The sequence below is a fragment of the Colwellia sp. KU-HH00111 genome (genome assembly GCF_040362745.1).
In the GTDB taxonomy this organism is placed as follows: domain Bacteria; phylum Pseudomonadota; class Gammaproteobacteria; order Enterobacterales; family Alteromonadaceae; genus Colwellia.
In genome coordinates this window covers 461,372-576,714 of the sequence record NZ_BAABWO010000001.1, presented here as the reverse complement: position 1 = coordinate 576,714, position 115,343 = coordinate 461,372, and the positions used below count along the sequence as shown (strand labels likewise).

Annotated in this window: 110 protein-coding genes, 5 tRNA genes and 2 pseudogenes (2 of these 117 running past the window's edge); 34 read left to right on the top strand and 83 right to left on the bottom strand. The window is 37.3% G+C overall.

The genetic code is table 11. The annotated features are described in order from the left end of the window. The 7 genes from ABXG98_RS02530 to ABXG98_RS02500 form a co-directional block, all read right to left on the bottom strand. On the bottom strand, nucleotides 1-419 hold the 5' portion of the coding sequence (locus ABXG98_RS02530) for a flagellar basal body rod protein FlgF (RefSeq protein WP_353537103.1). 370 nt of this gene lie to the left of the window's left edge; only the first 419 of its 789 coding nucleotides appear in the window; the start codon lies at nucleotides 417-419; the stop codon falls past the left edge of the window. A gap of 225 nt (nucleotides 420-644) precedes the next feature. Next, nucleotides 645-1,994, bottom strand: coding sequence for a flagellar hook protein FlgE (gene flgE, locus ABXG98_RS02525; protein ID WP_353537102.1), 1,350 nt, complete (start codon nucleotides 1,992-1,994; stop codon nucleotides 645-647). A gap of 80 nt (nucleotides 1,995-2,074) precedes the next feature. Beyond that, nucleotides 2,075-2,761, bottom strand: coding sequence for a flagellar hook assembly protein FlgD (locus ABXG98_RS02520; protein ID WP_353537101.1), 687 nt, complete (start codon nucleotides 2,759-2,761; stop codon nucleotides 2,075-2,077). Nucleotides 2,762-2,777: 16 nt separating this feature from the next. Continuing rightward, nucleotides 2,778-3,197 carry a flagellar basal body rod protein FlgC gene (gene flgC, locus ABXG98_RS02515; RefSeq protein ID WP_353537100.1) on the bottom strand — a complete coding sequence of 140 codons (420 nt, stop codon included), beginning with the start codon at nucleotides 3,195-3,197 and terminating at the stop codon, nucleotides 2,778-2,780. Further along, the gene (gene flgB, locus ABXG98_RS02510; protein WP_353537099.1) at nucleotides 3,197-3,598 is read right to left on the bottom strand and encodes a flagellar basal body rod protein FlgB; all 402 of its coding nucleotides are present in this window, start codon (nucleotides 3,596-3,598) and stop codon (nucleotides 3,197-3,199) included. The genes flgC and flgB overlap by 1 nt, the downstream gene beginning before the upstream one ends. 150 nt (nucleotides 3,599-3,748) lie before the next feature. Further along, nucleotides 3,749-4,579, bottom strand: coding sequence for a CheR family methyltransferase (locus ABXG98_RS02505; protein WP_353537098.1), 831 nt, complete (start codon nucleotides 4,577-4,579; stop codon nucleotides 3,749-3,751). Between the two features lie 50 nt (nucleotides 4,580-4,629). After that, on the bottom strand, nucleotides 4,630-5,559 hold the full coding sequence (locus tag ABXG98_RS02500; RefSeq protein ID WP_353537097.1) for a chemotaxis protein: 930 nt from the start codon (nucleotides 5,557-5,559) through the stop codon (nucleotides 4,630-4,632). A 255-nt stretch (nucleotides 5,560-5,814) separates the two neighbouring features. Here ABXG98_RS02500 and flgA point away from each other — a divergent pair, with 255 nt between their 5' ends. From flgA to ABXG98_RS02485, 3 genes are all read left to right on the top strand, one after another. Next, the gene (gene flgA, locus ABXG98_RS02495) at nucleotides 5,815-6,507 is read left to right on the top strand and encodes a flagellar basal body P-ring formation chaperone FlgA (RefSeq protein ID WP_353537096.1); all 693 of its coding nucleotides are present in this window, start codon (nucleotides 5,815-5,817) and stop codon (nucleotides 6,505-6,507) included. A 94-nt stretch (nucleotides 6,508-6,601) separates the two neighbouring features. Next, nucleotides 6,602-6,916, top strand: a complete 315-nt coding sequence (gene flgM, locus ABXG98_RS02490; RefSeq protein WP_353537095.1) for a flagellar biosynthesis anti-sigma factor FlgM — start codon at nucleotides 6,602-6,604, stop codon at nucleotides 6,914-6,916. 21 nt (nucleotides 6,917-6,937) lie between these two features. Then, nucleotides 6,938-7,369, top strand: coding sequence for a flagella synthesis protein FlgN (locus tag ABXG98_RS02485; RefSeq protein ID WP_353537094.1), 432 nt, complete (start codon nucleotides 6,938-6,940; stop codon nucleotides 7,367-7,369). Nucleotides 7,370-7,397: 28 nt separating this feature from the next. On the opposite strand, the gene ABXG98_RS02480 is transcribed toward ABXG98_RS02485, so the two are convergent. Together ABXG98_RS02480 and ABXG98_RS02475 are read right to left on the bottom strand one after the other, a co-directional pair. After that, nucleotides 7,398-7,862 (bottom strand): LPP20 family lipoprotein, encoded by a 465-nt coding sequence (locus tag ABXG98_RS02480; protein WP_353537093.1) that lies wholly within the window; start codon nucleotides 7,860-7,862, stop codon nucleotides 7,398-7,400. 19 nt (nucleotides 7,863-7,881) lie between these two features. After that, the gene (locus ABXG98_RS02475; protein WP_353537092.1) at nucleotides 7,882-8,538 is read right to left on the bottom strand and encodes a FlgO family outer membrane protein; all 657 of its coding nucleotides are present in this window, start codon (nucleotides 8,536-8,538) and stop codon (nucleotides 7,882-7,884) included. A 235-nt stretch (nucleotides 8,539-8,773) separates the two neighbouring features. Here ABXG98_RS02475 and ABXG98_RS02470 point away from each other — a divergent pair, with 235 nt between their 5' ends. Next, nucleotides 8,774-9,949, top strand: a complete 1,176-nt coding sequence (locus ABXG98_RS02470) for a flagella assembly protein FlgT (protein ID WP_353537091.1) — start codon at nucleotides 8,774-8,776, stop codon at nucleotides 9,947-9,949. A gap of 77 nt (nucleotides 9,950-10,026) precedes the next feature. Beyond that, nucleotides 10,027-10,103: transfer RNA gene (locus ABXG98_RS02465), tRNA-Arg, on the top strand. Between the two features lie 304 nt (nucleotides 10,104-10,407). On the opposite strand, the gene ABXG98_RS02460 is transcribed toward ABXG98_RS02465, so the two are convergent. From ABXG98_RS02460 to ABXG98_RS02380, 17 genes are all read right to left on the bottom strand, one after another. Continuing rightward, the gene (locus ABXG98_RS02460) at nucleotides 10,408-10,767 is read right to left on the bottom strand and encodes a hypothetical protein (RefSeq protein WP_353537089.1); all 360 of its coding nucleotides are present in this window, start codon (nucleotides 10,765-10,767) and stop codon (nucleotides 10,408-10,410) included. Between the two features lie 72 nt (nucleotides 10,768-10,839). Continuing rightward, nucleotides 10,840-12,969, bottom strand: a complete 2,130-nt coding sequence (locus tag ABXG98_RS02455; RefSeq protein WP_353537088.1) for a UvrD-helicase domain-containing protein — start codon at nucleotides 12,967-12,969, stop codon at nucleotides 10,840-10,842. Continuing rightward, nucleotides 12,956-15,184, bottom strand: a complete 2,229-nt coding sequence (locus ABXG98_RS02450) for an AAA family ATPase (protein WP_353537087.1) — start codon at nucleotides 15,182-15,184, stop codon at nucleotides 12,956-12,958. Before ABXG98_RS02450 ends, ABXG98_RS02455 begins: the two co-directional genes overlap by 14 nt. A gap of 132 nt (nucleotides 15,185-15,316) precedes the next feature. Beyond that, nucleotides 15,317-17,077 (bottom strand): replication endonuclease, encoded by a 1,761-nt coding sequence (locus ABXG98_RS02445; protein WP_353537086.1) that lies wholly within the window; start codon nucleotides 17,075-17,077, stop codon nucleotides 15,317-15,319. Further along, entirely contained in the window at nucleotides 17,061-17,339 is a 279-nt protein-coding gene (locus ABXG98_RS02440; protein ID WP_353537085.1) for a hypothetical protein, read from the bottom strand. Before ABXG98_RS02440 ends, ABXG98_RS02445 begins: the two co-directional genes overlap by 17 nt. Nucleotide 17,340: 1 nt before the next feature. Then, nucleotides 17,341-17,568, bottom strand: coding sequence for a helix-turn-helix transcriptional regulator (locus tag ABXG98_RS02435; protein WP_353537084.1), 228 nt, complete (start codon nucleotides 17,566-17,568; stop codon nucleotides 17,341-17,343). Between the two features lie 84 nt (nucleotides 17,569-17,652). Beyond that, the gene (locus ABXG98_RS02430; RefSeq protein WP_353537083.1) at nucleotides 17,653-18,450 is read right to left on the bottom strand and encodes a hypothetical protein; all 798 of its coding nucleotides are present in this window, start codon (nucleotides 18,448-18,450) and stop codon (nucleotides 17,653-17,655) included. A 62-nt stretch (nucleotides 18,451-18,512) separates the two neighbouring features. Further along, nucleotides 18,513-19,748, bottom strand: coding sequence for a site-specific integrase (locus tag ABXG98_RS02425; RefSeq protein WP_353537082.1), 1,236 nt, complete (start codon nucleotides 19,746-19,748; stop codon nucleotides 18,513-18,515). A gap of 285 nt (nucleotides 19,749-20,033) precedes the next feature. Next, the gene (locus tag ABXG98_RS02420) at nucleotides 20,034-20,648 is read right to left on the bottom strand and encodes a hypothetical protein (RefSeq protein ID WP_353537081.1); all 615 of its coding nucleotides are present in this window, start codon (nucleotides 20,646-20,648) and stop codon (nucleotides 20,034-20,036) included. Between the two features lie 152 nt (nucleotides 20,649-20,800). Then, nucleotides 20,801-22,216: a hypothetical protein gene (locus tag ABXG98_RS02415; protein WP_353537080.1), complete on the bottom strand. Its 1,416-nt coding sequence runs from the start codon at nucleotides 22,214-22,216 to the stop codon at nucleotides 20,801-20,803. Next, a complete protein-coding gene (locus ABXG98_RS02410; protein ID WP_353537079.1) occupies nucleotides 22,213-22,983 on the bottom strand; it encodes a hypothetical protein in 771 nt (256 codons plus the stop codon). The genes ABXG98_RS02415 and ABXG98_RS02410 overlap by 4 nt, the downstream gene beginning before the upstream one ends. 329 nt (nucleotides 22,984-23,312) lie before the next feature. Next, nucleotides 23,313-24,335, bottom strand: coding sequence for a DUF2931 family protein (locus ABXG98_RS02405; protein ID WP_353537078.1), 1,023 nt, complete (start codon nucleotides 24,333-24,335; stop codon nucleotides 23,313-23,315). A gap of 6 nt (nucleotides 24,336-24,341) precedes the next feature. Then, on the bottom strand, nucleotides 24,342-25,658 hold the full coding sequence (locus ABXG98_RS02400; protein WP_353537077.1) for a phospholipase effector Tle1 domain-containing protein: 1,317 nt from the start codon (nucleotides 25,656-25,658) through the stop codon (nucleotides 24,342-24,344). A 3-nt stretch (nucleotides 25,659-25,661) separates the two neighbouring features. After that, nucleotides 25,662-26,045 carry a hypothetical protein gene (locus ABXG98_RS02395; protein WP_353537076.1) on the bottom strand — a complete coding sequence of 128 codons (384 nt, stop codon included), beginning with the start codon at nucleotides 26,043-26,045 and terminating at the stop codon, nucleotides 25,662-25,664. Nucleotides 26,046-26,304: 259 nt separating this feature from the next. Then, nucleotides 26,305-26,481 (bottom strand): hypothetical protein, encoded by a 177-nt coding sequence (locus tag ABXG98_RS02390; RefSeq protein ID WP_353537075.1) that lies wholly within the window; start codon nucleotides 26,479-26,481, stop codon nucleotides 26,305-26,307. Between the two features lie 129 nt (nucleotides 26,482-26,610). After that, on the bottom strand, nucleotides 26,611-27,639 hold the full coding sequence (locus ABXG98_RS02385) for an ABC transporter permease (RefSeq protein WP_353537074.1): 1,029 nt from the start codon (nucleotides 27,637-27,639) through the stop codon (nucleotides 26,611-26,613). Further along, entirely contained in the window at nucleotides 27,639-28,547 is a 909-nt protein-coding gene (locus tag ABXG98_RS02380; RefSeq protein WP_353537073.1) for an ABC transporter ATP-binding protein, read from the bottom strand. The genes ABXG98_RS02385 and ABXG98_RS02380 overlap by 1 nt, the downstream gene beginning before the upstream one ends. Before the next feature lie 183 nt (nucleotides 28,548-28,730). On the opposite strand from ABXG98_RS02380, the gene ABXG98_RS02375 reads away from it, so the two are divergent. Beyond that, nucleotides 28,731-28,916: a hypothetical protein gene (locus ABXG98_RS02375; RefSeq protein ID WP_353537071.1), complete on the top strand. Its 186-nt coding sequence runs from the start codon at nucleotides 28,731-28,733 to the stop codon at nucleotides 28,914-28,916. Beyond that, entirely contained in the window at nucleotides 28,907-29,122 is a 216-nt protein-coding gene (locus ABXG98_RS02370; protein WP_353537070.1) for a hypothetical protein, read from the top strand. The genes ABXG98_RS02375 and ABXG98_RS02370 overlap by 10 nt, the downstream gene beginning before the upstream one ends. Here ABXG98_RS02370 and ABXG98_RS02365 read toward each other — a convergent pair. Further along, nucleotides 29,119-31,296: a tRNA(Met) cytidine acetyltransferase TmcA gene (locus ABXG98_RS02365; RefSeq protein ID WP_353537069.1), complete on the bottom strand. Its 2,178-nt coding sequence runs from the start codon at nucleotides 31,294-31,296 to the stop codon at nucleotides 29,119-29,121. The genes ABXG98_RS02370 and ABXG98_RS02365 overlap by 4 nt on opposite strands. 165 nt (nucleotides 31,297-31,461) lie before the next feature. On the opposite strand from ABXG98_RS02365, the gene ABXG98_RS02360 reads away from it, so the two are divergent. The 3 genes from ABXG98_RS02360 (at nucleotide 31,462) to pdxH (ending at nucleotide 33,839) form a co-directional block, all read left to right on the top strand. Further along, nucleotides 31,462-31,665 carry a PA3496 family putative envelope integrity protein gene (locus tag ABXG98_RS02360; RefSeq protein WP_353537068.1) on the top strand — a complete coding sequence of 68 codons (204 nt, stop codon included), beginning with the start codon at nucleotides 31,462-31,464 and terminating at the stop codon, nucleotides 31,663-31,665. 121 nt (nucleotides 31,666-31,786) lie between these two features. Further along, entirely contained in the window at nucleotides 31,787-33,124 is a 1,338-nt protein-coding gene (locus ABXG98_RS02355; RefSeq protein WP_353537067.1) for an amidohydrolase, read from the top strand. Between the two features lie 61 nt (nucleotides 33,125-33,185). Next, entirely contained in the window at nucleotides 33,186-33,839 is a 654-nt protein-coding gene (gene pdxH, locus ABXG98_RS02350) for a pyridoxamine 5'-phosphate oxidase (protein ID WP_353537066.1), read from the top strand. Between the two features lie 39 nt (nucleotides 33,840-33,878). On the opposite strand, the gene ABXG98_RS02345 is transcribed toward pdxH, so the two are convergent. From ABXG98_RS02345 to ABXG98_RS02330, 4 genes are all read right to left on the bottom strand, one after another. Next, nucleotides 33,879-34,718, bottom strand: coding sequence for a M48 family metallopeptidase (locus tag ABXG98_RS02345; protein WP_353537065.1), 840 nt, complete (start codon nucleotides 34,716-34,718; stop codon nucleotides 33,879-33,881). Between the two features lie 108 nt (nucleotides 34,719-34,826). Continuing rightward, nucleotides 34,827-35,960, bottom strand: a complete 1,134-nt coding sequence (locus ABXG98_RS02340; RefSeq protein ID WP_353537064.1) for a sodium ion-translocating decarboxylase subunit beta — start codon at nucleotides 35,958-35,960, stop codon at nucleotides 34,827-34,829. Between the two features lie 8 nt (nucleotides 35,961-35,968). After that, complete coding sequence (gene oadA / locus ABXG98_RS02335) at nucleotides 35,969-37,747, bottom strand: sodium-extruding oxaloacetate decarboxylase subunit alpha (protein WP_353537063.1); 1,779 nt, start codon at nucleotides 37,745-37,747, stop codon at nucleotides 35,969-35,971. Nucleotides 37,748-37,757: 10 nt separating this feature from the next. Then, complete coding sequence (locus ABXG98_RS02330) at nucleotides 37,758-38,054, bottom strand: OadG family protein (protein WP_353537062.1); 297 nt, start codon at nucleotides 38,052-38,054, stop codon at nucleotides 37,758-37,760. Between the two features lie 361 nt (nucleotides 38,055-38,415). Here ABXG98_RS02330 and ABXG98_RS02325 point away from each other — a divergent pair, with 361 nt between their 5' ends. After that, nucleotides 38,416-39,591 (top strand): L-lactate dehydrogenase, encoded by a 1,176-nt coding sequence (locus tag ABXG98_RS02325; RefSeq protein WP_353537061.1) that lies wholly within the window; start codon nucleotides 38,416-38,418, stop codon nucleotides 39,589-39,591. A 354-nt stretch (nucleotides 39,592-39,945) separates the two neighbouring features. Here the strand turns inward: ABXG98_RS02325 and ABXG98_RS02320 are convergent. The 13 genes from ABXG98_RS02320 to ABXG98_RS02260 form a co-directional block, all read right to left on the bottom strand. Next, nucleotides 39,946-40,022: transfer RNA gene (locus ABXG98_RS02320), tRNA-Arg, on the bottom strand. Nucleotides 40,023-40,089: 67 nt separating this feature from the next. Continuing rightward, nucleotides 40,090-40,166, bottom strand: a tRNA-Arg gene (locus ABXG98_RS02315). A 274-nt stretch (nucleotides 40,167-40,440) separates the two neighbouring features. Then, nucleotides 40,441-40,532, bottom strand: a tRNA-Ser gene (locus tag ABXG98_RS02310). Between the two features lie 191 nt (nucleotides 40,533-40,723). Beyond that, nucleotides 40,724-40,918 carry a carbon storage regulator CsrA gene (gene csrA / locus ABXG98_RS02305; RefSeq protein ID WP_353537060.1) on the bottom strand — a complete coding sequence of 65 codons (195 nt, stop codon included), beginning with the start codon at nucleotides 40,916-40,918 and terminating at the stop codon, nucleotides 40,724-40,726. Between the two features lie 380 nt (nucleotides 40,919-41,298). After that, nucleotides 41,299-43,929, bottom strand: coding sequence for an alanine--tRNA ligase (alaS, locus tag ABXG98_RS02300; protein WP_353537059.1), 2,631 nt, complete (start codon nucleotides 43,927-43,929; stop codon nucleotides 41,299-41,301). A gap of 41 nt (nucleotides 43,930-43,970) precedes the next feature. Then, entirely contained in the window at nucleotides 43,971-44,480 is a 510-nt protein-coding gene (gene recX / locus ABXG98_RS02295) for a recombination regulator RecX (protein WP_353537058.1), read from the bottom strand. Between the two features lie 37 nt (nucleotides 44,481-44,517). Then, the gene (dinB, locus tag ABXG98_RS02290) at nucleotides 44,518-45,579 is read right to left on the bottom strand and encodes a DNA polymerase IV (RefSeq protein ID WP_353537057.1); all 1,062 of its coding nucleotides are present in this window, start codon (nucleotides 45,577-45,579) and stop codon (nucleotides 44,518-44,520) included. Between the two features lie 45 nt (nucleotides 45,580-45,624). After that, entirely contained in the window at nucleotides 45,625-46,884 is a 1,260-nt protein-coding gene (locus ABXG98_RS02285; protein WP_353537056.1) for a dipeptidase, read from the bottom strand. 88 nt (nucleotides 46,885-46,972) lie between these two features. Then, entirely contained in the window at nucleotides 46,973-48,016 is a 1,044-nt protein-coding gene (gene hemH / locus ABXG98_RS02280; protein ID WP_353537055.1) for a ferrochelatase, read from the bottom strand. Between the two features lie 243 nt (nucleotides 48,017-48,259). Beyond that, nucleotides 48,260-49,567, bottom strand: a complete 1,308-nt coding sequence (gene ccmI / locus ABXG98_RS02275; protein WP_353537054.1) for a c-type cytochrome biogenesis protein CcmI — start codon at nucleotides 49,565-49,567, stop codon at nucleotides 48,260-48,262. A 9-nt stretch (nucleotides 49,568-49,576) separates the two neighbouring features. Next, nucleotides 49,577-50,128 (bottom strand): cytochrome c-type biogenesis protein, encoded by a 552-nt coding sequence (locus tag ABXG98_RS02270; RefSeq protein WP_353537053.1) that lies wholly within the window; start codon nucleotides 50,126-50,128, stop codon nucleotides 49,577-49,579. Then, nucleotides 50,128-50,676, bottom strand: a complete 549-nt coding sequence (locus tag ABXG98_RS02265; protein ID WP_353537052.1) for a DsbE family thiol:disulfide interchange protein — start codon at nucleotides 50,674-50,676, stop codon at nucleotides 50,128-50,130. The genes ABXG98_RS02270 and ABXG98_RS02265 overlap by 1 nt, the downstream gene beginning before the upstream one ends. Then, nucleotides 50,677-52,710: a heme lyase CcmF/NrfE family subunit gene (locus ABXG98_RS02260; protein WP_353537051.1), complete on the bottom strand. Its 2,034-nt coding sequence runs from the start codon at nucleotides 52,708-52,710 to the stop codon at nucleotides 50,677-50,679. A 285-nt stretch (nucleotides 52,711-52,995) separates the two neighbouring features. Between ABXG98_RS02260 and ccmA the strand changes: the two genes are divergently transcribed. The 5 genes from ccmA to ccmE are packed head-to-tail and all read left to right on the top strand — an operon-like array spanning nucleotide 52,996 to nucleotide 55,978. Beyond that, entirely contained in the window at nucleotides 52,996-53,661 is a 666-nt protein-coding gene (gene ccmA / locus ABXG98_RS02255) for a cytochrome c biogenesis heme-transporting ATPase CcmA (RefSeq protein ID WP_353537050.1), read from the top strand. Between the two features lie 56 nt (nucleotides 53,662-53,717). Then, nucleotides 53,718-54,407, top strand: a complete 690-nt coding sequence (gene ccmB / locus ABXG98_RS02250; RefSeq protein ID WP_353537049.1) for a heme exporter protein CcmB — start codon at nucleotides 53,718-53,720, stop codon at nucleotides 54,405-54,407. A 31-nt stretch (nucleotides 54,408-54,438) separates the two neighbouring features. Then, entirely contained in the window at nucleotides 54,439-55,212 is a 774-nt protein-coding gene (locus ABXG98_RS02245) for a heme ABC transporter permease (protein WP_353537048.1), read from the top strand. Then, on the top strand, nucleotides 55,212-55,457 hold the full coding sequence (gene ccmD / locus ABXG98_RS02240; RefSeq protein ID WP_353537047.1) for a heme exporter protein CcmD: 246 nt from the start codon (nucleotides 55,212-55,214) through the stop codon (nucleotides 55,455-55,457). The genes ABXG98_RS02245 and ccmD overlap by 1 nt, the downstream gene beginning before the upstream one ends. After that, nucleotides 55,454-55,978: a cytochrome c maturation protein CcmE gene (gene ccmE / locus ABXG98_RS02235; protein WP_353537046.1), complete on the top strand. Its 525-nt coding sequence runs from the start codon at nucleotides 55,454-55,456 to the stop codon at nucleotides 55,976-55,978. The genes ccmD and ccmE overlap by 4 nt, the downstream gene beginning before the upstream one ends. Nucleotides 55,979-56,056: 78 nt before the next feature. Here ccmE and folD read toward each other — a convergent pair whose 3' ends face one another. The 4 genes from folD to ABXG98_RS02215 form a co-directional block, all read right to left on the bottom strand. Continuing rightward, complete coding sequence (folD, locus tag ABXG98_RS02230) at nucleotides 56,057-56,920, bottom strand: bifunctional methylenetetrahydrofolate dehydrogenase/methenyltetrahydrofolate cyclohydrolase FolD (protein WP_353537045.1); 864 nt, start codon at nucleotides 56,918-56,920, stop codon at nucleotides 56,057-56,059. Nucleotides 56,921-56,973: 53 nt separating this feature from the next. Further along, the gene (locus ABXG98_RS02225) at nucleotides 56,974-57,192 is read right to left on the bottom strand and encodes a TIGR02922 family protein (protein WP_353537044.1); all 219 of its coding nucleotides are present in this window, start codon (nucleotides 57,190-57,192) and stop codon (nucleotides 56,974-56,976) included. A 506-nt stretch (nucleotides 57,193-57,698) separates the two neighbouring features. After that, nucleotides 57,699-57,986, bottom strand: a complete 288-nt coding sequence (locus ABXG98_RS02220) for a type II toxin-antitoxin system RelE family toxin (RefSeq protein WP_353537043.1) — start codon at nucleotides 57,984-57,986, stop codon at nucleotides 57,699-57,701. After that, nucleotides 57,976-58,227, bottom strand: a complete 252-nt coding sequence (locus ABXG98_RS02215) for a type II toxin-antitoxin system Phd/YefM family antitoxin (RefSeq protein ID WP_353537042.1) — start codon at nucleotides 58,225-58,227, stop codon at nucleotides 57,976-57,978. The genes ABXG98_RS02220 and ABXG98_RS02215 overlap by 11 nt, the downstream gene beginning before the upstream one ends. A gap of 159 nt (nucleotides 58,228-58,386) precedes the next feature. On the opposite strand from ABXG98_RS02215, the pseudogene ABXG98_RS18985 reads away from it, so the two are divergent. Then, nucleotides 58,387-58,623: pseudogene (locus tag ABXG98_RS18985) on the top strand (transposase); the annotation flags it as partial. Between the two features lie 294 nt (nucleotides 58,624-58,917). On the opposite strand, the gene ABXG98_RS02205 reads toward ABXG98_RS18985, so the two are convergent. The 18 genes from ABXG98_RS02205 to ABXG98_RS02120 all read right to left on the bottom strand — a co-directional run bounded on the left by ABXG98_RS02205 (nucleotide 58,918) and on the right by ABXG98_RS02120 (nucleotide 82,981). Next, the gene (locus ABXG98_RS02205) at nucleotides 58,918-59,403 is read right to left on the bottom strand and encodes a hypothetical protein (RefSeq protein WP_353537041.1); all 486 of its coding nucleotides are present in this window, start codon (nucleotides 59,401-59,403) and stop codon (nucleotides 58,918-58,920) included. Nucleotides 59,404-59,843: 440 nt separating this feature from the next. Beyond that, on the bottom strand, nucleotides 59,844-61,142 hold the full coding sequence (nagP, locus tag ABXG98_RS02200; RefSeq protein WP_353537453.1) for an N-acetylglucosamine MFS transporter NagP: 1,299 nt from the start codon (nucleotides 61,140-61,142) through the stop codon (nucleotides 59,844-59,846). A gap of 55 nt (nucleotides 61,143-61,197) precedes the next feature. Next, entirely contained in the window at nucleotides 61,198-62,331 is a 1,134-nt protein-coding gene (gene nagA / locus ABXG98_RS02195; RefSeq protein WP_353537040.1) for an N-acetylglucosamine-6-phosphate deacetylase, read from the bottom strand. 32 nt (nucleotides 62,332-62,363) lie between these two features. After that, nucleotides 62,364-63,290 (bottom strand): N-acetylglucosamine kinase, encoded by a 927-nt coding sequence (nagK, locus tag ABXG98_RS02190; protein ID WP_353537039.1) that lies wholly within the window; start codon nucleotides 63,288-63,290, stop codon nucleotides 62,364-62,366. 311 nt (nucleotides 63,291-63,601) lie between these two features. Further along, complete coding sequence (locus ABXG98_RS02185) at nucleotides 63,602-66,277, bottom strand: beta-N-acetylhexosaminidase (RefSeq protein ID WP_353537038.1); 2,676 nt, start codon at nucleotides 66,275-66,277, stop codon at nucleotides 63,602-63,604. Nucleotides 66,278-66,348: 71 nt separating this feature from the next. Next, nucleotides 66,349-69,033 carry a TonB-dependent receptor gene (locus ABXG98_RS02180; protein WP_353537037.1) on the bottom strand — a complete coding sequence of 895 codons (2,685 nt, stop codon included), beginning with the start codon at nucleotides 69,031-69,033 and terminating at the stop codon, nucleotides 66,349-66,351. Between the two features lie 509 nt (nucleotides 69,034-69,542). Beyond that, nucleotides 69,543-70,847, bottom strand: coding sequence for an amidohydrolase family protein (locus ABXG98_RS02175; RefSeq protein WP_502901524.1), 1,305 nt, complete (start codon nucleotides 70,845-70,847; stop codon nucleotides 69,543-69,545). Nucleotides 70,848-70,858: 11 nt separating this feature from the next. After that, nucleotides 70,859-72,214, bottom strand: coding sequence for an amidohydrolase (locus ABXG98_RS02170; protein ID WP_502901531.1), 1,356 nt, complete (start codon nucleotides 72,212-72,214; stop codon nucleotides 70,859-70,861). 237 nt (nucleotides 72,215-72,451) lie between these two features. Continuing rightward, nucleotides 72,452-74,665 carry a bacteriohemerythrin gene (locus tag ABXG98_RS02165; protein WP_353537035.1) on the bottom strand — a complete coding sequence of 738 codons (2,214 nt, stop codon included), beginning with the start codon at nucleotides 74,663-74,665 and terminating at the stop codon, nucleotides 72,452-72,454. 97 nt (nucleotides 74,666-74,762) lie between these two features. Then, nucleotides 74,763-75,368 carry a protein-methionine-sulfoxide reductase heme-binding subunit MsrQ gene (msrQ, locus tag ABXG98_RS02160; RefSeq protein WP_353537034.1) on the bottom strand — a complete coding sequence of 202 codons (606 nt, stop codon included), beginning with the start codon at nucleotides 75,366-75,368 and terminating at the stop codon, nucleotides 74,763-74,765. A gap of 18 nt (nucleotides 75,369-75,386) precedes the next feature. After that, complete coding sequence (msrP, locus tag ABXG98_RS02155) at nucleotides 75,387-76,394, bottom strand: protein-methionine-sulfoxide reductase catalytic subunit MsrP (protein WP_353537033.1); 1,008 nt, start codon at nucleotides 76,392-76,394, stop codon at nucleotides 75,387-75,389. Nucleotides 76,395-76,505: 111 nt separating this feature from the next. Then, nucleotides 76,506-76,874 carry a glutaredoxin family protein gene (locus ABXG98_RS02150; protein ID WP_353537451.1) on the bottom strand — a complete coding sequence of 123 codons (369 nt, stop codon included), beginning with the start codon at nucleotides 76,872-76,874 and terminating at the stop codon, nucleotides 76,506-76,508. 107 nt (nucleotides 76,875-76,981) lie between these two features. After that, the gene (locus tag ABXG98_RS02145; RefSeq protein ID WP_353537032.1) at nucleotides 76,982-77,716 is read right to left on the bottom strand and encodes a glucosaminidase domain-containing protein; all 735 of its coding nucleotides are present in this window, start codon (nucleotides 77,714-77,716) and stop codon (nucleotides 76,982-76,984) included. 31 nt (nucleotides 77,717-77,747) lie between these two features. Then, nucleotides 77,748-78,932, bottom strand: coding sequence for a DEAD/DEAH box helicase (locus tag ABXG98_RS02140; RefSeq protein ID WP_353537031.1), 1,185 nt, complete (start codon nucleotides 78,930-78,932; stop codon nucleotides 77,748-77,750). A 55-nt stretch (nucleotides 78,933-78,987) separates the two neighbouring features. Beyond that, a complete protein-coding gene (locus tag ABXG98_RS02135; RefSeq protein WP_353537030.1) occupies nucleotides 78,988-79,446 on the bottom strand; it encodes a YehS family protein in 459 nt (152 codons plus the stop codon). A gap of 163 nt (nucleotides 79,447-79,609) precedes the next feature. Continuing rightward, complete coding sequence (locus tag ABXG98_RS02130; RefSeq protein WP_353537029.1) at nucleotides 79,610-80,881, bottom strand: O-acetylhomoserine aminocarboxypropyltransferase/cysteine synthase family protein; 1,272 nt, start codon at nucleotides 80,879-80,881, stop codon at nucleotides 79,610-79,612. Nucleotides 80,882-81,094: 213 nt separating this feature from the next. Beyond that, complete coding sequence (locus ABXG98_RS02125; protein ID WP_353537028.1) at nucleotides 81,095-81,760, bottom strand: hypothetical protein; 666 nt, start codon at nucleotides 81,758-81,760, stop codon at nucleotides 81,095-81,097. Nucleotides 81,761-82,033: 273 nt separating this feature from the next. Next, nucleotides 82,034-82,981, bottom strand: coding sequence for a hypothetical protein (locus ABXG98_RS02120; RefSeq protein WP_353537027.1), 948 nt, complete (start codon nucleotides 82,979-82,981; stop codon nucleotides 82,034-82,036). Between the two features lie 425 nt (nucleotides 82,982-83,406). On the opposite strand from ABXG98_RS02120, the gene ABXG98_RS02115 reads away from it, so the two are divergent. Beyond that, on the top strand, nucleotides 83,407-83,634 hold the full coding sequence (locus ABXG98_RS02115) for a PPC domain-containing protein (protein ID WP_502901523.1): 228 nt from the start codon (nucleotides 83,407-83,409) through the stop codon (nucleotides 83,632-83,634). A 559-nt stretch (nucleotides 83,635-84,193) separates the two neighbouring features. Here the strand turns inward: ABXG98_RS02115 and ABXG98_RS02110 are convergent. Both ABXG98_RS02110 and ABXG98_RS02105 read right to left on the bottom strand, forming a co-directional pair. Beyond that, complete coding sequence (locus ABXG98_RS02110; protein WP_353537026.1) at nucleotides 84,194-84,496, bottom strand: hypothetical protein; 303 nt, start codon at nucleotides 84,494-84,496, stop codon at nucleotides 84,194-84,196. Nucleotides 84,497-84,561: 65 nt separating this feature from the next. Beyond that, nucleotides 84,562-84,993: a hypothetical protein gene (locus ABXG98_RS02105; protein WP_353537025.1), complete on the bottom strand. Its 432-nt coding sequence runs from the start codon at nucleotides 84,991-84,993 to the stop codon at nucleotides 84,562-84,564. 406 nt (nucleotides 84,994-85,399) lie between these two features. Here ABXG98_RS02105 and ABXG98_RS02100 point away from each other — a divergent pair, with 406 nt between their 5' ends. Then, nucleotides 85,400-86,461: a phospholipase D-like domain-containing protein gene (locus tag ABXG98_RS02100; RefSeq protein ID WP_353537024.1), complete on the top strand. Its 1,062-nt coding sequence runs from the start codon at nucleotides 85,400-85,402 to the stop codon at nucleotides 86,459-86,461. A 38-nt stretch (nucleotides 86,462-86,499) separates the two neighbouring features. On the opposite strand, the gene ABXG98_RS02095 is transcribed toward ABXG98_RS02100, so the two are convergent. Both ABXG98_RS02095 and ABXG98_RS02090 read right to left on the bottom strand, forming a co-directional pair. Then, nucleotides 86,500-88,026 (bottom strand): DNA methyltransferase, encoded by a 1,527-nt coding sequence (locus ABXG98_RS02095; protein ID WP_353537023.1) that lies wholly within the window; start codon nucleotides 88,024-88,026, stop codon nucleotides 86,500-86,502. Then, nucleotides 88,026-89,132, bottom strand: coding sequence for a DNA methyltransferase (locus tag ABXG98_RS02090; protein ID WP_353537022.1), 1,107 nt, complete (start codon nucleotides 89,130-89,132; stop codon nucleotides 88,026-88,028). Before ABXG98_RS02090 ends, ABXG98_RS02095 begins: the two co-directional genes overlap by 1 nt. 665 nt (nucleotides 89,133-89,797) lie before the next feature. On the opposite strand from ABXG98_RS02090, the gene ABXG98_RS02085 reads away from it, so the two are divergent. The 5 genes from ABXG98_RS02085 to ABXG98_RS02065 all read left to right on the top strand — a co-directional run bounded on the left by ABXG98_RS02085 (nucleotide 89,798) and on the right by ABXG98_RS02065 (nucleotide 94,912). Beyond that, a complete protein-coding gene (locus tag ABXG98_RS02085) occupies nucleotides 89,798-90,964 on the top strand; it encodes a tyrosine-type recombinase/integrase (protein WP_353537021.1) in 1,167 nt (388 codons plus the stop codon). After that, entirely contained in the window at nucleotides 90,965-91,186 is a 222-nt protein-coding gene (locus ABXG98_RS02080; RefSeq protein WP_353537020.1) for a helix-turn-helix transcriptional regulator, read from the top strand. 9 nt (nucleotides 91,187-91,195) lie between these two features. Next, on the top strand, nucleotides 91,196-91,465 hold the full coding sequence (locus ABXG98_RS02075; RefSeq protein ID WP_353537019.1) for a hypothetical protein: 270 nt from the start codon (nucleotides 91,196-91,198) through the stop codon (nucleotides 91,463-91,465). Between the two features lie 73 nt (nucleotides 91,466-91,538). Next, nucleotides 91,539-91,973 (top strand): hypothetical protein, encoded by a 435-nt coding sequence (locus ABXG98_RS02070; protein WP_353537018.1) that lies wholly within the window; start codon nucleotides 91,539-91,541, stop codon nucleotides 91,971-91,973. A gap of 71 nt (nucleotides 91,974-92,044) precedes the next feature. Then, complete coding sequence (locus tag ABXG98_RS02065) at nucleotides 92,045-94,912, top strand: DNA polymerase (protein ID WP_353537017.1); 2,868 nt, start codon at nucleotides 92,045-92,047, stop codon at nucleotides 94,910-94,912. 328 nt (nucleotides 94,913-95,240) lie between these two features. Here the strand turns inward: ABXG98_RS02065 and ABXG98_RS02060 are convergent, their stop codons facing one another. From ABXG98_RS02060 to ABXG98_RS02030, 7 genes are all read right to left on the bottom strand, one after another. Then, complete coding sequence (locus ABXG98_RS02060) at nucleotides 95,241-95,507, bottom strand: DUF2787 family protein (protein ID WP_353537016.1); 267 nt, start codon at nucleotides 95,505-95,507, stop codon at nucleotides 95,241-95,243. Next, a complete protein-coding gene (locus tag ABXG98_RS02055; RefSeq protein ID WP_353537015.1) occupies nucleotides 95,507-95,692 on the bottom strand; it encodes a hypothetical protein in 186 nt (61 codons plus the stop codon). Before ABXG98_RS02055 ends, ABXG98_RS02060 begins: the two co-directional genes overlap by 1 nt. 122 nt (nucleotides 95,693-95,814) lie before the next feature. Continuing rightward, entirely contained in the window at nucleotides 95,815-96,315 is a 501-nt protein-coding gene (locus ABXG98_RS02050) for a hypothetical protein (protein ID WP_353537014.1), read from the bottom strand. A gap of 12 nt (nucleotides 96,316-96,327) precedes the next feature. Then, nucleotides 96,328-96,636 carry a YkvA family protein gene (locus tag ABXG98_RS02045; protein WP_353537013.1) on the bottom strand — a complete coding sequence of 103 codons (309 nt, stop codon included), beginning with the start codon at nucleotides 96,634-96,636 and terminating at the stop codon, nucleotides 96,328-96,330. Beyond that, nucleotides 96,629-96,991 (bottom strand): hypothetical protein, encoded by a 363-nt coding sequence (locus ABXG98_RS02040; RefSeq protein ID WP_353537012.1) that lies wholly within the window; start codon nucleotides 96,989-96,991, stop codon nucleotides 96,629-96,631. The genes ABXG98_RS02045 and ABXG98_RS02040 overlap by 8 nt, the downstream gene beginning before the upstream one ends. Before the next feature lie 163 nt (nucleotides 96,992-97,154). Continuing rightward, the gene (locus tag ABXG98_RS02035; RefSeq protein WP_353537011.1) at nucleotides 97,155-98,348 is read right to left on the bottom strand and encodes a site-specific integrase; all 1,194 of its coding nucleotides are present in this window, start codon (nucleotides 98,346-98,348) and stop codon (nucleotides 97,155-97,157) included. A gap of 443 nt (nucleotides 98,349-98,791) precedes the next feature. Next, a tRNA-Leu gene (locus ABXG98_RS02030) sits at nucleotides 98,792-98,876 on the bottom strand. 537 nt (nucleotides 98,877-99,413) lie between these two features. Here ABXG98_RS02030 and ABXG98_RS02025 point away from each other — a divergent pair. Continuing rightward, a complete protein-coding gene (locus ABXG98_RS02025) occupies nucleotides 99,414-102,119 on the top strand; it encodes an FG-GAP-like repeat-containing protein (RefSeq protein ID WP_353537010.1) in 2,706 nt (901 codons plus the stop codon). Here ABXG98_RS02025 and ABXG98_RS02020 read toward each other — a convergent pair. Then, nucleotides 102,087-102,416, bottom strand: coding sequence for a hypothetical protein (locus ABXG98_RS02020; protein ID WP_353537009.1), 330 nt, complete (start codon nucleotides 102,414-102,416; stop codon nucleotides 102,087-102,089). The genes ABXG98_RS02025 and ABXG98_RS02020 overlap by 33 nt on opposite strands. Continuing rightward, nucleotides 102,409-103,452, bottom strand: coding sequence for a site-specific integrase (locus tag ABXG98_RS02015; protein ID WP_353537008.1), 1,044 nt, complete (start codon nucleotides 103,450-103,452; stop codon nucleotides 102,409-102,411). The genes ABXG98_RS02020 and ABXG98_RS02015 overlap by 8 nt, the downstream gene beginning before the upstream one ends. A gap of 292 nt (nucleotides 103,453-103,744) precedes the next feature. Between ABXG98_RS02015 and ABXG98_RS02010 the strand changes: the two genes are divergently transcribed. Beyond that, a complete protein-coding gene (locus tag ABXG98_RS02010; protein WP_353537007.1) occupies nucleotides 103,745-105,151 on the top strand; it encodes a site-specific integrase in 1,407 nt (468 codons plus the stop codon). Between the two features lie 375 nt (nucleotides 105,152-105,526). Here ABXG98_RS02010 and ABXG98_RS02005 read toward each other — a convergent pair whose 3' ends face one another. The 4 genes from ABXG98_RS02005 to ABXG98_RS01990 form a co-directional block, all read right to left on the bottom strand. Next, nucleotides 105,527-105,793, bottom strand: coding sequence for a hypothetical protein (locus tag ABXG98_RS02005; RefSeq protein ID WP_353537006.1), 267 nt, complete (start codon nucleotides 105,791-105,793; stop codon nucleotides 105,527-105,529). A gap of 62 nt (nucleotides 105,794-105,855) precedes the next feature. Continuing rightward, nucleotides 105,856-106,104, bottom strand: a complete 249-nt coding sequence (locus ABXG98_RS02000; RefSeq protein ID WP_353537005.1) for a hypothetical protein — start codon at nucleotides 106,102-106,104, stop codon at nucleotides 105,856-105,858. Nucleotides 106,105-106,210: 106 nt separating this feature from the next. Continuing rightward, on the bottom strand, nucleotides 106,211-107,110 hold the full coding sequence (locus ABXG98_RS01995) for a hypothetical protein (RefSeq protein WP_353537004.1): 900 nt from the start codon (nucleotides 107,108-107,110) through the stop codon (nucleotides 106,211-106,213). 196 nt (nucleotides 107,111-107,306) lie between these two features. Further along, nucleotides 107,307-108,281 (bottom strand): hypothetical protein, encoded by a 975-nt coding sequence (locus ABXG98_RS01990; RefSeq protein ID WP_353537003.1) that lies wholly within the window; start codon nucleotides 108,279-108,281, stop codon nucleotides 107,307-107,309. 359 nt (nucleotides 108,282-108,640) lie between these two features. Here ABXG98_RS01990 and ABXG98_RS01985 point away from each other — a divergent pair, with 359 nt between their 5' ends. The 8 genes and pseudogenes from ABXG98_RS01985 to ABXG98_RS01950 form a co-directional block, all read left to right on the top strand. Further along, nucleotides 108,641-109,129, top strand: a complete 489-nt coding sequence (locus tag ABXG98_RS01985; protein WP_353537002.1) for a hypothetical protein — start codon at nucleotides 108,641-108,643, stop codon at nucleotides 109,127-109,129. Further along, the gene (locus ABXG98_RS01980) at nucleotides 109,129-110,721 is read left to right on the top strand and encodes a relaxase/mobilization nuclease domain-containing protein (protein ID WP_353537001.1); all 1,593 of its coding nucleotides are present in this window, start codon (nucleotides 109,129-109,131) and stop codon (nucleotides 110,719-110,721) included. Before ABXG98_RS01985 ends, ABXG98_RS01980 begins: the two co-directional genes overlap by 1 nt. 175 nt (nucleotides 110,722-110,896) lie before the next feature. Further along, nucleotides 110,897-111,802 (top strand): hypothetical protein, encoded by a 906-nt coding sequence (locus ABXG98_RS01975; RefSeq protein WP_353537000.1) that lies wholly within the window; start codon nucleotides 110,897-110,899, stop codon nucleotides 111,800-111,802. Between the two features lie 29 nt (nucleotides 111,803-111,831). Further along, nucleotides 111,832-112,494 carry a hypothetical protein gene (locus ABXG98_RS01970; protein WP_353536999.1) on the top strand — a complete coding sequence of 221 codons (663 nt, stop codon included), beginning with the start codon at nucleotides 111,832-111,834 and terminating at the stop codon, nucleotides 112,492-112,494. Between the two features lie 138 nt (nucleotides 112,495-112,632). Next, nucleotides 112,633-112,912 (top strand): annotated as a pseudogene (locus tag ABXG98_RS01965) (transposase); the annotation flags it as partial. A gap of 83 nt (nucleotides 112,913-112,995) precedes the next feature. Continuing rightward, nucleotides 112,996-114,633, top strand: a complete 1,638-nt coding sequence (locus ABXG98_RS01960) for a DUF2135 domain-containing protein (protein ID WP_353536998.1) — start codon at nucleotides 112,996-112,998, stop codon at nucleotides 114,631-114,633. A 106-nt stretch (nucleotides 114,634-114,739) separates the two neighbouring features. Next, the gene (locus ABXG98_RS01955; RefSeq protein ID WP_353536997.1) at nucleotides 114,740-114,991 is read left to right on the top strand and encodes a hypothetical protein; all 252 of its coding nucleotides are present in this window, start codon (nucleotides 114,740-114,742) and stop codon (nucleotides 114,989-114,991) included. Nucleotides 114,992-115,063: 72 nt separating this feature from the next. After that, on the top strand, nucleotides 115,064-115,343 hold the 5' portion of the coding sequence (locus tag ABXG98_RS01950; RefSeq protein ID WP_353536996.1) for a hypothetical protein. 23 nt of this gene lie beyond the right edge of the window; the window shows 280 of its 303 coding nt (coding positions 1-280); the start codon lies at nucleotides 115,064-115,066; its stop codon lies off the right edge, out of view.

Sequence of the window (115,343 nt, the reverse complement as noted above, 5' to 3'; positions counted from 1 at the left end):
TTATCCCCTAACACTAATTCTCCATTAGAGGTTTCTAGATTGCCATTTTCAGTAAGACGTAAATGTCCCTGCCGGGTATAGGCTTCACTCGAAGCACCCAGTGTTAATGTGCCAACCTGTCCATTAGACTTAGTCACTGGTGGGGCTTGCACAGCAAACCAACCATCACCGGCAATAGCCAAGTCAAGAGAGCGCCCTGTGGTTAACAATGCGCCAGAGTCAAAATTTTGGCTTGCGCGTTCGGTCATCGAAAAAACACGTGTTGCCTGCCCCTCACCAAAAGCTTGCATACTTCGCGCCTGTGCTAAATCAGCTTTAAAGCCCGTAGTTTTAGCATTCGCAAGGTTATTGGCATTAACAGCCAAGGCATGCATGTTTTGCTTGGCACCGCTCATGGCAATATAAAGCATCTTATCCATAATGGTTTACCAGTAGTTAAAATTGTTAACTTGATAAATGCAAAAAAAATGCCAGAACGCTACTAAGATTTAAAAGGCGAGTAATGGGTGGGGAGAAAAACAAAAAACTGCTAGCTAAGTAGTGATTGTTACTTAACGAGCAGCTTTCTTTATTAATAAACTGGATGTATATTCAAGCCTACTAGAAGGGCAAAAAATTACCCCTCTACAAAATACTTAAGCTTATTATCTAATTTGTAAAATGGTTTGGTTCAACTGGTTATCAACTTCTAGCGCTCTTGAATTGGCTTGGAAGTTTCGTTGTGCTGAAATTAAATCAATTAACTCAGTAGTAAGATTAACATTGGCTTGCTCTAATGCTTTTGAATTTATGGTACCAAAGGTGCCTGAGCCTGCTTCACCGGCAAGGGCCTCACCAGAAACAAGGCTTTCACGCCATGAGGTTCCACCGATTTGGGTTAAGCCCTGCTCATTAGCAAAATTAACCATGGTAATGCGTTTTAACGGTTGTGAGGTACCATTACTGTAGGTTGCTCGAATTAAACCATCTGTACTAATATCAATTCCAGTTAACCGCCCAACGGCTAAACCATCTTGTGATAAAGAGGTTACCTCAAAGTTAGAAGCAAATTGGGTCGGTTCATTCGGGTTTGGGCCAGCAGTATCAAGGTTAAAATCAATGGTAATAGCTTGTGCAGGGTCAGCGCCATTGGCTAAAATAGTGCTACCAAAAGCTATGGTAGTAAAACCTGTTGTTGGGTTGATAGCACTAAAATCACCTCCGCTAGTAAACTCTAAACGACCACCAATTAATCCGCCTGCATTTTGACGACCATCTGCTGCGGAATCGGCCAATGGATCTTCTAAGTTGATAGGAATACCATCAACAGCAGCAAATAAAATCCATTCATTTGGACTGGTTAAAGGATCATCTTTTATAAAATAATAGGTCATCACATGGCTATCACCTAAAGAGTCAAAAATAGTCACTGAAGTTGAGTTATTAAAGGTTAGCGGGTCGGTTGGGTCAAAATTTAACGGCGCGCCGGTAATGTAGGCATCGCCTGCGGGTACATTCATTCTAATATCTACTTCAGTAGAGAATTTAGGTGCTCCTGACGAAGTAGGTATTTGAATAGGTGAGGCGGTACTTAAACTCACGGAGGACGATGAGCCATCATCATTAACCGGAAAACCTAATAGATGACCACCGTTAGAGTTAACAATAAAGTTGTCATCATTTAATTTAAATTGGCCAGCACGAGTATAGCTTTTTTCTAAGCTATCGATACCCGGTACTGTGGCAAAAAAGCCAGTTCCAGTAATCGCTAAATCAAGAGAATTTTGCGTAAATTGAATGCTACCTTGAGAAAACTGCTGTGCAACCTCTGCCGTTAATACACCATCACCGGCTTTGGTTTTACCCCCTGACAACAATGATGATGCATAAACATCAACAAATTCAGCTCGTGATTCTTTAAAACCAATGGTGTTAACGTTGGCGATATTATTTGATGTTACGTCTAAATCTTTTTGCGCTGCGTTTAATCCGCTTAATGCTATATTAAATGACATAATCTAATCCTCTTAAAAATTCTGTTCTTGTAGGTAACTATTTTTAGTCTCTACATTCTGGGTACGGCTAAAAACTTTAGTTAACCTTCTGATACTTCAACGACTTCATTAAGTGGCATAGAGCCCCCACCATTAAGGTTTAATAAGACACTGCCGCCATTGCCAGCTAGTGTAACGCTGTCAACTTTTCGAAAGGTCATGGCTTGGAGTTCAGCGGCTTCGCCGTCTACCATACCTGCAATTCTAAAACGGTAAGCTCCCGGTGGCGCTGTACTGCCATCACTCATGGCACCATCCCAAGTAAAGTTGCCGCCGCCAGCACCTATGCTGCCAACAGGAATACTTTGAATGATTTCACCTGCAGCATTTTCAACATATATATTGACATTGCTAGCCGGTACTTCAGTGGAGATTTTACCTTTGACAAGCTCTCCATCGTATAAACCAAACACATTCTCGTCGACCAAAACACTGCGACCAACCAATGAAGAAGCTTGTAAGGCTTGGTTAGATGTCATTGAGCTAGCAAACGAATTGAATTGTTCGTTAAGCTCTTGCACGCCATCGGTTGTTGAGAAGGCTGTCATTTGCGAGATCATTTCGTTATTATCAACAGGCTTAGTGGGATCTTGGTTTGCCAGCTCTTTGGTCAGTAAAGCAAAAAAATCGGCTTGAGTAAGCATACCCTGGCTATCATCAGCGACTTTATATTCTTCTTGTTGCCAACGAAGCGAGTCTAAAGTATTTGCACTTTTAACAGTTTCCATTTCTTACTCCTATTGACTATCTTTGACCAAGTTGAAGGGTTTTATTCAACATGTTCTTGGCTGATTCAGCTAGTTGAACGTTGGTTTGGTACGAACGGGATGCTGAGATCATATTGGTCATTTCTTCAATCACATTGACATTAGGCTTATATATATAACCGTCCTTATCTGCCATAGGATGCTCTGGCGAATACTCAATGTTTAAAGGTTTGTTGCTTTCTACTACACCTAAAACATTTACACCTACACTCCCCTGTTGACCATCGGCAGCTTTTTGCATAGCAGCGGCAAAAACGGGATGACGAGCGCGGTAAGTTTCATCAATACTAGAACTGACACTATCGGCATTAGCAATATTACTTGCGGTGGTATTTAAGCGCATTGATTGTGCGCTCATACCGCTACCAGTGATGTTGAATACGTTAAAAAGGCTCATTATGCTTTACCCCCTGAGATGACATTTTTCAGTGCTTTTATCTTACCGTTAAGAAACTGCACACCCGCTTGATACTCTAATGAGTTTTCTAGATACAAGTTTCGTTCCACTTGAACATCTACAGTATTACCATCGCCAGTATCAGGTTGATCGGGAATGCGAAAATCGACGTGGTTATTAAGTTCAGTACGCACATCAAAGTGTTTAGCGTGAGTTCGACTCATGCCCGTTTGCTGTTGTTGATTTGCTTGTTGCATGGCTTTTTGAAAGTCCATACCTTTGGCTTTGTAACCAGGAGTGTCGGCATTCGCAATATTACTCGCAATCACCTCTGCTCTTTGACCGCGCAAAAGCATGCCTTGGGCATGAAGTTCAAAACCTTTATCAAATCCGATAGCCATAATAACTCACCGTTAATTGCATTTAAGGTAAAGTCATTCAATAATTATGCCAACAGATGGGGTTAATTAGATAATTTGGGTGGGGTAGTTAAATCCAGTCAATGGATAATGATAAACACAAAAGCGTTCACAGGTATGAACAACCTTAAGTTATTTTTTTTGATACACAATACCTGGATTACATCGTAACATCGAAAAACTATCGCTAAAACCTGACAGTGATTCAGATGCACCTAAAAAGAGGTAGCCACCGGGGTTTAACGTGCCATGAATTTGACTAATAATCTGTGCTTTAAGCTCAGCTGAAAAATAGATAAGTACATTTCGACAAAAAACAATGTCAAATTTTCCGATTAAACTATAACTATTGAGTAAGTTCATTTGCCGAAAATTAACCAGTGACTTGACTTCATCTTTGACTTTTAACATGCCGTTATCACCCACTTCGAAAAACTGTTTTTTACGTTCAGGGGATAAACCTCTAGCTAAAGCGAGCGAGTCATAATGCGCATAATTGCAGTGTTCAAGCATGGTAGTTGAAATATCAGTGCCAGTGACATTGACTCCACGAGCAAAAGCGCCAGGATTACTTTGTTTATATTCTAACAATGACATTGCAATCGAATAAGGCTCCTGACCTGAAGAGCTAGCCGCGGACCAAATTTTTACCGGCGACTTTTGATTTGCAAAATCTGGTAATATCTTACTCTTTAGCAGTTTAAATGGATAATCATCACGAAACCATAAGGTCTCATTCGTGGTCATTGCGTCAATCACAGCCGCACGAAGTTGCCGCTCAACCGGCGATAAGGTGAGGGTTAATAACTCGTCAAGAGAGTTAACACCAAATTTATTCATCAGCGGAGCTAGTCGGCTTTTAACTAGGTATTGCTTATTTTCCCCTAGCACTATGCCACATTGCTGTTCTAAAAATGCTCTAAATTGATGATAACTTTTATCGTCAAGTTCTTTTTCAGACACTATAACTGTTTCCTAATTTTTTAAATTCATACAACATAAAACGGTTTAAACTATGGCTCGTGGTGGAGCCACTTTTTAACAGCCACCGCTAGTTCATCAGGATGAAATTTAGGAATAAAGTCATCGGCTCCAACCTTAGCAACCATTGCATTATTAAATACCCCACTTAATGACGTATGTAAAATAATAGGCATTTTAGCCATACGTTCATTGCCTTTCACTTCTGCAGTTAAGGTATAACCATCCATCTCAGGCATTTCAATATCAGATACCATCAAGGCAACTTTTTCTGTAATGCTGTGATTACATGTTTCAGCAATAGCAAGTAATTGATCTAACGCATCTTGACCATTTTTTGCCAACAGCATATTAATACCTAATGGCTCAAGTGCTCTACGTACTTGATTACGCGCCACAGTTGAATCATCAGCAATCATTACCATGCGATCGCCTAATTCTTCACCAACAGTTTCATCCGCTATACCATCACTTAATTCAGTTGAAACAGGTGTTATTTCATTGAGTATTTTTTCAACATCTAAAATAGATATCATTTCATTATCTATTTCAGTCACGGCGGTTAAATAGCTCGACTTTCCAGCACCTTCTGGTGGTGGCATCATATCAGCCCAACTTAGAGTTACAATTCGCTCAACGCCAGCTACAAGAAACCCTTGAACGCTTCGGTTGTATTCAGCGATAATAATAAAGGACTCATCCGTTTGAGTAATAGCTGGGCCGCCTATCGCCTTACTTAAGTCAATCACAGAGATTGTTTGCCCACGTATATGAGCAACGCCTTTGATAAAACCATCTTGTTTAGGTAAAGCGGTTAACTTAGGGCACTGTAATACTTCTCTTACTTTAAAAACATTAATGCCAAAACGTTGTCTAGCCACTAATTTAAATAGGAGTAGCTCTAATCTATTTTGACCAACGAGTTGTGTTCGTTGGTTTACTGCATCTAATATACCTGCCATAAAAACCTCATTTGTAATCAGAAATATCTTTTTGTCTCTTAAACATCAAAAGAAGGCACAATTCTTGAGTATGTTTATTATTAGTCATAATAAGTGTCAAAAAAATGTGTTTTCTTTTGGCTGTGATGATGTAAAAGATCGCTAGCCGCTATGAAAATCAAGTTCTTTGACAAAATTGACGTAATTATCACTATGTTATATTAGTTTAAGCATAGTCGAGTATTTAAATTAACCTAGAGATAAATAACAAAAATCATGCAAATTATTAAAGTTTTTTTATCTATTGTGTACTTAATTGCCTTTTTCTCTGTCGAAAGCTTAGCAATTACATGGAATAGCGCCTACATTGAGTCATTTGCGAAAAACTACTTAACCGAAAATATACTTCCCCCTGTTGATGGTAAAATAGCTTTTGAAATATCAAGCATAGATCCCAGGGTGGTAATTAATTCCTGCCAAACGCCTCTGCAAGCCAATATACCTGAAAATATTAATCGTAGAAACGTAAATATTAAAATAAGTTGCGCTGATTCAACACCATGGCAAATATATTTACATGCTAAAGTAGAACGTTCTTTCGCGGTAGTCGTCGCAACGAATAACATTGAAAAAGGCGTAGTATTGTCAAAAAACAATATCGGCATCGAATATTTAGCTCCAAACAAAATACGTGGTGAAAAGCTAAACAACCTAGAAGCATTGCTAGGTAGCAAGGCTGAAAGAAGAATAGCCAAGGGCAGAACAATAACCCGGAGAAATGTTTGCTTAATTTGTAAAGGGAATGTTGTCACTATTGAAGCGCAGAGTAATAACTTTAGTATAAAAACAAAAGGGATTGCCCTTAGCTCGGGTAACTTGCATCAACAAATCAAGGTGAAAAACTCACAATCAGGTAGAGTAATCAAAGCTGAAATTAGTGCTATTAATCGAGTAACTATTAACCTATAATTTTATTAAATTTTTACTTAAGTTATCTTACTACCTGCCGATAAAAAGGTTAGAAAGTAATTTTTAGACCGACACTTTACCGCAGGGTAATATTATGACTATAAATATCAATAACTTGAACAATCAATCTCAAGTACATCAAAGTAAGCAGACCCAAGTGAAGCAAGATGCTGCACAAACTGCTAACAATGATGCACAGGTAAAGCATGTTGCCCGTGATTCAGTTTCTTTAACGCCTCAAGCGCAACAACTTAAAGAATTACAAAAGAAAACGGCATCTGCACCGTCCGTTGATCAGAAGAAAATTGATGAACTTAAACAAGCGATTACTTCTGGCGAGTACAAAGTTGATGCTGAAAAGTTAATGAAAAACATGCTTACTTATGAATTTGATCTGCTTGAAGATTAACTGAAGGCGACAGGCTAAATTATGAAAGACGCTGATAAAATATCGTCATTGCTCACCCGTCAAGAAATGGAGTTAACCAACCTTAATGGATTGCTTTGTAATGAGCTTGAGATATTAAAAAACCGTGATCTTTCGGTACTTGAACAAGCATCTGCTGATAAAGAAGCGCTTTTAACTAAAATTAACCAACTCGATAAAGAGATTAGTCATTACACCTCGCTTGAGCAGTTAAAGGAAGAACCTACGCACAGTGAACAAGTCACTCGTATTATTAGTTTATTACATGAGTGTAAGCAACAAAATGAAGTAAACGGTCAAATCATTAATAATAGTCAAATCGCGATAAATCGCTTTAAGAATATGCTACAAAAAAGCATTTCAAATAACACTATGACTTATGATAGTAAAGGTAAAACCTCCATCAGTAATAAGTCAATTGGTATTAAAGCCTAGTCACTAAAGCCCACAGTTATTGCAATGTTTAAAAGTATTGCACTGCTTTAATTTCTTTACGATTAACACTTGCCAGATATATTTCATAAACATCTTTAAAGTCTAACCTGAGCTCAGTTGTATAAGTATCACCGACAGGATAACTTTTCACTACTTTTGCACCACGAATTAACCCTTGAACCGAGGCAGCTAACGCTTGGTTTTCTATTAACATATCAGCCATGGTCGTTTTACTATTAACCTGTTGACCATATACTTGTTCAGCTAGCTCAACATATGCGGCAATTTTTGACGCTTTAATGGCCATTAACATCCGCTGCGTTTTATTCGTTGATTTTTGTAAGCTAATAGGCGCATGACCAATACCGCTAATAACCGGAAAGTGTTCAGGCTGCACTGTTTGCCATTGTATGTGCTTGTCGTAAACGCTAGAGCAAGCGCTCACTAACACCAAACTAATAGCCACAATAACGATGTTAATTAATGATTTCATCTTAATTTCACCTACTCAATTAGTTTTGAATTTCAACAGCACGTTGATTTTCAAGTAAGCGTTCATTACTTCTAATGATCATGCCATCTTTAATATTCACATTTCTATTTTTACTTTTTTCTTCGCCGATAACCCATTTAGGAATAAAGGACTGTGCAGTGGCAACAACAACATGCGACTGAATGCCAATCATACGTGCATTAATGATAATACCATCTTTTTGTTCCATCATTGTGCCAGCAACAATGTAGTCAATAATCTGACGTTCTGGCAACTCTTTCCAATCTCGACTAAAAACATAATCACCTTCTTTAGTAACACGAATATGCCCTGTCGCTTTATAATCGATAACCACTAAACCATGACGTTGCAACTCATGAACAAAGTTTTCAGCTATTTGGTTGCCGAGCCAATTTGTTGATTCTAGATCTTTCAAGTTGACAAAAGAAGCCACAGCCACAGGTGTTTTAGCGTTAACAAAGGCACTACTTTCAAGCATTTGATAGGCTAAGCCTTTCACCACATCATTGATCGCGTGTTTAGGAAGGTTATAGGTATCTATCTTATCCTGCTTAATTTGCTTAGCTTTATAAAAATTATCTTCTTTTTCTTCGCTTGAGATTAAACTACAAGATAAAAGTGTTGGAATAAGCAATGGTATAAGCCACTTTTTCATGATGTTCCCCTTAATAGCCCAATGTTAATGCTAAAGAAATGCTTAGCAACAGCACTGACAACTTTGTGTATTAGGTTATTGATTACTGATTGTTGCTGATAACCAATGCACATTTCAAGCCAATTAATTATAGTCTTATTGTCCGTGTCAAATTAATCAGGCATAAATTGTGCATTCTAATTATTGTAGCCCAAGTTGTAGCCCACAGTTGGCTTTTCATTTTATGAGAGAAAATATGCGTACAATTATACAAACTGCTATATTAGTTACCTTGCTATTGGTTGTTAACACTAACTGCCATGCACAATGGTATGAAGCGCAGGGGCATGCTTCAACAGACAAAGACTCCGTTGAAATAGCGCGAACAAAGGCAATGGAAAATGCCTTAAAGAAAGCGCTGTTGGTAGCTGGGGCAAGTGTTTCTAGTATTCAACAAGTGGTCAATGGCTTATTAACTCAAGACCAACTTAGTATTCGCGCCAGCGGCAGTGTTAACTCGATTGAGCTGATTGATGAGTTCCATAGCAATAATATGATCAGTGTTACCGTGCGTGCAGATATTTTTCCCCAAGAAAAAAAATGTTTTGCGTTAGATTATAAAAAATCCATTCTTATTACTAAAAGTCATTTAACCCAAAGAGAGCATGCTAATATTGGCAAAATATACCGATTAGATGCAGCAGTTATGAACCAATTAAATAGAAAGTTGGCAATAAAAAGCAGCTACAGTAAAGGTAAACTTTTGCTCAAAAGTGCTACTCAATTTTCTCGCTTAAATGCGAGTTTCGCTGAAGACAAAATTAAACAATTAGCTATATCAATTGCTGATACTACCGATAGTCAATATGTACTTTTCAGTGAAATTGATGATCTCTCTTTTGGGAAAAACAGAACTAATGCTTGGAAAGTATGGAAGCAAGGTACTTATCCTAGAAACTTTGATATGACACTTTATCTCTATAATGGCTTAAGCGGAGAACAAGTTTGGCAAGGCAATTATCATAACGCCACAGTATGGGACTTTAACAAAAGAAAAAGTGTCGATGTTAATACCAGCGTATTTTGGCAAAGTGATTATGGCACAATGATAGGTTCACTACTCGATACCATGGTTAAAGACATAGACGAAAATGTTATGTGTGAGCCAAGTGAAGGGAAAATAGTGCAAGTTAATGGCAATCAAATCACCATTAACTTAGGCCAGCATCATGGCGTAAAAATAGGTGATGAATTTTCACTATTACATAGCCGCACTTTTACCAGTACCCAAGGAAATAGCTACCCAGGTTATGATGTTAGTCCTTACAAGGTAAAAGTAACCCAACTAACCAAGCAGAGCGCCACTGCAAAAACACTTAACAACCGTTTATTAGATAATATTCAGGTCAACGACCTTGCCGTACGATATTAATAAATAAAGTTAAGTATTACAGATTAATGCTTAACTTTATTATGATAAAACAATACAATAACCAACCTCAAAATGATGCCCTTGTAGCTCAGCTGGATAGAGCAAGCGCCTCCTAAGCGCTAGGTCGGAAGTTCGAATCTTCTCAAGGGCGCCATAAAAATCAATAACTTAAAACAAAACCACACCTAAGAAAAATACTATAAAAATAATTATGTAGCATATATGTAGCAGATTTATTCATAATTAGGAAAGGCTTTGTGGAAGGGATCTTTCTAATAAGCTGTTTTGAGAAAATTAACTTGCTGACAGCTTATTATATACAGATAAGGTTAATCTCATTAAAATTCAGTTAATTACCGTATCACAAGTAACTTATGTAGACTCTATGTGGTCATGTAGGTTGTGAAGATTAACTGTTTTTGATATAGAGTATCTTTATACTCATTTCAATATTATGACTAAACACTGTAGTTATAATGTTGTCCCGTTTGATAATCATAAATAGAAATCGATTGCCCATTAATATTTCCGGAAAAATGTTGACTAGAATGGTAATCAAATCCAGAGAACTTTTTGCCCTCCAATTTAAGTTGAACATGAGCGGATGTGTCATAATCGAAAAAATCTAGTTTTTTCTTACTACCGCCAGAAAAATTGCTTGAAGTAGAGTAATCAAAACCGTTCAATTTACCATTAGTAACTTTTGCTGAAATATTATTATGATTGCCTGTAGTATGATCATAAACAGACGATATACTTTTTTCTTTAAACGCTGCACCGACGGCTGCTGCAACTCTAGCTCTAGTTGAATCCTTCATTGATTTCCCTTATTTAATAAATTTAAAACACGTAATTTTTGTAATCCAATTTCCAATTGTTTTTTCTTAAAATCAAGGTTGCTGCCATTCTTCACAAGTATCAAATACTTGCTCAATTCCATTTTTTATTTCATCCACATCGTCTAAATATAGAAGTCTCAAATCTTTAGCTGCACGAGAACAAGCGACATAAATCAAGTTTTTGGTATTTTCAAAATTTTCTTTATAGTCTGTAAGATTTAGCCTTTCATCCTGCTCATTTTGATCAAGCTGAATATGTTCAAAAAAGCTTTTAAATTTGTTCCTTCCTTGATGCGTTCCTCCAAAATCATGTCCTAGAATAAGAGCAACATATTCGTATTCTTCTCCTTTAGTTCCATGGTATGTATGATATATAACGTCTCTGTTTTGTCTTCTGTCTATAAAGTCTACCCATAAGGTTAACTGTTCTAAACTTAAATTTAATAATGACTGAAGCTTTATTAACTCTTCTTCATTTGTATAATCATCATCGCAATTTGTGTACATTAACTCTCGAAATCTACCGAGAAAAAAAGAGTGTAAACTTCCGGTAGCATTAGTATCTTCAACGTTTATTGATATATTATTTAATAACGATTTTTTAAGGTGAACGTTCAAGTCTGCCTCACCTAGCACCCTTGAATATGCGGATATCAACTCGCCTAAATTGGCTACTTCTACACCTCGTAATGAATAAATTAAATTATTTACCGCAGCAAAAGATATTCGACTATGTAGTTGGCCCAAAACTTCGTAAAAGGTCGTGCTATCATTTTGTAATTTTAGATACAGCGTCACTAAGTTATATATTAGTAAAATGGTAGGATCGAGCTTTTCTATATCGTGAGATAAAAGCTTGGTATTTAGTTCTTTCCAGTAAATGGTTTCCGCTTGACTTAAAACGCTATATGTATCACCAAATCCATTTAGTTGCGCCATTAGTTTATTTGTTAATACTAAACAATGAATCTTAGGAGGTTCCGCTTCATCCCCGTTAATAATATCGTTTTTAAATTGTTCCAAAAAACCTTGGGCTTTAGATAGTTTGTCTTCATCATTTGCACAAATTGAGTGATAAAAATTGATGTTTCCTGAATTTCTATCATCAAAAATTGGTCTTTGCTCTATATCATCGTTTCTAATTTTATTAATAACATTAATAACTTGATTGTGAGACCTTCTATTAAATGGCTTATCAATATTTTCAATGTTCGTATGCAGCGTTTCAATACGAGTTCCTACTCCATCATCATATATATTTTGCGCCGTATCTCCAAAATAACCTACTAACCAGCTCTTATTATGTGTTAACGCATAATCATGTAATCCCTTAACTAATTTAACAACCTGTTCATTGGTATCTTGATACTCGTCGATGAAAACATAAGGATATTTATCAATAATGATCCTTCTAAGTACCGAGTGCCTTTCAACAATTTTAGAACCATATTCAAGTAAAGTATCATGACTAAATTTCATATAATCCAAGCGATCGGAGTTAGATTTACTATCGTAGGTAACTTTAGTTTCCTGTCTGTTATTAATGCGTCCTACGCATTGTTGATACCTTTCTTTTCTGTAAATAAGTTTAACCGTTTCTCTAAAGTGGCTAACATTACTTAATAAATTTGTAAGGCATGTAGGTTTATCTATATCTAGATCATTAAAAGCTTTTTTGAATCCTGCAGCAGGTGAATATAAATATTGATAAAAAATCTCTTTTTGATTAATAACAAATTCAGTGAAACCTGATTGTTCTTCCTGTGAAAGCTCGGCAAATTTTTTATGTTTGCTAATACTAATATCAGATAAAGCTTCACTAATTCGTTGAATTTCTGATTCAAGCTTTTCCAAATGTATAAGAATTAGTTCTTGTTGATAATACTTGATCAGCTCCCATAGCCTTTCATGAATAGTTGAAACTATTACTAATTCCGAATGCCCCAATCGTTCTTTAATTTCACCTACGGCAACATTGGTATAAGTAATACATATAGCTTGTTGATTATACTGTCGAAGCCTTTTTATTTTACGTTTAAGAATATGTTTAATACTTTCGACAAGCGCAAATGTTTTTCCTGCACCTGCACCTGCATTAAATCTAAAACTATTGAAATCATCAATATTGCTAATTATCTGTTGCTGAATTTCAGCTTCCAACTGTTCATTATGCGTCATCATTAGCTAATTCCTCCTCCAATTGAGGTGTAAGCTGACGGGTTAACCAACTGAAGCCGCTTTGAATATATGAAGGTAAAGAGGGTTTTTCTAGCCTACTTCTAGTAATACATTCATAAAGTAGATTATTGGCAAAATCACTTTTGCTGTCAGATAGTTTTTTTTGCAACTTAAATGAATTCTCTATTAACCTGCTTGTATCCACTTGATTGCCAGCCCCAACAATGTCCTTATAAATGGTTGGCTTACATTTTTTTAATACACTATTTAAAATATGATTTTGATAGTTTGTCAGAATAAAAGCTTCTTCAAAACTGGTCGGGTACTGCCCTTCAAGCTCGTCTTTTTGAAATATTATATGCAGATTATCATCTTCAAAATAATCGATATCATCTAGAGAATCAGATTCTTCTTTACTTTTATCTCGTAAAGACTGATTAAATGCAGCTAAGGTAGAATTCGTAGTAATACGGTCATCCAATGAGGTAATTTGAATATAATCTTTAAAATCTTCTACTCCTTCGGCTTTACCACAAAAGGAACAAGCTACAGCCTCTTGGTGGTCTTTATTTTTTTCACCCTTTTCACATGCAGCCCTCTTAATGTCAATGTCAGTTATTACTAAACAAGGAATCTTTAAAGCTTTTGCTAACGGGAAATACAACTTCCCATGTGCCCCATTAATATTAAATATAGATATATAATAATTTTTTAAGGTTGGCTCTTGATCAATATAGTAGTGCAGTAAAGTCTCTTCAGTTATGCCTTCAACGAAAATAACAGCATCCGAAAAAAATAATTCTGATACTTTATACTTGATATGCTTCTTAATAAATTTAAGAGCTTTACTGTTAGTAGAATTATCTTCACCCGCTACCAATTTATCATTTAAATTGATAACAGTAGCCTGTCTATTTATAGAGTTTAAGTAATTAATATTACTAAAAGAATTACTGCTATGTATTTTACTATTTACGATATGCGATGAATGGGTTGTAACAATCAACTGACAATGTAAAGATTTTTGCGAGGCATCTGCCTGTGAACCAGCTAGCTCTAGGGCTCTTTTCACCGCATTATCAATTCGGGTAATGAAAAACTCTTGCATTTGAGGATGCATAAATGCTTCAGGTTCCTCAATGAATAACAAGTTTATTTGGTTTTGATGGCTTTTATCTTCATAACTATCTATATAGTGGATTATCTCACCGATGATATTTAACAAGTTGATATAACCCAAACCAAACTGATCTTCAGGTATATAGTCGTCCCCATCACTAAAACTATATTTAATTAAATTTCTTAATATGATGCTTTCAGTAACGTTACCACTTAAATCAACTCCAACATGATTAGATTGTTCAATTTGTTGTAATACAGATGAAATGGATTCGCTTTTTGATCCAACAGCCTCTTTTATTTCTTCATTTATTTTACTAATACTTCTTTGTAAATTTTCTTTATTTGCATCATTGCCAACATATTGAGAAGAAACTATTTTCCTATAAATATCAGAAAGAACTCCGTCTTTTAAGTGACGATTAGCTTTAATTTCTTTGATATTAAACAGTTTGTTTAATGCAGGATCTTTAACTTCATTGTTAGATGAGGTTAAATAAAAAATATTAAACTCTGTTGTTTCTTCTTTTAATATTTCACGGAAAGACTCAAGTCGAAGATTAAAGATAGTTCTTGGATCATCTATATTAGGGAACTCAGTGTTCAGAATGGTATCAATATTGTTTTTGAGAGCTTGCTCTTCCTTAACTTGATACTTTATTTTGATTTCAACCAAATCAGATGTTGAAGAACTTATAGGAACAAATTGATAGAGGTTATTTACTAAATCACCCTCTTCTTCATCAAAGTTCACTTTAACTTGTATTGTAAATTCTAGTGAGGGCGTAGCCAGGTCATCAAAGCTTTCTCCAGCTTCTTTAGTTATTTTGTACTGATCCAACAAACCTCTTAAATAATCAATATTGAAATCCGAGGGTGCTGGTTTTTGTTTTGTACAAATTAAATTTAACGCTTTAGCTATAGTAGTTTTGCCTGCATTATTTTTTCCTATGATTAAAGTACCAGAGGATGCGACAAGTGAACTTTCTCCATCATTAGGCTCACCTGCACTTATGGATTTAGAATTAACAAAATGAACGACATTGTTTAGCTCTCTGAACTTACGAAAATTTTGTATTTTAAAACTATGTAACTGCATATTTAGTCCTTTAAATCATTTGTATATTTGTTATTAGTGCCAAACCTATCATTCTGATAAATAATAAATTATCTATAGAACAAGAGTATATCTAATACTTGCATATTTTATGAGGGTTTAAAAGAGGTACAGTTATTTACAGAACTCCAAGTTATCACAAACTGCGTTTGCTCTTTCTAAACGCCAACTAAAAAACCTAGTGACTATCATTTTCCCTTTAAACATCAATCCTTTAATCGATTGAATGATATTGCCGTCATATTGTCCAAGCTTACATTCGCCTGTTTCACTATTGAAAGATGCATCATAGGCAAGCTTTAAAGGCTGGTCTTTACGTTTGGCGAATACGCCACCCATTGCATTAATAAAGTCATGCCATTTACTTTCGTCTGCTGCCACTCTCGCTTCTTCTAATACAGAATCAAAACCCAACTTTTGTTTTAAATGTCTCAATTCTCGCCAAACGGAAACACTCGCGCCGCCAATTTGCTGAAACTGACGAATACACCAACAAGAAGACCAAGCATCTACACGTTGCGCTGCTGTGATAGGGTCTTCACCGTGAACACCTTTATCTAATCCTTCACCGTCAATATTCTTTGAAACGTACTTGGCAATGTAGCCTGTTGCACTGCCTTTTTTAGGGTCGATAAGTTTAAAATCACAACGATTTTCAATCGCGCCTTTTTCGTCTCCATCTTCTTGAAGTGCATAATGCGAAATCGTGTTTTTTACGGTATCTATTTGTTGTGGTTCAACGAACAGAAGGATATGCCAATGGGGTGTTCCGTCATGTTGCGGCTCTGCCACACGAAATCCATAAGGCTTTATGCCTTTACGGCTCCACTCTGCACGTATGCGTGACCAAACATCACATAGGTATTGATTTGCTTGATAAGGTGTAAATCTCTCATATTTTGAGTTACGTTGCCCTGACTTGGCATAAGTGGCATGAAATTTTGAAGGGCACGTTATCGTTATGAAAATACCTTGATGATTATGCGATTTTGAAAGCTCTTCAAAACCGCGCATTCTAACCATTAATTCCGCTTTTCTTATTGCAGGGTTTGAGACATTTAAGTCGGATAATTCTTTAAGTGAAAATTGCTGACCAATATCATTAATCACGCTCATTGAACTGAGCATTTGTTCGTTACGTAATTTTTGTTGCTGCCGCTTTTTAACCGTTAAATTACTGGCATAAATCTGCTTGTACTTTTGCACAAGATTTAATTCAATCGCAGCTTGCTCGTATGCTTGATTAAATATTTTACGTAAACGCCTGTTCCACCATTTCTTATCACACATGCGTTTTATAGCGCCTAATTCCGTTACGGAATTTTCCGTAACGGAATTAGCTTGAATACGAAACGATTCGACATATTCCGTTAACAGGCGAAAGACCTCACCTTGATTCGCTATAGTTTCGCTTTGATTCGCCCCACATAAAACCGTTAACGGTTCAACGCGCTTCGTTACGTAACGGAGTTTTTCGTTAACGGGTTTTTGCGTTAACGGATTAGCACGACTTTTTACGTTATGATGAATTGCTATTCTTCTGCATCGCTCTGCACAATTCTCACTTATGTTACGTATTTCATCATCATCAACCGTTAACGAATTTCTTAATTTTGGTGGTAATAAATCTACAATACGCTTTGTTGTATTACGAATGTAAATGTTACGGTCACGCCTTACCTTAATGTTAAATGCATTATTCAAAATATGCCGTTTAATTGGATCAGGTACTTTACTTAACTCACCAAAGATAAAATCAACATCGGCTCTATCAGCAGCACAACTGTGCCATTCCTTTGTTAAAAAGGGATAGTCCTTAAAGACCGCTGATATTTTATTGAGTTTATGACCAAGAATATTATTTTGAGCAGTCATTTTTATACTCCTCAAATAACGTTTTACCTAAATCACTAATGGTGTAACGCTTATATTCAAGCTCATAATAGAAAACGGTTTCTGACTTGATTAACCCTTTGGCTTTTAAGTCTCTAATACTGCCAAGTTTAATAATTGAACCAAGTGGTAATGAGGGAAATAACTTACCAAAGTAATTACTCGGCTCAACACATAAATCTAACAGTAATCCATCATTGAAGATGCGAAGGTGAGCGTAATTGTTGTTAGTTAACTTATCCATACTAAACATTCTCCATTAAATGAGATTGCTTATAAAAGCTATCTAACCAGCTATCTAAATCCTCTACTAAGTAACGAACTGATCGACCTATTTTAATGAAAGGTGGCGCAGGGGTTCTGTTTTCTCGATTTCCTTCCATGCGTGATTGGCGTAAGAAAGAACGACTCATACCGATATATTCGGCTGTTTCTATTTCTGATAAAACTCTAGGTTGTATATTGTTTGACATTGATGTCTGCCTCGATTGATTAATGTGTTTCGAGGTAGAAATCTATTCGTCATTTTTGTCATATGACGTTAGGAATGACGAAAATTATTTTTTTAATTTTGTGATTAAGTTTTTAAAGGTACTTTTTTTCATTGTTCTTTCTGTATCACCTTTTACTGCCCATATTATTTCATCAGGGTAAACTTCTATTAATATACAATAAGGATCAATTTCGTCATCCTCTTCATGGTGCTTTTTCAATATAATGTTCCATAATGCTGAGGCTCCTTTACCAGGGTAGAAATTAATTAAATGCTTAGCATATATATGAAATGTGTTTTCTCTTTCACTTTCTGGTAATACTTTTTCATTATTAGACATTTTTAAACTAAGTCTAGCCCAAGAGATGTCGTCATTAGTAAGTACCATATCCTCTAGTTTAAGATTCAACCTACAGTCAAGTTTAGTTACCTCCTTTTGAACCATATCCCTATTTTCTTCACCAATTACTCTAGAATAGATATTAGTTGCCTGAATATTTTCAGGCCTCAGCGAAGTGACTTCATATTTTTCATCAAAACAATTAACCACCAATTCAGGTGAAACTTCTTCATAAAGTTCAATGAATTTTTTATCTGTTAAATAACATTCTTCAATTTCAACGCTTCCAGATTGAAGTAACTCATTACGATATTGAGGAAGCAAATTTATAACACCTTTATAATAAGCAACGCCTAATAACTTTTTTTTATATAAATCCAGATCCATCATTAAAAAGTAATGTTTATGAGCATAAAATCTTATTGGGTTATTAAATTTCTCACATAAATATATATAATCATAAGCGCTAAAACCAAACTTACTTTCTAGTTCTCCTAATCTGTAATAATCTTTTCTAAACATTTATACTTCTCTTTTTATACACAGTTTTTTGATTCTCATTAAACATATATCAACAAAAAACATCAACCAATCAAATTAACTGCCGCAGCTTTATGCTCTGGCGCTAGATGTGCATACCTTAAAGTCATTTTCAAATCACTATGTCCCATTAATTCACGTACAGTATTTAGATCAGCACCTGCCATAACAAGTTTACTGGCAAAGTGATGGCGTAAATCATGAAAACGAAAATTATCAATCTTAGCCTCAGTTAGCAAGGTATTCCACGTTCGTTTAATGTCAGTTAGTGGTTTGTTATCACTACCTTTAAAAACAAAACCAGAAGCATCAGTATCAGCTAACCAATTATTTAACGCTGCTTTTGCTTCATTGTTTAATGGTATATGTCGCCCTTGCCCTGATTTTGAGTTACTGGCTATTATCGTTAAATAGCCATTGGCTAGATCAACATGTTGCCACTCAAGACCAAAAATCTCCCCTCTTCTCATGCCAGTATTAATGGCTAAAATAACGAAAGGTTCTAAGTACCCACAGTAATTAAAATCTCTTAATTCAGGTAATAAAGGATAGCCACGGCTTTGACGGTGAAGGTTGCCAGAGTCGCGCTCATTTTTAATGCGTAAATCACGAACTCTTAACGTTGCTCTTAATGATTTTTCTTCATGTGGAGATAAGAATCTAACAATATTATTTTCGGCTTTTAGTGATTTTATTTTGCTCAGGTCATGGCTTTCAATAACTCCCCATTCGACCGCCCTACTCATTGCCCCTTTTAGGTAATTTATATAGCCGTTGATCGTTGATGGGCTTTTCGCTTGTTTCTTCTTTTCACTTCGCCATTTTTCAAGATCCCATGCATTAATATTTCCAAGTTGCTTTTCAAGTAAATGAGGAAATCCACGTTTAATAGTTTTAATAATACGATGAGCTGTTTTAAAGTTTCTAGTTTCAAGCCAAGGTAGATATTGATTATCTAAAAATGCTTCTAGTTTGGAATGTTTATCTTTTTCGGTTTGGCGTTTAGCTTCTTTTTTTACTACTTGAATATCAACACCGTTTGCTACCGCACCTAGCTTTGCTTTTGCTAGATCACGCGCTTGTGTGGGCGATAAGTCTGGATAGTTGCCTAACTTGAAGTTTACTTGTTTACCGTCAAAACGATAAAACAAATAATAAGTGATTTTACCTTTAGGACTAATGCGTAAATGAAAGCCAGAAATTTCTGAATCATTGACCCTGCGCTCATTGAGATCTAACCCCTTGATGCAAGAATTCGTTATTTTATCTAGCTTCGCCATTTTAGCCTCTCAAAGTTTATATGTAGCAAATATGTAGCACAATGATTGTGCTACAAAGTACAACAATGAACAAGAGAGAAATAAGGTGATAACATAAGACTATGTTTTATATATCATTAAAGTTACATTTAGGTTTATCGATGCTCATAGTGATTCACTGAAAAACACCATTTTTTGCGCCTCCTAAGCGCTAGGTCGGAAGTTCGAATCTTCTCAAGGGCGCCATAACAACCATTGCTCTCGCAGACAATTTATCTTAATTTTCAGATTTATTGAAAATGATTATTATGGAATATCTACTTGCCCTGATTCAAGCCACTTCATGAAGGATTGATATTGTATTTGGTTATTTTTTTCATTTTCACTTGCTGCTGCCTTACTGATGCCCTCATCAGGTAATAGAAGAATAAACTTAGGGTATACAGTTTGCACATGTGTCATTGCCCACTCGCGCCTGCTATAATTTTCTTTTGTATTCATAGCGAGTGCAGAGAGATGAGTTAACGCGTCTTTGTTTAGTACTATCGATACTTCTAAACGTGCAGATTCCGATTCTGAATCAGTCACATACACCACATATTTTCCGGCATTAAGATAAAGCCGTTCGTTGGCATTTGATGTAAAATGGTATACATCGTTAGGCGCTATGCTTATTTCCTCTGGAACAGGTACATTTAGTGCCCATTGATCTGATGCATTTTCCATGACTGTTGTTGTTGATTGCCCCATGGTGTAATTTAAATCTTCTTCAGTGTTTATATCTAAAAAGTGCATTTCCACATCAAAAGATGTCTCTGGATCAGGTATTGTGATCACTGAAGTTCGTAAATTTGGGTAATAAATATCAACCAAGATATCTTCGCCCAGATAAAAGGTTTGCTTACTTAAATGAATTTTCATAGTGGCACTCTCTTGTGAATCCGCTTCAGCTAAGCACATGTTCCAATGCCCAAACTGAAACAAATTAGCGACAAATATAATTTTTATTACCCGTTGAATATGATTGAAGCCCGATCTATTGAACAAAATAGCCTATCTCCAACTCTAAATGATTAAGGGGTAATACCGCGTAATATTTTCTTTTCTCTAGTGGTAAATGTTGTGCCACCACTGGTTGTATAATACATGATGCCCGCATTTGAAGCTGAATGATCCAGTGAAGGACCAAATGGTTCTCTTTTAAACCAAGATTTGGTAGCATGCCCCGCTTCATGACGAATAACCTGTTTGGTAGTCGCACTACTGATCCCTGTAGGTACAGATACACGACCACTTCCATGGCTCAAGCCTCCCCAATTTACCCAGAGGCCGTCGGGATCTAAATTAGTATAATAATGACCCCCGCTAGATTTTTGGAAAGCCCCAACTCTCAACCATGCAGGAACAGAAGGCTCTCCAAGCTTCCATTCTGACGTTGCGAAATCTCCGCCTCTGCTAGAAAATTTTGGGTGGTAATACTGAATTCCTACCACGGCATTGGCGGGTAAACTTACATCGGCGATCCATTTATTCATATCCCTAGAAAATGCACTATCGATTCGATCAGCCCAAGCTTGAGCCTTTGCTAAAATAGCAGCGCGAGCAGCGGTTCGTTTCAATAGTCCTTCGGGCGTTGAACCGGTATATTTGGCATCGGTTATTTCTGTGGCTGAAGGCGTTTCTGCTGGTATTTTAGCTTGTACTGTTGCCCAACTTCGCTGCGGTGTTGCAGTATCTTTCCATAATCCAATATATTTAACACTTTGTGCTGTGGTTAATTCTGTTCGCGTACCTGCTGTATACTCCACAAAAGCAGGGTTATAGACTGGCGCTATGGTTGCTGTTGCTGCATTAGTTGAAACATGTGTCATACTTTTCATTTCGTATATTTTATCAAAACTTACTTTACGCCATATCACAAACTTAGTGCTTTGCGCTGAGACAAGCTCACTAACGCCATCCGCTTTAAATACTTTTGCCGTAATCTTATATTCATTGCCACCTACACCAGAAGGTTTAAAATTGATCTGTGCTTGCATGGTTTCATTTGGCGTCACGTCTTTACAAGTAACTTTAGCATTACTGTTGAAACTATCATCACTAGCTGCCGAATAACCTGATTGTGCCACCCAATAGGTAGCTGAAGCATCTGATTTTTTTCCTAAGTGTTTACTGCCTGTATAATTAAAAGAGCTGGGTTTGTCGGTATTGTTTCCATCTGGGTCAGTAAAAGTAAAAACGACTTTATCAGGCAAGGAGTCTAGTGCCCCTTCTGCGTTTGAACGTTTATAGGTTACCAGTGCTGTTACCAAGCATTTTGCTTCGGGATCATTCATTATCACCTTGTTGCTTTGGGTCGTTACTTGGACTTCTATTTTAGTTACTTCGTACTTTAACTCTGCCAATGGACACGGCTCTTCAGCTTCATCACAAGGGGTAGCCGCATCTTTTTTAGCCGCAGGTTTATCCACTTTTTTAGCTTTTGTCATGTCACTTGCTCCAATGGCTCAGTTTTTAAGACCGCTTTCAACCAGATTAACGTTATCCTCTGCAAACGCTCAACACGAGTTTGTGTATCTTGTACTTTTTCATCTAACAAAGTTTTAGAAATCCATGGATAGAGCTTGTCGTTAGTGCAACCGCTCCCAAAGGCACTCATTAGTACCACCATTAGTGCAGTACCGCTAACAGGTGGCAAATTAAAGTCTGCCGCCTGCCCTCTAGCTATTTGGATAAATTCATCCAACGCGTCATCGCCAACGTAGGCCGCTCGTTGTGGAAATATAGCCTTGAATTCTTTAATAATGGCTACATCAAAATTCTCTTTTGACTGGGGAAAAGGTGACTCTAATAAATGAATTAACGACAATAGTGCCTGATTAATGTTTTGATTTTTGACGCCATGTACTTTTTCTAGATAGGTATTGAGTAGTATGTGAATTTGTTCTGCACGGAACATTTGATTACTATCATCATGTAAAATAACAGCAAACTCGTTAAATAGAGGGTCCTTATCAAAATAACTACCAAACATAAATGTCAGATCAAGATATAACTGAACTGAACCTTTATAGGTAAATCCATATTTTTTCGCGTTAGCTATACCTTCTTCAACGGCATAACGAAGTTGCTTATCACCTAAAACATCACATAGATAAGGTGAAAATTCATGACTATGTTGCATCATTTTAACAACAAAGCTTTGTAAAGCATTGCCCTTGAACTTTTCCATTTGTTCTTCTTGCAAGGCGATCATTATAATGTCCCTGTTAAAGTACACCTAAGATAAGTAGCGGAAAATAAATATACCACTCGATAGTTTTCAGTATTTTTTAAATAAAAATGATGGTTATTTACTTTGATTAATAACCTCAAAAGTTCAACACAATGAACCTCTGATCACTAATAATAGTAGATAGTGGATTGGATTTAATCAAGCCACATAAGCATGAGTTTCAATGTATAAATAGTAATGAACAAAACAAATAACTAAAGCTGTAATGAGAAATAGCTGACATAGCAAAACAAAACGTCTATAAAAGACCTGAACTTGACCCAGTAATCTATACAAAGGTGGCTAAAAGGTTATTCCATTTTGTAGCGTTTCACGTCATTTTTTTCTAATTTCAATATATATTTATCATTTCTAATAAAAACGTCAACTGTATGTGATTGCTCGCTAATTTCTAATTGAAGAACGAGCTTATGATCAGGTTTATCAGACGTTAGTTTTTTGTAGGCTTGAAAAATTTCATTTTCATCAAAAACAATATTAGCTGTGTATTGTTTTTGATTTTTTTGCCTCCAATTTAATTTAATCTTCTTGGGTATACTGCGATGAATACGGTTATTATCAGTACTTGAAAAGTTAAAAAACTCTTGTTCACCGTTAAACGTTTTTAGCCACATTGCAAATGGCGCAGAGCCAATAACGTCTATATCATATGGCATTTGCTGATAATATGTTTGCCAAAGCTCGGGAGGAAAACCTCCAGATTTTAACACTTCGAATTGGCTTGGCTCTATATTTTCTTCTAATACAATATCGATGTAATCTTTTCTAGATATATCTGTATCATCAATAATTGTAGACCAATCAGTTAAAGATTCTTTAGCCTTAAAATGGGCAACTTCTTTAGTAACACCTTCTCCGGATAACCAAACTGAGATTTCTCCTTCAGGGGCTGTACCAACTATAATTCTATTATAAGTAGCTTTTTCGCCGTTTAACGGGCTGATAAAACCTTGCTCAAATAATCCAAGCATCGTTTCATAGGGAAGTTGAAATTCACCACTAAAAAACTTATCTTCAACATAAGAAAACCAGCTTATATCTAATTTTACTGGTATGGGCTTAATATCTTCTCCAGAAATGTAAGTAGAATGCGTTTCTCCCCAACCATTATTTACTATTTTATGATCTGGAATATAAATCGATGAACCATCACTAAAAAATAAATCACCTTTTACAATTTCCACTGGGTATAATTTTGGAGCTGACTCAGTAGGATACCATCTGTACTTGTTCATTATGTTTTTACCTTGTGAAGGGGTTATAAACACTGAAAGCGTTGTTAAAATAATAAATATGCCAATTATGTTGCGCATTGATGCCTATCCAGTTTGTATTTTTCTTTTTCGTTTGCCCTTAATAGGATCATCCCCAGTCCATTGTGGGCCCATACCAACTGAGCCATAGTATGATGAAAAGTGAAAATACTTATTTCTGATATCTTTAACATTTTTATTATGTTTATCCCAATTTTTTCTATTATCAATATCAAGATGCCAGTCACTGGGTTTTGTGGCCCCTTGAGCATAGCTTTTAAGGTATGCTTGAAACGCTTTTAGCTCAGTTGGTACTTTGTATTTCACGGCTAACGTTCTGCTATAATGTACACCATACTCTTTAGCATAATCGGCCATCATTGCTAAGGGTATAAAACTATACTCATTTTTTATTCCTTTACGATTAACTTTGAGTTCGTTAAAAAAATTAAGTTCCTCAATTTCTTTTTCTTTGTACCAACCAGAATCTAATAACCAATCTCTTTCACGTGTAAAAGCCTTTTTATCATCATCTGATAAGCCCCAAAAACGGTCGATATCTAGGATTTGTAAATCCTTTTCATCTTCAGTTTTATTATAACTTCCTCCAATATCTGAGTGCACTCCAGGAAGAAACACTTCTAAGCCATTTTTGGCACTTTCTATGCCTGTCAATCTGAAGTTTTTTCGATGCTCTTCAGCAGCAGATAGCTGTACAACTCTTTCTGTGATACCTAAATTATCCAAATGTAATTTTTTGGTATCTGTATCATGGTTCATACCGATAGAGGCAACAGTATCAAATAACCCTACAAATTTAAACTTCACTGAATTTACATCAAAGCCTTTACCTTTAAGCTGATCTAGCAAGGTCTCTCCAGATTTTTTCATAATGGCATAAACATAATAGCGCGCCGCTGCTGCGCCACGACTAAAACCACAAGAATCCAGATAAATATGGCTAATTTTTTTATTAGGAACAAGTGGCACTATTTGATCTATCATTCCTTTTATGCCACTTTCAACTTTACTCACAACGCCGGTTGGGCCTTTGCCTAACCCTCCACCAACCAAATCATCAAGCTCACCATTTGTTGTGCCAATCCCTTCAACATATAGGGAAAAGTCATGGTCTACACCGTCAGCACTTAGCCAAACTTTTTCAAGTTTAGATACATTTGAATGATCACTTTGATAACTCCCTTTGTCTACTTTCAAACCTGCGGGTGAACCTTCTAGTCCAAGATCAACATTGGTTCTATTATTACCCGTTCCATCAAAGTATAAACATGCTCTAATGCTAACCCTAGGTTCTTCCAAAACATCATCGTCTTGCTCTGGGCAGCTTTGCCTTGTAGTATTTGCTGATTCTTTTTTATTCATCGATCACCTTATGCTGGCTAAGTCTGTATCTAGTGTAATTTTAACCAAATGAGCTTTTGCTGTTAATGTTTGATGAAACTGATTTATGCGGTAATGTTCATCAAAATAAGATCGACAAAGCATCATATGACGATATTCACTTAATGGGATATCAAAGTTAAACTCGATCTTATAGAGAATAAGTAGCTCAATATTTTCTTCATCAAACACAAACATACTATGAGCGAATGTAACCATATCATTAATAAACTGATTGAGTTCATCATCATCTTTGCTCAGGCACCATTCTTTAGCTGTATGCCGAAGAAGCACCATTGTTTTTTCTACAAAATTATTAATAATCTTGCTGGATAATAATCCATCTTGTTTTTGACTGATAGTAATCATAGTTTAAGTGTTTATTTGACATAGTTTATTTAATTACACAGATTAGATTAGCGTATTACCTCTTCCAATGGAACAGCCTAATTTTCTTTAATCTATTTCATAAGCTAGGCTAGAAGCTGTTATCATGATCTAGCCAAAGGGTTCATGATTATGACTACATCTGATAATTCTGCATTGACAATAAAACAGCCATTTGGCCACTAAGATGAATGTAATCGATAAAAAACCATAAAGACACCCTATACTAATTATAATAACTTTAGCTATCTGAACTTGATATTGAATGTACAGTGTAACGATCATTAATTTCTTTGATCCGTGCCACATGCTTAAAGTGAGCTTGGCGCATAACGTAAATAAAAACAAAGAAAATGAATAATACTGGGATTGCTAGGGTGAAAGGCTGTTCGCTCAAAAAAATATTCAACCATTCCATGGTTTAAATTCCTTGTATTGATATATTATTTTTATATTATTTTCGACTGATTTTGTAATCAGTCGAAAATAATAGCACAACTTTCCTGATTATATTAGCTAATTATTAAGCACTTCCATCAAAAAATGATTAACGCTCAGTGTTCCAACTAAAAAAGTAAGCGCCCAATGATAAAAATATTGCACTCATCACCACTAAGCAGCTGACATGATAACTGATGTCAGCCAAGGTGGCCCCTTCGGTTAGTACTTTTCTAGCGCCAGCCACTAAATGGGTCAATGGCAAAAAATCAGCAAACGCTTTTAATGCGGGAGGCGCGCCCTCTAAACTAAACCATACGCCAGAAAGCATCATCATGGGCCACGAAGTTAAATTTAATAAGCCACCGATAAGCTCTTCACTTTTACTTCGGCTGGCAACCAGTAAACCTAAACTAATCAAACAAAACGCGCCTAACATGCCAATAACAAATAAATCGAAATAACTGCCTAACATATAAAAGTCAAACAACAAGTTACAACCGCTATACACAATAGCCGATAAAAACAATACAATAAACAAACGGGATAATAGCTGCGCTGAGACAAATTCTAATGCTGATAGCGGTGTGGCTTTTAATCGTTTTAAAACAGCGTTTTTTCGGTACCGTACAATGACGTAACCAACACCAAACAAACAACTAAACATCATGTTCATGCCAAGTATGCCAGGCAATACCCAGTCAACATAACGTATGGCTTTATCCGACGTTTGTAAGCGGGTGTAACCACGTAGTTCAGTGCTAAATATTTTCTCGACCAAGTAACTTTTAGAAGACTCTTTGTTTACCCAATACCGCAGCGTTAATGGCTCAACCACCATATCAATGGTGTGGTTGCTAAGCTTACTTTTAGCCTCATCAACACTATCATATTGAATATAATCAACATAACGGGTATTTTTTGAAAAATCATGCTTGTCAGTTGTATGCCCTAGTTTTGCCGACGTTAATTGCACAACGCCTATTTTGTATGCTGAGCGACCATCCCCTGAAAATATAAATGAAAATCCTACCAGTAACAGCACAGGAAACAATAAATTCCAACTTAAGGATGATTTATCGCGAAAAAACTCAATATTACGCGCTTTAAACACGGCAAAAAAACGTTTGAATTTCATTAGCTCTCTCTTAGGGAATGCCCAGTTAAATGTAAAAACAAATCATCTAAATTGGCTGATTTAACGTGCAGCCCGGCTAAAGAAATTTGATTTTTCATTAGCATAGCAAGTGTTTTCTCGACATTTTTGCTAGCGATTTCTACACGGCCAGCATTAGCTTTCCATTGGTTTTCCTTGAGCAGTTGTGTTGGTACTTGTTGCTCGGGCAAGTAAATAAATACATCACTAAAGTGCTTACTGAGTAATTGATGTGGTGTTCCCGACTCGATAATTTCACCCCTATCCATAATCACTATGTCATCACAAAGCTGTTCGGCTTCATCCATATAGTGAGTCGTTAAAATAATCGTTCTATTTTGCGCTTTGATATTTTTAATCAACTGCCAAAAGTTTCGCCTAGCATGAGGGTCTAAACCGGTAGTTGGTTCATCTAAAAAGATAATTTCAGGATCATTAATTAATGCCAACGCCAGCAGTAGTCGCTGCCTTTGCCCTCCTGAAAGCAAACGGTTATCACGGTCTAAAAAATCAGCAAGATCACACAATTCAACGATCTCATCTTGAGCTAAGGTATGTTGATAAAACGAAGAGAACAGGGTTAAGGTTTCTTTAACCGTCAGGTAATCTTGCAATGCCGTATGCTGAAATTGAATACCTATTTGCTGTGAAATACTATTATCTACCTGCCTACCTTGGTTTTCACTTCCTTTTAGCCCTGTATAGGTCACTGAGCCAGAACTAGCGGCAATAATACCTTCCATAATTTCAATCGTGGTCGTTTTACCGGCACCATTTGGCCCTAAAAGACCAAAACAATGCCCTTGCTCAACGGTAAAGCTGATATTGTTAACCGCGATGATATCTTGGTATTTCTTAGATAACGCCTCAACGGAAATAGCAGTACTCATGATTTATTGATCCTTACTTGCAAACTTAGCAACACTTCCCCTCATTGTACTTGAATAATTTAAAAACACATCAAAAACAACAAATGATAACAATTATCATTTGCATTTAAATATTTGTTAGTATATTTTAAATGATGAGATATTAAATAAACATCAATTAAACACTGTTGATAAGGAGGATATATGAATATCAATAAAGTACAAATTGAATTGCCTAGCTATATATTAGAGCAACTATTGCAATCAGGATTATTGCATGGTGGTGATTGTAAATGCCTAAACGCCAATGCTAAACAAGTGCTATGGCATACTCTATTAGCAACAAGCCTTAATGGCGATTTGAAAAAAGTGAGTCGTTTATGTGCTTAAAAACCTCAACTGAATTTAACCAACTTGAAGCTTGGTTATCTATATTAATCTCAACCTATAAATATCATCCAAGCTGTGGCTTAGCAAAAACAATTAGTTACTATTTGGCAAGACTATTACGCCATGACGATATTCAGTTTTGTGGCGAAAAACGCTGTGAATATGTGGTGATGCAAAAGTTTTGGCGTTGGCAAGCGCATCACTAATGTCTTAGCCTCATTCGAATTTCTGACTGTAAATATTGCTCAAGGGCTTTTTTACCGGTAAACCCATAGGCACTACAAACGTTAGAAATACTGTGCTTTTGCATAATGCGACTTATGAGTACAAATAATGCATCATCTTCTATTGTTGACTGCTGAGTGAGCAGTTGCGTTAACCAGAGATGCAAACTAAACGCACAGCTTGAAAACTGCCGATGGCCTTGAGAAAAAGCCTCAATATTGGCCAGATCACGATCAGTTAATAATGCTAAAGATGTTGCTGGACACTTTTGCAGAACTAGTGCGACAAGTTGTGCTGATAAATATTTGTATTCATCCTGGAGAAGATAATCAAAACTTCGATAGAACTCAGTATTAATATCAACGAGTGCATTAGATGCTTGCTCAGTCAGTGGTTTTAATACTAAGGCTGATTGTTCGCCACTAGCTTTGTCTTTGTTAAAGCCAATACGGGCCAGTGAAAAATCATTCGTTAGCCAAAATGAAAGTAAGCTCGCAGTCGCACCAAAGCTTGACGCTAAAAAATCAGCACCTTGATGCGATGCAAAACCAGATATTTCTTGCATAAAATGGGTGCCGATGCCCTGTTGCTGCAACTGTGGGTGTACAGCAATTCTCATAACTCGCAGATATTGATAGTTAAAAGCATACTCAATACCACAATGGGTTAATAACGACTGAGGGATAAAGTTATTTTTTAGCCGCCGCGTAGATTGAGTTACCGCCTTGATATCATCAGCATCAATACTGTTTTCATACAACCGCCCTTCATTAATCAATAATGCAACGGCTACAACCTGCTGTTCCGCTTCAGACTCTGAGAGTAAACAAACCAATTGCACTTGATGATTATCTAACAACATTTGTACATCACTGGGTTTAGTTTGATAATGTGCGGTAACCAATACTCCAAAGAGCTGTTTAAACAAAGATTCGTGCTTGATCAACTCAAGCGCTGTAAATTGTCTAAACTTTAGTCTTGATGGGGATAATGTCTGTGGCAACATGGCCAGTTTAGGCAGTTCAGCATTAAGCAAGCAGCTTTCAAAAACCAACTGTTCAAGGGGATCACCTGCTCGCCATCGGATTGGCTCATGAATATGTAAATTAACCCATTGTGAATATTTTTGCTTTAATGTCTGCTGAAACTTTAAAGTAAAACCACGACCTGCACCTTCATAGCCATGAATAGTGCTAGAAAAAACCAAGCGTGAATATTTGTCGAGTAACTGTTCAAGTAAATAAATGGGAATAGCCGCCGCTTCATCAACAAGTACTAAACTAGCAGAAGGTGGTTGTTTCAACAAAGCATCGATAGCAATAAACTCAACCGAGCCAAGCGCGGTGATAAATTTGCCATGCTCTAAGACACCACAAGGCAAACTCTGAGCTAACCTGTCAAAAAATATCGCTAACGAAGCTATTTCTGGCGCCGTAATTACCAGCCTTAATGGATTGTCTTTATTGGCATGTTTTAGCAATTTAGCACATGCTATAGCTAAAGCTGAAGATTTTCCTCTGCCTCTATCTGCGGTTAATACCAAAGGCTGGTTTCTTTTACCTTTAACAACTTTGATCACCGCTTCAACAGCAGTTAATTGCTCTTGCGTTTTACAATGATGTGCAAAACAGGGGGCAAACTTTTCAACAAGCTTGGCCGAATCATCAATAAATGGTTGAGTGACTTTGTAAGAAGGATCTTCAAGAGATTGTTCAATCAGACAATGTGATGAATAAGTAGACAGTAACTGAAAAAAACGACGATAGAAATAGCTTTGTGTTGAGGATGACTTATCTTTAAGCAGTAAAAAAAATACACCTCCTGCCACTAACGTCCCCGACAATACAGCGAAGGCATCTATAGACAAGGTAGCAAGCTTATCTTCTAATGCATTAAACACTACAAAATTACTTTCGCTTCCTAATTTGTCGCGAAAGCGCTGCTTGCTAACGTTGGGCTGAAACATTTTGCTTTGACCATAAATTAGGCAAATTTGATTTTTGGTAGCAGAGCAAGCTGCTTTATGAACAACAGGCTGCAATAATGAACTCGCCCAACCTTCATCACCAATCAGCACAACTAAACGACGCTCATTCAGCTCTAGCGCTGAATGTTGATAGTGTTCAAACCAAGCAGAAAATGCCCTGTTTTGCATAGATATTTTATTCTGTTTTTTAATTCTATTTAGCACAATAGTTTAGCAAGCAATAGCTGTGACACCAATAAAATTAATAGAAAGTTTTATTGAAAAATAAACATTACTTGCCTATGTTGATAAATATAAACTTGAAAAATATTCCTCTTTTTATGGGTTCAGCTTATGGTAACTGATGAAAGTTTTCTTGATGACATTGATAAAGATGATGAAGATAACGAACAATATGTAGATATTGAAACGAGAGAGATTGCTGAAAAAAAAGCTCAAGAACAAGCAGAAAAAAACTTGCTTGCACGCAAGCGTATCGATGAGCTGATGGAAGCAAAAAGACTTAAGGAGCTATTAGATGATGAGGATGATTGGTAACAAGGCTAGCCGACTATAACAACCTCCCCTTTACACGACCACAAAGTAAGGTTCGTGTTTATCAAACAAATGACGTATGATTTAGCGACATAATTTTTTAATAAAAATATAAGTTTACCCTATGCTTACGTTAAAAAAACCTAAACTGTTAACCCAAGCACTTTGCTCAGCATTATTATTATCAAACGTTAGTACCAGCCTTCATGCTAAAGAGCAAAGCAGTATTGATAATGTGGCCGTTTTAGCCTCTAAAATTGAAGCTGACGTGATAAAATGGCGCCGGCATTTCCACCAAAATCCTGAGCTATCAAACCGAGAGTTTGAAACGGCTAACACTATTGCCAAGTATTTAAAATCTTTAGGGTTAGAGGTTCAAACGGGCGTCGCCAAAACCGGAGTGGTCGCACTACTTGATTCAGGAAAACCTGGCCCTGTAGTCGCACTGCGTGCTGACATTGACGGCTTACCAGTGACTGAAACGGTTAACTTACCTTTTGCATCAAAGGTAAGATCACAATATAACGGACAAGATGTTGGCGTAATGCATGCGTGTGGACACGATACCCACATTGCAATGCTGATGGGCGCAGCTAAGCTGTTAACCTCAATGAAAGACAAGCTGCACGGTAAAGTTAAATTTATTTTTCAGCCAGCCGAAGAAGGCGCTCCTGAAGGTGAAGTCGGTGGCGCTGAGGTTATGGTCAAAGAAGGCGTGTTAACTAAACCCAATGTTGATGTGATTTTTGGTTTACATATTAGCTCAGGTAAAGAGGTGGGCACAGTTCATTATCGTGCTGGCGGCATAATGGCAGCAGTAGACCCATTTAAAGTGGTTGTTGAAGGTAAACAATCTCATGGCGCTTACCCTTGGAACAGTGTTGACCCAATTGTAACTTCAGCACAAATAATTATGGGCTTACAAACCATTGTCAGTCGTGAAGTTGAATTAATAGACAGCGCTGCCGTTGTCACTGTTGGTATGATCAACGGCGGAACTCGCTCTAATATTATCCCAAACAAAGTTGAGATGGTTGGCACAATTCGTACACTCAACCCTGAGATTCGTCAGCATATTCATAACGCTGTTCACAATAAAGCCAAAAGTATTGCTAAAAGTATGAACGCACAAGCAACTATTACTTTGCCCTTAGATTATAGTTACCCTATTACCTATAATGATGAAGCCTTAATGGCTGAAATGTTACCAGTACTACAGGCAACTGCAGGGGTAGCAAAGACCCAAGTAACCAATCCAGTTACGGGTGCTGAAGATTTCTCTTTTTTCCAAGAACAAGTGCCTGGTTTGTATTTATTTGTTGGTGGCCGCTCAAAAGACACACCAGCAAATCAAGCGCCCGATCATCATACCCCTGAATTTGAAATAGATGAAAGTGGCATGAAATTGGGGGTTGAGTTATTAACTAATTTGACATTAGATTATATGAGTAACCATAAATAGCGTATTCTTGCTTTATTAAGATACAAAAACTTTTTTATTATATTGAACTGTAAGTAACCTTATGACTTTATTTGAAAAACTTCGTTGCCTATTTACTTTTGGTCAAGGTGTAGCCTTACCATTACCTGAAATTACCGCCGATTCTACTCCATTACCTTTATTTACCCAATGGTTTGAAGAAGCAAATAAAGCGGGGATTTTGTTACCTGAAGCTATGTCTGTCAGTAGTTGTAGCCAAAGTGGACAACCTAGTTCGCGCATGGTGCTATTGAAAGACTTTGATGACCAAGGCTTTGTGTTTTTTACCAATTACGGTAGCCGTAAAAGTCAAGAGTTAGCAGAGAATAGCAAGGTGGCATTATTATTTCACTGGAATGTATTGCAAAGGCAGGTTCGTATTGAAGGAAGTGTTGAAAAGGTTAGTCAACAAGAATCTGAAGCCTATTTCCATAGCCGTGACCGCGGTAGCCAAGTAGGTGCTTGGGCCTCAAAACAAAGCCAAAAAATGAGCCATGATGGCGAACTCAAACAGCGCATGGCTAAATATAGCGACAAGTATGCACAAGGTGAAGTTCCTCACCCTGAGTTTTGGGGCGGATGGCGAGTAAAACCCAGCTACATTGAGTTTTGGCAAGGTCGTGCAAACCGATTACATGACCGTGTGTGTTTTGAAAAACAAGATGAAGCTTGGCAACACTTTAAGCTTCACCCATAACGTAGTGCTGCAACAAGCCGTCTGCGACTAAAATCCCCCTTAGTTTTTGCCTTTAACCTTGGCTGGTTTCGGAATCACTTTAGGTTTAACACATTGAGGAAGCTTGCCGCTTTTTTTCTCAGCCAAATAAAAAGGCTGAGAAACAGCGAGGTGCTGGCTTAACTGTTCAATACGGGTTTGGTTAGATGGATGGGTAGACATAAACTCAGGAGGTGAATTTTTACTTAACTTAGCCATGTTTTTCCATAATTGCACACTCGCTTGAGGCTCGAATCCTGAACGCGCCATTAAATCTTGACCAACAATATCTGCCTCACTTTCATGAGAGCGGCTATAAGGCATAATCACACCGTATTGTACACCTAACCCTAACCCTGCAACCCAAAGACCTTTGTTTTCAACTTCAGTAGCGCCAAGTGCTATTGTTGCCACAGCCATACCAACATTAGATAGCTTATTAGCAGACAGGCGCTCGTTAGAATGGCGCTCAAGCACATGTCCTACTTCATGCCCCATAATAGCCGCTAATTGGTCTTGGTTTTCAGTAACCTCTAAAATCCCTGTGTAAACACCTATTTTACCTCCAGGTAAAGCAAAAGCATTGACTTGTTCAGAATCAAAAACCACAACTTCCCACTCACCTTGATGAGCTGACTGTGGGACATTTGACGTTATAGCATCCGCGACACAAAGTACAAAATCATTAGTGGCTTTATCTGTGCTGATAGGAATTTCTTTTTTCATTTCTTCAAATGAAGTAATCCCCATAGTATTGAGTTCAGTATCAGAATAGAGTGCAACTTGATTCCTTCCTGTAGAAGAAGTGGAACAAGCTGATATGGCTAGCAAAGTAAAAGCAACAGATATAAAGTTTTTCATAGGCGTATGTAATCGTTTGAATTGAATAAAATGATAGTAACACCGAAAAATAAAAAAGCCGAGACATGCTCGGCTTTTTTACACTCGATAAAACAAACTGTGATACAGCTAGCCACCCACTAGGGCTAATAATATACCGGCTGCAACTGCTGAACCAAGCACGCCAGCAACATTGGGTCCCATGGCGTGCATCAGCAAGAAGTTATGCGGGTTAGCTTCTAAACCAACTTTATTAGCCACACGTGCTGCCATAGGTACTGCAGAAACACCCGCTGCACCAATTAATGGATTAACCGGCACGCTAGACAGCTTATTCATCAGTTTTGCCATCAATACACCTGAGGCAGTACCAATAGAAAAAGCAACCGCACCTAAGGCTAAAATCCCTAATGTTTCAACATTTAAGAATGCCTCTGCACTAAGCTTTGAGCCAACACCTAATCCTAAAAAGATGGTGGTGATATTAATTAACTCATTTTGCGCTGTTGAACTCAAGCGATCGACAACACCCGATTCTCGCATCAAGTTACCTAAGCAAAACATACCGACCAGTGGTGTTGCTGCCGGCAAAAAGAATATGGTCATTAATAACACGCCTAATGGAAAAACAATTTTTTCTATTTTTGTCACCGGGCGAAGTTGCGCCATTTCAATTTTACGTTCATCTTCAGTGGTTAGTGCCTTCATGATGGGTGGTTGAATGATAGGAACTAATGCCATATAAGAATAGGCTGCCACAGCAATAGCGCCCAGTAGTTCTGGAGCTAATTTTGATGCCAAGAAAATAGCCGTTGGACCATCAGCTCCGCCAATAATTGCAATGGCTGATGCATCTTTCAAGGTAAACTCAATGCCAGGCACAACATTTAAGGCAATCGCGCCAAACAAGGTGGCAAAAATACCAAACTGCGCTGACGCTCCCAATAATAAAGTTTTAGGGTTAGCAATCAAGGCACCAAAATCGGTCATTGCCCCTACGCCCATAAAGATTAATAAGGGGAAAATTCCAGTATCAATACCTGCGTAATAAATATAATGCAGTAAACCGCCCACTTCTGAAAAACCCGCCACAGGAATATTAGTTAAAATAGAGCCAAACCCCATGGGTAATAATAATAACGGTTCAAAGTTTCTGGCAATAGCAAGATAAAGCAAGCCACAGCCCACTAACATCATGATCACTTGGCCTAATTCAAAGTTTGCTAGACCAGTTGATAGCCATAATTTATATAACGAATCCATTAGATCCCCTACGAAAAGCTAAGTAAGGCATCACCAACAGCAACAGAGTCACCTTCTTTGGTATGCACATTAGTAATTACACCCGAGTTTACGGCACGAATTTCTGTTTCCATCTTCATCGCTTCCATAATGATAACGACATCGCCTGCTTCAACAGTGTCTCCCTCATTAACGAACACTTTAAAAATATTTCCTGATAATGGCGCGTTCAAGGTTTCTTCCGCAGAAATCGAAGCAGATTGCTTAATAGCATCATCACCGGCAGGGTGTGTTATTTCCTCGATAGAGCCGCCTGGTGCAACTACAACATCGTAAATTTTCCCATCAACACTTACCGCATAGTTTTCAGGGCCCGAAGTTGCGCTTGGCTCTGCTGAAGGCGAAGCCTTAGCACTAGCTTTGGTTGGAATAGGTTCAAAGGCACTCGGGTTGTTACGATTTTCTAAGAATTTCAAACCTATTTGCGGGAATAAGGCATAGGTTAATACATCATCAATAACCTCATTGGCTAATTCGATATTTTTCTCTTTAGCTAGTCCTTGCAGCTCTGCTGATAGCTTATCAACTTCTGGGTCTAGTAAATCTGCTGGTCTACAAGTGATGACCGAGCCTCCATCTAATACTCGTGTTTGCAACTCAGCATTAACCGGCGCAGCTGTCGCCCCATATTCACCTTTTAAAACACCCGAGGTTTCTTTGGTGATAGATTTATAGCGCTCACCTGTAAGGACATTAAGCACAGCTTGAGTGCCGACAATTTGTGAGGTAGGGGTAACGAGAGGAATATACCCTAAATCTTTACGTACTTTAGGGATTTCAGTTAATACTTCATCAAATTTATCGGCTGCACCTTGCTCTTTAAGCTGGTTTTCCATGTTAGTTAACATGCCACCAGGCACTTGTGCTGTTAAAATACGCGCATCAACACCTTTTAAGCTCCCTTCAAATTCTGCATATTTTTCTCTCACATCACGGAAATATGCCGCAACTTCAGCCATTTTTTCAATATTTAAGCCTGTAGCACGTTCACTACCGTCAACAATAGAGGCAATGGTTTCTGTTGGTGAATGACCATAGGTCATGCTCATTGACGAGATAGAGGTATCAATGACATCTATATCACTATCAATCGCTTTCATCTGGGTAGCAATACTTAACCCTGTTGTTGCATGACAGTGGAGTGCAATAGGCAAAGAAATACTTTCTTTTAACTTGCTAATTAATTCGGCAGCGTTGTAGGGCTTTAATAAACCAGACATATCTTTGATACATAAAGAGTGTGCTCCCATGTCTTCAAGTTGCTTAGCCATGGTAATCCAACCCTCAAGCGTATGGACAGGGCTTTCGGTATAACTTAATGTACCTTGAGCATGCGCGCCAACTTTTACCGCAGCCTTTATCGATGTTTGTAAGTTACGCACATCATTCATAGCGTCGAAAATACGAAATACATCAATACCATTAATATGTGCACGTTCAACAAACTTTTCTACAACATCATCAGCATAGTGGCGATAGCCTAAAATATTTTGTCCACGAAACAGCATTTGTTGTTTGGTGTTAGGCATAGCTTTCTTCAATGCACGAATGCGTTCCCAAGGATCCTCACCTAAATAGCGAATACAAGAGTCGAATGTTGCCCCACCCCAAGACTCAATAGACCAATAACCAATTTCATCTAAGGTTGGGGCAATTGGCAACATATCTGCTAAACGAAGACGTGTTGCTAAAATTGATTGATGGCCATCTCTTAAGACAACTTCGGTAATACCTAATGGTTTGCTCATGATTGTGCCCTTATTTTTTTACTTTCTGTGCAACAGAAAGTTGTTGAGAGTGTTGTTGGCGATAGCGAGTTACCGCGCCGCTAATTGCTGCCACAATAGCAGGTGATATATCACCGCTGGCTGCTTTTTTATTATCTTTGTTTGAGCGAGTTGAAGTGGCTACAATTGGATCTGGAAATTTAACCGCCAACTTTGCTAGTACTGTGTTAATAAAGATAATCAATAAGCTTAAGAAAGCGAATACAAATACCATTCCAGCCAGCATAAGTGTTCCAGCTTCTAAAAACTGCTGCTCCATATTGTTCATTTTTTGTTCTCACTCGAAAATTTAAGAAATTAGAATAATCACTCCAATTATTAAAAACAAACATTATTTTGCAGTTTCAGAAAAATAATTTTTCGTCAAGTATCATTTTGTCTTATATTCAGTCTTTTTTACTAAATATTCAAACAAAACTGCATAAATAAGATACTGTATACAATATTATTTCAGTGAATATCTACTATTCAGGAGAAAAAACACCTATATTATACAATATACCTTAAAGATGCTTTTATTCATTTATATTGCATATTATTCATTGTCAGATAAAAACATCAACACACTTGTTATCTGTATCAAACTAAATTAGGATGTTTTTCAACCTATTATCTAAGGTCACTACCTAATGACATCTAGCAGCTTAGCTATTGCACCAGCAAACACGGCAGACTTTCGCTTACTTGCGAAAAAACGACTTCCAAGACAGTTATTTGACTATATTGACGGTGGTAGTTATCAAGAGATTACCTTAGCCAATAATATCAATGCTTTTGCCAAACTCTTTTTGCGTCAAAAGATCTTGCGTGATGTGAGCAAAATAGATCTCGGTATGACCTTATTTAACCATAGCATTAACTTGCCGATAATTCTTGGACCTATCGGTTTGGCTGGCTGCTTTGCAAGAAGAGGTGAGCAACAGGCGTTAACAGCATCAGTTACACACAATATTCCCTTTTGCCTTTCTACCGTTGGTATTTGTTCTATCGAGGAATTAAAAGCCCAAACGGAGCAAGCCTTTTGGTTTCAACTGTATGTAATAAAAGACCGAAACTATGCCATTAATTTGCTTTCCAGAGCTAAAAATGCAGGTTGTGAAACACTCATATTAACAGTAGATTTACCCGTGTTAGGAGAGCGCTACCGCGACATACGAAATGGCTTATCATCAAGTGCTACTAGCAAAAGTATACTCAGTCTCTTCAAGCGGGGCGCTGACGTGGTTAGCCATCCTAAATGGCTTTGGGATGTTGCAATTAGAGGCAAACCATTAACCTTTGGTAATTTATCTGCTGCGGTGCCAAATGCCCACTCCCTAGATGATTTTAAAGGCTGGGTCGATAATCAGTTTGATCCTAGTATGACCTGGGACGATCTTCAGTGGATTCGAGATAACTGGTCAGGAAATTTAATTATTAAAGGCATTTTAGACAGTGATGACGCAAAAAATGCAGTCAAGCTTGGTGCAGATGCTATTGTAGTGTCCAATCATGGAGGACGCCAATTAGATTGTGCGCAAGGCTCATTAACCGTGCTCCCCGAGATTGTCACTGCGGTCAATAAACAGTGCAAGATAATAATCGATGGTGGAATTCGTAGTGGTTTTGATGTGGTAAAGGCTTTAGCTTTAGGTGCTGATGCCTGTTTGCTTGGGCGTGCATGGGCTTACGCATTAGCTGCTAATGGTGAACAAGGAGTAAGTCAGTTACTGACACAATTTGAAAATGAGTTACGTGTTGCAATGGCCTTAACAGGCGTCACCAAGGTTAGTGATATTACTAGTGACATACTCGTTCAGCCTTAAATGCTCAATGAAAGAATGTGGCGATTACTGAAGGCGTCGAACCTGTGACCGCAAAGGGATTCAGTCGTAGCCAGCTTTCACCTAGTCATATGCTATCCAGCTGAGCTACGCACTCATGGTCTACCATTGAGTAATACCAGTTTCATTAATTAGGTGATCTATTTTATACGCAGGAAAAACAGCCAAATACAAGGCATTTATTTTAATAACTAGTTGTTCTAATTGTTAAATAAATAACGCCGTAGTTGGTTGTTTTAACCAGTAGAAATGATCACATAGTTAGTGAGATTGGTATAATCTGTAGGCGAAAAAAAACCAATCAAAAGATTGGTTTCTTAACTTCTCGAAAGAATGTGGCGGACGCGGCAGGAGTCGAACCTGCGACCGCCTGGTTCGTAGCCAGGTACTCTATCCAGCTGAGCTACGCGTCCGCGGTCATATTTATTTTTTCAGCTTTAATATTAGCTTATCTTCATTATTTTTCCACTTGAAGAAAAGTGGCGGACGCGGCAGGAGTCGAACCTGCGACCGCCTGGTTCGTAGCCAGGTACTCTATCCAGCTGAGCTACGCGTCCGCAATTAAGATGTTTTTTAAATCGTTACTTGCCCGATTCGCGAACTCAGTTCGTAGCCAGCAACATTAGATAATCTATCCAACTGACAACGGATCCGCAATTAAGATGTTTTTTAAATCGTTACTTACCCGATTCGCGAACTCAGTTCGTAGCCAGCAACATTAGATAATCTATCCAACTGACAACGGATCCGCAATTAAGATATTATTTAAATCGTTACTTACCCGATTCGCGAATTTTCATTTCGCAGCCATTACCAACCTAAGTTAAATAATGGCGGAGAGGGAGGGATTCGAACCCTCGATCCGGGATAAACCAGATACTCCCTTAGCAGGGGAGCGCCTTCGGCCACTCGGCCACCTCTCCAGTGGGTGCGAATATTAATGGATCTCAAAAATAAGTCAAACTTTTTTATGAATTTATTGATAATTTCTAACTGTTTGTTGACAATTCACTCAATTCTGTCGATTTTCATCCACTCCCGGCTAATTTTAGCCCATAAAAAAAGCACCATTGGCTATGGTGCTTTTTATATATGAACGATTGAAGTATACAAATTATACGTTGCCAGCTCCTTCATTATCGTCCTTCTCAGCTTGAATTCGCATATAAATTTCTTCACGATGTACTGAGATTTCTTTTGGCGCATTAACACCTATTCTTACCTGATTTCCTTTAACGCCTAAGACGGTAACAGTGACTTCATCACCGATCATTAATGTCTCACCAACGCGTCGTGTTAATATTAACATTGCATCTTCCTTTTTTTAAATTGAGAATCACTAAATAAATATATATAAGCTAGTAATATATGAAGTTAGTCTTTTTTCCGTAATACACTATAAGTAATAGTAAATATTATGAAAAAATCCACTTTTTAATTAATTTAAGTTCCAATACCAAAATTAATTAAAATGAAACGCCATTCTATCAAGGTTAGCTTTACTTTGAATAGAGCTAAAAGCCGTTTTTTTATGCTATTTATCGCTTTATTGATTTAGCTTAACACCCAGATAACATTTCTGATTAAAATTCAGCCAAAGGTGCCTAAAGACAAATTTCATATAATCTACTTACAAAAAAACCAATGTGGTTAGCATTGGTTTTTGGTGTTAACTATAGAAAACAGTGATTAGTTTAATTTTTCATTTAACCAAGGTTGAACCGAAGCCAGCGCTTTGGCAATATTTTCAGGTTGGCTTCCTCCAGCCTGTGCCATATCGGGTCGGCCTCCCCCTTTACCACCCACTTGCTGAGCAACCATATTCACTAACTCACCAGCTTTAACTTTACCGATTAAGTCTTTGGTCACCCCTGCAATTAACCCAACTTTGCCCTCGTTTGCAGTAGCAAGCATGATAATGCCTGATTGCATTTTATTTTTCAGCTCATCAACCATAGGGCGTAAGGCTTTACTTTCTATGCCATCTAAATCCGCAATAAGTACTTTAATCCCGTTGATATCAATTGCTTTACTGACTAAATCTGAGCCAGCCTGTGCCGCTAATTCTTGCTTTAATTGGCTAATTTCTTTCTCTAGAAGTTTAGAACGGTTAATTAACTGTTCAACTTTACTGTCAACGCTAGACACATCTGCTTTAACTAAGCCTGCCACTTTCGCTAAGCGGGCACTTTGCTCGTTAATAAAGGCTAATGCCCCAGTAGCCGTAACCGCTTCAATACGTCTTACGCCTGCAGCAATACCGGATTCTGAGACTATTTTTAATAATCCAATATCACCGGTACGCTCAACATGCACACCACCACAAAGCTCAGTAGAAAAATCACCTAATGTGACCACGCGTACTTCATCATCATACTTTTCGCCAAAGAGTGCCATCGCACCTTTTTCTTTCGCCTCATCAATATGCATAGATTCTGTTTCTTTAGCGTGATTACGTCGTATTTCATCATTGACTAGCTGTTCAACATCATATAATTCTTGAGCCGTCATGGCTTCAAAATGAGCGAAATCAAAACGTAATTTGTCGCTATCACATAAGGAGCCTTTTTGGGTCACATGTTGACCTAAAACTTTGCGTAAAGCAGCATGCAGCAGATGTGTTGCTGTATGATTTTTAATAATTGCTGCGCGGCGTTTGCTATCAATTTCAGCTTTAACTCGACGATTTAAACCAACATCGGTACGCGCCACCCCTTTATGAGCGAAAGCGTTACCAAGTTTAATCGTATCTTCAACCTCAAACACTCCGCCATCAAGGTGCAATAAACCAGAGTCACCAACCTGACCACCTGACTCAGCATAAAAAGGGGTATTATCTAAAATAACTAATCCTTGTTCTCCAGCACTCAGCTGGTTCACTGCTTCTTGATCTTGGTCGTTGAACAACTCCACCACAGTGGCAGAATATGAATGATTATTGTAGCCTTTAAAACCAGTTTTATGATCAGATTTTAACTGTTGATTATAGTCTGTACCAAACTGACTAGCTTGCTGGGCGCGTTCACGTTGCTCGCCCATTGCGCGATCAAATCCTTCGTGATCAATATTTAAATGGCGCTCACGGGCGATATCAGCCGTTAAATCCGCAGGAAAACCATAAGTATCATAGAGTTTAAATACATCATCACCATTAATAGTATCGCCAGATAAATTAGTTAATACCTCTTCAAGCATTAACATACCTCGATCTAAAGTACGACCAAATTGCTCTTCTTCTATACGTAACAGTTTTTCAATAGTGGCTTGTTGTTGCACTAATTCTGGGTAGGCCTCGCCCATTTGCGTTATTAGCGATTTTACTAATTTATGGAAGAAGTGTTCTTTTGCTTCAAGCTTATGACCATGACGAATAGCACGACGTATTATACGACGAAGCACATATCCTCTACCTTCATTTGATGGGACAACACCATCGACAATTAAGAAACTACAAGAGCGAATATGATCGCTAATCACGCGTAACGATTTATTGTTTAAATCATCACAAGATAATAATTCAGCCGTATCTTTAATCAATGCTTGGAATAAATCGATTTCATAATTGCTGTGCACATTTTGCATAATAGCTGAAATACGCTCTAATCCCATACCAGTGTCAATTGATGGGTTAGGTAATGGCTCCATATCGCCATTTGCTTGACGATTAAACTGCATAAAAACGATATTCCATATTTCTATAAAGCGGTCACCATCTTCTTCTGGCGACCCTGGAGGACCGCCCCAGATATCTTCACCATGATCATAAAATATTTCGGAACATGGGCCACAAGGCCCAGTGTCACCCATAGACCAGAAGTTATCTGATTCATATTTTTTATCTGCTGACTTATCACCAATGCGAATAATTTTTTCAGCCGGCACGCCTATTTCATTATTCCAAAAGGCAAAAGCCTCGTTATCGTCAGCATAAATAGTAACTAATAACTTTTCTTTAGGCAGCCCTAAAATAACGGTTAAAAATTCCCATGCAAACCGAATAGCATCTTCTTTGAAATAATCGCCAAAACTGAAATTACCTAACATTTCAAAAAAAGTATGGTGACGAGCGGTATAACCAACGTTTTCTAAATCGTTATGCTTACCACCAGCGCGCACACAGCGTTGTGCTGAAGTAGCACGAGTGTAACTGCGTTTTTCAGCGCCTAGAAAAACATCTTTAAAAGGAACCATTCCAGCGTTGGTGAATAGTAAGGTTGCATCATTACCAGGTACTAATGAGCTACTTTTAACAATTTGATGTTGTTTGGTGGCAAAAAAATCTAAGAATGCCTGACGTACTTCGGCGGTGCTTTTAATCATGGGAACCTTAATCATTCTGTTTGTTCAATAATTACTAACTACTAGCGTGCGTGCTTACTAGTGTTACTACTTACTATCGCAAAAATTTCATCAGATGAAAATCCGCGATATTGCAAAAATCGTATTTTTTTGGCTTGCATTTTTTGGTCTACTTGGGCCTCGCTCTCCCATTGCTCGCCAAAACGCTTATTATACGCAAGCTCAGCTTGAAGATACCAATCAATTTCGCAATTTTTCTGCAATTGTTGAATAATAGTTGAACAAACCCCCTTCTGTTTCAGCTCATTGGCAATATATCGCCAGCCATACCCCCGATTAACTCGGTATCGACAGGTACTTTGAGCAAAGCGAGTATCACACAGATAGTTTTTTTCAAGTAATCGCTCAATGGCTAATTCAATCTCATTTGCCTCGTATTCTCGGGCAGAAAGCTTTTGACGCAATTCAAACTCAGAGTGTTCACGTCTCGCCAATAAACCTACACCACATTGTATTGCCGTTTGATTTGGCGGTTTTTTCTTTGCTGATTTTTGATTTTCATCAATATCCATAGACTTGTTTACTACTATTATCGTTTTAAGTTGTGGTTCACAATAAGGTTAATTGCCTTGCTTGCAGTTCGGTCACTAGATTATCCTCATCTGCAAAGCCTAAGGTTAAACCAAGCAAACGCACGCCTCTGCTTTTTCCTCGAGTTAACGCTTTGGTTAATAAGGTGTGATAAACATCAAGCTCAGGCGCTATATTCTGCTGTTCAACGGTGGTTTGGTTGAAGTCGTTAAACTTTACTTTAATACCTTGGCGTACAATTTTTCTGCCCTCTACTTTCGCTAGTCGTGCTAATAGCTTCGGATGCAAACTCTCAATAACAGTTAAACATTCGGCTTCGGTATAGATATCACTTGCCAGTGTAGTTTCTATAGCTAATGACTTTCGTTGTCTGCTGACATCAAGTTCTCGATTATCAATGCCATGGGCTTTTTGATATAAACTCGAAGCAAATTTTCCAACAATAGTATTAAGCTTAGCTACCGAGGAGGCTCTAACATCCGCACACGTGGTAAAGCCCAAAGATTGTAATTTTTGATAGGTTTTAGGGCCAATACCTGGGATTTTTTTCAAGGACAATTGTTCAACAAATTCTGAAACCTGTTGAGGAGAAATAACACATTGACCGTTAGGTTTATTTTCATCACTGGCTATTTTAGCAATAAATTTGTTTGGAGCAACACCCGCTGATGCTGTTAGCTTAAGTTCATTGAATATATCGTGCCTTATTTTTTCAGCAATAAGGGTAGCGCTGCCTTGGCACATCGTTGAGTTGGTAACATCTAAATAAGCCTCATCAAGCGATAACGGCTCGATGAGATCAGTATAACGGGCAAAAATTTCACGAATATGTACTGACACTGCTTTGTAGACTGCCATTCTACCTTGCACTATGGTTAACTCTGGACACAGCTGTTTGGCTTTAATAGCCGACATAGCCGAGCGAACACCAAATTTTCTCGCCTGATAATTACATGTACAAAGTACACTGCGAGGGCCGTCACCGCCAACAGCTAACGGAATACTTCTATAGTGCGGAAAATCCCGCATTTCTACCGCTGCATAAAAGCAGTCCATATCGATATGAATTATTTTCTTCATATCGATATTTTACTGTTATTTTATACAGTGTCAATATCATTACGATCAGTGTTTAGCTGCGTACTCCTCAACTTGTTGCCATACTCGCATTAAATTACCCGACAGTAATTTTTTAATGTCTGGTTCGCTATATCCGCGCTGCAATAAACCTTCAATTAAATTTGGGTAACCTGAAACATCTTTTAATGTTTGTGGAAGAATACCACTCACTCCATCAAAATCTGAGCCTATACCGACATGATCTATACCCACTAATTTAACCACATGATCAAAATGATCAAGCACTAACCCCAAGGTGCCAACATCATAAGGGTGTTGTAATTCATACGCAGCTTCAAATTCATCAATTTTATTTTGATCCGCTTCAAGCGCTTCATCTAAATTATTTACTTTAATGAAGTCTGCTTTTTGTAATTTATAGGCAGCACTTTGCTCCCTGAATTTTTGAGAAGTAAAAATCCCGCTAAAGGTCATTTGAATGACCCCACCATTTTTTGCTAGTAAGGTGATCATTTTATCTGACATATTGCGCTCAAAACCAGGCGTAAAATGTCGAGCTGATGAATGCGAGGCTATGACCGGCACTTTACTGATTTCCATCACTTGATAAAACGCTTGATCTGAGACATGAGAGATATCGACCATGACCCCAAGGTTATTCATTTCAACAATTAATTGTTTACCAAAGTCAGTGAGCCCTTGAGCAGGTCGATTTTCATCGTAAGAGGAGTCTGAAATATGATTTGTTTTAGCATGAGCCAAAGTAATGTAACGAATACCACGTTGGTAAAAATGTTGTAAATTAGCTAAATCGCCCTCGATTGGACTGCCATTCTCCATGCCCATGGGCAATGAAATTAGACCGTTGGCAAAGTTATCTTGCACTTGTTGTGTGGAATAAGCTAAGGCAAATTTATCCGGTGATTGTTTGACAATTGCTTCAACGTCATCAATAAGTTTATCTGCTAATGCTTTACTACCACCTGTTTTTTGCAGCTTAGATGGGATGTAAATTGACATAAACGCAGCATCTAAACCACCTTTAACCGCTCTTGGGTAATCAAAATCACCTTTTTCGGTGGCTTTGCTGACATCTTCATATTCTTCCTCAAGACGATAAGGAACATCGATATGGGTGTCGACAATGATGGTTTCTTTCGCTATTTTTTTCGCCTGTTGGGCAATCGTCATCACCTTAGGTGTTGCTGGATCTTTTACTAATGCCGTTTTATCTTCGCAACCAGTTAATATTGCTGTTGAACAAAGGGTAATCAAGGCGAGTTTGCCCAGAGTAAATGATTTCATAACCTGACCTTATTTTTTTTGTTGTAATGTGATTTTATTTGGTGCCTATGCACTTTACTCAGGAACGCCTTGATAATGCCAGCTTCGTTCAATCAAGGGAGAGACTATCCAGAGTAGGTGCTAATACATCGACTATGGCTGCGACATGATCTTCACGATCATTTAACGCGAGTATATAGTGATATTGTTCACCGCCCGCCTCCATAAACACTTCACGGTTTTCACACTCAAGCTCTTCTAGTGTTTCCAAACAGTCTGCACTAAAGGCTGGGCTAATAATAGCGATGTGTTTGTGCCCATCTTTCGCTAATTGTTCAAGTGTAACATCAGTATAAGGTTGCAACCATTGTGCTTTACCAAAGCGTGATTGAAAAGTCATCACAAACGACTCTGACTTTAGTTGCTCAGAGCGACTAAGCAGCATGTCCTTCAGTAACTCGGTGGTTATTTTGCAAAAGTCATAATAGGGATCACCGGATTGATAGAACAATTCAGGCATCCCATGATAAGACAACACTAATTTATCTGGTGTTCCATGCTTGTCAATATGTTCACTGACCGTATTAGCCAACGCTTGAATATACAAATCATTATTATGGTAGCTGTTAATAAAGTGTAGGCTAGGCACATAACGCCATGTTTGCAAAACGTTGCTAACAGCATCAAAAGTAGAAGCTGTTGTCGGCCCTGCATATTGCGGATAGAGCGGCAATACCACTAGGTTTTCAACACCTTGCTGCTGAAATTTTTCTAATACCTTAGCAATTGAAGGCTCACCGTAACGCATTGCAACATCAACAATAACATCATCACCGTATTGTTGAGCGAGTTTGGCTGCCACTTTTTGTTTTTGGGCTTGGCTCGTCACTACTAAAGGCGCGCCTTGCTCTGTCCATACACTTTGATAAAGCTTTGCCGATTTTTTCGGACGGACACGCAAAATAATACCATGGAGTATTATCAACCATATAATACGCGGAATTTCGACCACGCGCGGATCGGATAAAAACTCGCGTAAATAAGTACGTACTGCTTGTGTTGTTGGCTGCTCTGGTGAGCCCAAATTGGTTAACAATACACCAGTTTTTACTGATTGATTTCTGTCTTTTTTAGCGCTAAAACGTGATTTCATTTATCTCTTATTTTCAAGTTAGATTGATCGTTTAATATGTCATTTCAATAGCCAATATTTTTGCACTTTTTGCACATAATAAAACCAAAGCTCATTAATATGGGCGATTTATTTACTTTGTCAGAATGAAGTCCAACCGACAAGGCTTTTTCACCCCTTGTCTAAAACTATAAGTCATTACGATAGCCAAGATAGTTAAGGGCCATTTGCACTTGATGTACTTTTAGCTGTTAACACTACCCGTTATTCTACAAGGCTATTAATCACCAAATTAATAGTGTCAGCATTGTCATTAACCGCAACATTATGTAGTTCAGCTTTATAATCTCCGGGTTTAATGCCTGCAGCCCCCTGTTTAGAAACAACCGCATAGAGATGTACGTTAGTGACACTACTTAAGTTACTTTGTGCAGACATAGCATTACTATTATCTAAGGTTATTACCTTAGGTAAATCACTTGCCATTAATTTCAACGCGGCTAACGGCACACGCTTGCCACTAGTTGGTGTCGCATAAACAAAAACCACTTTATCTTCATCTTGTGACAATTGAGATAAAATTTCTTCAGATAGACTCACTCTTACTTTTAATTGTGGGCCATCAACTACTTGAGAAGCAGAGGATTCAAGCGCTGAGCTGCTAGCAGGCATATTGATGCGTTTTTTTGCTTCATTAACGGCTTCTTGCAAGGCTGCGATATTCACACCTGGCTTATTTGCATCAATCACTCGCTGCCAATACTCAATTGCCGGCTGGTATTTTTGCCCCATAAAATGGTGCATACCCAATAAAATGTTAGTGGACGGGTCATTAATATCCAATGCAAGCGCTCTATCAATTAATGTTTGAACATGCTCATCAATTTGTTGATTATTTTTATAATAACTGGCTTGGGCAATAGCACCGAGCAAATCGGCATGCTCACCTTCAATACGTATCACTTGCTCAAATGCTTTAATGGCAAAATCAAACTCGCCGGCTCCAACAAAGGTTTGCCCCAAGTTATACCAAGCTTCGCTATCTTCTGGATTAGCATCTAAATGTTGCTGCATTTTGTCAATGTAGGCTAGCATTTGCTCTTGACGGTTTTGTTCTTGTTGTTCTGCCGACATAGCGCTTTGTTGGTTCGCCTGTGCGGGTGTTGGCGAACTCATTAAGGTCGCTAAAGTGCCTTGTTTTACATACAAAGCAACTGAAAATACCAGTACAAATATAGATAAAGATATCGGCCACAGAACACTAAAAGGTTTAGTGCTAGTTGCGCTATTGTTATCGCTTTCAGTGGCACTTACATCCTGCAATAAACTCTTATCAAGTTCGGCCAACAAATATTGATAGTTCTCTTCGTCAATAGCTCCTTCGTTGAAATCTCTTTCTATTTCCGACTTATGCTCATGATATAAATCAATATTGGTTTGCTCACGAACACCTTTTTGGGTGCTAGCAACAAGCTCAGCATTTTGTTGATTTTTTTCTTGTTTAAACAATGGTCGCCAAATCACAATTAATAATAAAGCAATAAAAGCGAGGAGGATAAATACAATTTCCATAATAATGACTTACTCTTTTTGTGCTGAAGCTGATTTTGACGAGGAGACGTTATTATCACTTGGTGTTAATAATTGATCTAATTTTTGCTGCTGCTCTGTATTTAACGATAAGCTTTCTTTACTCACTGGTTTTTTTCTTAAAATAACGATCACTATAATAATACCAATTAGTATTAATAATGCAGGACCAAACCAAAGAATATAAGTAACGCTTGATACACGAGGTCGATATAAAACAAACTCACCATAGCGATCCACCATCAAGTCGACAATTTCTGCATCGGATTTATTTTGAATTAATAAGTTATACAAATCTAAACGTAGCGCTGAAGCAACCGTTGAGTTTGAGTCAGCTAGGTTTTGATTTTGACATTTAGGACAGCGAAGCTCTTTACTTAACGCTTGAAAACGCACTTTGGTGACTTCATCTTGAAATTCAAATGTCTCTACTGGACTGGCTTGTACTGAGCTCATTCCTAGACTAGTTGTTACTATCAACGTTATAACCATCATAATAACAGTGAGTAACACCTGATTTAATAGCTTACCTGCAAACATCATTATTTACCCTGTTGTTTTTCAGTGATTAACTGCTGTATTAACGGTTCAAATTCTTTGCGCCATACACGCACATCAATGGCTCCAGCAAAGCGTTTACGAATGATGCCATGATGATCGATAACAAAAGTCTCAGGTGCGCCAAACACCCCTAATTTAACCCCAAGTAATCCTTGATCATCGAAAACAGAAAACTGATAAGGATCTTCATAATGCGTTAACCATTGCTGGGCAGGCAATCGCTCATCTTTGTAATTTATGCCATAAAGTTTTACTTGAGGATTTTTTGATAACTCAAGCAAATAAGGATGCTCATATTTGCAGGTTGGACACCAAGTTGCCCAAACGTTTAATAAAACAATATCGCCAACAAAGTCAGCTTTAGTGACCATTTTTTCTGCATCATTTAATGTTGACAAAGAAAAATCAGGCATAGCTTTGCCTATCATTGCCGAAGGCATTTCATTTGGGTTCAACGATAAGCCACGATAAAGTACCACCCCTAATGCAATGACTAAAACCAAGGGTAAAAAACGAATAATTTTATTCACTTAAGACAACTCCGATACAGCTTGAATACTAGGTTTAACATCAGCAGCTTGTACATTTTCACTGCTGCGACGGCTATTTTTTACGGTTCTTTTAACCCGATAGCGTTTGTCCATCATGGCTAAAACACCACCAAATGCCATAAATAAAGCGCCCAGCCAAATCCATCGAACAAAGGGTTTATAATGAACGCGAATTGCCCATGAACCGCCCTCAAGTGGGTCACCTAAAGCAACATAAATATCTCTAAATAAGCCACCATCAATACCAGCTTCAGTCATTCCCATTGATTGAACACGATAGGCTCGTCGTTCTGGCAATAACAAGGCAATAAAATCATCCCCTTTATAGACATTAATTTGTCCCTGCTCTGCACTATAATTAGGTCCTTCAACGTGTTTTATGCCATTAAATTCAATTTGATAACCAGAAATTTCAACTTTTTCATTAACCGCCATTTTTACATTAGTTTCACTCTCATAACTAGAGACTAGCGTGACGCCTACAATAGTGACCGCAATACCGGCATGCGCTATGGTCATACCCCATTGACTTAAACTTAAGGCGCTTCTGTGTTTATATTGATTCAATAATTCTTTGACTACGACTAAGAACACCCATGAAGCTAATGTCATACCCATAGCAACGAGCACGTTGAACTCACCGCCATAAACCATTGGGAAAAGAACACCAAAGGCAATACTAAACACCGAAGGTTTAAAGATTTGCTTACGCAACTCACCTTTTTTTGCTTTTTTCCAACGAATAAGTGGCCCTATTCCCATAATCACAAATAATAAACTCATGATGGGTACAAAAACCGCATTAAAATAAGGAGGACCAACTGAAATTTTACCATAGCCCATAGCATCAACTAACAATGGGTACAGGGTTCCTAGTAAAACGGTTACAGTGGCAACCACTAAAATAACATTACATAACAATAACGCAGTTTCTCTTGAATATAATGAAAAACGACTGAAACTTGCAACATTGCTTGCTCTGAATGCATACAAGGTCAATGACCCGCCTACCGCAATGGCAAGTAACACTAGAATAAATACACCACGTGAGGGATCTGCAGCAAAGGAGTGCACTGACGTAATAACCCCTGAGCGAACTAAAAAGGTGCCTAATAAACTTAAACTAAACGCGAATATAGCAAGTAATACGGTCCAATTTCTAAAAGTACCCCGTTTTTCTGTTACCGCTAGTGAATGAATAAGCGCAGTACCCACTAACCATGGCATAAACGATGCGTTCTCAACTGGATCCCAAAACCACCATCCTCCCCAGCCAAGTTCATAATATGCCCACCAACTTCCTAGGGCGATCCCCAAGGTTAAAAACATCCAAGCACCCACCGTCCAAGGACGAGACCATCGAGCCCATGCAGCATCCATTTTACCAGACATTAATGCAGCTACTGCAAACGCAAAGGCCACAGCAAAACCTACATACCCCAAATACAATAATGGGGGATGTACAATTAATCCTACATCTTGTAACAATGGGTTTAAATCTCGCCCTTCCATAGGTACATTCGGCCATAAACGCTCAAATGGATTTGATGTTAGTAAAGTAAAGGCAATAAAACCAACGGCAATCATGCCCATAACCGCAAGTACACGGGCAATAAATTCTTGTTCAATATTTTTTGAAAACTGAGCCACCGCCATAGTCCAAGCGGTGAGTGAAAACACCCAAAGTAATAAGGAGCCTTCATGCCCCCCCCAAACGGCGCTGATTTTGAAATAATAAGGTAAATGACTATTAGAGTGGCTCGCTATGTACTTAATAGAGAAGTCATCAATGACAAAACTATAACCAAGAATAACAATGCTTATCGCTGTAAATATAAACATACCAAACGTCAATGGTTTAGCATAGCTCATTAATTTTTGTTGCGCGCTGTGAACGCCAATCATAGGGATCACGCTTAAGCATAAAGCAAACGCCAGCGCGATAACCAAAGCAATATGACCTAATTCTGGAAATAACCCAGGAAGCAGCTCTGGCAAAAGTTGGGAATTCATTTATTTCTCCGTTACTCTTAATTCTTTCTGTGACATTTAGCGATAGCGCTAAACCAAAAACAGTCGGGCAATTCTAGCACACTTAAATAAAAGATCAGGCAAAGCTTTAGCGCTTATACCGTGACAATTGTTTCTTAATGTTACAAATTCGTAGGTAACTAAATGTGCAAATATTTAGGTGTGCTATGGTATGATATTGCTCAAAGAGATAATACGATCCAAATCAAAAAGTCACTGACAAACATCAGTTAAACTTCGCTACAACATAATTGAGAAATAACTACTTTGTCTGCAAATCAACCATCAACTCAAACACCGGCATTACTCAGCGCCACAAACTTAACGTGTATCCGCGAGGAACGTTTATTGTTTGATAAGCTCAATATCGAGATTTACTCGGGCGATATTGTGCAAGTAGAAGGGCCTAACGGCTCAGGAAAAACCAGTTTGTTGCGTATTTTAGCTGGTCTTTCTCAACCCTATGAAGGGGATGTGTTTTTTACCAGTCAACTTGTTAGTCAAGCCCGCGAAGAATTTCATCAAAACCTACTTTACCTCGGCCATTTACCGGGAGTTAAAGGCGAAATGAGTGCAATTGAAAATTTAGGTTTTAACCTTGCTTTACACGGTGGTAACAAGGATGTGATAAACATCGAACAAACCTTAGCCGAAGTAAATTTAACAGGGTTCGAGCATAGCTTAGCTTCACACCTAAGCGCTGGCCAGCATAGACGAATTTCGCTGGCGCGGTTATATCAATCCAATGCAAAAATTTGGATTTTAGATGAACCTTTTACCGCCATCGACAAGCAAGGTGTACAAGCGTTAGAGCTGTTATTTAAAAACCATATTGAACAAGGTGGCTGCGTAATTTTAACCACTCATCAAGATTTACTCACCTTTGAGCCAACACAAATTAAAAAAATAACGTTAGAATATATTGATGAGTAGCCTGTGAAGAAGATTAACGTGCAAAGATTAACAATAACAAAAGAATTGAGTGAATAATGCAAGCTGCTAATTTATCTTACCGGGCTGTGTTTTCGTTGGTGCTCAAACGTGATTTAACCATTGCGATGCGACACAAAGACGACATTATTAACCCGCTATTATTTTTTGTTATCGTCATTACCTTATTTCCTTTAGGAATAGGCCCTGAAGAGCAGACCTTAAGCCGTATTGCACCTGGGATTATTTGGGTTGCAGCCTTATTAGCAACCTTATTATCTTTAGATAGACTATTTAAGTCGGATCACGACGATGGCTCTTTAGAGCAGATGCTTTTAAGCCCCCAGCCTATTTTTATTTTGGTGCTGGCAAAAATTGTCGCACACTGGTTAATTACAGGGCTACCACTGATTATAATCGCGCCATTACTAGCAGTGCTTTTACATTTAAATGAACACAGTTACGGCGCATTAATGCTAACGCTGTTACTCGGTACTCCGGTGTTAAGTTTATTAGGGGCTATTGGTGTTGCCTTAACGGTAGGCATTAAAAAAGGCGGGGTATTATTAAGCTTGTTAGTACTCCCTTTATATATCCCGGTGTTAATATTTGCCACTAGTGCAATCGATACTGCGGCACTAGGGTTACCTTACAATGGCCAACTTGCTATAATTGCAGCACTGTTTTTTGCTTCATTAACCTTAGCACCATTTGCCGTAAGTGCCGCTTTAAAAGTCAGTACCAATTAACTTTCAACGATAAGGAAGGAGAACATACTCCATGTGGAAATGGCTACATCCATACGCGAATCCTGAAGTGAGTTATCACTTCACCGGAAAACTCCTGCCTTGGCTGAGTGCGTTAACAGTATTATTTTTATCGGTAGGTATAGTTTGGGCTTTGGCCTTTGCTCCTGCTGATTATCAACAAGGCGATAGCTTCCGTATTTTTTATTTGCATGTGCCAGCAGCTTCACTTTCGATGGGCATCTATTTTGGTATGGCTGTTGCAGCTTTTACTTCGATGGTATGGCAATTTAAACTAGCCGATGCTTCTGCAGCAGCAATGGCTCCGGTTGGCGCTGTGTTTACAGCAATAGCCCTATTCACGGGTGCCGCATGGGGTAAACCTATGTGGGGAACTTGGTGGATTTGGGATGCTAGATTAACGTCAGAGCTGATTTTATTATTTCTATATTTAGGTGTTATAGCGCTACATAATGCCTTTGAGGATAAAAATTTAGCAGGAAAAGCCGCTGGCATATTAACACTGGTAGGAGTTATCAACCTGCCTATTATCAAATATTCAGTCGAATGGTGGAATACTTTGCATCAAGGCTCAACTGTCAGCAAACTTGGCAAACCGTCAATGTCTGTTGATATGCTGTGGCCATTTGTCTTTTGTTTTATTGGTTTTTCTTTACTGGTGGCTACCATTATTTGTATTCGATTTCGTAGCGAAATTTTAGCCCGCAACAGCATTCGTCCTTGGGTTAAAGCTTTAGTGCTAGCACAAGTATCGTTACCAACAACTAAACCAACGGAGAGTAACTAATGCAGTTTGATAGTTTTAGTGCATTTCTAGCAATGGGTGGTTATGGTTTCTACGTTTGGTTATCTTTTGGAGTATCAAGCGCGCTGATTTTAGCCCTTATTGTTAATTCTACTCAAGGGCATAAACAGATCATCAAAAACATTGCTTTACGCCAACAGCGCGAAGCCAAATTACGTCAAGTACGTAAGCAAAAGTCACGTCCTAATAATATCCAAAACAATCCTTCAAATGAGGTATCACCATGAATCCCCGCCGTAAAAAACGTTTAACGATAGTCGCCTCGGTACTTATTGGTATTGCTGTAGTCGCGGGGCTAGTTTTATATGCGTTAAGCCAAAATATCGACTTATTTTATACTCCTTCAGAAATCACTCAAGGTAAAAAAGACTCTGGCATCAAACCTAGTGTAGGCCAAAGAATCCGTATTGGTGGTTTAGTGGTACCAAACACCGTAAAACGTGACCCTGATAACCTTAAAGTAACATTTGCTTTATCAGACATGAAAATGCCGATTGTTTTTGACAAAAACGATCCAATGATAACGGTACGTTACGAAGGGATATTGCCTGATTTGTTCCGTGAAGGGCAAGGTATTGTAGCCAATGGCTCGCTCGAACGTGGGCCGTCAGGCGAGTTACATATTGAAGCCAGTGAAGTACTGGCTAAACATGATGAAAATTACATGCCCGCAGAGCTTGCTGATGCAGCAGGTAAAGATCACAAAAAATTAGAATATAGTGAAAAGCAGTTAGACAGTAAAAACTAGAGATAAATACTGCTAATTAAAAAAAGAACCGCAAGCACTAGTAATGCTTGCGGTTTTTTATTGGCTAAACTTAGTTAATCAACCAGACAGCTTTGCCGCATCAAGTGTATTTTTTAATAAACAAGCAATAGTCATAGGACCAACACCACCAGGAACTGGCGTAATACCAGCACAAACTTTACTGACCTCAGCGAAATCTACATCGCCCACAAGCTTTGTTTTACCTGTTTTTTCATCTTCAATGCGATTGATGCCAACATCAATCACGGTGGCCCCTTTTTTCACCCAATCGGCTTTAACAAAGTTGGGGCGACCAACCGCGGCCACCAAAATATCAGCCTGTTGACAAATTTGCGCTAAATCTTTTGTACGTGAATGGGCGATAGTTACGGTACAGTTTTCTTGCAGTAATAACAGCGCGACAGGTTTACCGACAATGTTAGAACGACCAATAACCACCGCATGCTTGCCCGATAAATCATGTCCTAACTGCTGCTTAGCTAGAATAATACAACCTTGAGGTGTACAAGGCACTAGCGCCCCCGCCTCACCGTTAAGCAAGCGACCTGAGTTCATGGCATGGAAACCATCAACATCTTTTTCAGGGTTAATTGCTGCAATAATCACATTTTCATCAATATGTTTAGGTAAAGGCAGTTGCACTAAAATACCATGAACTCGATGATCATTATTTAATTGGGCAAGTTGTGCCAACAGTGCTGTTTGGCTAGTGCTGGCAGGCAATTTAATTTCATTTGAGATCATGCCGACCTCTGTTGTTTGCTTGACCTTATTACGAACATACACTTGGCTTGCTGGATCTTCCCCTACAAGCACTACGGTTAAACTTGGCGTAATGCCTTTAGTTTCTTTAAGTTCGGATACTGCTTTACTAAGCGTTACGCGCAGATCTGCCGCCGCTTTTTTTCCATCTATAATCATGATGCTCTTTTTTATTAATTCGGTTTGGTGGGTGGGAATAAAAACTGAAACGTTTAACTAATATAATTTACTGATAAAATACGATCGCCAACCTTATTTAAAATCTCGATTTCGCCATCACACACTGCAACAATAGACTTACCCGCTTTAAAGTCCGGTGGGATTATCACTCTACCTTCATCATTTTGAGGAAAAGTTTCTACGTTATGATGAAGCTCTAAGCCACCATCACTATAATAAATAATGGTAACTTTACGTTGTTGAACAGCCATAATCGATACATCTCTTATTTTATTGCAGTCATGTAGACTAAATATACACTAACATCCCTCAGAGTAAATGATTGCGTGTTTATTTGACCTTAGGGGCTGTAAATATTGAGATACAAAAATACTGCCTATCATTGAAATCTAAGGGATAAAAACCGAGAAGAGTGAGGGTCTTATCCCTTCACAGCACTGAACCGTAGGTACCGACCTAGTATACGATTCCTGCAATTTACTATTTTTTATTACTTCTATAACAGGAAGCTCAGCCGGTTTGAACAGTGCCTAATGTTTCCCCGACGTGACGGATGACTCTCATCAAGAATTCACCTAAACGTCAGAAAAAATGTAGTTACGGGACATAAAAGCAGCTCACTAAGCCATTTACCTCATCATTGCGTCAATATTTTTAATAAAATAATTGCCAATTAACGGTTAGTTTTTGTTGGGGGTAATTATGGGTGGCTTAGTTAACCTAGCTTATTTAACCTAATGGGTGGCTTAGTTAATTGTTACACAACGCGAGACGCTAACTTTTTATAGATTGTATTTTTATCTCGCTTACCAACAGCTAAAACATAAACAACTAGTTTGTTATCAATAACTTCGTACGCTAATCTATAGCCTGCGGTGCGTAACTTGATCTTATAAACTGAGTCGTAGCCCTTTAATTTAGCTGATGGGACATGTGGGTTTTCTACCCTCTCTGCCAGTTTGTTTTTAAATTGCTTTTTGAGTGGCTCTGCTAATTTATCCCACTCATTTTTTGCGGCAGGCAAAAACTTTAATTTATAAGTCATCTAAGCTGACTTCTATAGCTTTGGATAAATCACCGCGACGAGAATCAACTATTTTTCCTAACTCATAATCATCGACAACATCCATTAACCATTCATAAGTTTCTGCAGGCACTAAATAAGCAGCAGGTTTATTATGGTTTAATATTGCTATAGCAGCCCCATCTGCTTCATTTAATAAAGCTGTTGGGTTTTTCTTAAGTTCAGATATGCTTGCTGAGCAATCAGCTAATACTTGTCTCATTATTGCCACCAATTAAGTGTTTAAATAAGCACTTATTTTAGACCTAAATATAATTTAATGCTACAGTTAATTTTTCCTGTATAACGCTAAAGAGTTATGAGTTAAGAGTTATCAGGCCACCCACAATTATGGGTGGCCTAGTTAATTCTAGTTAATTCTTTATGGCGCGTACTGCAACATGTACTGCCGAAAGGGTTTCGACGAGCGCGCAATTATGGGTTTTTACACGGGAATGCTAAACGCACATTAAAGCGCTTACAGCTAATGCTTCACGTGGTATTGCCGCCCATAGCTCCAGCCCCCAAACAAGGAGTTTGCTGCCCTCAATGTAAAGCGTACATGACCCTATACCTGATGCGACGAGCGCAGCGCGTGATTATTGGTTACCCGATTTAGAACAAGGACGTGCCTAAGCAAACGGAATTGTTGCGCCCAGTATATTCACTGAGTGAGGATTTTATTTATAAGCGAAATATAGCTGACAAAAAAGAGTTACGTGACGATATTGCTCAACTAAACTGAGTGATAGTAGACAGACTCGGCTTGAAAAAAACGACAAAAAAACACCGCAAAGAGACAACCCTCCGCAATTTTATTTATTTACTTATAAAGAGTACACATCAACAACGGGCTTGTTCAACAACAGGACTAAGTTGCGGCAAGCGCAACCTATCCTTTATTTATTATTTTTTATTTTCTCGAACTCTTCCGAGCAAGGTGGTAATAATAAGACTCTTTAATATATCTATTTAAAATTAAATCACTTAGCTCACCATTGACTGATAACTCTTTTACCCTTGCTATAGCTTCCTTACTAAATGGAATTAGTGTTTTATCAAATTTAGCTAAGTCTGGGTTTTGAATTCTATAGTCAGCGGCTTCTTTAAACATTTCAATATTAGCTTGGACTATCTCATCTAAAAAAGGAGTTGGACGTCGTTTATCAATAAACGTTCCCATCAAGACAATGTATTCGTTTATTTTTGCTTCTCGGTATTCAGCAGGTAGCTCATGATAACTATCATAATTAACTGAGTGAACAAGTCGTACTGCTTCTGAGGCATGAATATTTGCTTCTTGAACTTCACTACCAATATCGACACCGTATAGATAAGATGAAACAGTTAATGCAAGTACGGTTAACAATAATGTAATAGAAAATAAGACTTTTTTCACCGAACCACCTTTAAAACATAACAGCTTTATTAGCAGGATACACTTCATGTTTAAACACGAAGTTCATCCTTCTTTCATAAATTTATAAAAATCCACAATACGTTAATCACCTCATTTCATCAATAACTTAATGCTAAAGCCCTTAACTGGTTGACGAGTAAAAGCTTGGTTAAATCCTTTTTTTGAAAAATGTATAATTTGCACCCGCACTCAACTACAACATAGCCAATTACATACAGCAAAATAACAAAAAAACCCTAAGCCAAAGACTTAGGGTCGACCAAATGATCGTTTAACGCACCCTCAACTTTCAAAGTTAATCACTATCACTGGTGACGCAACCAACTTTTACCGTAGAGCTATTTTATAAATACTGATGGGATAATTATCAATATTCATAAACTTGTTGCTAGTAATCGTAACTAATTAACACTAATTGATTACCAACTTTTCATTTTACAGCCTTTAACCGCGTAGAATAATATAAATAAATAGCATGGCGCTAACACTAAATACCCCCCTTGCTCACCTAGACTAGTTGTTGAAGATAAGCTCCAAAATAATGGACCAAATGCTCCGCCAGAAATCCCCATAACAAGTAATGCTGAGCCAACACTGGTCAACTTACCCATTCCCGACAAGGCGAGTGGAAAAACAGCTGGCCAAACAATGGCGTTAGCAAAGCCTAAAAAAGCAATTAACACTAGCGTATCAGGCAATTCAACACCGCCAAGTAAAGTGTTAGCAATTACAAAAGAACTATTATCGCCAAAGACTATCCCCATTGTTAGTAACAAACCTACAACGGCTGAAACAGTTAACGCTGCTTGTTGAGATATGAATTTTGGAATAAGTGCAATCCCTAAAACATAGCCAATGACCATACAAACCATAGTGTAAGAAGTCATTATGGTGTAGTTCTCCACACCTAATGACAAAGCAAACGTACCAATAGTATCACCAGCAATCACCTCAGCAGCGACATAGAAAAATAGCGCGACAACACCTAAGGCTAAATTAGGGTGTGACAATGCCTCTTTTAGATGACCTTGGTTATCGTTATTCTGCTCATTACTGTCTGCTTCACTGGCTAATTCTGGTAAGGGTGACTTTTTCACCGCTAACGCTAATAGCCCTAAAAACATTGCCATACCTAAATATGGCAAAACTAAAGAATTAGCCATATCATCGATTTGTGTTTGGCTTAAGTCGCCACCAACCTCTTGAAAGCCACTTAAGATAAGTGCAGTAAAAACCATAGGAGCAACCACACCCGCGCCTTTATTTAATATACCCATGATAGAAATACGAGCGGCGGCTGACTCTTCTGGGCCAATGCGAACAACATAAGGGTTAACTGCGGTTTGCAGTAATGTAATCCCTGCTCCCATAATGAGTTGCGCAAATAAAAACAAAGCAAACAATTGGGTTTTAGCCGCAGGAATAAACAATAACCCGGCAATCATCATGGTTGCCATACCTAACGCCATACCATTTTTGTAGCCAACTTTGCGAATAACCGCAGCTGATGGCAGCGCGGTAAATGTTACGGCGATATAGAAAGAAAAAAGTATTAAGGATGCCTCAAAGGGACTTAACTGCAAAATCTGCTTTAAGTAAGGCATTAGCGAACCATTAAGCCAGGTTGCAAAACCTAAAATAAAAAACAGTCCTGCAACAATAATCATTGGCAGCGCATTGCTTTGCCCGCGACCTTGCTGCTGTTTATCAGTAGACAAAGACATTTCCATAATTTCCTCGTTAATTAGTTAAATTAAGTGACTACATTGCCAATCAATTAAATTTTTTCCCGCCAATCCATGTTTCACTAACACTCAAATCAGGATTCAAGATAGCCATATCTGCTTGCATACCTACAATTAACTGTCCGCGAACACACTTTTTATTTGCGTACAAGTAGTTTGCCGGATAAACACTAGCCATACGGAATGATTCATCCAATGGCATATTCAAATGATGGTGGGTGTTTTTAACCGCTGTTGCCATGTTTAATGAGGAACCAGCTAACTCACCGGTGGTAGATGTTAATTTACCGTTTTCTACATAAACCGTTCGGTCATACAACGGAAACTGTTTCATTTCAGTACCCACAGGTGGCATGGCATCAGTGACAAGAAAAACACCTCCAGCAGGTTTCGCTTTAAGCGCCAATTGGCAACTGGCATAATCGACATGATGACCATCAACAATTAAGCCACATTGCGTATGATCATTAAGTAAAGCGCAGCCAACAACACCGGGCTCTCGGCCTTGCAATGGTGACATGGCATTAAACAAATGAGTAAAGCCGGTCGCGCCTGCATCAACCGCTTTTTGCGCTGTAGTATAATCAGCATTAGTGTGGCCTAAGCATACGTTTATACCGAGTTTTACCATTCGTGTTATATCTGCGGGTGACACAGTTTCGGGGGCTAGCGTTACCATCACTTCGCCAACATCTGTACGAGACAGTATTTGCCATTCATCATCTGAAATAGGTCGAATCAATTCACCGCAATGAGTGCCCTTTTTAGCTAATGATAAATGGGGGCCTTCAAAGTGAATCCCCAAAATTCCAGGTGTTTTCTTGGCAATTGCTTCGGCGACTGCATCTGCAGCCTGCTTCATAACGGTTGTTTTATCAGTGATCAGGGTTGGCATGATTGCAGTGGTGCCAAATTGAGCATGGGCGCTAATGATGGTATTAAGATTTGCTACTGAAGGTTCATCATTAAACAATACCCCGCCGCCGCCATTAATTTGTAAATCAATATAGCCGGGTACAACTAAACCTGATACCGCTACATCAACTTCATTGATGTTTTCATCAATCGCGCTAATCATACCATCAGTAATAGTGAGCACTTGATCATTAAGAAAACTATACCCATCAAATAAACGTTTTGCGTGAAAGCGAAGTGATGACATTTAAAAGAGTCCTAATTGCATTTTGATGATGATTAAGCCAGTGTCGCGCTTGCTGCTATGGCTTGCTGTTTAGCTAATGCTTGGCGAGCAAACAACACCGAGCCAAATTCTGGTGGGTGTAATGGTGCAGACAATTTAGCTTGTAGGGATTTATCAAGCCAAGGCAGTAAGCGTGGCGTTAATCCGCCCATCATTGACATTCGTGGTGGCTGTTTGGACCATAAAATACCAGCAATACTATTAATGTATTCTGCGCCATCAGCAACAATAGCCAATGCAATTTGGTCACCTTGCTCTGCAGCATCAAACACTAAATTGGCTAATTGGGCATAATAGGTTGCTGATTTTCCTGCAATAGCTTCAACTAACGCTGTATCATTTTTACAGTGTAATTTAGCTAAGATGACTTCGTTCATAATTGACGGTTGAATCACACCATCAAATGACAACAAAACCTGTTTAACCGCTTGCAAGCCAAACCAAGCACCGCTGCCCTTATCTCCATGAGGAAAGCCATGTGCACCAATCATAAATTCATTGCCATCTACATAGCTAAAGCCGCAAGAGCCGGTGCCTGAAATAATCACGGCGCCATCTTCACCTTGATGAGCACCTAAGCAAGCAATTAATAAATCAGTTGCTAAAAACATGTGCTTAAAAGGGTGTTGCCATGCTTGCATTTGTTTAAATAATATCGGTAAATTAACCCCAGCTAGGCCAACACCGACCGTCAATTCATTTAATTTAATTTTGCTTAAGTTAGCATCGGCTAACGCCAATTTTGCTGACTCAGTAATCGAGTTTGTTGCTTGTTCAAAGCCATGTAACGGATTACCCGGCCCAGAAATTCCGGTGCCTAATATTTCATTGTTCGCGTTTACGACAATAGCCTTACACTTACTACCGCCACCATCTATGCCTAAAAAGAACGCATTGTTATTGTCACTGCTTGTGAACATACTAACCTCAAAGTTTTGCTTCATTATTCAAATGTCTTACTATTTTCGTACTTTTTAAACCATGCCTAACATCATAAATGCTACTTCCAAGTTGATTAAGTTCTTTCCCACTCAGCGAGCATAAAGTTAATCAAATTGGCATAAGCTTATCATGTAAAAAGTAGTTAAGCCTATTGGCAACTGTTTTCATATTACCGCCAAATGACAGCGTTGTCATTTGTTTTTTTATATTATGGCTAAATTATTTTGCTTGGCGTTAGTTGATCCTAGTATCTAACGCCTTATTTTCTATAAAAACAAGCTATTAGCTACTAATAAGACACCTGTGTACTGCGCCCTGCTCGCAAACCATTAAGCGTACGACTACGAACATTAACAGGGCCAGACACATTAACGGGGTTATTATAAACTTGCCATGATGGCGCTTGGTTATCATTAGTTTGCTCTTGATATTCGATGAGTAAACCAGGAAACGCGATATTAGCTTTGAGTACTCCTTGCTCAATCACAGCGCCAACAACGGGTAAGCGATAATCAATACCTGCCAATTCTAATTTTGCAAACTCTTTTTGCCCTAGGGTATTTGCAAATACTTGCCAACGTTGGTCGCGCGCTGTTTTCATTTTATCAGTAAAGGTCTTTGTCTCTTGACTATATTTAGCCCCTTGATAATTATACGGCACCGCCCAGTTTGGTAAGTGCCAAGCCCGCTCAGCTAATGCTAATAGCCGGGGAAATATTTTATGTTGTGCAAGTGCATCTGTGCGCGTATTTTCACTCCATAATTGCCCTTGAATACCTAAAAACTTTTGACCGGCTGCTAAGGCTGAGTTGGTGTCATCAGCCACATAGGGTTTATCTTCTCTGTCTAGCCAAAATTCAGCATGTATTGGTAGATTATCCGGCATAAACTGAAAAACTTTTTCAGTATTTACATGACGCGATGCCCAGTAATAGCCATGCTCTTTCGGGTCGGCCTCATAAGGAAAATCAAAATAAAGCACATCTGGGCTTGAAATCACCACTTGCCAATCACGATTTGTCAGGGCATGTACTTTTTTATGCCCTCCCGCAGCTAGTACATCCCAGGCATTAGCTTGAACTATGGCAGGCATATTTGCTTTACGAGTATGCTCCATACCGTCACTCCAACCAGCGGTTTCAATATCCAAACTAGAAAGAATCCCCGCAACCCGCTCAATAAAGTAGGCACCTAAGTCGCTCATATTGGTTACACCGTGGTCGTTATTGGCAACAAAAGCTTTACAAGCTGGGGAATCAACCCATGCGCCTGCTGTTTCATCCGCTCCGATATGATATCGGGTTAGCGGTTGGCCAGCAGCTTGGTGTATTTTTTTCACCTGAGTCATCACTTCCAAAACAAAGGCATAAGACGATTCGAGGCAAACATTGATGGTATTATCATGATAAAACTGCACTGATGAGTATTGGGTTTTATCTTCAAAATCATCAAGTAAAAACTGTTTTGCTTTTACTTCATCTTCAAGGGCCTGATACTTGTTATAACGCGCGGTCATGGCCTTCATCGCAGCACGTGAATGGCCGGGCATATCTAACGATGGTATGACTTGAATATGACGAGCCGTGGCCGCTGTTAATATTTCTTGGTAATCACTAACACTATAATAACCATTGACCGGTGAACGACTATTAACCCCTGCCCCTAGCATAGGCAATAAACACGATTGCACCTCACCCTTATTATCAGGGCCAAAACAACGTTTGCTTGAGATGTCAGTTAATTCAGGTAACGAGGGGATCTCTAATCGCCAGCCTTCATCATCACCCAAGTGCAAGTGTAACTTATTCAGTTTGTAAGCTGCCATTTGATCTAACAAAGAGAGGATAAACGCTTTAGAGTGAAAGTTTCTAGCAACATCAACTAACAAGCCACGAAAGGCATAATGGGGTTCGTCATCAATAGTCACTACAGGTAATGAATCTTGACCAACAACATACAAGCTTGCTAACGACTGTAAGCCATTGAAAACACCATTAGCATCCACGCCAATAATACTGATACCTTGGTGATCAATTAGCATTTTATAGCTGCCAATTACCTTAGTTTTGTCTACTTGAATTGTTAACTTAACCGGTAAACCTTGTGCTGATTGTGTTAAACCTAATAGCGCTAATCGTTCTATTGCTGCATTCACATCTAGGGTTTTCACATGAGTAAAGTCAACATTAATGCCATTACTCACATCAACAGCAGTATTGTTATTATCAATGTCTATCGATTTTGGCGTTGGTATAATAACTTTTGCAATTTCAGCTGTATCAATTTTTTTATTACCCACACCTCGGCTATTTCTATAATATAAACGTTCGCTGTTTAGCCACTGTGTTTTATCTGAACCAGTGCGTTTGAATTGCGTTAACTCATTGCGAAAAGGCTCCACGAAAGGTAAGAATTCTAAACCTGTGTCAGTGTTAATTGCGGTTTTGGTGCTAGCGATCACCTTAGCTTGAAGATTGTCGGCACTGACAATGTAATTGGGTAGCGCATCGGTTTCAGATAGCATCCAATAATTAGCGCGAAACACTACTTTTTTCACCTCTCCCGCTTTAAAGCCAGAGAATTTGTCTGTTAGTGAAATTTTATGTAAATCACCATTGATATGTTTAACGTTAAACGCTTCACCAACTGAAGATTGCACAGGTGAAATGTGACTAAAAAATATAGACCATCCTGTAGCGCTAATTTCTTGCTTTGCCGTAAAACTTAACTCCACTTCAAAACAAGCGCCATCAGCAACTTTAGCATCACACTTATCAGTGGGTATATTCGTCACTAAGCGATAGTTAATATTTAAATTTTCAGCAATATTATCAATGTCAGCTTGGGTTGCTTTACTTAAGCCTGAGTGTGGGCTAGATTTTGAAGTTAATTTATCCTCTATGGTTTTTTCACAACCTGTTAGCATAAATATTAAACAAATAATGAGTACAACAATATTGTTCATCACAACACCTTTTATGAGCAATTAAAAATAAAAAACCTCGCTTAAAAGCGAGGTTTTCCATAGACTAACGATTAAAAGCTTACATTAAGTCCAAGTACAAAACGACGACCGTTTTGATAAACAGACATTAAACGACTTTTTTCTCCATCATACTCAACAACTTCTTCATCGGTTAAGTTTACTGCTTCAAAAACCACATTGAAGTTTTCTGAGATAGTATATGACGAGCTAAAGTCTAATTGCCCGTATGACTCGTTCCATAGTTCAGCGCCTGTCCAAGAAACACCTTTATACCAATCAGTACGATAATTATACATTAAACGTGCTCCAAAGGTGTCGTTTTCATAATATGCTGTCGCATTGAACATATGATCAGAGGCACCTTCAACAAGGCCTGAGCCTTCTACACCTTCTACTCGTGCTTGGTTGCTATCTGCATTGGTATACGTGTAATTTCCGGCAAGACCAAAATTACCAAACGCTTGTTGATAACCTACTTCTATTCCATCAGTTGAGCCACCTAAGCCATTGTCTGGACGATTAATAGTGACATCAACCCATTCTTCATCTTGTTCATTGTAATAAGGAGCCACGTATGAACCCGTAGTACGATAGCTTTGAATGTCTTTATAGAAATATGCCAGTGATACCACCGAAGAGTCATCAAAATACCACTCCCATGTAACATCAAACTGATCAGCAATTTGAGGTTTCAAGTTAGGGTTACCAGCAGTACCAGTAGGAAACTCAACATTCAATGCACCAACACTTTCAATCGGGGCTAAATCACTGTAATTGGGTCTAGACATAACGCGTGCGGCACCAAAACGAACAATTTGGTCATCAGTTGTATCAAATGCAATATTAAAGCTTGGTAAAATTTCTGTGTAATCACGCTTTTCCGTCACCCACTCTAAATAAGCAGGTGTTAACCAATCTACATCAACATTGCCTGAACGACTGCCTACGGTGTTCAAGCCCCAAGAATCTTGGCTAAAATTATTACTTGAAGCAGTTTGCGAGGTTTTTACTACTCTAACACCGATATTACCGCGGTAATTATCACCTGAGAAGTTACCTTGAGTATATAATGACAAAATTGATTCATTAATATCCCAAATTTCACCTAAAGAATCACTAATTGCATAATCTGCATCACCGGCAAAACCCAAGGCCATAAATGCTTCACGATCACCAGATAATTGTTGGTTTAAATTGCCATTGGCGACATTATCTGCAACCGAATGAATGCCGGTTGTTTGACCACAGGTGTCTAATGTTGGGCACTGTTCAAATGCCCACCCCATGTATCCGCCCCATGCCGCAAAGTCATCTTTTGTACCTGGCGCATGCCAACTGTATGCTTGTCTGCCTTGTGTACGGTCATGGTCTCGGTATTTAATACCAACATCAACGCTACTAAAAGGTCCGTAATCAACATCAAGGCTTAGGTCCAACTGGGCATACGTTTCTTCATCTGTGGTTGGTTTATTACCGCCCCAAGTCCAGTTTTGTTTCCATTTTGTGCCGTCGGTAGGATCGACACCACTGATGGCTTCACGATTTGATAAATCAAATGAGTAACCTGATTCAGCACCTGATACATTGGGTACAAAACTCCAAGACGTTTCATTGTATGTTCCACCTGACGCTTTAGTTGCCCCAATTTGAGCATGCAAAGTGTAGCTATCACCTTGGTAGTTAATATCAAGATCATACGATGAAGTTTCTGTACTTGATTCACGGTTGATAAAATCCCATTCGTAAGATCCATCTGCAGCAACCGTAGCCGCATAAATGTCGTTGCCATTGGCTGAGGTATTACTAAAATCAGCTAAGTTATTTTGCGGACGTAAGAGTAAATTAGCATTGGCATTGTTAGCATCCATACTAGAATCTAAAACATTTAGCGTAAAGTCTAAAGCATCTGTTGGTGCATATTGAAGACTTGCGAAAATAGTTTGACGCTCTCTATCTTGCTTAAAAATTGGTACACCAATATCTTTAGGTGCTCGCATGCCGTTTTCATCTGCTGGTGTCCAGCCCAATACCTCTAAGCCTTCACGTTGTACAGTTCGGTCTTGTTGAGTCACAGATAATAAAACACCAAAATTTTCATCTTTATTTTTCCAAGAATATAACGCATCAATTTGAGGATCTGTTTTTTCAGATGTTTCAGAGTATTGAGCTTGCAACCCTAAATTGAAGGTATTAGCATCTAATTCTAACGGTTTACGAGTTCGTAAGACGATAGTGCCACCAATAGAGCCTTCGTCGCTTTTTGCTTCTGGGGTTTTATATACTTCTAGGCCTTTCACTAAAGAAGATGGTAGTAAAGTGAAGTTAAAACCGCGAGATGGATTATCTAAAATAAACCAATCAGCGGTTGCTACATTCTGACCATTTAGTAAGGTTCTGTTTTGTGAAGGGCCTGAGCCACGAATAGTTATTTTTTCGCCTTCACCAAATTCTCGGCTAACACCAACGCCTGTTATGCGTGATAAGGATTCGGCAACGTTCTTATCGGGAAATTTACCAATATCTTCAGAGGTAATAACATCAACAACACTATCAGCAAAACGCTTAGCGTTAATATTTGCTTTCATACTGCCACGAATACCTGTTACCTGAATAACTTCAATTTCTTTTTCTGCTTTTGCTTCTTCGGCAGCCATAACCATGGGTGCAGTACCACCGGCTAGAATTAAAGCAATTGAGGTCGCTAATGCGCCTTTTTTAAATATTGTTGATGACATCGACTTTCCCTTACACACGTTTGTTTTGTTAAATTACTTTTCAATTTACTTTTATCAGTATGATGTTTTACAACCTGTGTAGATTATTTTACTCACACTGAAATAGAAATATTATATTTTTTAACTTATGACAGCGTTGTCATATTTGATGACAACGCTGTCATGAAGTAAAGCAAACCATACCCCTTATTTTTTCATTTGGCTAGTATAAAATCAAAATCACTGGTTGCTTTATCTACAAAAAACAAATAAAACTCTAAAATATAATGCTTTTTTTAAATAAAAAATATTATATTTTTTTTACCATTTTATCGAGTAATCAATAAAAATCCGCCATATTACACATAATTCTGATTTTTTTAACCATTAAAAGTATGGATCTTCGATGAATCATTCAACAATAATGTGAGGATGTTTTTCAGACTAAAAAGTGTACGGGAAATAAAAAAGGTAGGGGGAATAAAAAAGGTAGACACTATACTGCCTACCTTTTACTTATCACAAAAATGTTACTTTATATAAGCTCTTGGCATATCACTTTGTTCAGTGTAACGATCACGCAACGCATCTTGACGTGATTTTGTTGAAACTGGTTCGCCGTTAATCCACATTCGGTCAACCTTAGTACTAATTTCAAAAGGATCAGCGCTCCATAGTACTAAATCAGCATTTTTCCCAACCGAAATTCGGCCAGTATTAAGCTTAAAAACGTCAGCTATATTTGCTGTGATTGCTGAGAAAGCATCCGCTTTTGATAAGCCATTTGCTACTGCTATACCGGCATCAAAACGCAATTGGTTTAAGTTATGGCTTTCACCTTTTGGCGCTAAAATTACTTTAATACCCGCTTTAGCCAGTTTTGCTATATTAGTTAGAGAAGCATGCAGCGAATCAAAACTACTCGGTAAATTATCAATTGAACTCAAAATAACCGGAACGTTTGCAGAGGCTATTTCCTCTGTAATCAATACAGCGTCACTCGCTCCTACTAAGACCAGATCAATTCCATACTTTTTCTTAAGCGCTAATAATGCTAAAAGATCAGTCGCTCGGTCAGCATAAGCTAATAGCGGTTTATCACCTGCTAATAATGAATTAATCACTAATTCATCACGCTTAGGCTCTTTGGCGTCTTTTTTAGCTTCATCCTTATCATTTTTACCTTTAGTTGCTTTTTCTAAGGCTTTTTTAGCATCGGCAAATTGATGGTCTAAAGCTTGTAGTCGTTGCGCTCTTGAGCCTTTACTTTTAGAGCCTAGATAAACCAACACCCCATTTTGTTTATCGATAATACTGGCAAACTCCCCCGAAAGATTAGCGGCAAAGGTTTGTCCGGCAAATAACGCTTCGCCACCATTAGGGGCTACTATAGAGCTGGTTATTCCGCCTTTTCGAGTATAAGGAATTAAGGTTGATTTGGGGTTAAAGGCAAGACTAGCATCAAAGGTGATATCTGCCTTTTTATCTCGTCCGTCACGGGTTGCTGCTACCGCGCCTACTTCAACTAAACCTAAAGCATTCATGGTGGCGATAAAACCTGGGGTGAGTATGCGCCCATTGGCATCTAAGACCTCATCCGCCTCAATATTTGCGGGGGTATTTTGCTTATCGTAAACCTGAGTGATTTTGCCATCATCTATAATGACTGTAGCTTGCGTTAAAATGCCTTGGCTGGCAACAGTATAAACAGTGGCATTGGTGATGGCTGTACTTTTAGCTTGTACTGCACCAACTGTTAACGAGAGTGCGACTGCTGATAATTTTAATAGCGCGCTTAACGTGATATTTTGTTTGATTGATTGCATCGTTTTCATTATCTATTTCCCTACTCTTGCCCTAACAGAAAATCACTTTTCGCTTGATACTTCTCATCAAAACGATCGTAAACTTTAGCGCCATCAACAAACACTTGTTCGGCTTGTGCGTATACACTAAACGGATTAGCATTCCATAAAACCACATCAGCATTTTTTCCTGCGACTAAGCTACCTGTTTTATCATCAATACCTAACGATTTAGCGGCATTAGCAGTAATCCATTTAATTGCATCTTCTTCTTTTAAGTTAAATCCGTTGTCATTAGCACGGTATAAAACCTTGCTGGCCTCTTGATTTAAACGCTGTATAGTCGTGCCCGAGTCTGAATGAACAATAGCGCAAGAATTTTTAACTGCATCAACTATGGCAACATTTTCTTCAACCATGTCATAAGCTTCCATTTTAAAGCCCCACCAATCTGGCCACATCGCCGCACAATTGCCATTTTCAGCTAGCTTATCAGCAATTTTATATGCTTCTATGCCGTGGTGAAACGTACCTGATTTATAATTAAACTCTTTACCAATATCCATCATCACCGCCATCTCTTCTGCTTTGTAGCAATGGTTGTGAATTAAAATTTCACCATCTAGTACGCCCATTAAGGTATCTAATTCTAAATCTCTTACCGGTGCTTGAGGATTTTTACCTGCGGCATAGTCCTGCTCGTATTTATTCCATGCACGTTTGTATTCGCTAGCTTCAGCCCAAGCTGCTCTATAGCCTGCTACGTTCCCCATTCGGGTTGAAGGCATTTGCTTGCGACTGCCATAGACTCGTTTTGGGTTTTCACCACAAGCCATTTTTAAACCATAAGGCGCACCATCAAATTTCATTCCTTGCATCGTATGACTTGGCACATTTTTTAGGGTCACACCTCTACCACCAAACAAGTTAGCAGAGCCAGGTAAAATTTGAAGTGTGGTTATACCGCCAATTCTCGCTGCTTGAAACCCGGGATCTTGAGGCCAAACACTATGCTCAGCCCACACTTCAGAGGTATTGGGTGAGGTCATTTCGTTACCATCTGCATGAGACTCTACTCCAGGACTAGGATAAACACCTAAATGCGAGTGCACATCAATAATACCTGGGGTGATCCATTTACCTTGCGCATCAATTATTTCAACACCTGTCGCTGTGATATCAGCACCAACTTGTTCAATTTTTCCATCAATAATTAGCACATCAGCATCATCAATTCGCTCACCTGTGCCTGTTAACACCGTAGCATTAGTAAATAAGGTATTTTGTTGTGGTAAGGCTTGATAAGTACTTGGAAAGGGATTTTTATTAATGGTTACTTTAGCATCTTGTTTTTCACTAGGTAAGCATGCTGTTAAACTGAGTGATACGCCAATCATCACTAAGCTTAACTTAATAGGTGTTTTCTTCATTGATATTCCTTGGGCTAATAATTGACTATTAGTGTTTGTTGATACTTATCGGATTACATAATCCGCTTGGTATGCAACATAATAGTATATAAGTTTAGACCTAAAAAAGAATATTACGTTTTATCTATAACAACAAGCGTTTGCCAAGGTGAAACCTTGTGTTTCTAGTGCTTTTACGACCAGTTGTCGAAAAATCAGGATAGTTTACACTGTTTCTCTTTGATTACGGGCAACCACGCTATTACGCCCTTGCGCTTTGGCTTGGTAAAGTAACTTATCGGCATCGTCTACAAAGGCTTCAGCGCTAGAAAACACTTCATTTAACCACTGACTAACACCGATACTAACGGTGAGTTTAATCACTTTTTCATCAACTTTTATTGTTAACTCTTCGATCTTTTTACGCAAACGCTCAGCAAATTGAGTAGCATTGTGCAATTCACTATTCGGTAAAATAATCACAAATTCCTCTCCCCCAATACGTGCTACCACATCGCCAATTCTGACCGCTTCTTTACATGCTTTATAGAACATAACCAATACATCATCACCAACACCGTGACCAAAATTGTCATTAACTTGCTTAAAGTAATCAATATCAAGTAATAAAATTGACAAAGGTTGCTGCTCATAATTAGCATGCGAAATAGCCTCTGCTAACGCAGTGCTAAACTGGTGGCGGTTTACCGCTCCGGTAAGCGAATCAGTGTATGCTAAAACCTCAAAATGTTGTTGCTGTGATTTTCGATATTCAATTTCTTTTTTCTGACTATTAACCAAGGCTTCAAATATATCTATTTGTAGCAGCTTACGGCGTAATTTTTCATAAGCTGCTTGCATCGCACCAATTTCATCATCAACAACAGTATTTTTAAACTGAGTATTGCGTTTTCCTTTCGCCATACTATTTAATGCCGCGGTTAAACGTCTAACGGGATGGATGATACTATGATTCAAAATTGAAGTGACAAAAACAGCCACAAATAAAAACACAGATAACACACTAACTGCAATGATAAAGTTGAGTTCTACTTTTTGATATTGGGCAAGCACTTTATGGTCAAATTCTGTAATTAGCTGATCAGAGATTTTCTTTAATTTCTCTGTCTCTACCAGCATAAAATCAAGCCAGTAGCTAGTAGCCTGCCCCAAGGTTTGCTTTTGTTCGACTTTAGAAAACACCTGTGAGAGTTTCATCATATATTTGCTATGCTTACAAGAATCAGCGCAGATTTTTTGCTGTTGCGCGTTGGCTATGTTTGCAAACATTCTTAAGGTATGAAGTTGTTTTCCTAATAACTGATTAATGGCGATATCATCTTGGAGCCTGTCATTGCCAGCATGGAGCAAAGTTAAGCCTTGGGCTTTAATTTGCCCTAGATATTCTTCAAAAAACAATACTGAGCTAATAACAGAGATATCATTTGCTAAGGTTGTACTCATGTCAACATGCAGTAAGTTTTCTGTCAGTAATAACAACTTCGCAATTAATGTATTATAAGCCTGATAGGTTTGTAAAAAGTCAATAGGCTGGCTATCAAAATTCTGCCTGTAGCCCTTTATTTTATCAAAGCTGGCAGGTGTAAAATCAGGATCACGTTTAATACTCAGTGCTACAGCAGAGGCAACATCATGCTGGATCAGCCTGAAGAGCTCTGTGAGTTCATGATCGGTAATTAAGCGACTTTCCACTAATTTTTCACGGTCGGTTTGAGCATTTAGCGTATATAAGTTTGCCGTTATTGCCCGTTCTGTTTGCAATGACTGAGTGAGTCTATTAACTTGCAAAATCACATCATTGACGCTAACGACCTGTGATAAGTTTTTATATTGCTGGTAATTCGATTGTAAGATAATAAAGCTAAGCAATAACACACCAATAATTGGGATAAATGCGGTTATAAAAATTCGCCTACATAGCGGTATTTTTTGCGCAACATTATTGGATAAAGCCTTATATATGGATTGCTTTTCTTGTTCATTTGTTTCAGTTTTTAACTGAGCCACTGAAAAATCAGAAGAGTTGAACAACGCGGGTGCATAATCAAGATCTTCAACGAGGATATGATTGACAATCCATTTATGCAAAAAGGTGGTGATTTTGCCACTACAGGTTAAGTTATCTTCGCTAAGCCATTGAGATTTCAGTACAGGTAAATGCTCAATAAACTTTTGATGACTGGCTTTATGCTCAGCAATATTTCCATAACATACTTTTTCTAAAAGCGCTTCTTCACGCGCAAAGTGTAATATTACATACTGCTCAAGCTCAGAAAAAATATCTGCTATTGCTTGCTTTGAGATTTGGTTATGATGTGCCGAAGTGAGCTTAGCGAGTATAGCGATGATCTGTTTATGATCTTCATCAATGACATCAATGCCAACACTCATTCCTTCGTTCCAGATTAAGTCAGTCATTTATTTGCCAGATTTGCCCAAAATCATCACTCTAAAATTTGAAAGGCGAAAGTATAAGCTATGGGCGGTTCATTCTAAAACACTGTTTAAAAATAAATCACTTTAATGTCGATAAGATCAAAGCTTTTAATTTTTTATATCGAAAGAGCAAAAGCACAATGACCATAAAAAAATAGAACAATGGGGTAGTTAATTCTGATTTTACCGACCAATAAAAATGGACGGTAACTAATAGTACAATTAAATAACTAAAATTATGCAAGTGTTGCCATGATTTACCCATTTGTCGTTTTATTTTATTTATAGAAGTCACCGCTAGTGCAATTAAGAGTAAGAAGGCGACCATGCCAACAGTAATATAGGGACGTTGTATGACTTCGCTTATAAACAAGCCCATGTCAAATTGAACTTCAAACGCGAGAAAGTTGATGAGATGGAACAATGCATAGGTAAAAGCATACAGGCCTATTACTCGTCGTGTTTGTAATAAATACCCCTGCTTAGTTAGCTTTGCTAACGGAGTAACCGTTAGACTTAGTAATAACAAATTAAGGGCACCAATTCCGGTAAAGTGAATAACTGCTTCAACCGGGTCTGCGCCCAATTCATCAGCAAACGCTAAGGTATACAAGTTCAATAACGGTATTAAGGCGCCTGCATGAATAAGTATTTTTAATACGATAACTTTACTACGAGTGAGCATAACAACGGTTACGGGCTATTAATAATGTCTCGATAAATTCATCCCCTTGTATAAGTCAGCCACTTGTTCACCATAACCATTAAAAGGTAGAGTCTCGATGCGATTTCGGCTAAATAAGCCGCCACTGGTAATACGGCGTTCACTTGCTTGACTCCATCTAGGGTGATCATGCTTTGGATTAACATTCGCATAGAAGCCATATTCATTGGGCGCTAGTTTATTCCAAGTTGTAGGCGGTTGCTGCTCTAATAACTTGATGCTTACAATGGACTTTATGCTTTTAAATCCGTATTTCCATGGCACCACCAAGCGAATAGGGGCACCATTTTGTGGCGGTAATGTTTTACCGTACAAACCGACACTCATTAAGGTTAATGGATTCATCGCTTCATCAATACGCAAACCTTCCACATAAGGGTATTGAATGCCACCACCTAAACGGCTATTTGCTTGGCCAGGCATTTGCTCAGGATCATGCAAGGTTTCAAAAGCAACATAGTTCGCTTTTGAATTAGGCATCACTCTTTTTAATAAACTGGCTAAAGGGAAACCTATCCAAGGGATGACCATTGACCATGCTTCAACACAACGTAAACGATAAATACGTTCTTCTAAAGGGAAAAGCTTGGTCAAATCGTCATAATCAAGTGTCATAGGATTGTCACACGCACCTGAAATGGTTAATTGCCATGGCTTAACTTGAAAACCTTGAGATAATGCTGCCGGTTGGTCTTTTTTTGCACCAAATTCATAAAAATTATTATGAGAGATAATTTTTTGTTCTGGCGTTTTTATTAAGGCTTGGTTTAAAGTATCAGTTTGATACTCAAGTGCCTGTGTTTTAAAACTAACATCATCGTCACTGAAAAAACCAGCCTTGGCCTTATTGGCTAATGCTGAGCTTATTAACGCCCCTGCGCCTAAAAAACCTAATTGCTTTAATAGACTGCGACGTTCTTGATAAACAGATTCTTGCGTCACATCAGAATCATTAAGGTGAGATTTGTTGGGGATTTTAATTAACATATCAGTGTCTAATTTAACAAGCAAACGTTGGTATATAGAGTAGACACTGATAGTAATAGAATAATTTCAACGGGGCGAATTATTTCAAGCCAGCTTTAAATATGTTAATACTTATGCTGGCGATACTAATTGTTGTAAGTAGCTAACAATATCTTTTGATTCATAAAGCCACTGCACTTGACCATCAGTTTTTTCTATACGTAAACATGGCACTGTAGGTTTACCGCCTTCACGTATAAGCTCTTCTCGGTAATCATTTTTTTTATTGATATTACGTAGTTCAATAGTCAAGCCTTCACGTTTCATAGCTCGGCGTACTTTGACACAAAATGGACAACTTGGGAGCTGATATAGGCTTAAATTTTGTGTCTTAGCATCTACTTCCTGTTGCGCTTGGGCTGTTCTTTTTGGCGATGTTGGCGAAAAGATAAAATTAAGTAATAAAATAAGGCGACCGATTGGCCAGCGAATAAGCTTCATAATCATAGTGTTTCTTCTGTTTTAAACGTTTATTTTAGCTAAAGTACGAAAATGAAGTTTATCATAATCAGACTCTTTTGCCTTATCCTGAGAGTTAATAATATTGATTATTTATCGTATTTAGCAAGTTTGTTAAATTTGATCATCGCACGTAACTCTGCAATGTAATCTTGCCCTCGCTCTGAGTACTTGGTTAGCCCTGCCGATAATGCCACGCCGGTGATTGTTTGCTTGTTAGTGCGAAGCTGTGCACGGATGGCCCGCAGCTCTTTATAAGCTTGGTGACTGTTTAAGTTTTGCATATAACTTTCAAGTGACTCTTGCGGCGAGTTAAAAGCCGCAACTTCATGTTCCTGATCTGAGCCTCTTTTTTTTGGTACCAGACCACAACCCTTTTTATAACACCATTGACCAAAAAAGTTATTACCTGAGGTAGCAAACCTTGATGTGCCCCAAGCGCTTTCATTCGCCGCTTGTGCCAGTACCAGTGAAGGTGGCAATATATCAACTTTAATGAGCAGCTTTTTCCAAGAGCTTTCGTCATCAATAACAAAATTGGTAACACGATATTGTTCTGCTAAATCAGCTATTTGACGAGCATCCCACCAGCCAATATTATTTTTATGGTCACGCCAATCAAGCAATTTGGCTCTAATAATAGATATTTCTTGGTTATTAGCGGTAACCAATGGCATAAAATAATTAAAAAAAGCGGCTTTTCTTGCTTTTCCAGCCGGATATTGCTGGAAATTAGGCGTACTTGGCGCGGTAAAAAAAACACCACTTATAACAATGATTAACACAATTAAAATAAGTAAAGCTATTGATAAAGGCTTTTTCATCATCATCCTGTTTGTATAATAACGTTTTATTTTAAGTACGTTTATTCTTAGGAATATAGTTCAAAATAGACACTGGTACGGTTTTTTTAACGGCAAACCCTTGAATTTCTTTTCGCTCAATAATATGTCCTAAACGGCTTTCAATGGCACATAAATTTCTAAAGTTATCTTTTGCAACTAGTGATATTGCTTCACCTGAAGCCCCCGCACGACCTGTGCGGCCAATGCGATGAATGTAGTCATCGACCTGATCAGGCAAATCATAGTTAACCACACGTTCAAGCTCACCAATATCTAACCCACGTGCGGCAATACCCGTTGCCACTAAAAATTTAATTTTTCCTGATTTAAAATCGCTCAATATTTTTTCACGCACTGCTTGAGTTCTACCGCTATGAATAGACTCAGCTTTTATATCGCGCTTTTCAAGTTGGCTTACTAACTTAGCAGCACCGTGCTTAGTTTCAATAAAGATTAGCGCTTGCTGCCATTTTAAATCGTTAATTAAATGGCTTAACAGCGCCGATTTATTGCCTTTATCTGTAGTGATCAACCATTGATGAATGTTAGGCTTTGAATCTCTATTGTCGGTTATTGATATTTCTACCGGAACATTGATAGTTCGCTTTGCTAACGCGCGAACATCATCAGAAATAGTAGCCGAAAACAATAAATTTTGTCGTTGCTTGGGCAGTCGCTCAATAATTTTATTAATATCATCAATAAACCCCATAGCTAGCATTCTGTCAGCTTCATCTAACACTAGCACTTCAAGTTCATCAAAGTGTAAAGCCCGTTGATGTGCCATATCAAGCAATCGCCCCGGTGTAGCAACAACAATATCAATTCCCCAGATTAATCGTTGTTTCTGCTCTATTGAGTCAACTCCACCATACATTGCCATTGAACTTAAAGATAAGTATTTACCATATTTGCTAATACTCGACTCAACCTGCAGCGCTAATTCTCGGGTAGGCGTAAGAATGAGCGCGCGAATACGTTTTCCACGAAGTTTACGCTCTGTATTTAGCTTTTCTAATAAAGGCAAAACAAAACTCGCGGTTTTACCTGTGCCTGTTTGTGCAGCCGCAATGAGGTCTTTGCCAGATAACACCACAGGTATAGCCTGCTGTTGAATTACGGTGGCTTCGGTATAAGCTAGCTCTGTGATAGCGTGTAAAATAGGATCAGATAATCCAAGTGTAGAAAATGACATGCAGTGTCTCTAGCAAGAAAGTAAATATAAAATGACAATAAAAAGCACTAGCGCATTACTGCTGTACTTGGATTTTCAAGCCCTTTAAAAACGTCGATAACACTTCATCACTACATACTTTGTAGTGTTTATGGTTAACATTTCTAAAAAAAGCACTGAGCTCGTATTTGCCCATACTTAATCCAGCTAATTCAAGCACTGCTAGAACGTCATCAGCTTTTAACGCCAAGGCTATTTTTAGTTTATTAAATATTAGGTTATTATTAAGCACTTGTTCAGTGGGGTGAGCAGGCCCGTCTTTTTTTCCTCTTTTATCAATGATTAAACCATTTAAAAAGCTGGCGAGTTGTGCATCTAATATCGGTTGGTAAGCACTATCATCTTTTTCTAAGAAAAAGTTGGCTAACTGCTCTGTAGTAACCTCGCATCCTCCAAATTCAAATACCGAGCGTATTTTTTCATCATTAAAATCAAGAATTTTAGCGATTCTACGAAGAAGATCATTATTTATCATTACGTTGCCTAATGCTGTTTGAAATATTGAAAGTGATTATAATATTGCTTGAGATTCTATTCACAGACAAACTAAAACTCATGCAGACGTATAGTATAGCGACTATAAGCCTGCAAGTGTTATCACATTATTAAATTATGCATGTAAACAAGGCAAAGTAAGACTACGCTTTTGCTAATGCTTGTTCGATATCAGCAATAATGTCGTCTATATGTTCAATACCTACCGAGATCCTTACCAAATCTTCAGAAACACCGGCAGATTCAAGCTCTTGTGGATTCAATTGACGGTGAGTTGTTGATGCAGGATGACAAGCAAGAGATTTTGCATCACCTATGTTTACTAAACGTAAAATCATATCAAGAGCATCAATAAATCGGCCGCCAGCTTCGCTACCACCTTTGATGCCGAAACTTAAAATACCAGACGCCTGACCATTGGTTATTTTCTGGCAAAGTTCATTATAAGGGCTATCAGGCAGCGCTGCATAATTTACCCAATTCACTTTTTCATGGGCTTGTAGGTACTTAGCCACTTTTAAGGCATTTTCGCAATGACGCTCCATGCGTAAACACAAGGTTTCTAGGCCTTGCATAATTAAAAAAGCACTGTGTGGTGCTAATGCTGCACCTGTATTTCTTAGTGGTACTACACGACAGCGACCAATATAAGCAGCTGCCCCTAATGCTTGTGTATAAATAACATCGTGGTAGGAAGGATCAGGCTCATTTAACATCGGGAATCTATTTTTGTTAGCAACCCAATCAAATTTGCCAGAATCAACAATAATCCCTCCAATACTCGTGCCATGACCACCGATATATTTAGTTAAAGAATGCACTACAATGTCAGCGCCATGTTCTATGGGTCGACATAATGCCGGGCTTGCCACCGTATTATCTACAATTAATGGCACCCCATGCTTATGGGCAATTTTGGCTAAAGCCTCTAAATCAATGATGTTACCAGCAGGGTTACCAATAGACTCACAAAAAACTGCCCTTGTGTTTTCATCTATTAACTGATCAAAAGTATCAAGATCATTGCCGGAAGCAAATTTAACCGTAACACCTTGCCTTGGTAAAGTGTGCGCAAACAAATTATAGGTGCCACCGTAAAGCTGGCTAGTACTTACAATATTGTCACCTACTGAGGTTATGGCTTGAATAGCATAAGTGATGGCCGCCATGCCAGAGGCTACCGCTAAACCAGCAAGCCCTCCTTCCATTTGTGAGACCCTTTGCTCTAACACATCAGTGGTAGGGTTCATGATCCGAGTATAAATATTACCTGGAACTTTTAGATCAAATAAGTCTGCACCATGTTGTGTGCTATCAAAGGTGTATGAGGTAGTTTGATAAATTGGCGTTGTTGCTGCCTTGGTTGTCGCTTCAGAGTCATAACCGTGGTGCAGTGCTAGTGAGGCTAGTTTCATAAAAATTCCTAAGTGAGGTTAATGTAGCTGTCATTAACTTAGCTTAATGTTTGGAGAATTTAAATATAAATTTGCCAGGAAAGTTTAATAATATACTTAGTCAAAAAATCGATTAAAGGAAATGCTTCAAAGAGGATAACTTAAAATAGGTAAAATACACCACCACCTCATATGACATAGTTAGGTGATGGTGTAACATAAATAAGAAATGAGTTATTTTTTACGAGATCTCATTGAGCCAAAAACAGCAAGAGCAAGGCCAAATAACAAAAAGGAACTTGTTTCATCAACTCCCACAGCATTTTTACCTACGCCTGTAGTAAAATTATCCCAGTATGTGATGCCACCGGGATCAGTTCCGCCTATACGTAAAGCCGAAATAAACACAGTAGGTTCAAACACCACACCAAAAAACTCTGTATGGTTGCTTCCAGCCACCGAATCAAAATCAAATATTGTAACAGCGCCGGTATCAGAATCAGTAAGCTCTAATCTCATACCACCACCATCATTATCACGTACATCAAAACCGACAGCATTAACAGGAGATTGAAAGTTTACATCAAACTGAATTAAGCTTGCACTACTTCGATTTCCTCGAATATTACTACCATTAGTTGTAATGAAGCTTCCGTTACCCGTTTCAGAATAAGTATTTCCAAATGGGGAGGTAAAAGTACCACTGGCATTGATTCCGTCAAGGTTATCGATACCAAAAGAAAAAAGCTCAGCTTCCCACGCTGCACGAGCCTCTGCCGGTGATTGTGTAACCACTGTAGATAACGTACTTGAACCATGGAATAATAAAGTAGCATTTGCGTTTACGGTAATAAACAATGCCGCTAAAAAGCTTGTTATTTTAAATAAATTGTTTTTCATAAAACATTTTTCCTTAAAGTTTTGAATTGAATAAAGTAGTAATAAATCCAATCGCAGAAAAGCAAAAAACACACCACAAACAAAAAAAACATATAAATCAGTCACCTAACCACTCAATCAGTTCATGAAAAACTCTTGGTGTAAAAATTACCGACACATTACAACAATCATTCACATATCCAATAAATGTGATTATCTATTATCAATTTTTAAGAAACACTCTTGACTCGCTTGAGCTGAAGTGAGTATTTGAAATGGGAGGGAAGAGAGGTGTCAATAGCTTTGTAAGTGAATATCCTGTTTTACATTGTATGCCCATTGGTTCCATTTGTGAGATAAGTCGTGTAGCTTCTTAATAGCCTTATCAGCTTTTTTGTATGAGCTGGTTTCCTTCCAATCGCCACTGAAATATAAAAGGTGGTGGTTGATATCTGAATTCTCGTTACTATTGACTAAATCCAACTGCGCTTTGTATTCTGCTCCTTTACTCGCAATAACATCCCCACTGCCTTTGCTCTGTTGTAATTTTTTTAGCATTTTATTAGCTTTCTCGCCAGCTTTTTCAAATTCACTGAACTCATTAGCAAAATACATGTACGCCGATGCAACATCTCTAGCTCGCATTAAAATAACAAGACCAAGTTGCTCTTCTCTATCTTTCATGCCTATCGCATAAGGTTTAGACAGTTCAGGTATAGATTTTAACTCTTGAGTTCTGGTCGCTGAATCCCAGTTATTCTTGAAGTTTTTCTCCTGAAAGTTATCAAAAGCATCATTGTAATCCTTTGCATATTCATAATAGATTAGAAATTGAGGAGGGAGATTTTTGGCAAGCGCACCATCGCCATTCATCATTGAGTAAGCGAAACTATTAGCCTTAAATACCTCATTTGCAGATGTTTCTAGTTCGTTAGCTCTTTTTTCAAATGCTGATTGCCATTTTTCAATAAACTCTATCATTTCTTTTGCTTTGATCATTCCAGATAAAGCATTAAATCCAATTTTGTGGTACGACAAATACTGACCGATATAGGAATGTGAAGTAAGCCCTGCTATGCGCTCCACTCCCTCATACGCCAGTTTCATTAGTTCACCAGTGCTACCAACGCCTCTGTGATATAACTGATTCCCTGCATTATATAGTTTAGAAATATCACTAATGTAGGTCTCTATTTGTTTTTTTTTGTCGAAGGCCTGTTTCAAGTCTGAATTGAAGCTCATTTGTCATTCCCTTTGATCTGGTTAGTAGAGCAACTCAAGGTTGCAAGTATTAAATAGGTTTTTAAACTAGAATACAGCAACACAGATTATGCTACGTGCACGAAACATCTAAAATCAAGTAGTATAAAAACCTAGTCGACAAAATCAACTTAGTCAAGTAACCCCTGAGGAAGGATAATATCTAAGCTCTATTTCCAACTATAAGTCTTATTATTTCAAAGCACACGCTCACTTAAAGAAGCCTATATATTGCATTTGCAATATAATAATAACCAAGCTTAAGGTAGCGTTTTACTTTATTGATGAGTTTGATTGGGTTTGACTCTTGATGTTAGTAATATGTTAATATAAATTATACTGACGGTGTTATTTAAGGGACAGGATAGCTAGAAATTATAATAAAAAACAACAACTGGAAATAACAAGTGTCCATATCTGTTAAACAATTACTGAGCGGTGGTACAGGTGATGCGGACATGTATATTCGACGTGGTTCACAACCTACCTCATCTACTTATGACTGTTGCCCATACAAAAGTGGCAACAATGAAAGCTGTTCATTTAGCAACACTGCTGCAGATACTTGGCATATTGGTATTTACGGTTACTCAGCCGCAAGTGGTGTTAATTTAGATGTAACTTATAATCCATAAGTACAAAATTATCGAGTTTGATATTATTTTATAAAGATTAAAATCCGATACTGAGAAATCTTTATCGGATTTTTTGCTTTTGTTTACAGACATTAAAGCTATGCAGTAATATTCGGCTAAAAGCGCCCATTAAACTAGCAACGAGATACGTAGATTAATGTGCACATCCGATAGCCCAGTTACTTAAGCGGTTATGAACATAGCGCATCATTAGAAATAATAATTTAGGGCTTTAGAAACAAAAAAACCTGCATCACAGCAGGTTTAATTTTAAATGGTACCGGAGGACGGACTTGAACCGTCACGCCCGAAGGCAACGGATTTTGAATTCTTGGAAGGTAAGTTTCAAGCACTATCAAGCAACGTTAACCTCTTACTTTTAATCATTTTTTCTGTTACTAGCAATTACATTTCATTTCAATTACACACGCCCAATGAGCACAGAAATTACATAATTAATAATTTGAACTCAATTAACGTGAAGTATGATCATGTGTGCTCAGGCACGATCCTACTGTCGATATAATTTGATATCATTATTTATTCTAGAAATAACCTTTCACAACCAGTGCTTAGGAATTGTCAAATCAAATGAAGACTCGGCATATCGAAGCAACTTTATTATTTCAATATGCCTTAATTCATCAAAATTTTCCCCATTGGTTCTTTTATCTAATAATTCTTTAAGCGCTTGTAAATTAAACATATCTAATTTATATAAATTGCTCCATGTAGCTTGGCCAAATAAGTTATAAATCGTTTCAGTTCCATCTCGCTCGCTTGCTAGTCGTTTTTGACCTGACAACTTAGTTAAAGCTAGCTCTGCATTATCTCTATCATCAAAAGTATTTAGAAGTTTCACCCAGAATTACCACTTTAGTTGTTATAATCAGTTTAACGAGCTATAGAATAGGACTTCAAGATTTATTAATTTTTTTGTGATTTCACCATTAGTTTTCTTATAATATGAAAATCTTTTTTATTAATTTCAAATAAAGAATTTAGGAACTTATTCATCCAGTATTTTTTATGCTTTATAAAAGACAAGTCCTGAATGATATCCTTTACTCTCACCCATTCGGATTCCTTTAAAACTAATTCTGGACGTGTCTCTATATAACCATGAATTGGTACATCGTACTCAAGTATCTTAGCGCTAGGAATTAAACTTGGATTAACAATTGATCTGATTGAAGCGAAAGAACTAACTCGACTGGAAACGTAAGATATAACCATATCTCCTTCCGATAATTGAGTTGATAGCTTGAGTTTACGTTCTGCTATCGCAAGAGTCGAAAAACCATTTCTAAAATCCACCTCAAAATTATCTAACCTCAGGACATTAATATAATATTTCATTATTTAGTTATTTTAGTTGCTTATTCAGTAAGCTCGCTAATAATTTAAAAAAAGCTTTAACGAGTTTAAAATTGGTAAAATTTCGCCAAGTATAACATCTGCTTTTATCGAATTAATAGCTTCGCTTGTTTCAATTACCAGGATGACGGTATTTATTTCTCATAATTATCGTAAAAAGTTATTTGCTTTTAATATACTAAATCGACCCTCTTTCTTGTTTCTTATCTCTTTGATGCAAACAAAGTTTGTGAAATTATCAAACAACAATGGCTTGTGCCGTCTATAAGTAAAGTTTACAAATTTAAAGCAGCCAAAATTAACTTATAAAACAACTAATATGGCATTTACTCACTGATATATAAGGATATATAATCAACCAACTGATAGGTATATATAAAGGATTAAAATGTTTGATTTTGTAGTTCACCCTAATGTTTATACAACAGGAAATCAAAATGGATTGCGTGCAATCCTCGAGGATATGTGGGTTAAAAGCCTTCCTTCGGGTTCGGGTACAATATACATAGTTTCAGGTTTTTCAAACTTTAATGGCGGCGCACGCTTCTACAAAACCTTAAGAGAGCACACTGAAAACGGCGGAAATGTAGTGGCCGTTTTAGGTGGCAGCCCAAGTCAAAGACTTAGTAGTAAGCAAGTAGTTGAAGCCCTTTTGGAGTGTGGCGCATCAGTACACCTAATTAATAGAAAAAGACTTCTTCACGCAAAATGTTATGGCTATAAAGATGATTTAGGAAATCAATCAGCTGTAATAGGTTCGGGGAATTTTACAGGTCCCGGATTATCCCAAAACATTGAAGCCTCTGTATACCTTAAAGAGCCATCAATATCACAAAAAGGTTTTAATTGGGATGATTTTATCGCTAATCTCCTTAGTCAAAATTGGCAATATCACAAGTGTGACCTAACACCTCATGCGTCATGCTGGAAGTTATTATATGACGAAACCCCACGAAATTTAGCTGTAGATGAATCAGATGCGGAGACTCTTATAGTTCGCCTCGTACCAACAGATACTAATAGAATATTAGCGATAAAAGGAACAAATGCATCTAAAGGAAGCCAATACTTTTGGTTAAGTAAAGACTGTTTTGATTTCTTCCCCCCATTAACAATACGTAATAAAAAGGGATGGAAGGGTACTTTATCCACGATGATTACAATGAACTATGTAGACTTAAATATAACAAAACAGGAAAGAGTCACCTTTGAGGCTGAAAATAATTTAGATTTCAGATTAGGAACTGGTGCTTACAGATGCACAGGCATTGCATCACCAGGAGATCTCGCTTGTATAACGAGAATTACAGATGACCATTATGAAATAAGAATCATCGATAGCAACCACGCATCTCACCCAGCATTAGATCAATTTGCAACAATTTTTGTTGGAGCTGCAGGTAAAAGATATGGTTTCATTGATAATTCAAACTTTAATAAGTTAATTTAAGTTGAGTTAAGCCAGTAAGTAGGCTATTCCTTTCCTACTCACTGGTTCTCTAATATTACTAAGCTTTCATGGTTTATCGAATTTGAGCTATGTAAGTCATATCGATGGTAGACATCCAAACTAATAATTTCACGCACTTTCCACCCATTATTTTCAGCTATTTCAGATAAATAAGCAGGTGTATTTAAATCAAACTTAACTCCACCCAAAGTTGTTTGGTTATGACCAACCACCAGAGCAAAAGGAGCACCTTTTTTCATCATTTTAGATACATTCTCGAACATTATTTTCATATCCGCAAAGTACCTATATATTAAAAATGGAACGGCTTGCCTTCGAAAACCATCCCCTTCATTAAGGGAGTTAAGCATTGTTAGGCATAGCTTGTGTAATTCTTCAGGAATAGAGTTTTCATTATGTAAAAGCATTTCCCTGAGCTGCCTTTCTTCTGCTTTAGTTAGCTCCCTAGATCCTATTAATGCGTTTTCTAATTTTTTCACTTCTTTTGGTGAAGCAAATTTTAACCAAATAAGGCTAAGCCTTTGAGTATCAATATATGGTAGAGCTGTAGCATATGGAGGGCTAGTGATGGCTGCATCGAATTTACTAAAAAATGGTTGAAGCCCTTCTGTATCTCTAATATCAATATTATAAGCTTTAGATTCACCAGACTTTTTACTAGAGATAAAAGGTGAAGTTCTCCTTACCGACTCAACACTATTAAAAAACTCATTTACTTTATCTTCCAATACTGTATATAAACAAACCGCTGGCAACTCTGTTTTTCTACGCCTTATTCTTAAGTCTGCAGGCTCCTGTAATGAGTATTCTCGAATCAAATTACTTGCTATACATAAAAGGGTATCCCGCTGTTGTTCATTCTGAATATGGAGATATGTATTATTCAATAAGGTTTCTATTTTTAGGAGTTGTTCGTTTTCAAACCATTTTTTTAAATACTCCCCCCTCTCATCACTCGCTATTTCAGTATCTTGAAAGTTTAGTCTACTTACGTTTATCACCTCAAAAAAAATAGCCCTCTCGATACCTATATCTGTAGAGCTTAATTTAGTATTAGCTAGATAAACGGCTAAAGGATTAAAGTCAAAACCTATAGCTGTATGATTTTTAATTGATGATTCATATAATGTGGTACCACTTCCACAGAATGGTTCTAAAATAATTGAATTATCAGGCAAATTGAATATTTGAATAATTGACGAGACTATCTGAGGATTAAACTTCCCTTTATACTCATGCAACCCATGCGCCCCGTATCGAGTAGTTTGCCTTTTACTTGTTCCTGATTTAGGACAGGATTTCTCTAATTCAGCTTGATATGTAAAAACCTCTTGTTCATCAAAATTTATTTTTTCAAAGTAAGTCAGTTTTTTTAAACGTTCTAGTACATCATCTATTTTATCACTTGCTAAGGTAAATGATGCCCCAGATTGGCCTTTAATTATCTCACCCTCGCATGAAGTTGCTATTTCAAGCTCCCTGAAGGCAAGTTCTTTTTCATACTCAAACAATTTATATTTAGGAAATGTTAATTTGATATCCATTACTTTCTTAATACCACAATGGTTTCTTCTTTTATATTCGCATGAGTGGGGTTAAATGACTTTTTACTAGCATTCATTTTTCTATTAAATCTTCCAATTATTTCAAAGTTCAATTCAGCAGCAGCACGCTCAATTAGAGCTGCATTATCTACTATTTCACCATGTATTTTAGACCTACCAACTACAAATGCAGCGTAACCATCAGCTATGAGGACTTGATCTATTAATGTTAGAGTCCCTTTCATTTGGTGATAAAAATTTTCAGGAGTATGATGATTTTTTTTAAAGAAGTGAGCCCTTGCACCTATTTCTTGAGTTTTAACCTTTACAGGATCAAAACCTAGCCAAAACATTCTATATTTATGATACAACCAATATTCATAGGCATTAGGGTAAGGAGGGGAAGTTACCACTAAACCTACTTCAGAGTTAATGTCTTCTTTAGTAGTTTTTAAGATATCTTTATTAATAACTTTCACATTAGGCAATTGGTCACTTTGATTCAAAGAGGCCATAAAATTTCTGCAAGTCGTTTCAAAAAGTTTATACACTGACTCAGGCGATAAGTTTTTATCAACCGCGGCATACCTCGTATCACTGTCTTGATTTGATACTCTCACCAAAATACTCGATAGAGCAACCCTCATAGGATCAAATATTGATGGTTCATCTTTATAGACATTGATTGACTCTCTTAATGAAAGTATATTTTTTTGTATTTCCGGTTTAAACCAATGATCAATATTCGGTATATCCGACACCTCAGATAAATCAACAGACAAACTTTTTGCATGGGAAACAACATCTATACTAGCCTTGGTAAAGGTATTATCTAGTGAAGATGTTTTAACTTTACTAATTAAACAAGCTATTGGATTTAAATCCACACCGATAGCTTTAAACCCTTTATTCTGTGCAACATTTAAAGTCGTTCCTGAACCACAAAAAGGGTCTAAGACAACACCATTAGGACAGCCTAACTCATCAATCAGTTGAGATGGAATATCTGGAATAAACTTCGCTGGATAAGGGTGAATTCGATGAATTTTCTCCTTATTTGTTGAGCTCTTGAAGTTCCAATCTAGGTTTTGAAGAGTTTCGAGCATTTACGCCTCTTATGTAAGTTAAAGTGCAATATTTTAAACTAAATTAGATTTTTAATCTGAAGTTTTGCTATAAATTAAGTAGCAAAGTAATTTTCGAGGTGTGACAAGTTATAACTACACCCCTAGCCTATTAATTTTCTATTAAAAAATTAGCGCACATCTTACCATACACTGTAAGCAGATACAGTAGTTATTGCGCGTAATATTATGAAAAACACTTAAGTGTAATCATAATGAGTCAATCAAAATGATTACATGGTATTAGTTAACTCTATTTAACCACTTAAACACTTCCTGACTTGCACAACCAACTGTGGTTGTGCATTTTTATTGCCTTAATTTTCAGCTTAGATACTCGATAAACTTAACGGGTGTAATTCTGCTATTAGGGTGTATGTAGTAAAACAAATACCATTTCAAAAACTCGTCAAAATAAAACTAGCGTTTTATATATGAACAGGCCATAAACAGGTAAAACTCAGTTAACCCTATCTTTTCCATACAGCTTTTCTCGCGCGCGTATTGTTCTTGTTACTTTTTTGAAAAAGTAACAAGAACAAATCATTAATCACGACTTGAAAGAACTGGTTTTTGATTGTTATCACATATCTCTGAAACACCACATCGACAAGTCACCCTTTTAATATTCAACAAGAGGCTTGACTATGATTCACCGCAAGCACATGACCGAGAAATCAAATAGAAATGAACCTTACTCCGAAAACCACAAAGTTATCATTATAGGCGACACTGTTGAACGCTCGCTTCATTTGCACATCAGTAAATTTAAAAAAACCTATCGCTTTGTTACTTCATATAAAGGTAAACGTATAAACGACTCTATCGGTGAGTGCCCAGCCACTAAATTATCCGATATGCGCAATGATGTTAAAACCAAGAGAGTAGAAATGATTAATGGTTCATATCAAATCAAATCGCTACAAACAGTAAACCAAGCTTTAGATACATATTTGGTACCTTATTACAAAAACTGTGTAAAAGACCCAAAATCAGCGCTGTCTAGTATTAATCGCTTTGCACGAAAGTATTTTGGTGAAATGTTAATTACTGATGTTGACCACGATTTGGCACAAAGCAAAGTATTTGAATTAATCGCAGAGGAAAAAGCACCAGAAACTATACGTAAGTTAGTGCTATACCCCAAAAAATTATACAAAAAGCTTATTAAATACGGTGACGTTGTAGTTAACCCTTTTGATGATCTCGACCTACCCAAAGTCTCTAATATTCGTGATGTGACCCTAAGCCCAGAACAAAGGCCAGATTGGTTCAAATGTTGTATTGCTGAAAATAGTGTCGGTGCTGATGCAGTTTTGATTCAGTACCTACAAGCTTTACGGGTAAATGAAGCAATATCGATAAAAGTGTCAGATATTTCAGCTGATTTTAAAACACTCAAACTGCCTGAAACTAAATCAAGAAAAGCTCAATATGTTGCTACTTGTTCATTCGTGCAAGAGCTACTCAAACGGCGTGTTTCAAGCACTTGGAACGAGTTCGTTTTTCCTTCTGAGAAGTATACCGATCGACATATTACATCACCACGTGGTGCATTTAACCGCATTAAAAAACGAATGGCGGTACTCGGCCATGATATTTCAACCTTAACTCAGCATGACCAGCGCCGGACTAGTAGTTCAGCCTGTGCTGAAGTCACTGGTGGCGACGTACATATGGTCGCTAAACATATTCGGCATTCAAACCCCAGTATTCTACACCGCTATGTTCACTACCAATCTGACGCTGTTGCTGCTGTTTCAGAAGCGACTGCACAAGCTTTAATAAACCCAAAACTAAACGAGGAAAAATAAATGTCTAAATTAAATATCGCTCCCCTTATGCGCGCTGAAGATGTAGCTAAGGCCATTGCTATGCCTGTAAATACATTGAAGAAGAATGTGTCAGCGAACAGCACTAGTGTACCGCCTTTTCTAAAGCTAGGAGGGCACGCCAATTCACCTGTTCGATGGCGTAAAGCTGATGTAGAACAATGGTTACAAGAGCGTTTTGACGCTTGTAACTCAACAAAATAGGAGGTTGCAATGTTACCGCAACACTTAAAGCACACTTCATGGGACCAGTTACAAAATGGTACCGAATATTATTTAGATGAAGTTGAAAAAATCGTTTTAGAGCCTGGTTATGAATTAAAGCTTTATAACATTAACGAGGTTTGTATAGCACGCATGAGATGTAATGGTGTGTACCAACTTCTTTATATGTATGAAGAAATTCTGCATAAAGTAAAAAACTTTAATGAGGGGGTGATTGAAATAGACAACACGGTTTGTCCTTACACGGACTGGGATTGAAGCAAGAGAAACTTAATCAGGCAATGCTCTGCAGGGTTATATACACAATTTTTTTAATAAATAGGAGGCTATTATGTCTTTAGTAAAAGCTGGCGAAAATGCCAGATTCAACGCAGTTTTAGGTGTTTTCGCGCAGTATCATTATGAAAAGGGTATTGCTGTTATCGGTGCTAATGGGAAGCCTGTGGTTTATGTGCAGGAAACTGACGCTGTAAAGGGTGTCGAACTTATGAAGTCAATCTGTGACCAAGTTTTAAATGCTAAATTAGATCATCATTTAATTGAGTTGAATGAGCACGCTTTTGTTCGCGCAGACTATATTGGTGCTATTACTATAGCTCCAGAAAAAGCCGTTGTTATTAACAATGCCGATGGTGAAGTTATCTATTGGCTTGAAGAAACAGATTCAGATAAGGCTGAACTTATTTGTTCAGAAATTTGCAAAGCTTACGATACCGCTGGTGATAAAAAACCACACATTATCGACTGGCCAACATTAATGGCATAAACCACTTACTTATAAACTTTAAAGGCTTTGCTTAATCGCAAAGCCTTTTTACATTATGGAGACTGAAAATAATGTCACTTAATAACGAACAATTACCTGTCGACTTGAAAAAGCCACAAATTAGTTTTACCTCTAGTGCTGTAAAACCAACAACAGAGAACCTCTTTTTAGGCCAACATTTGCATTATGAACATAACACTGACGTTCTAGAAAACACCGTTAACATTGAGTTCATGCCACCCCAACTGAATTTCGCAATTGAACCTAACAGTGTTAATAACACCTCTGACGAACATCAACACTCTTTTGATTTTAATGCGTTGATGCAAAAAATCGATGAAGAGGTTCAGCAATATTACGAAAACGTTAAAGACCCTTTTGTTATAAAAAATGCTAATGGGCCAGTGATGCACATTGGTATTGATAGTGAATTTTACGAAGTAATGGAACTTATAAGAGGTAAAGAGACCTATCGTAATGTTGTTTTATCGTGCCAAGCTTATACTCGTGTTGGTAATAAATCTTATGAGTATATTTTTTATCCAAAAGGTAAAAAATATACTGACCGGATCACTTTTAAAAAATTTATTAGCAATGTTATTAATAAAATTATTAAAGAAGACAAGAGCCTTACGCTACCGTCAATGGTCTATGTTTATGGTCACTTTTTACGTGCTGACCTTCCCAGTTTTAAATCATTTTGGAAAATGAAAGATGAGTTATCTGGTATTGGAGGTACCGTTGCCAGTGTGATGAAACCCTATAAAGTTGATATAAATGATGAACGTAAACGTAAATTTTCACCAGAGCCAATTTGTTTATCTGATTACAACAGGCATACCTATAAATGCTTTGTAAAATTTATAGATACTATGCTTCACACTCCAAACAGAGCTGGTTTAGCTGTTGCAGGTGAAATGATTGGTTTACCTAAACTACCTATCCCTGAAGGTCATGATATTAGCCGAATGGATAAACTACTTGAACAAGATAAATCAGCTTTTTATAAATACGCAATGCGAGATGCAAGAGTAGCTTGCGATTTTGGGATTTCACGACACGACTTTACCAGAAATGAATTAGGTTTAGGCAATTTGCCACCAACTATAGGGGCCTGTGCGGTTTCGGCTTTTAAGAACACATTAAAGCAGCAGATAAAACGTACCCCGTCTCTTGGTTCATTTGAATCTATTTTTGGCATTTACAATGAAAAACAAGAGTATTGGCATGTTAAAAACCAAAGGACACAAACTAGACCCGTAAAAAGAACAGCATCACACCGAGAGAACCATAAAGGTTTTGTCACTCTCTGTTATCACGGAGCACGAAATGAAGGTGTTTATTGTGGACCAACCCCTGTCGGGACTTATTACGACCTTGATTTAAAGGGTGCGTACACAACTGGCCTTTGTGATTTATTCACTTTTGACTATAGCAAAATAACGCCATCAACAGATGTTGGTGATTACTTGGGACATGTGGCTGGTTATGCTCATGTTGAGTTTGAGTTTCCTAAAAATACTAGATTTCCTTGTTTACCAGTTTCCGCTGGCGATAAAGGGTTAATCTTTCCACTAAAAGGTGAATCTTACTGCACTGCTGCTGAAATTATGGCTGCACATAATTTAGGGTGTTCCATAAAAATGGTCTACGGGATAATCGTACCTTGGGCTCAAACTGAAATACGGTTATTTGAACCTATTGTTAGAAAAGTTCGTGAAGAGCGAAATAAAGCAAAAGCCGTCGGTGATAAATCTAAAGACGAAACGTGGAAAGAAATTGGCAATAGTTTGTATGGAAAGTTTGCTCAAGGTTTAAAAGAGAAAACTGCCTTTGATACAAAGTTAGGTAAAAACGTTAAAATCAGTGAATCATCCGTTACTAATGAGTTTATTGCCGCTTATGTTACTGGCTATATTCGTGCTGTAATTGCTGAATTGCTAAATCAAATCCCACCAAATGAAATAGTGGTAAGTATGACTACCGATGGTTGGCTGGGATCTTACCCACTTGAAAAGTTCGACTTTGATACTCCTTTAGTAAAGCGTTATCAACACTTGTCCAATTTAATAGATGGTAGCTGCATGCTTGAAGAAAAATCTAGATCCACCCAAGTCATAGGGGCTCGCACCAGAGGGCAATTTAGCTCAAAACTTGATGGGGAACATCCGCCAATTTTAGCAAAAGCGGGTATTAGACCGGATGTTAAAATTGAATTTGAAGATGACCGTAACGCGATTAAAGTTAAACAAAATGAAGCCATGGTTAATTTATATTTAAATCGCCGCTTTGACGATAAGCCAATGAAGTTCAGCACCCTAATACCACAAGGTGAAATGTGGTTACTTGAATCTGATTTAGTGCGTAAAAACCAAAAGAGACGAGCAAACCTTGAGTATGATTTCAAGCGTAAACCAATTAACCATCATATGATGAATGTGCGTGACACTGAGCATTTGGCTTTTGATAGTAAACCTTGGGATAGCATTGACGATTTCTTAAAAGTTAGGGCTATTTTTGATGGATTTCGACGTCGCGGTAATCTAAAAACGATGAATGATTGGTATGAGTGGGATGACTATTACCAAACCAAGCTTGTCGTTAAAAAAGGTTGTGGGATGAATATCAACGAGAAGGGCTCTGTTGATGTGCTCAGGCGAATATTCTTTAGAGCCTACACTCGTGAAACATGGGGTTTAACTCGTGACCATACCAACAGTGAAATAGCTGAGTGGTTAACGAACAACGGTTATCCAACTAATCCTGATGACCTAAAAAATGCAAAGCGAGCTAAGTTGGTTGCTCAGACAGTTCCTGCTACTTTAAAAGCCGTTCAATTACTAAAAGTGATACTGAAAAAGTATCCTAGCCTATCGATGGAAATGCTTTTTCCAATAGCAGATTTAGATAGAGTTACAGAAATGTTGATTGAGCACTAAAAAAAAAAGATGATAACCCGTAATTGGGTTATCATCTTTTTCTCATTCAGCGCTATTTGCTCAAATACTTATATACGCTTCCTCAATATTTATGGGGGTTAAGACTGCGGTGTAATTTTACAATTGGGGTATGCTAAGTTTTTTTCCATGAAATTGAAGAGCTGATTTTTTAACGCATGGGATTTAAGATACTTAGTATTAAAAAGCAACCATTACAATATTCATTTCATCAGGTGTTTTTTTCTAACAAAAGTTGAGAGTTTTTCTTTCCTGAGTATTTGCACACAACTTTATTTCCGGTACATAACGGTACTTTTTAGCAGTATTTTTACGTTGATGAAGTTTTAACTTTAAAGACACCCATTTCAACGTAACTTATAAAATTTCTTTCCCACAACTCATAAAAATAGATAATATCTGCAAGCGGTTGGGCTCCTGCATAAAGGTGATAACAAACTTTATTTGTAAAATCAAAATCAACATCTTTTACAAGTTCAGCACAATAGCCTGAGCCAACAAAGCAAAAGTCGGTAATATAGTCAAAATGCCATAAGTTGGTAATATAGTCAAAATGCCATAAGTTGGTATGTTTCATTATTCTGATTTCAACAGGATGATAATTCCCATTTCAGGATCATAGGAATTATCTTTAAATGAAAATATTAGTTCTGTAGCTTCATCAAGCTGAATTTCGGAGCTTTGTACTGCTTCATCTAAGATTTTTAAAAGCTTTCCGCTTACTTTTAACGATGTAACATTATTTTTAAATTCTATTTTCATAATGTGTTTCTCTAGTTGCGTCCCTTCAACTCTTAACCGTTGGTGTGTCAGTATGACGCGACAACGGGCAAAGCACGTGAGTGCTTTGAACTCTTAAGTTTGAAGGGACTTTTTTGTTTAAATTAGACTTTTTTAGCTAAAAGTTGCTTGGCTTTTGCTTTAAAGTTAGGGCTTAACTTTGATAAAAATTGACTATTTTCAGAAGAAATCAACAGTTCAATATCTTCTGCCCGTAAAACGGCAATCATAAAAGAAGTGTTATTGGCGCTTTTAGAGCCTTTTCCAGTAAATACATCTTTCACAATTGATGATTTAAACGGTTTATCCTGTTGCTGCTTTTCTAAAGTAGATAAAATTAGTTGAAGTGGTACTGGTAATTTACTGAATACTCCTCCACTAGTATTTTCAAGTAATTGTAGATATTTAACACCCTTATCGTCTTCTATTAATTGAAAAGTAATATGACCCTCTGCTTTTGGGCTTAACTTCTTAGCATGGCCTTTGTACAGGGTTTTAAAAGTAGTCTTCACTTCTTTCTTATCTGGTTCGTTTATGGCTTTTTTGGTAGCTCTCTGCTCTTGTTTACTATCTGTATTTTTATTTACACTTGTTTTGTTTGTCATAGAATAGTTTCCTTATAGATTTCTGAACAAGTCTTTTGCTTGCTCTTTATGTTGTGGTTTTACGTGATGGTTAATGCTTAGTAACGTTGTAACCAACACCGTTAGATCATCTGCTAAGCCTTTAATTGGTATAAAGTCGGGACAAATATCCAAAGGTGTTATCAAGTATATTAATGCTGATATGGCGATGGATTTAATCCAAACAGGTGTATCTGCATCTAGGATTAGTGTGTAAAGCACCAATGCACACTCAATTAACTTTTTGAATGTTTTAATATCTTTAAACTTACGCCATGCTTTATCGTGAGGTAACTTAGTCATCAATGACTCCCAATAAAGTTAGGTTTATGTCATCCCTGAAAACTAAATAAACGCCATTTCCAGCATCATTTACGATTGATAAATTAACTTGATAACCTTGGCCTAAAGACTGTGTATATTCATGAAACTCAACCCCAGAAGTGATTAAATATTTAACTCCTTCACCTACCAAAGTTAAAAGAGAGTTGGAATCTTTAGGTTCAATAATGATGATTGTTGATGGGTATTCATTCCAAAATTCATGTGCACTCTGCTCATCACCAAACGGTTCAATTAAGTGGTTTAAGAGTGCTTTACTAACAGGTTCAGGTAGAGCAAGAATGTTATTTTCTGGCCAGTAATCTAGTAATTGCATAATGTTTATTCTCCAAAATGAAAAAAGCCAGTTCTCAATTAAGAGAACTGGCTTTATGTGTTGCTGCGTATGAAACGTAGTTTGCTAAATTATGGGGTTTTATATAATTATAAATATCAACCAGTTAAGTACTGGAGTAAGTCTCCATATGGGTATAGATAAGTTACATGTTTGCTTGATTTATTAAATCAGAAAAGCCTTCACTTATATTTCTAGCACTACTCGGTGTATGTTTTATGTAACGCTCACTCGATTGAATGGACTCATGCGCAAGTTGTTGTTTTACATGTATTTGTGAGAACTTACCGGATGAGATCATGTTGCTGGCCACTGAATGTCTTGCGGTATGGAAACAAATTCCTTCAAAATCCGTTATACCAGCATTAACTAACACTTTTCGATAGGTAATCCGAACATCTTTAACATGATTACCAGCAATTCTACCCGCAAATATATAAGGGTTGCCTTTCACGGTGGGTAATCGGTTGATAATTTCAAATGCCATTGATGAAAGGTACATGATGTATGGCTTACCCGACTTACTATGTTCAACTAAGATAGTACGTGCTTCTCTATCAAAATTAGACCACTTTAAGCCAAAGACTTCAGATTTACGATTGCCAGTAAGATATAACATAGCAATAGCTGCTCCGAAGTATGGGTTATCTAACTCTAGTGCAGCATTGATAATACGTTTGCTTTCATCAATATCGAAAAATCTCTCTCTGATATTGTTTTCCTTGAGTAGACTGATAGGTGCAGCGGCATTATTTTCTACTATTCCTAGCTTTAAGGCGTAACTGGTCATGGTTTTAATAATTGCTATAACGCGATTATTAGTGGCCGGAGCATAGTTTTTATTCATTTTTTTACTATTAGCAATATCTTGCTGTAAATGAACAACATCTATCGGTTTAAGTTCCTTATAACGTTTACTGCCGAGTTTTGGTTCTATAAAACGTTTAAACCGTTGTAGGTCGTTTTTCCATGCTCGTTTTTTAGTTTTAATCATTGGAAAGTAAGTATTCCAGAAGAACTCTGAAATGGTAGGCATTGATTTATAACTATCTTTTTCAGCTTTTGGATCTATACCCTCTGCGATTTGAGCTTTATATTTTTGTGCTATTTTTCTTGCTAACGTAACGTCTATTTCACCAAAGCGTCCAATAGATATCGACTTTTTACCTTGAAGTGAATAGCGTAAAAGAAACCTTTTTGACCCTGATTTTCCAATAAGTAATTTTAATCCCGTTACATCACTATCATCGGTAAGCTCTAATTCTGTTGAAGGTGAATCTGGATCATGTGGTTTTAATGCTCTTATACGGGAATTTGTAAATTTGAATTTCTTTTTCATATTAAACCTCTGATTTATTTATATAGAAATCAAAAATCTAATATATATTTACCTTTGTCTTTATTTCGTTAGTTTCAAAACTTAATCAACTAAGCTCTAGATGTTATGAGTTTAAAAGCACAAGAATGTGGCTTTACTGACCGTAAAAAGACAGGAAAAAGCAAACCTGAAATTGAGCTCTGAGTTACATGAAAATTAGTTATTTATGGCATTTTAACCGAGGAAATAACATCGATTAACGTAGATTAATTACTACCGCACTACACAGGATATGCACAGGAGCGACCTATGGTGAGGTATATAGAACAGTAACTTTACTGCAAATTTCGGAACCATTAAAGACTGGATAATGACTTAAAATACACTGTATTTTAGACATAAAAAAACCGACATTTAAAGTCGGTCTGTATCGTTATAGCCCTTTAAAAACAAGGAAAGAAAGGTGGTACCAGCGGTCGGACTCGAACCGACACGTCTTGCGACAGGGGATTTTGAATCCCCCATGTATACCAATTTCATCACGCTGGCATTTCTTCTATAACTTCAAAATTTATGCTGTCCATGCAAAGGATTTTGAATCCCAAAATTGCGGTTTACGTAGGTATATTACGGTTGACTCTGGTTTAAATCAACTGTTTTATTGGCTTTCAGAGTCAGTGAATTTGAGGTAAATTTGCACATATATACCCATTTGCACATATTTGCACACGGAAAATACGAGTCAAAACTGACAACGTAATGAGCTAAGCGGAAGCTTCAAGTGACGAAATTAATAATTATGATAGCCATAAGCGGACTTTGAGTTTTTGTTAAATTATGATCATTTCCAGCTACAATTAACCGAAATGTGTTGCGATCATGCCAAAAAAATCAAAATTATTAGTTTCCTTGTAAATACTACACGGCTAGCGCATTTTAATCCCAGATTCTAAAAAAGTTGAGCGATATTCATCGTCTAGCCCTGCCATTTAATAGTGTTTTGTAATTTAGAGTTGTGTTATGGTTAAATTTAATACAACAATTTCTAAATATTAAAACAGTTCATCAAAATACAAGGAATTTCAAATGAAAGTAAAATTGCTGTCGCTTCTTTTAATTTCTTCTTTTATCACATACGCAGATAACCGAAATGATATAACACTCAATCCATTACCTTCTAGTACACGAATAGCTCCCGAAGATTTTACCTTAAAAGAAATATCACATTTTAATGATACCTCCTTTATTCAATATTTTGGCGTGGGTGATACTGATCTTGATGGCAACCCCGAAATATTTATTAGTGGCTGGACTTTTGCTGTTCCTGAACCTGAGACCCCAACTAAAGCGCCATTTTATATGTTTGAAGCAAACCCAGAACAAACTGATATTTTATCTACTCAAGAGCTATTTGGGCGTTCCGATACTGATGGCACTACTTTTATAAGAATTGACGACTATGATTTAGATGGTCAACCCGATGTACTTATTGCAGGACACAATGAAAGTCCCTTTATTGATACTGAAAATGTTTTGTACACCAATAATGGTAGTGGCTTTGATGCAAAATCATTCGATTATAAGATGGCAATGCATGAAGGCAGCACAGGTGATTTTAACAATGATGGTTACCCTGACTTTATCGGTAGTGCTTATAATGCTGATATTGACGCATCAAATGATCCTGATTTTGCGAAAACTGTTGGTAAAACAGGAGTCATTTTATATTTAAATGATACCAAAGGAGATTTTACTCCATATATTTTAAAGTTCAATAGAGCTGTTGAAGGTAATCATGCATCAGATATCAAATGGATCCCCCAAGGCTCTGCCGTTGTCTTTGGTAATATCGACGATGATCCTGAAATGGAAATTATTATTGTTGATTCTGCTGATTCCCCTACGGATAGCTCTTACGGCTCAATGAGTTTAATCATTGATAACCTTCAATTTGAAACAAAACATTTTTATGGTGATGTCATTGCTTTGCCTGATACTTACTTTAGAACCCGCTCTCAGTTTTCTGATAACCCAACACATTTCCCTGATTTGCTTACCCATGCCATACAAGTAGATCTTATGGACATTGATAATGATGGTGATAACGACATTTTAGTCAATACCATGATCTGGGTTGAAGATGGCCATGATGCAGCGGGTGTTATTCAGTTCTTACGTAATGATGGTGAACATCAATTTACTGATATTACCGATGATACATTATTTAACTATAATTTAAGTAACTCAGCTAGCCATGATATGCGGATAATGGATATCAATGATGATGGTTTTTTGGATCTTATTGGTGTTGAAGGTGCCTATTCTGAAGCCGTTGATCATATGTGGGGCGGAGAAGAAAATCCATGGCAAGGAGATTTATATCAAGCTATCGATAAAACGTGGGCTAACGAAATATTAGTCAATACAGGAAATGGAAAATTTGTTTCTACCTTTTGGGATGGCTTTCATCAATTAACTTTACAACAAGAGCCAATATATCAATCTTATAGCGATGAGAATCCATATGGCTTATCGGATAGAAGTTATTTTCCTTATATGTTGGCTGATGGCAGGTTAGGTTTTGTTACCTCTGGTGGTATGTATTTAGACGACAAAGATAATGAGTTCTATTTCGATGTAAGAGCTAAAAATAAATTTTATACTGGGCCTAAAGGCGTTCAAACAGAAAGTGCCATTGGTTTTTCAGAATACTATTACTTAACCGAAAATCCTGCTGTTGTAACTGCAATAAATGCTGGAACATATGCTGACGGCCTTGCACATTATATTGCCAAAGGTAAGGCTGAAGGAAAATATTCATTTGCCAAAAATGCCAAGATACATGGCTCATCAAATAATGACACTATTGAATTAAGAGAAGGCGATGAAAAAGCCTTTGGTTATGCTGGTGATGACAGTTTCAATGGTCAACTAGGCAATGATATTTTAGATGGTGGTGATGGTGTAGACAGTGCAACATATGGCAATAGCTTACAACAATACACACTAACTAAAGCAGAAAACGGATTCCAAGTGGTTAATCAAGATACATCTGTAAACCACAATTTAATCAATATTGAAAAGCTTATCTTCGATGGGAATGAATACCAATTTGCAGCGGTCGATAAAGACAGTGATAGTGATGGTATGTCAAATGATTACGAGACAGCTAATAGTTTAAATACTAATGACGATAGCGATGCAAATAACGATTTAGATAAAGATGGTATTAATAACTTAACCGAATCATTAATGGGAACCTCGGCTAATAATGCAGATACAGATAATGATGGTGCTAATGATAATGTTGATGATTATCCGTTAGATTCCAGTAAAGGAAATGATACAGACACAGACGGTGATGGAGTTAATGATGCAATAGACACCGATGATGATGGTGATGGTGTTTTAGACATTGATGATATGTTCCCGCTTGATGCTGCCGAGTCTGTAGATACAGATGGTGATGGCATAGGTAATAACACTGATAAAGATGATGACGGAGATGGTGCCTTAGATGCGGATGATGCATTTTCATTAGATGCTGCAGAATCTGTTGATACTGATGGCGATGGTGTTGGTAACAATGCAGATACAGACGATGATGGCGATGGCGTTTCAGATACTGATGATGCATATCCATTAGATTCAACTAAATCTGTAGCACCGACACCTACTCCAACTGAACCAACAAAAAGTAGTGGTGGCGGTGGTGGCTCAATCAGCTTCTTTATGTTATTAATTTTGAGTTTAGTGTTATTACCTAGAAGATTTATAAAACATAAAAACTAATAGTTTATGCTTAGTTAATATCACAAAGCCGTCCTTTTGAGACGGCTTTTTAATGCTCCACTCATAAATTTTGAGGCGTAAACTAGAGAGAGATTGCAATCCCTCAATTTTTTTCCTTTTATTATTTCTACCCTCTTCATAGGCTTTCAAAACCTTTGAACCAAGTTTCAAACGCTCAATTTCAAGTCTTGCTTGTTTCATCTGTTCATCAAGTGCTTTAATTCGATCAGGTTTCGATTCATGATCAATCAGTTTTTTCCTCATGAAATCCGTATAGAGCTTTTCTTTACTATCCATTTGCGATCCCTCCCATTACTTTATTAACAAGATTCACTTTATGCCCTATACATAAATGAGCATATCTCTTAGTCATTTCTAATGACTTATGCCCTAGTACTTCTGCAATTTCAAGTAAAGTTGCTTCATTTTTGGCAAGTAAAGATGCAGCAGTATGCCTTAAATCATGGAACCTAAAGACATTGATTGCTGCATTTTCTTTTACTAAATCCCAGTGCTTATCAAAGTTCCTAAAATAACCTGTTAGTTTTGATGGGTGAGGAAATACATTTCCACTGCCTAACTCCCTATATTTTTTCAGTTCATCTATGACTTCATCAGTTAAAGGTAAAACTCTAGGAAAACCATTTTTAGTTACCTCAAGTGAAGCGGTTTGATTGTTAAAATCAATATTGTCCCATTTAAGTTTAAGCATTTCAGAGCGCCTAGCGCCAGTTGTAATAGCCATCAACACTAATAGGTAAAGTCTTTCCCAGTTTGATTCTTTAGATGCTTTTAATAGCGTTTTGAGCTCACTATCAGAAAGAAAACGAGTTCTAGCATTGTTCTCTGATAATTGTTTGATTTCACGCGCAGGGTTACATTCAATATCATATTCATCTGCTAGCCATGAGAAAATTGTGCTAATTGATGCTTTATATCGATTGAGTGTCGCAGGTTTCTTTTTCTCAGACTTGAGCTTTTTTATAGTAGCTTTAAGTTTAACTTTGGTGACTCTGCGAATAAATAGATCACTATACTCATTAACCCAGTAATTTACTCTTTGGATTTGACTAGGATCTTTACCTTGATATTGCGCTAAATACTCAAAGCATGCATCAGAAAATAGCATAGTGTTTAAAGTGTGATTAGTGAGATTTTTAGATAAATCATCAACTGTAAGTTGAGCTAAGAACAATTCAGCTTCTCTTTTACGGTTGAAAACTTTGCCTATTCTGCGTCCGTCCTTCATAAATTGAACGCGAAAACGCTTGCCAGACTTTCTTTGGATAGTTTGGATAGTTTGGATAGTTTGGATAGTTTGGGTAGTTGCCATGGTTATTTCCCTCAATGCACATAATTGCACACGCTGATAAAAAAATAACCGCAAATTTTTGAGACTGAGCTTTTTACTTAATTACTGCAGCCCCCGATTAATAGGGACTAAAATAATTGGTACCGGAGGACGGACTTGAACCGTCACGCCCGAAGGCAACGGATTTTGAATCCAGAGCACCAACAAAAATACAATAACAAATCAACAGCTTATGATATTAGTTGCTATAGATATACACATAATATACACTTTAGGTTATTATTTTATGTAAATATCATTAGTGGTTTTTAATATGGACAACAAAGAAAAGCTGTTTTTTTTAATGCGCCTAGAGAGTGATGTTGAGATTAATACTGCTTACAATGCTGTAATGGATTACAGGAAACTACATGAGGATTCTACGCTCTCTGAGCTTCAATTAGCGCCCCCCACTATTCAAGTTGAAGATAATCTATGGCTTTGGAAAAATGGTGTCTCTCCTTATTTTTGGTGTCGCTTTAGAGCACCGGGAATTAAGAAGTATATCAAAAAAAGCACAAAGGAAATAAGTATTGCTGATGCTAGCTATAAAGCGAAGCAAATCAAGTTCGAAATCACTGAAAAAGTAAAGGCAGGTACATATCATCAAGAAGACATTATAACTTGGAGAAAGGTCTGTACAGGCGCTATAAATGAATTACAAGCTAAAGCAGATAAAGCCAAGAGTGATGGTGCGAAAAGATTTTCGAGACAGGACTATATACCCATAATAAAAGACTATTATTTAACAATAGATGAATGGCGCGATATTGATATAAAGCTTTTTAAGAACATCCAACTTCGTAAATTAAAAGATTTAGATAACTTTCAATTTATGCCTAAAACAACAGCAACCAAAAGAAAGACAGCATTAAAAGAGATCTTCGAGTTTGCTCAAGCCGAAGGATATATCGAGACCATTCCTGATCTACCTAAATTTGATTATATTGAAGGTGAAACGGGTGATCCTTTTCAAGCTGATGATCTTGTGCTAATTATGTCAAACTTCATCAACTTCCTTGAAAGTGGTAAAAATAATTACATTACAAGACACAAAAGAACCATTCTGCCACTTTATGTAAACTTCTTAATACTGACAGGCGTAAGACCTGGAGAAGAGGCTATGGGCATCAAATGGAAGCATATAACAAAGCATAAAGGCAAAAAAGATGGAAAAGAATATACATACTATATGCTCGAAATTATTAAAGGTAAGAGATCTAAAGCGGTCAAGAGAGGTGGAAAAGTTTCAATTACTAGTAGAGATTTAATTATTGGCCCAGATGCACTTGAAACTTTAGAGCAATTACATTACGTGTTAACAACAGAGAAAAAAAGCATAGATTCGATCAGGAAAGAAAAATCGGATGACAATATCTTCATTGGAAATACTGAAGCAGATCTAGATCTTGGAACTGCATGGACACAATATGATGTATACCTGAAAAGAAATAAGAAATTAAAGAATCACTATACGCTCTATAGTTGTCGCCATGAATATATAAATAAATGCATTGAAGAAGGCATGAGTAAAGAACTAATTGCCAAGCAATGTGGCACAAGCGTTAAAACAATTGAAGCTCATTATGAAAAATTCAGACCTGAAAATACATTTTTCAGAATATTAAGCAAAGATGAACTAGCTAGATTAAACCCGGCACCAGATGAAAAATCTACCTAAAAAAAGTTCAAGTGCCAACCCACTACTCAGCCAATTTTTATAAGGTTATTACATACAATGAAAATACTAAAAGTTGGCGATTCACAAAAAGCAGCGTGTGAAAAATGCCAATCATTCGTGAATGCAACATTCAAATTAAGGGATGTAACATTGAGTGATAGCGGTAAAGTTAAAAATACGCTTGTTGGCGTATGTGATAAATGTGATAAATGTGATAGCGTTATTCTTATACCACATCAATCTACCCCCATATAAGCACCAAAGCCACGGCCAAATTTTGACTTCAAAAGATTATTTGATATCAAAAAACTATTTGTGTTCAAAGGTTTTTTGAGGACAAAAAATAGCTCTTTCTATCGAGTCTCACTGTGAGACTTATTTATTTTTTCCCATAAATTTCTGATGTTCATAGTCACTTATTAAGTCAGCAAGCTGATCAAGTTCATCGCCTTCTGCCGACTTTAATAGCGCGTCCCAGATCTCCCCTGCTCTAATTAATGCAGTATCTAATTCAGTTTGATTAGTGATTTTATTTGAAGTCAAAATCTTATCTACTAGTGTACGAAAATCATATTCTTCATTGAATGGAGCAGGATCTTTCTTTGAAACAGCTTCAAAGATATTCTCGAAATCAAGTGCCATGTGTACATCCTTAATTTTAATAAAAAAGCGCCCAACTTGAGCACTTTAAATCACGTAATCGCTTAGTGTGCTGCGTATAAATTCAAATGAATAACTTTGCTAAAATGCAAGTATTCAAGCTTAGATAAAGCGTCAGCCTTGTTATCCATTACAATTTTTTCATTGTTGTCAAAATAAAGGAAGCCGAATAAGTTAGATAAATTATGTTGATTGTTTACGCATTCGCTAAGCTGTTCAACTGAATTGATCTCAAATGATTTGGCCGATCTGTCCGTGGCTGTTACATCAATTCTTTGTAGTTTAAAAGACATATTAATAAACCTTATTAGTTAGGTAAAAAGTTACACCGTATCCCTGGCTTATTAATATTATTAAATCCGATTTGTTAGCAGCAGCTACTGCCACTGCTTTAATTCTTTAGCTATTTAGAGCTTCTTCTCTTTCTTCATCTAATTGGACAACATATGGATCTACTTCATCTTCGAAATCAACTGCTATGCACTTGCTCATTTGATCTTCTGATAAATTTACTTTTGCAGTAACATCGTTATAAAGAATATCTTTAAAGCTAGAGCCTTCTTTATGAGCAAACAAGGTGTTATTTAATGTAAAAATTGAGTACTTGTTGCCTTTTACTTCGAGAACAGAGTGATTGTTATCCATAATATTTACTTCAGCTTTAGAGCGATAGCCATTGATACTTCTAACTAAGCCAATAGCTATATTTTTGATACTTTCATGACAATTTTCCAGATCAATGCTCTGAGTTACTTCTGATACACTTGCATCATATTTATCGAATAACCCTTTTGTAAATTGAGATTTGACACCATTAATTTGAGAATCAGTTAATTCGATAACTTTAAAATGCTTATCTTTATACTGAAGTTCTTTCTTAAAAAAGAAGAGGTCATACATTTTTTGATTCGATATTACTAAATCATTTTTAAGCAAATGAATATGATAAACCGAATCATTGATATGGTTTTTGTAAAATTCGTGGCTTCCAACTTTAACTTCTGATCTGCTCTCTAGTGATTCAATTTCAGCAACTGAATCTAAGATTATTTCTTGTATTTCTTCAGAGCTATTTTCTAAATCTACTTCAATAAATGCTAGTTCAGATAAGTCGCCAATATTTAGTGATGAGATAATCAGCATTACTTCAGCTAGTGAGTATGCGTGATGCTTTATTTCATCGTGAGTTATTATGCCTTCAACACCCAATTTGCTTTCTGACTGTTCAAATTTAATTAGGTCTTCTACTGAAGTGATAGTTAAATCTGTGTTTTTAATTCTTAAGTCTACTGTAATCATTTTAAATACCTATTTTGCTTATAATTTAGATTCTCCTCTTTTTTGTTATTGATTAGATAACCTATCCTTTATATTATCTAATAATTATATACTGATGTCAAAATATATTATCATTTATTATCAATTTAATTGATATTTTATGATTTAGTATATGCTTACTATAACACTTAATATCAATCATCGGTTATCATTAATGCTAGTTAATTAATTGTCTTTGTTTGATATCAATTGCTTCTTGTAACTCACGCTTCTGCTTGAGTACTTGAGCCTTTCTGCGTAGTGTTTCTTCAAGTTCATCAAGTATGCGCATCTCTTCATCAAGCTTGTTTTGCTGCTCTTTTAGAAGTTCAATTACTTCGTGCTCAGATAGATTAGTAGGCACTACCGCTTTAATGTCAGACCTATCAAGGGGTTCATTTTCCAAAACCGAGTTTGACAAGGGTTTTGTCACGCTTGCCAACGTTCTCTTTGTGCCTTTATTTTCCATATGCACTTGATAATCATATTCTTTTTGAAGTTCAGCCACTTTATCTTCATGAATTCTAAGGTGATCTTTAATCATGTCATCAAGCGGCTGTGCGATTGATAGTTTTTTAAGCCTTCTGACTTCTGCTCTAGCTTCTCTTAACTTGTAATATATAAGTTGAGAAGGCACAGCTTTAGCTAAAAGCTCATTAATTTCATCATGAGCTTCTTGTATCTTCGCTTCGTAGTGAACTTTCTTTTCATCGCGCGACATTGGCTTACGACCACGCCCATTATATGTCTCCAAAGGACATGGTTCGCTCATAGCTTTATCGAGTTTTATTTGTTCTTTGTCTATGTATTTTGAGAGTGTGATAACACGATCACTGCCTTTACGTCCTGCGGAATCATTCGCACGGTATGACTTATATTCACGCAAAAGAGTTCTAATGCCAGGAAGAGAAATAGATTCATTTCGTGCCTCGGCACGGTGCTCAGATAATGACTTTAAGAAATCATTTTTAGCTCTTTTAATTTGTTCTGTTTTTGAGATCGGCTTTCTTCCCATGTTTTTATTGCCCGATCTTTTCTCATAAATATCATCATAAGTAAGAGCACGTTTTTCAAAAATTTTACGATAATCTCTAGATGCTTTTCTCTTTGCTTTTTCTAATTTGGATAGGGGTGCTCGACCTGCCGAAGCCATTTGACAACCTTTTTTATTTAGATATATTAATAAACCACATTATATACTCCCTAACCAATATTAATCAATATATTAAATAAAATCATTGCTTTTTATAAATAATTACTGCTAATATAAGATATACATTAATTTTTAAATTTGTATTGGAAAGTATTAAGCAAGGTATGTAAATAACAGTTATTACTCGCTCCGCTCATATAACGTTATTTACCTTGGCCTCAACGCTCCCGCATTTCGTCGGTGATTGAACGCTCCGGCATTCAATTAAAATAATAACAATAAAGACAAGAGAAATGATTCAAGCTAAGAAATATATCGGATAACTAAAAGCACTTGTCATAACGCAATAGGTAATCGTTATGACTTCAGAAAATACAAGTTCAAGTCAAAGAAAAATTCGCTACACAGTCTACTTAAATGAAGACGAAAATACTCAGCTAAGAAATGATGCTATCAATGAAAAAGGCTTCGGTCCGAAAGCGGTTGGTCGTTACATAAGAGAGCAAGTATTAGCTTCCCTCAGCATCGCTGAGAGTGGTCCATCTATAATTATCCCTCCTGTTAATGAACAATCAGCCAAAGATTTAAGAGGCGCTGTCGTTAATCTAAATCAAACTGTAAGAGTTTTAAATACAATTGCTATGTCATCTTCAATTGGCACTCAAGTAGAGCATGCAAATAAAGTATATAAAAATACATTAATAATAAGTAAAAGATGTAAAAACCTTTTCGATTTTTCTTCAGGAAATGTTGAAAACAAAAATGCATTAAAGATGTTAGCAACAGAACAACTTGAGATTGCTGATGTTGAATCTATTTTGGCCTCAATGAAAAAGAGGGCTAAATAATGATCGCTGAATACGTAGAAAAACCTGCTGGTAATAATCGCGGCCACGCTAAGAATTTACTTCCGTATGTGTACGGTGCTACTAAAGATTGCGCTCAAACAGATAAAAAGCACGTTCATACAGGTATTAAAGAGAAAATTCACCATATCGGCTGTTCGGATAACATATGCATAGTAGATCCACTGCATAAGATTAAAAATGGTAAGGTCGTTAAAATAGAAGGCTCAGAGGCTGATTTGAGCGAAATGATAAATACATTTGATGAGAGCGAATCTAAGAACGAAAGAAGTAAATTTCCGCTTGAGCACATAGTATTGAGCTTACCTGAGGATGAAGAGCTATCTATCAGTCAGTGGTACGAAGCAGTTCAGATCTTTATTGATGAAATGGGCTATGATAATTGCACTTGGGCAGCTACTTTACACGAAGACACATCTGCTCAACATGCTCACATCGCAGTTTGCAATATCAGTAATAAGCCACCTCACAACAGCGTAAATCCATCAAATAAATTTAAGTTTGCAGCAGCAGCTCGTACCAAAGTCGAAGAAAAATTCGGGCTTTCTCACACAGCAAATCCTTTTGAAGACAAGATTCAAATTAAAAATCCTAACCTTTCAAAAAATCAAATTAAGAACCATGTACGTGTTTCAATTGACGAAGTAATGGAAGCAAACCCAAAGATCACACTACCTCAATTTCAAGCTGAGATGATGAAAAAAAACATCGGTGTGTTCGCTAATCTTAAGTCTCATGAGACTCAAATTCAGGGCCTAAGCTTCTCATACGCAGGCACTAAAATGACAGCCTCGCAACTAGGTAAAGGTTACAAAACAAAGGACCTAATTAAAGATGGCTTGAATTACGAAATTTTCAGAGATTTAGATCAAGTTACTGAATTTAATGAAGCTGAAAAACTTAGCTGTGAAATGTTAAAAGCTCATGATGTTGAGATAGAAAGATTCACTGAATTACTTTTAGCTAAAGAAAAAGAAAATGCTAGTAACTTACTTCAAACATTTAGAGTTGAACCTGATGAAATCAGTGAGGCAATGAGTCATTTTAGTTCAGAGTTTTATGTGGTTTCACTAATGAGTCAGGATGATATTCAGTCTACATATCAGAACAAAGAGACACACTCATTTAGTCCACTAGCTAGTTCATTAATAAACGCTTCATATCAGTCAATAAACTGGATGTGCTGTATCGCATTTGACCCGCACGGATTAAAATCACTGAAAATTAGAAATGAAAGACTACAAAGAGAACTAATAAGAATTTGGATGAAGGTATTAATGATGCTTTTGAGTCCAAACAAACCTAGCTGCTACAACAAGAATCGCACCTTGCCAAAGCGAGGATATGATCTAGGCCCTTTGAATTCTCGCTTTAATAATTCATCAGTAATTATCTTAAGTAAGCGAGAAATGGCTACAATGCTCTACAGTGGACAGACAATTAGAATCAGGAGTAACGTTGAGCACAAAACAGAAAGGTTCGCTGCTCTTAATAAGAAAAACCAGGTCATGTTTATTGATAGAAAAGTAGGTGGCGGTAAAGTTGCTAGTTACGAAAATGAATTATCTTTCTAGTCCCTCACCCGCCAGAGAGAATATTAATTAGTTTAATATATATAAAACATTGCACCAATTAAACAATGATAATTATTTTAAAGTATAGTATTGAGTTTTATTTAGATTTTTAGTATATTAATAGTATGGAATAAATAAATATGAGGATACAAATAACCAATAAACAGGCACTTAAATGAGTATTCACTTTAAACTCAATAGAGACGCAACTATAGTCACTATCAGCAGACATTACTATGTCGATAATCAACGCAGAACTACTAAGTTAGGAACGTTAGATTTCACTTCTGATCATATCAACTTATCAAATACATTAACTAAAGACGAACAAGAAAAAGTTATTTTTTGGATCAACAAGCAAAAGCAATTAATAGAAAAAGCTTATACAAGATATTCTCGACTAGGCTTAGTTGGTGGTACTCCTGTTGTCGCAGAATCAGGAAAGTACAATTTCCAATTCAAAGATTTACCAGGCTGCAACCTAGAATCCCCAACTTATTCTTTTTTAGGCTGCATAAAAGGTGCAAGAAAGCTCTCTCTCGATATTAATGCTCCTGACACAATCGAAATGGAAGAGATTATTAATAACAAAGAATTGACTACTGTTGCCAAAAGCATTATTGGCGCTTTTTGTAAAAAGTTGATTTCAACCCCAAAACTTTTCGCTCACAAAATCTATGCTAGTGATGACATAGAACAACTGATAGAAGCAAACCTGTTGATCTCAAAGTTCATTACAGCATCCAAGATAAAGCAGGCAAGAGTTAGGGCCAACGGCATTGAAGAAAGAGTAGATCAGTATTTTAAAAAATTAATGGCTACTGATGAAGGTTATTTGATTGGTAAGAGATTAAAGGTTAGCACGTTACTTAAGCAGAAAAATAATCCACAAGAACAAGAACCTAACTCACCAAAACTTATTCCTGTCACTCAAGATGAACGAGCAGAATTAAATAGTGATACTAATTTCAACCGACTATACGTAGAAAAACCTCAATTAAAACATAAAATAACAAGTGATACCTCCCTAAGAAGAATGAGAGAGAAGTTAGACAAAATACATGGAACAAATTTCGGCTAAGCCGAGAGAAATAATAATAAGGTAAAACCATGAAAGAACTAGAAAAGTTGAAAGCACTAAATAATACAATTAAACATTTATTACCAGAGCCATTTGATATCCAGCTTGAACAATTACTAAACAAAAAGGTTAACAGTTGCTGGGAAGGTAATGTAAAAGGATTTTGGTTAAAAATCCCCATTGATGAACAGACCCAATTTAACCGCTCAATTACAAGAGCAAAAATAGAGATTAGTTTTCTTAAACCAATAAAGGATTCTCAAATCAAATTCGAGTTCACTAAAGGTTATAAAGGTTACTTATCAGATGAAGAGAATGATATTAATGATATTGTCATGGCTCTTCACAATAAAAATTTGGTTGCAAGTAATTCAAAACATTTGATCGATACTATTTTATTTACACTAAATATTAATGTTTTAGATGAAGATTTTTTAGCTAGACAAATTTATTTAAAGCAGGAACAAGATTTAATTAGAACATTGCGAAAAATCCAAAGTCAACAAGTTGAAGAAAAAGGATTAGAATTTCTTTTATCAATTGCAGATAAAGTATCTAATTTAGATAAAACAGAATTAAGAGAAATATATGAAAATAAAGGGAAGTTTTTTCAAGAACTTCGTGACTCAGAGGATTTTATTCTCAACACAAAAAAATTAAAAGCTGCTGAACAAGCTTACTTGAACACATAACAAAGCACAGTAGCATTACTGGCAATATGGGCATGGGTCTAGTCATAACTCGTGAGATTTCTTTCCATCAATAGAGCTTTTGCGAGTCTAATTTGTAGAGTTATGGATATCAAAATATTTTGAAATTCCAGTCACATTATGGGGTGGTTATATGGGTTCAAACTGCACTTAGTCACTAATTTTAAAGGTGAGATAGTTGATGCTAAATTAACGACAGGCAACGTACACGACACTAAGCCGATAAGGACTATATTAGCAAAAAGTTAACAGCCAATTTAAAAGAAAAGGTGTCGACCTGATCACAACAGTTTGCAGTAATATGAAAGCAAAAGCTATGTCATTATGGGGTAGAGCTATGTTATCAAGGCGTTTTATTATTGAAACGATAAACGACCAACTAAAGAATATTTCTCATATTTAGCTATTTAAATATGACACAACATCAAAGATTGTGTCATCATTAGATTGAATATCTTACCTAGATTTAAAAAGGAATTAACAATGAAGCTAAACATGTCTTTGCTTATAGCTTTAAGCTCATTACTTTTGATGTCTAACGCAATAGCTGACTGCTCTAAACACAAAAAAAGCTGCATCGGTGCTGGTTGCGAAATATCTAACGTAAAATATGAACAATGTATTGCTAGCAAAGATAATAAAAAAAACACTGCTAGTGCATCAGGAAAAAGAATTATCGTAACTGGTTCTTCGATTAGTAGATGGAGTTCTTCTGAATTTAAGGGAGTTTACTTTGATTTTAACTATCAATATGAAATGCAATATTGGACATTACTCGGTGAACCTGTAGTTACTTGTAGCGTCATCTGGACACCAAAAAATAAAGAGAGTTATACCTTTCAAGAAAACGGAAAAGTATTAGATATTAACGTACCCGCTTCAGAACTATCATCACCACCCAAAGTTACTGACATAGAATTACTTATACCCATACATCACACTTTACATAATTTTACCAATACCAATTATGTAAAGTGTGATGGCGGCGCTTTGGGAACGGCAGGTAAGAAAAATTTTACAACGCCAGAAAGCCCTGCTTGGAACAAAATACTTGCCAGAAACATTATGACGATAACGTCAGAGAACTTTATTAATTTAAATTATTCGTTTATACCAAGTACCGAAGCCAAAACACTAACGAGTCAAATCTTAAAGAAAAGTAAGGGAATAATAACGGATAACGGTGCAGTTATTCTCAGTGCAAAGTTCAATACCTCTGCCTATGATGAATGGCTGCGGAAAAAAAATAAAAAAGAAACTAAGTCGGCTGAATTAGAAAAGGAAGAAGATGATTTTTGGTCTGGAAAAAGCTCGAATTCAAGTGATGAAGAAATAAATGACAACAGCTCAACAAATGATAATGACTTTTGGGCTGGAGGAACAGAAGAACCATCAAAGGACAGTTTTTCAGACGACAATGAATGGCTAAAGAAAGGTGAAAGTTCTGATAAAAGTGAGGATTTCTGGGGAGGCGGAAGTGAATACACCAGAGAGAAGCTGTTACATGAAATGAAAATATATTCACCTAAAGATAACATTACAACTAACAATAAAGTGCAGTGGATTAGCGGTAAAGTACCTAAAGGCAAGAACGCAGATAAAGCTAGGTTTTATATTGAGGTCAATGGTAGACCACAGAGCTTCGAAGTTGATGGTCAAGGTCAATTTCGTTCTGCCGCAGTCATTGAAAGTGGTATTAATACTGTTTCCCTAGTAGGTGAACTAGCTGAAAATAGGGTCAAAATAGCTAGAACTATAAACTATACTGGAAAAATTTCTAGATTGCGTGCGACTTTAGTGTGGGAAAATCAAGGGGATATAGATTTACACCTGTCAGGTCCAAATGGTATTCATATTTCTTATCAAAACAAATCATTTAACCGTGGTGAAAATGAAATCAATCTAGATGTCGATAATACTAGTGGTTATGGCCCTGAAAACATATCTGTAGTAAACGGTATAGAAGGAGATTATCGTATTAGTGTTGTAAATTATGGGAATATTAATAAAGCAAATGTCACAGTGCACCTGTTCCTTAATGGACGTCATCATAAAACCATCAATCATACATTTAATGGTGAACGTGAATGGCTAGTAGATACTGTAAAAATGGGTAATTAAAACAAATAACGTGATTACGAAAGAAACCGACAATATACCCACTTATCCAAATAGAGTAAGGTAGTAAACTGATTACCTGTAAGTTGCACAATACAAAGGAATTGATGTGAAAACCTTTTTATGTTTAATGTTCGTGTTGAGTAGTCTTAGCTCGTATGCGAACACGCAGAACTTCAACACAGGTCGTTCTGAGCAAATTAGAGTTTTATCTGAGAAAATATGCCTACAATATGTCGGAGATACTAGCCAAGTTGCGGACAACATCAACAAAGTCATAATAGGGCATTTGCAAGAGTTGGAAGACAAATTCAATAATATAGGTGATGGTAAAAAACAGCTCGCCCCAACAGCTCTATAGATTAATAGATATTTAAACAAAAATAAAAAGTACATGATGTGCAAAGGAAAAAACGGCTCTGTAACACATTACTTGGCTGAAGCATTTAGGCAATGTGTTTATGAAGAGGTATTTGATGTTTATTTGTTAGGAGAATTACTCATTGATGAAGATACTTTTATCGATGTAAATGCCCTGAGCTATACAGCTCCACCAACAGGTCATGAGCCAGAAACCGTCTTGGATTATATGTATAGAGAATTTCACTATTGGGAAAACAAAAGTGAGGAAATAAAAGATGAACTATGGGATCTCATCGAAACTTTCGAAAGCCCGCCATGGAATGCAAAAAGATATAAAGATTTATCTGAAC

Coding starts and splice junctions, on each gene's coding strand:
- flgE (WP_353537102.1), bottom strand. CDS start 1,994: ATGTCATTTAATATAGCATTAAGCGGATTAAACGCAGCGCAAAAAGAT.
- ABXG98_RS02520 (WP_353537101.1), bottom strand. CDS start 2,761: ATGGAAACTGTTAAAAGTGCAAATACTTTAGACTCGCTTCGTTGGCAA.
- flgC (WP_353537100.1), bottom strand. CDS start 3,197: ATGAGCCTTTTTAACGTATTCAACATCACTGGTAGCGGTATGAGCGCA.
- flgB (WP_353537099.1), bottom strand. CDS start 3,598: ATGGCTATCGGATTTGATAAAGGTTTTGAACTTCATGCCCAAGGCATG.
- ABXG98_RS02500 (WP_353537097.1), bottom strand. CDS start 5,559: ATGGCAGGTATATTAGATGCAGTAAACCAACGAACACAACTCGTTGGT.
- flgA (WP_353537096.1), top strand. CDS start 5,815: ATGCAAATTATTAAAGTTTTTTTATCTATTGTGTACTTAATTGCCTTT.
- flgM (WP_353537095.1), top strand. CDS start 6,602: ATGACTATAAATATCAATAACTTGAACAATCAATCTCAAGTACATCAA.
- ABXG98_RS02485 (WP_353537094.1), top strand. CDS start 6,938: ATGAAAGACGCTGATAAAATATCGTCATTGCTCACCCGTCAAGAAATG.
- ABXG98_RS02480 (WP_353537093.1), bottom strand. CDS start 7,862: ATGAAATCATTAATTAACATCGTTATTGTGGCTATTAGTTTGGTGTTA.
- ABXG98_RS02475 (WP_353537092.1), bottom strand. CDS start 8,538: ATGAAAAAGTGGCTTATACCATTGCTTATTCCAACACTTTTATCTTGT.
- ABXG98_RS02470 (WP_353537091.1), top strand. CDS start 8,774: ATGCGTACAATTATACAAACTGCTATATTAGTTACCTTGCTATTGGTT.
- ABXG98_RS02460 (WP_353537089.1), bottom strand. CDS start 10,767: ATGAAGGATTCAACTAGAGCTAGAGTTGCAGCAGCCGTCGGTGCAGCG.
- ABXG98_RS02455 (WP_353537088.1), bottom strand. CDS start 12,969: ATGATGACGCATAATGAACAGTTGGAAGCTGAAATTCAGCAACAGATA.
- ABXG98_RS02450 (WP_353537087.1), bottom strand. CDS start 15,184: ATGCAGTTACATAGTTTTAAAATACAAAATTTTCGTAAGTTCAGAGAG.
- ABXG98_RS02445 (WP_353537086.1), bottom strand. CDS start 17,077: ATGACTGCTCAAAATAATATTCTTGGTCATAAACTCAATAAAATATCA.
- ABXG98_RS02440 (WP_353537085.1), bottom strand. CDS start 17,339: ATGGATAAGTTAACTAACAACAATTACGCTCACCTTCGCATCTTCAAT.
- ABXG98_RS02435 (WP_353537084.1), bottom strand. CDS start 17,568: ATGTCAAACAATATACAACCTAGAGTTTTATCAGAAATAGAAACAGCC.
- ABXG98_RS02430 (WP_353537083.1), bottom strand. CDS start 18,450: ATGTTTAGAAAAGATTATTACAGATTAGGAGAACTAGAAAGTAAGTTT.
- ABXG98_RS02425 (WP_353537082.1), bottom strand. CDS start 19,748: ATGGCGAAGCTAGATAAAATAACGAATTCTTGCATCAAGGGGTTAGAT.
- ABXG98_RS02420 (WP_353537081.1), bottom strand. CDS start 20,648: ATGAAAATTCATTTAAGTAAGCAAACCTTTTATCTGGGCGAAGATATC.
- ABXG98_RS02415 (WP_353537080.1), bottom strand. CDS start 22,216: ATGACAAAAGCTAAAAAAGTGGATAAACCTGCGGCTAAAAAAGATGCG.
- ABXG98_RS02410 (WP_353537079.1), bottom strand. CDS start 22,983: ATGATCGCCTTGCAAGAAGAACAAATGGAAAAGTTCAAGGGCAATGCT.
- ABXG98_RS02405 (WP_353537078.1), bottom strand. CDS start 24,335: ATGCGCAACATAATTGGCATATTTATTATTTTAACAACGCTTTCAGTG.
- ABXG98_RS02400 (WP_353537077.1), bottom strand. CDS start 25,658: ATGAATAAAAAAGAATCAGCAAATACTACAAGGCAAAGCTGCCCAGAG.
- ABXG98_RS02395 (WP_353537076.1), bottom strand. CDS start 26,045: ATGATTACTATCAGTCAAAAACAAGATGGATTATTATCCAGCAAGATT.
- ABXG98_RS02390 (WP_353537075.1), bottom strand. CDS start 26,481: ATGGAATGGTTGAATATTTTTTTGAGCGAACAGCCTTTCACCCTAGCA.
- ABXG98_RS02385 (WP_353537074.1), bottom strand. CDS start 27,639: ATGAAATTCAAACGTTTTTTTGCCGTGTTTAAAGCGCGTAATATTGAG.
- ABXG98_RS02380 (WP_353537073.1), bottom strand. CDS start 28,547: ATGAGTACTGCTATTTCCGTTGAGGCGTTATCTAAGAAATACCAAGAT.
- ABXG98_RS02375 (WP_353537071.1), top strand. CDS start 28,731: ATGAATATCAATAAAGTACAAATTGAATTGCCTAGCTATATATTAGAG.
- ABXG98_RS02370 (WP_353537070.1), top strand. CDS start 28,907: ATGTGCTTAAAAACCTCAACTGAATTTAACCAACTTGAAGCTTGGTTA.
- ABXG98_RS02365 (WP_353537069.1), bottom strand. CDS start 31,296: ATGCAAAACAGGGCATTTTCTGCTTGGTTTGAACACTATCAACATTCA.
- ABXG98_RS02360 (WP_353537068.1), top strand. CDS start 31,462: ATGGTAACTGATGAAAGTTTTCTTGATGACATTGATAAAGATGATGAA.
- ABXG98_RS02355 (WP_353537067.1), top strand. CDS start 31,787: ATGCTTACGTTAAAAAAACCTAAACTGTTAACCCAAGCACTTTGCTCA.
- pdxH (WP_353537066.1), top strand. CDS start 33,186: ATGACTTTATTTGAAAAACTTCGTTGCCTATTTACTTTTGGTCAAGGT.
- ABXG98_RS02345 (WP_353537065.1), bottom strand. CDS start 34,718: ATGAAAAACTTTATATCTGTTGCTTTTACTTTGCTAGCCATATCAGCT.
- ABXG98_RS02340 (WP_353537064.1), bottom strand. CDS start 35,960: ATGGATTCGTTATATAAATTATGGCTATCAACTGGTCTAGCAAACTTT.
- oadA (WP_353537063.1), bottom strand. CDS start 37,747: ATGAGCAAACCATTAGGTATTACCGAAGTTGTCTTAAGAGATGGCCAT.
- ABXG98_RS02330 (WP_353537062.1), bottom strand. CDS start 38,054: ATGAACAATATGGAGCAGCAGTTTTTAGAAGCTGGAACACTTATGCTG.
- ABXG98_RS02325 (WP_353537061.1), top strand. CDS start 38,416: ATGACATCTAGCAGCTTAGCTATTGCACCAGCAAACACGGCAGACTTT.
- csrA (WP_353537060.1), bottom strand. CDS start 40,918: ATGTTAATATTAACACGACGCGTTGGTGAGACATTAATGATCGGTGAT.
- alaS (WP_353537059.1), bottom strand. CDS start 43,929: ATGATTAAAAGCACCGCCGAAGTACGTCAGGCATTCTTAGATTTTTTT.
- recX (WP_353537058.1), bottom strand. CDS start 44,480: ATGGATATTGATGAAAATCAAAAATCAGCAAAGAAAAAACCGCCAAAT.
- dinB (WP_353537057.1), bottom strand. CDS start 45,579: ATGAAGAAAATAATTCATATCGATATGGACTGCTTTTATGCAGCGGTA.
- ABXG98_RS02285 (WP_353537056.1), bottom strand. CDS start 46,884: ATGAAATCATTTACTCTGGGCAAACTCGCCTTGATTACCCTTTGTTCA.
- hemH (WP_353537055.1), bottom strand. CDS start 48,016: ATGAAATCACGTTTTAGCGCTAAAAAAGACAGAAATCAATCAGTAAAA.
- ccmI (WP_353537054.1), bottom strand. CDS start 49,567: ATGGAAATTGTATTTATCCTCCTCGCTTTTATTGCTTTATTATTAATT.
- ABXG98_RS02270 (WP_353537053.1), bottom strand. CDS start 50,128: ATGATGTTTGCAGGTAAGCTATTAAATCAGGTGTTACTCACTGTTATT.
- ABXG98_RS02260 (WP_353537051.1), bottom strand. CDS start 52,710: ATGAATTCCCAACTTTTGCCAGAGCTGCTTCCTGGGTTATTTCCAGAA.
- ccmB (WP_353537049.1), top strand. CDS start 53,718: ATGCAAGCTGCTAATTTATCTTACCGGGCTGTGTTTTCGTTGGTGCTC.
- ABXG98_RS02245 (WP_353537048.1), top strand. CDS start 54,439: ATGTGGAAATGGCTACATCCATACGCGAATCCTGAAGTGAGTTATCAC.
- ccmD (WP_353537047.1), top strand. CDS start 55,212: ATGCAGTTTGATAGTTTTAGTGCATTTCTAGCAATGGGTGGTTATGGT.
- ccmE (WP_353537046.1), top strand. CDS start 55,454: ATGAATCCCCGCCGTAAAAAACGTTTAACGATAGTCGCCTCGGTACTT.
- folD (WP_353537045.1), bottom strand. CDS start 56,920: ATGATTATAGATGGAAAAAAAGCGGCGGCAGATCTGCGCGTAACGCTT.
- ABXG98_RS02225 (WP_353537044.1), bottom strand. CDS start 57,192: ATGGCTGTTCAACAACGTAAAGTTACCATTATTTATTATAGTGATGGT.
- ABXG98_RS02220 (WP_353537043.1), bottom strand. CDS start 57,986: ATGACTTATAAATTAAAGTTTTTGCCTGCCGCAAAAAATGAGTGGGAT.
- ABXG98_RS02215 (WP_353537042.1), bottom strand. CDS start 58,227: ATGAGACAAGTATTAGCTGATTGCTCAGCAAGCATATCTGAACTTAAG.
- nagA (WP_353537040.1), bottom strand. CDS start 62,331: ATGTCATCACTTCGCTTTCACGCAAAACGTTTATTTGATGGGTATAGT.
- nagK (WP_353537039.1), bottom strand. CDS start 63,290: ATGTTCACAAGCAGTGACAATAACAATGCGTTCTTTTTAGGCATAGAT.
- ABXG98_RS02185 (WP_353537038.1), bottom strand. CDS start 66,277: ATGAACAATATTGTTGTACTCATTATTTGTTTAATATTTATGCTAACA.
- ABXG98_RS02180 (WP_353537037.1), bottom strand. CDS start 69,033: ATGTCATCAACAATATTTAAAAAAGGCGCATTAGCGACCTCAATTGCT.
- ABXG98_RS02175 (WP_502901524.1), bottom strand. CDS start 70,847: ATGAAAACGATGCAATCAATCAAACAAAATATCACGTTAAGCGCGCTA.
- ABXG98_RS02170 (WP_502901531.1), bottom strand. CDS start 72,214: ATGATTGGCGTATCACTCAGTTTAACAGCATGCTTACCTAGTGAAAAA.
- ABXG98_RS02165 (WP_353537035.1), bottom strand. CDS start 74,665: ATGACTGACTTAATCTGGAACGAAGGAATGAGTGTTGGCATTGATGTC.
- msrQ (WP_353537034.1), bottom strand. CDS start 75,368: ATGCTCACTCGTAGTAAAGTTATCGTATTAAAAATACTTATTCATGCA.
- msrP (WP_353537033.1), bottom strand. CDS start 76,394: ATGTTAATTAAAATCCCCAACAAATCTCACCTTAATGATTCTGATGTG.
- ABXG98_RS02150 (WP_353537451.1), bottom strand. CDS start 76,874: ATGAAGCTTATTCGCTGGCCAATCGGTCGCCTTATTTTATTACTTAAT.
- ABXG98_RS02145 (WP_353537032.1), bottom strand. CDS start 77,716: ATGAAAAAGCCTTTATCAATAGCTTTACTTATTTTAATTGTGTTAATC.
- ABXG98_RS02140 (WP_353537031.1), bottom strand. CDS start 78,932: ATGTCATTTTCTACACTTGGATTATCTGATCCTATTTTACACGCTATC.
- ABXG98_RS02135 (WP_353537030.1), bottom strand. CDS start 79,446: ATGATAAATAATGATCTTCTTCGTAGAATCGCTAAAATTCTTGATTTT.
- ABXG98_RS02130 (WP_353537029.1), bottom strand. CDS start 80,881: ATGAAACTAGCCTCACTAGCACTGCACCACGGTTATGACTCTGAAGCG.
- ABXG98_RS02125 (WP_353537028.1), bottom strand. CDS start 81,760: ATGAAAAACAATTTATTTAAAATAACAAGCTTTTTAGCGGCATTGTTT.
- ABXG98_RS02120 (WP_353537027.1), bottom strand. CDS start 82,981: ATGAGCTTCAATTCAGACTTGAAACAGGCCTTCGACAAAAAAAAACAA.
- ABXG98_RS02105 (WP_353537025.1), bottom strand. CDS start 84,993: ATGAAATATTATATTAATGTCCTGAGGTTAGATAATTTTGAGGTGGAT.
- ABXG98_RS02100 (WP_353537024.1), top strand. CDS start 85,400: ATGTTTGATTTTGTAGTTCACCCTAATGTTTATACAACAGGAAATCAA.
- ABXG98_RS02095 (WP_353537023.1), bottom strand. CDS start 88,026: ATGGATATCAAATTAACATTTCCTAAATATAAATTGTTTGAGTATGAA.
- ABXG98_RS02090 (WP_353537022.1), bottom strand. CDS start 89,132: ATGCTCGAAACTCTTCAAAACCTAGATTGGAACTTCAAGAGCTCAACA.
- ABXG98_RS02085 (WP_353537021.1), top strand. CDS start 89,798: ATGATTCACCGCAAGCACATGACCGAGAAATCAAATAGAAATGAACCT.
- ABXG98_RS02080 (WP_353537020.1), top strand. CDS start 90,965: ATGTCTAAATTAAATATCGCTCCCCTTATGCGCGCTGAAGATGTAGCT.
- ABXG98_RS02075 (WP_353537019.1), top strand. CDS start 91,196: ATGTTACCGCAACACTTAAAGCACACTTCATGGGACCAGTTACAAAAT.
- ABXG98_RS02070 (WP_353537018.1), top strand. CDS start 91,539: ATGTCTTTAGTAAAAGCTGGCGAAAATGCCAGATTCAACGCAGTTTTA.
- ABXG98_RS02065 (WP_353537017.1), top strand. CDS start 92,045: ATGTCACTTAATAACGAACAATTACCTGTCGACTTGAAAAAGCCACAA.
- ABXG98_RS02060 (WP_353537016.1), bottom strand. CDS start 95,507: ATGAAACATACCAACTTATGGCATTTTGACTATATTACCAACTTATGG.
- ABXG98_RS02055 (WP_353537015.1), bottom strand. CDS start 95,692: ATGAAAATAGAATTTAAAAATAATGTTACATCGTTAAAAGTAAGCGGA.
- ABXG98_RS02050 (WP_353537014.1), bottom strand. CDS start 96,315: ATGACAAACAAAACAAGTGTAAATAAAAATACAGATAGTAAACAAGAG.
- ABXG98_RS02045 (WP_353537013.1), bottom strand. CDS start 96,636: ATGACTAAGTTACCTCACGATAAAGCATGGCGTAAGTTTAAAGATATT.
- ABXG98_RS02040 (WP_353537012.1), bottom strand. CDS start 96,991: ATGCAATTACTAGATTACTGGCCAGAAAATAACATTCTTGCTCTACCT.
- ABXG98_RS02035 (WP_353537011.1), bottom strand. CDS start 98,348: ATGAAAAAGAAATTCAAATTTACAAATTCCCGTATAAGAGCATTAAAA.
- ABXG98_RS02025 (WP_353537010.1), top strand. CDS start 99,414: ATGAAAGTAAAATTGCTGTCGCTTCTTTTAATTTCTTCTTTTATCACA.
- ABXG98_RS02020 (WP_353537009.1), bottom strand. CDS start 102,416: ATGGATAGTAAAGAAAAGCTCTATACGGATTTCATGAGGAAAAAACTG.
- ABXG98_RS02015 (WP_353537008.1), bottom strand. CDS start 103,452: ATGGCAACTACCCAAACTATCCAAACTATCCAAACTATCCAAACTATC.
- ABXG98_RS02010 (WP_353537007.1), top strand. CDS start 103,745: ATGGACAACAAAGAAAAGCTGTTTTTTTTAATGCGCCTAGAGAGTGAT.
- ABXG98_RS02005 (WP_353537006.1), bottom strand. CDS start 105,793: ATGGCACTTGATTTCGAGAATATCTTTGAAGCTGTTTCAAAGAAAGAT.
- ABXG98_RS02000 (WP_353537005.1), bottom strand. CDS start 106,104: ATGTCTTTTAAACTACAAAGAATTGATGTAACAGCCACGGACAGATCG.
- ABXG98_RS01995 (WP_353537004.1), bottom strand. CDS start 107,110: ATGATTACAGTAGACTTAAGAATTAAAAACACAGATTTAACTATCACT.
- ABXG98_RS01990 (WP_353537003.1), bottom strand. CDS start 108,281: ATGGCTTCGGCAGGTCGAGCACCCCTATCCAAATTAGAAAAAGCAAAG.
- ABXG98_RS01985 (WP_353537002.1), top strand. CDS start 108,641: ATGACTTCAGAAAATACAAGTTCAAGTCAAAGAAAAATTCGCTACACA.
- ABXG98_RS01980 (WP_353537001.1), top strand. CDS start 109,129: ATGATCGCTGAATACGTAGAAAAACCTGCTGGTAATAATCGCGGCCAC.
- ABXG98_RS01975 (WP_353537000.1), top strand. CDS start 110,897: ATGAGTATTCACTTTAAACTCAATAGAGACGCAACTATAGTCACTATC.
- ABXG98_RS01970 (WP_353536999.1), top strand. CDS start 111,832: ATGAAAGAACTAGAAAAGTTGAAAGCACTAAATAATACAATTAAACAT.
- ABXG98_RS01960 (WP_353536998.1), top strand. CDS start 112,996: ATGAAGCTAAACATGTCTTTGCTTATAGCTTTAAGCTCATTACTTTTG.